95 protein-coding genes, 2 tRNA genes and 5 pseudogenes (2 of these 102 cut by a window edge) are annotated in these 115,343 nt (G+C 40.8%); 30 read left to right on the forward strand and 72 right to left on the reverse strand.

What is annotated here, in order from left to right:
- From mttB to mtbB, 6 genes and pseudogenes are all read left to right on the forward strand, one after another.
- Positions 1–568: pseudogene (gene mttB, locus MSVAZ_RS02530) on the forward strand ([trimethylamine--corrinoid protein] Co-methyltransferase) (it extends 920 nt beyond the left edge of the window).
- Between the two features lie 30 nt (positions 569–598).
- Entirely contained in the window at positions 599–1,252 is a 654-nt protein-coding gene (locus tag MSVAZ_RS02540) for a methyltransferase cognate corrinoid protein (protein WP_048117652.1), read from the forward strand.
- Between the two features lie 525 nt (positions 1,253–1,777).
- Positions 1,778–2,839 (forward strand): DMT family transporter, encoded by a 1,062-nt coding sequence (locus tag MSVAZ_RS02545; protein WP_198146781.1) that lies wholly within the window; start codon positions 1,778–1,780, stop codon positions 2,837–2,839.
- 1 nt (position 2,840) lies between these two features.
- Complete coding sequence (locus MSVAZ_RS02550) at positions 2,841–3,137, forward strand: hypothetical protein (protein WP_048117658.1); 297 nt, start codon at positions 2,841–2,843, stop codon at positions 3,135–3,137.
- Between the two features lie 20 nt (positions 3,138–3,157).
- The gene (locus MSVAZ_RS20705; RefSeq protein WP_197078811.1) at positions 3,158–3,307 is read left to right on the forward strand and encodes a hypothetical protein; all 150 of its coding nucleotides are present in this window, start codon (positions 3,158–3,160) and stop codon (positions 3,305–3,307) included.
- 58 nt (positions 3,308–3,365) lie between these two features.
- Positions 3,366–4,769: pseudogene (gene mtbB / locus MSVAZ_RS02555) on the forward strand ([dimethylamine--corrinoid protein] Co-methyltransferase).
- 193 nt (positions 4,770–4,962) lie between these two features.
- Here the strand turns inward: mtbB and MSVAZ_RS02565 are convergent.
- Entirely contained in the window at positions 4,963–5,256 is a 294-nt protein-coding gene (locus MSVAZ_RS02565; protein WP_048117667.1) for a hypothetical protein, read from the reverse strand.
- Here MSVAZ_RS02565 and MSVAZ_RS02570 point away from each other — a divergent pair.
- The 3 genes from MSVAZ_RS02570 (at position 5,240) to MSVAZ_RS02580 (ending at position 8,432) form a co-directional block, all read left to right on the forward strand.
- On the forward strand, positions 5,240–5,497 hold the full coding sequence (locus MSVAZ_RS02570; protein ID WP_048117670.1) for a restriction endonuclease subunit S domain-containing protein: 258 nt from the start codon (positions 5,240–5,242) through the stop codon (positions 5,495–5,497). The genes MSVAZ_RS02565 and MSVAZ_RS02570 overlap by 17 nt on opposite strands.
- Positions 5,498–6,102: 605 nt before the next feature.
- Positions 6,103–7,716 carry a lysine--tRNA ligase gene (lysS, locus tag MSVAZ_RS02575; RefSeq protein WP_048117673.1) on the forward strand — a complete coding sequence of 538 codons (1,614 nt, stop codon included), beginning with the start codon at positions 6,103–6,105 and terminating at the stop codon, positions 7,714–7,716.
- 35 nt (positions 7,717–7,751) lie between these two features.
- Entirely contained in the window at positions 7,752–8,432 is a 681-nt protein-coding gene (locus MSVAZ_RS02580) for a class I SAM-dependent methyltransferase (RefSeq protein WP_048117675.1), read from the forward strand.
- A 141-nt stretch (positions 8,433–8,573) separates the two neighbouring features.
- Here the strand turns inward: MSVAZ_RS02580 and MSVAZ_RS02585 are convergent, their stop codons facing one another.
- From MSVAZ_RS02585 to MSVAZ_RS02625, 9 genes and pseudogenes are all read right to left on the reverse strand, one after another.
- On the reverse strand, positions 8,574–8,831 hold the full coding sequence (locus tag MSVAZ_RS02585; RefSeq protein WP_048117677.1) for a pro-sigmaK processing inhibitor BofA family protein: 258 nt from the start codon (positions 8,829–8,831) through the stop codon (positions 8,574–8,576).
- 144 nt (positions 8,832–8,975) lie between these two features.
- A complete protein-coding gene (locus MSVAZ_RS02590) occupies positions 8,976–9,434 on the reverse strand; it encodes a nucleoside 2-deoxyribosyltransferase (RefSeq protein WP_048117679.1) in 459 nt (152 codons plus the stop codon).
- 107 nt (positions 9,435–9,541) lie between these two features.
- Positions 9,542–12,163 carry a DUF3656 domain-containing U32 family peptidase gene (locus tag MSVAZ_RS02595; RefSeq protein WP_048117682.1) on the reverse strand — a complete coding sequence of 874 codons (2,622 nt, stop codon included), beginning with the start codon at positions 12,161–12,163 and terminating at the stop codon, positions 9,542–9,544.
- A 189-nt stretch (positions 12,164–12,352) separates the two neighbouring features.
- On the reverse strand, positions 12,353–12,754 hold the full coding sequence (locus tag MSVAZ_RS02600; protein WP_048117685.1) for a hypothetical protein: 402 nt from the start codon (positions 12,752–12,754) through the stop codon (positions 12,353–12,355).
- A gap of 209 nt (positions 12,755–12,963) precedes the next feature.
- Positions 12,964–13,251 carry a MazG nucleotide pyrophosphohydrolase domain-containing protein gene (locus MSVAZ_RS02605; protein ID WP_048117689.1) on the reverse strand — a complete coding sequence of 96 codons (288 nt, stop codon included), beginning with the start codon at positions 13,249–13,251 and terminating at the stop codon, positions 12,964–12,966.
- A gap of 41 nt (positions 13,252–13,292) precedes the next feature.
- Complete coding sequence (gene hisF / locus MSVAZ_RS02610; RefSeq protein ID WP_048117693.1) at positions 13,293–14,114, reverse strand: imidazole glycerol phosphate synthase subunit HisF; 822 nt, start codon at positions 14,112–14,114, stop codon at positions 13,293–13,295.
- Positions 14,115–14,452: 338 nt separating this feature from the next.
- Entirely contained in the window at positions 14,453–14,917 is a 465-nt protein-coding gene (locus MSVAZ_RS02615) for a bifunctional nuclease family protein (protein ID WP_048117696.1), read from the reverse strand.
- A gap of 201 nt (positions 14,918–15,118) precedes the next feature.
- Positions 15,119–15,763, reverse strand: a pseudogene (locus MSVAZ_RS02620) (protein-L-isoaspartate O-methyltransferase).
- 46 nt (positions 15,764–15,809) lie between these two features.
- A complete protein-coding gene (locus tag MSVAZ_RS02625) occupies positions 15,810–16,445 on the reverse strand; it encodes an HVO_0476 family zinc finger protein (protein WP_048117699.1) in 636 nt (211 codons plus the stop codon).
- 193 nt (positions 16,446–16,638) lie between these two features.
- Between MSVAZ_RS02625 and MSVAZ_RS02630 the strand changes: the two genes are divergently transcribed.
- From MSVAZ_RS02630 to MSVAZ_RS18645, 6 genes are all read left to right on the forward strand, one after another.
- Positions 16,639–17,043: a pyridoxamine 5'-phosphate oxidase family protein gene (locus MSVAZ_RS02630; RefSeq protein ID WP_048117701.1), complete on the forward strand. Its 405-nt coding sequence runs from the start codon at positions 16,639–16,641 to the stop codon at positions 17,041–17,043.
- Between the two features lie 659 nt (positions 17,044–17,702).
- Positions 17,703–17,972 (forward strand): hypothetical protein, encoded by a 270-nt coding sequence (locus MSVAZ_RS02640; RefSeq protein ID WP_048117708.1) that lies wholly within the window; start codon positions 17,703–17,705, stop codon positions 17,970–17,972.
- Positions 17,973–18,242: 270 nt separating this feature from the next.
- Positions 18,243–18,920 (forward strand): winged helix-turn-helix domain-containing protein/riboflavin kinase, encoded by a 678-nt coding sequence (locus tag MSVAZ_RS02645; RefSeq protein WP_048117711.1) that lies wholly within the window; start codon positions 18,243–18,245, stop codon positions 18,918–18,920.
- Positions 18,917–19,657 carry a 3,4-dihydroxy-2-butanone-4-phosphate synthase gene (gene ribB / locus MSVAZ_RS02650; RefSeq protein WP_048117714.1) on the forward strand — a complete coding sequence of 247 codons (741 nt, stop codon included), beginning with the start codon at positions 18,917–18,919 and terminating at the stop codon, positions 19,655–19,657. The genes MSVAZ_RS02645 and ribB overlap by 4 nt, the downstream gene beginning before the upstream one ends.
- 1,506 nt (positions 19,658–21,163) lie before the next feature.
- Positions 21,164–22,747 (forward strand): PKD domain-containing protein, encoded by a 1,584-nt coding sequence (locus tag MSVAZ_RS18640; RefSeq protein ID WP_052727851.1) that lies wholly within the window; start codon positions 21,164–21,166, stop codon positions 22,745–22,747.
- Between the two features lie 2 nt (positions 22,748–22,749).
- Positions 22,750–23,976: a PKD domain-containing protein gene (locus MSVAZ_RS18645; RefSeq protein WP_052727852.1), complete on the forward strand. Its 1,227-nt coding sequence runs from the start codon at positions 22,750–22,752 to the stop codon at positions 23,974–23,976.
- A 79-nt stretch (positions 23,977–24,055) separates the two neighbouring features.
- Here the strand turns inward: MSVAZ_RS18645 and MSVAZ_RS19960 are convergent, their stop codons facing one another.
- A complete protein-coding gene (locus tag MSVAZ_RS19960) occupies positions 24,056–24,232 on the reverse strand; it encodes a hypothetical protein (RefSeq protein WP_156150939.1) in 177 nt (58 codons plus the stop codon).
- A 1,437-nt stretch (positions 24,233–25,669) separates the two neighbouring features.
- Between MSVAZ_RS19960 and MSVAZ_RS18650 the strand changes: the two genes are divergently transcribed.
- Together MSVAZ_RS18650 and MSVAZ_RS02665 are read left to right on the forward strand one after the other, a co-directional pair.
- The gene (locus MSVAZ_RS18650; RefSeq protein WP_052727853.1) at positions 25,670–27,946 is read left to right on the forward strand and encodes a PKD domain-containing protein; all 2,277 of its coding nucleotides are present in this window, start codon (positions 25,670–25,672) and stop codon (positions 27,944–27,946) included.
- A 1,123-nt stretch (positions 27,947–29,069) separates the two neighbouring features.
- Complete coding sequence (locus MSVAZ_RS02665; protein ID WP_048117717.1) at positions 29,070–30,986, forward strand: right-handed parallel beta-helix repeat-containing protein; 1,917 nt, start codon at positions 29,070–29,072, stop codon at positions 30,984–30,986.
- 351 nt (positions 30,987–31,337) lie between these two features.
- Here MSVAZ_RS02665 and MSVAZ_RS02670 read toward each other — a convergent pair whose 3' ends face one another.
- Positions 31,338–33,662, reverse strand: a complete 2,325-nt coding sequence (locus MSVAZ_RS02670) for an ATP-dependent DNA helicase (protein ID WP_048117721.1) — start codon at positions 33,660–33,662, stop codon at positions 31,338–31,340.
- A 542-nt stretch (positions 33,663–34,204) separates the two neighbouring features.
- Positions 34,205–34,573: a winged helix-turn-helix transcriptional regulator gene (locus MSVAZ_RS02675; protein WP_048117724.1), complete on the reverse strand. Its 369-nt coding sequence runs from the start codon at positions 34,571–34,573 to the stop codon at positions 34,205–34,207.
- A gap of 266 nt (positions 34,574–34,839) precedes the next feature.
- Between MSVAZ_RS02675 and MSVAZ_RS02680 the strand changes: the two genes are divergently transcribed.
- The 4 genes from MSVAZ_RS02680 (at position 34,840) to MSVAZ_RS02695 (ending at position 36,747) form a co-directional block, all read left to right on the forward strand.
- Positions 34,840–35,397 (forward strand): flavodoxin family protein, encoded by a 558-nt coding sequence (locus MSVAZ_RS02680; protein ID WP_048117727.1) that lies wholly within the window; start codon positions 34,840–34,842, stop codon positions 35,395–35,397.
- 164 nt (positions 35,398–35,561) lie between these two features.
- On the forward strand, positions 35,562–36,086 hold the full coding sequence (locus tag MSVAZ_RS02685; protein WP_048117731.1) for a nitroreductase family protein: 525 nt from the start codon (positions 35,562–35,564) through the stop codon (positions 36,084–36,086).
- 153 nt (positions 36,087–36,239) lie between these two features.
- Positions 36,240–36,431, forward strand: coding sequence for a hypothetical protein (locus MSVAZ_RS02690; protein ID WP_048117734.1), 192 nt, complete (start codon positions 36,240–36,242; stop codon positions 36,429–36,431).
- A gap of 25 nt (positions 36,432–36,456) precedes the next feature.
- Positions 36,457–36,747 carry a putative quinol monooxygenase gene (locus tag MSVAZ_RS02695; protein ID WP_048117737.1) on the forward strand — a complete coding sequence of 97 codons (291 nt, stop codon included), beginning with the start codon at positions 36,457–36,459 and terminating at the stop codon, positions 36,745–36,747.
- Between the two features lie 303 nt (positions 36,748–37,050).
- On the opposite strand, the gene MSVAZ_RS02700 is transcribed toward MSVAZ_RS02695, so the two are convergent.
- Positions 37,051–37,317: a hypothetical protein gene (locus MSVAZ_RS02700; RefSeq protein WP_048117740.1), complete on the reverse strand. Its 267-nt coding sequence runs from the start codon at positions 37,315–37,317 to the stop codon at positions 37,051–37,053.
- Between the two features lie 17 nt (positions 37,318–37,334).
- Positions 37,335–38,498, reverse strand: a complete 1,164-nt coding sequence (locus MSVAZ_RS02705; RefSeq protein ID WP_198146782.1) for a chromosome segregation ATPase — start codon at positions 38,496–38,498, stop codon at positions 37,335–37,337.
- Between the two features lie 300 nt (positions 38,499–38,798).
- Between MSVAZ_RS02705 and MSVAZ_RS02710 the strand changes: the two genes are divergently transcribed.
- Entirely contained in the window at positions 38,799–39,374 is a 576-nt protein-coding gene (locus tag MSVAZ_RS02710) for a flavodoxin family protein (RefSeq protein WP_048117743.1), read from the forward strand.
- A gap of 73 nt (positions 39,375–39,447) precedes the next feature.
- On the opposite strand, the gene fdhD is transcribed toward MSVAZ_RS02710, so the two are convergent.
- The 4 genes from fdhD to MSVAZ_RS02730 form a co-directional block, all read right to left on the reverse strand.
- Positions 39,448–40,212 (reverse strand): formate dehydrogenase accessory sulfurtransferase FdhD, encoded by a 765-nt coding sequence (fdhD, locus tag MSVAZ_RS02715; protein WP_048117746.1) that lies wholly within the window; start codon positions 40,210–40,212, stop codon positions 39,448–39,450.
- A gap of 68 nt (positions 40,213–40,280) precedes the next feature.
- Complete coding sequence (locus MSVAZ_RS02720; protein WP_232316193.1) at positions 40,281–41,750, reverse strand: hypothetical protein; 1,470 nt, start codon at positions 41,748–41,750, stop codon at positions 40,281–40,283.
- 86 nt (positions 41,751–41,836) lie between these two features.
- Complete coding sequence (locus MSVAZ_RS02725; protein ID WP_048117749.1) at positions 41,837–42,880, reverse strand: hypothetical protein; 1,044 nt, start codon at positions 42,878–42,880, stop codon at positions 41,837–41,839.
- Between the two features lie 36 nt (positions 42,881–42,916).
- Positions 42,917–43,975 carry a type IV pilin N-terminal domain-containing protein gene (locus MSVAZ_RS02730; protein ID WP_048117752.1) on the reverse strand — a complete coding sequence of 353 codons (1,059 nt, stop codon included), beginning with the start codon at positions 43,973–43,975 and terminating at the stop codon, positions 42,917–42,919.
- 299 nt (positions 43,976–44,274) lie between these two features.
- Here MSVAZ_RS02730 and MSVAZ_RS02735 point away from each other — a divergent pair, with 299 nt between their 5' ends.
- Positions 44,275–44,736 carry a type IV pilin gene (locus MSVAZ_RS02735; RefSeq protein ID WP_048117754.1) on the forward strand — a complete coding sequence of 154 codons (462 nt, stop codon included), beginning with the start codon at positions 44,275–44,277 and terminating at the stop codon, positions 44,734–44,736.
- Positions 44,737–44,957: 221 nt separating this feature from the next.
- Here the strand turns inward: MSVAZ_RS02735 and MSVAZ_RS02740 are convergent.
- From MSVAZ_RS02740 to MSVAZ_RS02760, 5 genes are all read right to left on the reverse strand, one after another.
- Positions 44,958–45,029: transfer RNA gene (locus MSVAZ_RS02740), tRNA-Thr, on the reverse strand.
- Positions 45,030–45,226: 197 nt separating this feature from the next.
- Positions 45,227–46,237, reverse strand: a complete 1,011-nt coding sequence (locus tag MSVAZ_RS02745; RefSeq protein ID WP_048117764.1) for a class I SAM-dependent methyltransferase — start codon at positions 46,235–46,237, stop codon at positions 45,227–45,229.
- Between the two features lie 63 nt (positions 46,238–46,300).
- Entirely contained in the window at positions 46,301–46,957 is a 657-nt protein-coding gene (locus MSVAZ_RS02750) for a LysE family transporter (RefSeq protein WP_048117767.1), read from the reverse strand.
- A 163-nt stretch (positions 46,958–47,120) separates the two neighbouring features.
- Entirely contained in the window at positions 47,121–48,134 is a 1,014-nt protein-coding gene (locus MSVAZ_RS02755; RefSeq protein WP_011306400.1) for a transcription initiation factor IIB, read from the reverse strand.
- A 191-nt stretch (positions 48,135–48,325) separates the two neighbouring features.
- Positions 48,326–48,586 (reverse strand): Gar1/Naf1 family protein, encoded by a 261-nt coding sequence (locus MSVAZ_RS02760; protein ID WP_048108122.1) that lies wholly within the window; start codon positions 48,584–48,586, stop codon positions 48,326–48,328.
- Between the two features lie 327 nt (positions 48,587–48,913).
- Between MSVAZ_RS02760 and ppdK the strand changes: the two genes are divergently transcribed.
- A complete protein-coding gene (ppdK, locus tag MSVAZ_RS02765) occupies positions 48,914–51,559 on the forward strand; it encodes a pyruvate, phosphate dikinase (RefSeq protein WP_048117772.1) in 2,646 nt (881 codons plus the stop codon).
- 827 nt (positions 51,560–52,386) lie between these two features.
- On the opposite strand, the gene MSVAZ_RS02770 is transcribed toward ppdK, so the two are convergent.
- From MSVAZ_RS02770 to MSVAZ_RS02865, 18 genes are all read right to left on the reverse strand, one after another.
- On the reverse strand, positions 52,387–52,596 hold the full coding sequence (locus tag MSVAZ_RS02770) for a hypothetical protein (protein ID WP_048117775.1): 210 nt from the start codon (positions 52,594–52,596) through the stop codon (positions 52,387–52,389).
- A 213-nt stretch (positions 52,597–52,809) separates the two neighbouring features.
- The gene (locus MSVAZ_RS02775) at positions 52,810–52,977 is read right to left on the reverse strand and encodes a hypothetical protein (protein WP_157205997.1); all 168 of its coding nucleotides are present in this window, start codon (positions 52,975–52,977) and stop codon (positions 52,810–52,812) included.
- 255 nt (positions 52,978–53,232) lie between these two features.
- Positions 53,233–53,667, reverse strand: a complete 435-nt coding sequence (locus MSVAZ_RS02780; RefSeq protein WP_048117779.1) for a hypothetical protein — start codon at positions 53,665–53,667, stop codon at positions 53,233–53,235.
- A gap of 788 nt (positions 53,668–54,455) precedes the next feature.
- The gene (locus tag MSVAZ_RS02785) at positions 54,456–54,794 is read right to left on the reverse strand and encodes a DUF3467 domain-containing protein (RefSeq protein WP_048117782.1); all 339 of its coding nucleotides are present in this window, start codon (positions 54,792–54,794) and stop codon (positions 54,456–54,458) included.
- Positions 54,795–54,805: 11 nt separating this feature from the next.
- Positions 54,806–55,297, reverse strand: a complete 492-nt coding sequence (locus MSVAZ_RS02790) for a winged helix-turn-helix domain-containing protein (protein ID WP_048117784.1) — start codon at positions 55,295–55,297, stop codon at positions 54,806–54,808.
- A 1,899-nt stretch (positions 55,298–57,196) separates the two neighbouring features.
- Positions 57,197–58,162 (reverse strand): polyprenyl synthetase family protein, encoded by a 966-nt coding sequence (locus MSVAZ_RS02805; protein WP_048117791.1) that lies wholly within the window; start codon positions 58,160–58,162, stop codon positions 57,197–57,199.
- A 35-nt stretch (positions 58,163–58,197) separates the two neighbouring features.
- Positions 58,198–59,541: an RNase J family beta-CASP ribonuclease gene (locus tag MSVAZ_RS02810; protein WP_048117794.1), complete on the reverse strand. Its 1,344-nt coding sequence runs from the start codon at positions 59,539–59,541 to the stop codon at positions 58,198–58,200.
- Between the two features lie 1,505 nt (positions 59,542–61,046).
- Positions 61,047–62,144 carry a type 2 isopentenyl-diphosphate Delta-isomerase gene (gene fni, locus MSVAZ_RS02815; RefSeq protein WP_048117797.1) on the reverse strand — a complete coding sequence of 366 codons (1,098 nt, stop codon included), beginning with the start codon at positions 62,142–62,144 and terminating at the stop codon, positions 61,047–61,049.
- 3 nt (positions 62,145–62,147) lie between these two features.
- Positions 62,148–62,930: an isopentenyl phosphate kinase gene (locus MSVAZ_RS02820; RefSeq protein WP_048117798.1), complete on the reverse strand. Its 783-nt coding sequence runs from the start codon at positions 62,928–62,930 to the stop codon at positions 62,148–62,150.
- Positions 62,931–63,026: 96 nt separating this feature from the next.
- Positions 63,027–63,932, reverse strand: a complete 906-nt coding sequence (locus MSVAZ_RS02825; RefSeq protein WP_048117800.1) for a mevalonate kinase — start codon at positions 63,930–63,932, stop codon at positions 63,027–63,029.
- 259 nt (positions 63,933–64,191) lie between these two features.
- A complete protein-coding gene (locus MSVAZ_RS02830; RefSeq protein ID WP_048117803.1) occupies positions 64,192–64,989 on the reverse strand; it encodes an MEMO1 family protein in 798 nt (265 codons plus the stop codon).
- Positions 64,990–65,060: 71 nt separating this feature from the next.
- Positions 65,061–65,804, reverse strand: coding sequence for a 30S ribosomal protein S2 (gene rpsB / locus MSVAZ_RS02835; protein ID WP_052725315.1), 744 nt, complete (start codon positions 65,802–65,804; stop codon positions 65,061–65,063).
- A 71-nt stretch (positions 65,805–65,875) separates the two neighbouring features.
- Positions 65,876–66,058 (reverse strand): DNA-directed RNA polymerase subunit K, encoded by a 183-nt coding sequence (locus tag MSVAZ_RS02840; protein WP_048108139.1) that lies wholly within the window; start codon positions 66,056–66,058, stop codon positions 65,876–65,878.
- A 113-nt stretch (positions 66,059–66,171) separates the two neighbouring features.
- Positions 66,172–66,246 (reverse strand) — tRNA-Pro (locus MSVAZ_RS02845).
- 1 nt (position 66,247) lies between these two features.
- Positions 66,248–66,436 (reverse strand): DNA-directed RNA polymerase subunit N, encoded by a 189-nt coding sequence (locus tag MSVAZ_RS02850; protein WP_048117805.1) that lies wholly within the window; start codon positions 66,434–66,436, stop codon positions 66,248–66,250.
- A gap of 4 nt (positions 66,437–66,440) precedes the next feature.
- Positions 66,441–66,845, reverse strand: coding sequence for a 30S ribosomal protein S9 (locus MSVAZ_RS02855; RefSeq protein ID WP_048117809.1), 405 nt, complete (start codon positions 66,843–66,845; stop codon positions 66,441–66,443).
- Between the two features lie 13 nt (positions 66,846–66,858).
- Positions 66,859–67,281, reverse strand: a complete 423-nt coding sequence (locus MSVAZ_RS02860) for a 50S ribosomal protein L13 (protein WP_048117815.1) — start codon at positions 67,279–67,281, stop codon at positions 66,859–66,861.
- A gap of 10 nt (positions 67,282–67,291) precedes the next feature.
- On the reverse strand, positions 67,292–67,672 hold the full coding sequence (locus tag MSVAZ_RS02865) for a 50S ribosomal protein L18e (RefSeq protein ID WP_048123592.1): 381 nt from the start codon (positions 67,670–67,672) through the stop codon (positions 67,292–67,294).
- 670 nt (positions 67,673–68,342) lie between these two features.
- Between MSVAZ_RS02865 and MSVAZ_RS02875 the strand changes: the two genes are divergently transcribed.
- On the forward strand, positions 68,343–69,986 hold the full coding sequence (locus MSVAZ_RS02875; RefSeq protein WP_232316194.1) for an alpha-keto acid decarboxylase family protein: 1,644 nt from the start codon (positions 68,343–68,345) through the stop codon (positions 69,984–69,986).
- 229 nt (positions 69,987–70,215) lie between these two features.
- Here MSVAZ_RS02875 and MSVAZ_RS02880 read toward each other — a convergent pair whose 3' ends face one another.
- The 4 genes from MSVAZ_RS02880 to MSVAZ_RS02895 all read right to left on the reverse strand — a co-directional run bounded on the left by MSVAZ_RS02880 (position 70,216) and on the right by MSVAZ_RS02895 (position 75,115).
- The gene (locus MSVAZ_RS02880; protein ID WP_048117823.1) at positions 70,216–70,719 is read right to left on the reverse strand and encodes a DUF2240 family protein; all 504 of its coding nucleotides are present in this window, start codon (positions 70,717–70,719) and stop codon (positions 70,216–70,218) included.
- A 374-nt stretch (positions 70,720–71,093) separates the two neighbouring features.
- Positions 71,094–72,665 (reverse strand): phosphoglycerate dehydrogenase, encoded by a 1,572-nt coding sequence (gene serA, locus MSVAZ_RS02885; protein WP_048117825.1) that lies wholly within the window; start codon positions 72,663–72,665, stop codon positions 71,094–71,096.
- A gap of 217 nt (positions 72,666–72,882) precedes the next feature.
- Positions 72,883–73,752, reverse strand: coding sequence for an RPA family protein (locus MSVAZ_RS02890; RefSeq protein WP_048117828.1), 870 nt, complete (start codon positions 73,750–73,752; stop codon positions 72,883–72,885).
- Complete coding sequence (locus MSVAZ_RS02895) at positions 73,745–75,115, reverse strand: Single-stranded DNA binding protein (protein ID WP_048117834.1); 1,371 nt, start codon at positions 75,113–75,115, stop codon at positions 73,745–73,747. Before MSVAZ_RS02895 ends, MSVAZ_RS02890 begins: the two co-directional genes overlap by 8 nt.
- A gap of 387 nt (positions 75,116–75,502) precedes the next feature.
- On the opposite strand from MSVAZ_RS02895, the gene MSVAZ_RS02900 reads away from it, so the two are divergent.
- The gene (locus MSVAZ_RS02900) at positions 75,503–76,630 is read left to right on the forward strand and encodes a right-handed parallel beta-helix repeat-containing protein (protein ID WP_048117836.1); all 1,128 of its coding nucleotides are present in this window, start codon (positions 75,503–75,505) and stop codon (positions 76,628–76,630) included.
- Here MSVAZ_RS02900 and MSVAZ_RS21735 read toward each other — a convergent pair.
- Positions 76,544–77,011: pseudogene (locus MSVAZ_RS21735) on the reverse strand (pentapeptide repeat-containing protein); the annotation flags it as partial. The gene MSVAZ_RS02900 and the pseudogene MSVAZ_RS21735 sit on opposite strands and share 87 nt — an antisense overlap.
- On the opposite strand from MSVAZ_RS21735, the gene MSVAZ_RS21000 reads away from it, so the two are divergent.
- Positions 76,933–77,307 carry a hypothetical protein gene (locus MSVAZ_RS21000; protein WP_232316195.1) on the forward strand — a complete coding sequence of 125 codons (375 nt, stop codon included), beginning with the start codon at positions 76,933–76,935 and terminating at the stop codon, positions 77,305–77,307. The pseudogene MSVAZ_RS21735 and the gene MSVAZ_RS21000 overlap by 79 nt on opposite strands.
- Positions 77,308–77,314: 7 nt before the next feature.
- Here the strand turns inward: MSVAZ_RS21000 and MSVAZ_RS02905 are convergent, their stop codons facing one another.
- Positions 77,315–78,322, reverse strand: coding sequence for a beta-propeller fold lactonase family protein (locus MSVAZ_RS02905; protein WP_052727856.1), 1,008 nt, complete (start codon positions 78,320–78,322; stop codon positions 77,315–77,317).
- A 978-nt stretch (positions 78,323–79,300) separates the two neighbouring features.
- Between MSVAZ_RS02905 and MSVAZ_RS19120 the strand changes: the two genes are divergently transcribed.
- A complete protein-coding gene (locus MSVAZ_RS19120; RefSeq protein WP_232316196.1) occupies positions 79,301–79,696 on the forward strand; it encodes a hypothetical protein in 396 nt (131 codons plus the stop codon).
- A 64-nt stretch (positions 79,697–79,760) separates the two neighbouring features.
- On the opposite strand, the gene MSVAZ_RS02910 is transcribed toward MSVAZ_RS19120, so the two are convergent.
- From MSVAZ_RS02910 to tnpC, 18 genes and pseudogenes are all read right to left on the reverse strand, one after another.
- A complete protein-coding gene (locus MSVAZ_RS02910; RefSeq protein WP_052727857.1) occupies positions 79,761–81,380 on the reverse strand; it encodes a PKD domain-containing protein in 1,620 nt (539 codons plus the stop codon).
- Positions 81,381–81,922: 542 nt separating this feature from the next.
- Positions 81,923–83,548: a PKD domain-containing protein gene (locus tag MSVAZ_RS18655; RefSeq protein ID WP_052727858.1), complete on the reverse strand. Its 1,626-nt coding sequence runs from the start codon at positions 83,546–83,548 to the stop codon at positions 81,923–81,925.
- A 715-nt stretch (positions 83,549–84,263) separates the two neighbouring features.
- A complete protein-coding gene (locus MSVAZ_RS02920) occupies positions 84,264–86,030 on the reverse strand; it encodes a PKD domain-containing protein (protein WP_048117840.1) in 1,767 nt (588 codons plus the stop codon).
- 535 nt (positions 86,031–86,565) lie between these two features.
- A complete protein-coding gene (locus tag MSVAZ_RS18660; RefSeq protein WP_052727859.1) occupies positions 86,566–88,365 on the reverse strand; it encodes a PKD domain-containing protein in 1,800 nt (599 codons plus the stop codon).
- 496 nt (positions 88,366–88,861) lie between these two features.
- On the reverse strand, positions 88,862–90,577 hold the full coding sequence (locus tag MSVAZ_RS02930; RefSeq protein ID WP_048117844.1) for a glutamate--tRNA ligase: 1,716 nt from the start codon (positions 90,575–90,577) through the stop codon (positions 88,862–88,864).
- Between the two features lie 159 nt (positions 90,578–90,736).
- Entirely contained in the window at positions 90,737–91,042 is a 306-nt protein-coding gene (locus MSVAZ_RS02935) for a hypothetical protein (protein WP_048117847.1), read from the reverse strand.
- Positions 91,042–91,776, reverse strand: coding sequence for a fumarylacetoacetate hydrolase family protein (locus MSVAZ_RS02940; RefSeq protein ID WP_048117850.1), 735 nt, complete (start codon positions 91,774–91,776; stop codon positions 91,042–91,044). The genes MSVAZ_RS02935 and MSVAZ_RS02940 overlap by 1 nt, the downstream gene beginning before the upstream one ends.
- A gap of 74 nt (positions 91,777–91,850) precedes the next feature.
- Complete coding sequence (locus MSVAZ_RS02945) at positions 91,851–92,630, reverse strand: dihydroorotate dehydrogenase electron transfer subunit (protein WP_048117853.1); 780 nt, start codon at positions 92,628–92,630, stop codon at positions 91,851–91,853.
- The gene (locus MSVAZ_RS02950; protein WP_048117857.1) at positions 92,630–93,535 is read right to left on the reverse strand and encodes a dihydroorotate dehydrogenase; all 906 of its coding nucleotides are present in this window, start codon (positions 93,533–93,535) and stop codon (positions 92,630–92,632) included. The genes MSVAZ_RS02945 and MSVAZ_RS02950 overlap by 1 nt, the downstream gene beginning before the upstream one ends.
- Before the next feature lie 103 nt (positions 93,536–93,638).
- Positions 93,639–94,589, reverse strand: a complete 951-nt coding sequence (hemC, locus tag MSVAZ_RS02955) for a hydroxymethylbilane synthase (RefSeq protein ID WP_048117858.1) — start codon at positions 94,587–94,589, stop codon at positions 93,639–93,641.
- Positions 94,590–94,637: 48 nt separating this feature from the next.
- Positions 94,638–95,912 carry a glutamate-1-semialdehyde 2,1-aminomutase gene (gene hemL, locus MSVAZ_RS02960; RefSeq protein WP_048117862.1) on the reverse strand — a complete coding sequence of 425 codons (1,275 nt, stop codon included), beginning with the start codon at positions 95,910–95,912 and terminating at the stop codon, positions 94,638–94,640.
- 497 nt (positions 95,913–96,409) lie between these two features.
- Positions 96,410–97,384 carry a porphobilinogen synthase gene (gene hemB, locus MSVAZ_RS02965; protein ID WP_048117865.1) on the reverse strand — a complete coding sequence of 325 codons (975 nt, stop codon included), beginning with the start codon at positions 97,382–97,384 and terminating at the stop codon, positions 96,410–96,412.
- 304 nt (positions 97,385–97,688) lie between these two features.
- Positions 97,689–99,038 (reverse strand): glutamyl-tRNA reductase, encoded by a 1,350-nt coding sequence (gene hemA / locus MSVAZ_RS02970; RefSeq protein WP_048117868.1) that lies wholly within the window; start codon positions 99,036–99,038, stop codon positions 97,689–97,691.
- A gap of 421 nt (positions 99,039–99,459) precedes the next feature.
- Positions 99,460–100,134 (reverse strand): precorrin-2 dehydrogenase/sirohydrochlorin ferrochelatase family protein, encoded by a 675-nt coding sequence (locus MSVAZ_RS02975; protein ID WP_048117871.1) that lies wholly within the window; start codon positions 100,132–100,134, stop codon positions 99,460–99,462.
- A 55-nt stretch (positions 100,135–100,189) separates the two neighbouring features.
- Positions 100,190–100,648 carry a siroheme decarboxylase subunit beta gene (gene ahbB / locus MSVAZ_RS02980; protein WP_048117874.1) on the reverse strand — a complete coding sequence of 153 codons (459 nt, stop codon included), beginning with the start codon at positions 100,646–100,648 and terminating at the stop codon, positions 100,190–100,192.
- 5 nt (positions 100,649–100,653) lie between these two features.
- Complete coding sequence (gene ahbA / locus MSVAZ_RS02985) at positions 100,654–101,202, reverse strand: siroheme decarboxylase subunit alpha (RefSeq protein ID WP_048117877.1); 549 nt, start codon at positions 101,200–101,202, stop codon at positions 100,654–100,656.
- Complete coding sequence (gene ahbD / locus MSVAZ_RS02990) at positions 101,195–102,262, reverse strand: heme b synthase (protein ID WP_048117880.1); 1,068 nt, start codon at positions 102,260–102,262, stop codon at positions 101,195–101,197. The genes ahbA and ahbD overlap by 8 nt, the downstream gene beginning before the upstream one ends.
- 571 nt (positions 102,263–102,833) lie before the next feature.
- Positions 102,834–104,266 (reverse strand): annotated as a pseudogene (gene tnpC, locus MSVAZ_RS02995) (IS66 family transposase).
- 1,566 nt (positions 104,267–105,832) lie between these two features.
- Between tnpC and MSVAZ_RS03010 the strand changes: the two are divergent.
- Entirely contained in the window at positions 105,833–106,801 is a 969-nt protein-coding gene (locus MSVAZ_RS03010; RefSeq protein ID WP_048123604.1) for a right-handed parallel beta-helix repeat-containing protein, read from the forward strand.
- A 434-nt stretch (positions 106,802–107,235) separates the two neighbouring features.
- Here the strand turns inward: MSVAZ_RS03010 and MSVAZ_RS21005 are convergent, their stop codons facing one another.
- Positions 107,236–107,373 (reverse strand): hypothetical protein, encoded by a 138-nt coding sequence (locus MSVAZ_RS21005; protein WP_232316197.1) that lies wholly within the window; start codon positions 107,371–107,373, stop codon positions 107,236–107,238.
- Between MSVAZ_RS21005 and MSVAZ_RS03015 the strand changes: the two genes are divergently transcribed.
- The gene (locus MSVAZ_RS03015) at positions 107,366–108,823 is read left to right on the forward strand and encodes a PKD domain-containing protein (protein WP_232316198.1); all 1,458 of its coding nucleotides are present in this window, start codon (positions 107,366–107,368) and stop codon (positions 108,821–108,823) included. The two genes, MSVAZ_RS21005 and MSVAZ_RS03015, sit on opposite strands and share 8 nt — an antisense overlap.
- Positions 108,824–108,982: 159 nt before the next feature.
- Here the strand turns inward: MSVAZ_RS03015 and MSVAZ_RS03020 are convergent, their stop codons facing one another.
- The 5 genes from MSVAZ_RS03020 to MSVAZ_RS03040 form a co-directional block, all read right to left on the reverse strand.
- Positions 108,983–110,332 (reverse strand): MFS transporter, encoded by a 1,350-nt coding sequence (locus tag MSVAZ_RS03020; protein ID WP_048117886.1) that lies wholly within the window; start codon positions 110,330–110,332, stop codon positions 108,983–108,985.
- A 112-nt stretch (positions 110,333–110,444) separates the two neighbouring features.
- Entirely contained in the window at positions 110,445–110,795 is a 351-nt protein-coding gene (locus MSVAZ_RS03025) for a hypothetical protein (protein WP_048117888.1), read from the reverse strand.
- A gap of 672 nt (positions 110,796–111,467) precedes the next feature.
- Positions 111,468–111,953, reverse strand: coding sequence for a hypothetical protein (locus tag MSVAZ_RS03030; protein WP_048117891.1), 486 nt, complete (start codon positions 111,951–111,953; stop codon positions 111,468–111,470).
- Positions 111,954–112,188: 235 nt separating this feature from the next.
- Complete coding sequence (pheS, locus tag MSVAZ_RS03035; RefSeq protein WP_048117894.1) at positions 112,189–113,667, reverse strand: phenylalanine--tRNA ligase subunit alpha; 1,479 nt, start codon at positions 113,665–113,667, stop codon at positions 112,189–112,191.
- A gap of 236 nt (positions 113,668–113,903) precedes the next feature.
- Positions 113,904–115,343, reverse strand: the 3' portion of a protein-coding gene (locus tag MSVAZ_RS03040; protein ID WP_048117896.1) for a tryptophan--tRNA ligase. Its footprint extends 36 nt past the window's final position; only the last 1,440 of its 1,476 coding nucleotides appear in the window; its start codon lies off the right edge, out of view; its stop codon occupies positions 113,904–113,906.

Raw genomic sequence — 115,343 nt, forward strand, 5'->3', positions numbered from 1 at the left:
TCCTGAACTCGGTCTTATCAGTGCTGCAGTCGCAAAGCTTGCCCAGTTCTACGGCCTTCCCTCCTATGTGGCAGGTTCCTAGTCTGATTCCAAGGTTCCGGACAACCAGGCAGGCCACGAAAAAACCATGACCACCCTTCTGCCTGCCCTTGCTGGTGCCAACACCATCTACGGAGCCGGAATGCTTGAGCTCGGAATGACATTCTCAATGGAACAGCTTGTTATTGACAATGATATCTTCAGTATGGTTAAGAAAGCCATGCAGGGAATTCCTGTCTCGGAAGAAACCCTTGCAGTCGAATCTATCCAGAAAGTAGGCATCGGAAACAATTTCCTGGCCCTTAAACAGACCAGACAGCTTGTGGATTACCCGTCCAACCCAATGCTCATTGACAGACACATGTTTGGAGATTGGGCTGCAGCAGGCTCAAAAGACCTTGCAACAGTTGCACACGAAAAGGTAGAGGACGTTCTTAAAAACCACCAGGTAACCCCAATCGATGCAGACATTCTCAAGGACATGCAGGCAATCGTGGACAAGGCTGACAAAGCCTTCAGAGGCATGTAATTAATATCCAGATATTCAGGAGATCTAAAAATGGCAAACAAAGAAGAAATCATTGCAAAAGCAAAAGAAGCAATCACTGACTTTGACGACGAACTTGCAGAAGAAGTAGCAAATGAAGCCCTTGCCGCAGGAGTTGACCCTGTAGAGCTTATTGAGAAAGGCTTTACCGCAGGCATGGAAGAAGTAGGAGAAAAATTCGGTCAGGGTGAACTTTTCCTGCCCCACGTACTTGCAGCTGCCGAGGCAATGAATGCCGGTATAAAAGTTATCACCCCTGAAATGGAAAGGCGCAAGTCTCAGACCAAGAGCCTCGGAACCGTTGCTATCGGGACCATCGAAGGCGACATCCATTCCATCGGAAAGGACATTGTAGCTTCCATGCTTAACATTGCAGGTTTCAAAGTAGTGGACCTCGGAAGAGATGTCCCAATTAAGACTTTTGTAGAAAAAGTGAAAGAACTTAAACCCCAGGTTGTTGCATCCTCCGCACTTATGACAACCACGATGGTCAACCAGATCCAGATTGAGGAACAGCTGAAAGAAGCAGGTGTCCGTGACCAGGTAAAGACTATGGTCGGTGGCGCTCCTGTTACCCAGGACTGGGCAGACAAGATCGGCGCAGATATCTACGGCGAAAGCGCTAATGACGCAGTTGCCAAAGTAAAAGCAGCCCTGAGCGTCTGATAAAGCAGCCTTATAAAACGGTTTAAACTGCAGAAAATGTATTCAAGCGTACATTTTCTGCAACACTCTATTTTGTGCATTTTTGTGAGAATGTATCCCAGGATATAGCTGGAACAGTTCTTGCAAGTCATATCACTCAAGGGAATATTACAAAAATGGCTGAAACGATTGTAAAAACGGAAAACTTAGATGCAGTCTCAAAAACAGCTAAAAACAGCAGTTGAAAGCAGCTAAAAACAAGCAGCTAAAGCAGCTAAAAACAGCAGTTGAAAGCAGCTAAAAACAAGCAGCTAAAGCAGCTAAAAACAGCAGTTGAAAGCAGCTAAAAACAAGCAGCTAAAGCAGCTAAAGCAGCTAAAAACAAGCAGCTAAAAACAGCAGTTGAAAAGAAGTTTGAATCTAAAAAGAACTTGAAACATATTCCCAGGGTGTGAAAGCCGCAAAAGGAGTTTTTGGGCTGCACTTTCAGGTTGTGGAGATGGACTGGAGATTACGTCCTGAGGGAACTCCACAGCGTTCTGAAAAATGGAGGGATTTTCCGTGGATTTAAAAGCTTTAAAAAAACAGGAAAGCAAAAGAAAAATCAGTAAAGGGTATATGTGGGCCCTTTTCTGTGCTGTGTTCTGGGGTATCTGGTATCTTCCAGGGACTGTTGTGTGGGTGCTGAACCCCTTTGATGAAATGTATAATACTGTTGCGAAAACCGGCGGTGACGGCACAGCTCTTGTTGTAACGGCTATTCTGATTACGGCCTTCAACGCTCTTACTGTCATGCTGGCGCTTATGCTCTGGAATGGAGTGCTTGGCAAATACGGGGAACTTGTCCGGACAATGAAGGAATTCCACCCATGTTCCAAGTGGTTCTTCCTTGCCTCTATCTTCGGAGGACCGATGGCAATTCTCGGTTCTTTCATTGCTATGGGCTTTATTGGTGGAGCATTCGCAGCTGTTGCAGCTCTTCTTTACCCTGTGGTGGGCTCGATTCTTGCTTACTACTGGTATGGAGAAAAGATCTCTAAAAGAGCGGCAATGGGTATAGGAGTCATCATTTTAGGGGGCATTACGATCTTCGGTGGCGGGCTTCTGACCGAGCTTTCTTCAGGAAACGTCCAGTGGATCGGATATCTCGGTGGCTTGATGGCCGCTGCCGGCTGGGGTATTGAAGGTGCAATCGCAGGTAAGGGACTTGACATTTCAGAGCCGGACGTAGGGCTGACCCTCAGGTTCGTAGGTGAAAACCTGATCTGGTGGGTTATTATTGTTCCGATACTCGCAATTTTCGGCTACCCGATGTATTCCTTTGCACTTCAGGCCTTTGAACCCCTGACCCTGCTTGTCCTTATCTTTGCAGGGATTACGTTTGGTTTCTGTTATGTCTGCTGGTACAAGTCCTTCCCGCTGATCGGGGTTGGAAGAGGCCAGGGTATAGGAAACCTCTACGGGCTATTTGCTATCATTTTCATTTTCCTCTTCTTCGGGGATGTCCCACAGTGGACCATCCTTGTCGGAGGCACTCTCTGTGTTATTGGTAGTTTCGTTATGTTTACAGAAGACACAAGTGCACTTGAAACTCTGAGAGGTGAGTGAAATGAGCGGAAATCGTCCTATTAAATTCAGGATTCTGGAAATCTTGCTGGATGGAAAAGAACATTGGAATTATGAGATAGTTCCTCAGATCCAGGAAGAATATGGCATGAAGAGTGATTTCTATAGGGACAGCATCAACTTTGACATCCTGGAACTGGCTTCCGGAGGAATGCTGAAGGATGTGGAGCAAAAAGTCGACGAAGAGGGAATCTATAAAAAAGGCTTCCTTCTGCACAGGTACGTGATCACAGACTTCGGCAGAGTTCGAGGTTCTGATGCCTGCCTCAGATATGTTTGATTCAATGGAGGATAGAAAATATGACGCAAACAGCAGTGGCTCTAGCAGCTTATAATGCATATTGGGCAGATTCCTTCATACCGGAAGCAAAGATACTGTGGATGGTTTTGGTCCTTATTCTGGCGATAATAGCTCTCTGGCAAGCCAGAAACTTTGTATCCCAATTTTGAACCCCAGAATATAGTTTTTCGAAATCTGAATTAAAGACAAATAGAACGGAGGATAAAAATGGCAACTGAATACGCTTTGCGTATGGGAGACGGTAAACGTGTCTACCTTACCAAAGAAAAGATAATTGCAGAGATCGAAGCCGGAACTGCAAATGCTGCCGATCTTGGTGAAATTTCTGCTCTGAATGGCAATGAAATGGACAAGCTTGCAGAGATCCTTATGATGCCAGGCAAGGCTGTTAGTGTCGAACAGGGCATGGAAATTCCTGTAACACACGACATCGGCACAATCAGACTTGACGGTGACCAGGGCAACAGTGGTGTCGGTATTCCTTCCAGTCGCCTTGTAGGCTGCATGACTCACGAGCGTGCTTTTGGTGCTGACACAATGGAACTCGGGCATATTGATTACAGTTTCAAGCCTGTCAAGCCTGTCGTATCAAATGAATGTCAGGCAATGGAAGTCTGTCAGCAGAACATGATTGTTCCACTGTTTTACGGCGCAATGCCAAACATGGGACTGTATTATACTCCTGATGGGCCTTTCGAGAATCCTGGTGACCTTATGAAGGCTTTTAAGATTCAGGAAGCCTGGGAATCAATGGAACATGCTGCCGAACACCTTACAAGAGACACGGTCTGGGTCATGCAGAAACTCTTTGCCTCCGGTGCCGATGGGGTCAACTTCGACACAACCGGTGCAGCAGGCGACGGTGACATGTATGGTACACTCCATGCAATCGAGGCTCTTAGGAAAGAGTTCCCTGATATGTATATTGAAGCAGGCATGGCAGGAGAATGTGTCCTTGGTATGCACGGAAACCTTCAGTATGATGGCGTTACCCTTGCAGGTCTCTGGCCTCACCAGCAGGCTCCTCTTATTGCAAAGGCAGGAGCAAATGTTTTCGGGCCAGTATGCAACACTAATACCAGCAAGACCTCAGCCTGGAACCTTGCCCGTGCAGTTACTTTCATGAAAGCAGCTGTCGAAGCGTCTCCAATCCCCTGTCACGTTGACATGGGAATGGGTGTGGGCGGAATCCCGATGCTTGAAACTCCTCCTATTGATGCCGTTACAAGGGCAAGCAAAGCAATGGTAGAAATTGCAGGCGTAGACGGCATATAGGTCGGGGTCGGCGACCCTCTGGGTATGCCGATCGCACACATAATGGCTTCAGGTATGACAGGAATGAGAGCTGCAGGAGACCTTGTTGCAAGGATGGAGTTCTCTAAGAATATGCGCATAGGAGAAGCAAAAGAATACGTTGCAAAGAAACTCGGGGTCGACAAGATGGACCTCGCAGACGAGCACGTTATGCGTGAGCTGCGTGAAGAACTCGACATCGGAGTTATAACGTCAGTACCAGGCGCTGCAAAAGGTATTGCTGCAAAAATGAACATTGAAAAGTTGCTCGATATTAAGATTAATTCCTGCAATCTCTTCAGAAAGCAGATAGCTTAAGGAAATAATTCAGGTAGAATCCTGAATGTTCCTCCACAGCAGGGATAAACAAGATCCAGACTGGACTGCTCCGGGCCTGCCAAAAAACAGCAGTAAAATAACTATAAATCCTTCAGCAGGTCTGAAAAGTTCTTCCTTGGAAAATAGCGACCACCTTCTCTGCTGTCTTTTTTCTTTTTTTGAGAGCTTACTTCTATCCTGATACAATCATTGGATCCTCAACTATAACCTGCTTCCCTGTAGCCATTGCTATATCTAGCGAAGTATCTTCATCTTTTGAGGTCTCTTCATCTGGTAAGATATCTTCATCTGGCGAGGTATTTGCGCCTGGAGAAAAAGTAGCATTTACAATGTTAATGGTCAGCCTATTGGCAATCAGCGTTGCTGGCTGTAAGTCTGCAGAGGATGCGCCACTCAGTAACACCAATGAAGCAGTATCCTTTTTTCCTGCAATTTCTGGAACCTCGTCGGTGAATAAAACTGCCACCAGAACGGGTAATATTACCACGGATAATGTTACTGCAGACCGAACAACAGAAATTGCTCTTGCTCATTCTGGACTTACAAAAATCGAGGTTACTTTGTTAAAGCAAAACTTGACACAGATGATAGTGGACAAGAATATTGTTAATCCGTACTATCTTGTTAATCCATACTATCTTGTTAATCCGTACTATCTTGTTAATCCATACTATCTTGTTAATCCGTACTATCTTGTTAATCAGTAATATCTTATTAATCAGTACTATCCTATTTTTCAGAGTTTCGCATCTATTCCTTTCTTTCTTAATATTTTTCGTATAGGTTTATAAGTTTACATTGTTTTCACTCCACTTGTCTTGATATTCTTATTATTTATTCCCCAATTCGTCCCATTCCGAAATATTTATATATTTTTACGTGCTTTTATTTATTGGCAAATAAAGTTTACTTGATTTGTTTACTAGAGTGCCATATTAAATCTCCGTAAATCTGCAGACTCCTGAATTAATTTGCCTTTGAACCTCCATTAATTTTTCTCCTTTTTTATTTTTTACATCTGGGCTCTCTTTTCGGTTTCATTTCCATCTTTTATTGCCAAAAACGCAAAATAGAAACAGACTCTGGTTCCTTGCCTTCTAGCCCAAGGTTTATTAGTTGAAACGATAATTATGCAGGGAATTCAAAGTTTTTCGTTCAAACCTTTTTTGAAAAGGCTTGCAATAACTACCCAGGGATTCAATAGTTTTCCAGAGGTTTTCGATCAAACCTTTTTGAAAAGGGTTGTTACCATGCTTTTTAGAGGGGTTTTCGCTCAAGCCTTTACAAAAAAGGCTTGATTCTGGTGAGAAATATGGCTGACACAATTCAATGGGCAGACGTCATAGCTGAAGACGTGTTAAAAAAGAATGGCAAACATCTTGTTGCTACAGGCATCACTCCGTCGGGGAGCATCCATATAGGCAACATGAGAGAAGTCGTGACTGCCGATGCTGTTTACAGGGCTCTGGTTGATAAAAGAGCAAATGCTGACTTTATCTATATTGCTGACAATTATGATCCCCTGCGCAAGGTTTACCCATTCCTTCCCGAGAGTTACGTCGAACATGTGGGGAAGCCCATCTCCGAAATCCCCTGTCCCTGTGGAAACTGCGCAAACTATGCCGAGCATTTCTTGAAACCTTTCATGGAAGCCCTCAGGCGACTGGGCATTAATCCTCAGGTTTACAGGGCAGATGAGATGTATAAGACAGGCAAATACACCGAAGCAATAAAAACTGCCCTTGTTAAAAGAGATGCCATTGCAAAAATCCTGGAAGAAATCTCGGGGAAAACCGTAGCTCCGGATTGGAGCCCTTTCAATCCCAGATGCAATCAATGCGGAAGGATCACAACAACGAAGGTAACGGGTTTTGATCTGGAAGCCGAAACCGTGGACTATGTATGTGAATGCGGGCACTCCGGGACCGTACCCATGGCAGGGGGAGGAAAACTTACCTGGCGCGTTGACTGGCCTGCCCGCTGGTCAGTTTTAGGAGTGACTGTCGAACCTTTCGGAAAAGACCATGCTTCGAAAGGTGGTTCTTACGATACCGGAAAGAGAATAGTAAGAGAAATTTTCGGGCACGAACCTCCATATCCAATTGTCTATGAGTGGATAATGCTTGGTAAACAGGGAGCGATGTCTTCTTCTACAGGGGTCGTTGTCTCGATTTCGGACATGCTGGAAATCGTACCACCCGAAGTTCTTCGCTATCTGATCATCCGCACAAAACCTGAAAAACACATTCAATTCGATCCTGGACAGCCTCTCCTCTCCCTTGTGGACGAATACGAACGACTCCGGACGCAGTTCAGGGAAAATGATCCTTCACTTGGAGCTTTTCAGAGAAGAGTGTATGAACTTTCTAGGGCAACCGGTATTTGTCAGTCTGAAATTCCCTTCAAGCAGATGGTGACTATCTATCAGGTAGCAAGGGGAGATTTTGACCAGATCCTGAAAATAGTAAAACGTTCAGGTTTTTCAACTGAAGATAAAAAGTGTATAAAAGAACTGGCAGACAACGTGTCTAAATGGCTAAAGCTCTATGCCCCACCCTTTGCCAGGTTTAAAGTGAAAGAAAAGGTGCCTGTACAGGCAGCAACTCTATCCGAGCTTCAAAGAGCCTTTCTTTCAGCCTTTGCAGCCCTTATTGAGTCCAGAGGCAAAATCAGTGGAGAAGAATACCATATGCTGGTCTATTCTGCAAAGGACAAGGGTTCCGAACTGAACAGAAAGATTGCAGAAAAGCTGAATACTCCTGTTTCTCAGGTGGACCCCAGGGAGCTTTTCAAGGCGATCTATATTTCATTACTTGGGCAGAGTTCAGGCCCCAAAGCCGGTTGGTTCTTATCTTCGTTTGAGAAGGAATTTCTGGTAGAAAGGTTTGAAGAAGCTTCAAACTACAGCCCTGAAAAACAGGCATAAACACTGTAAGTCACATAAGTGGATAAATTGCAAAAATGGATAAATCGGATACTTTTAAGCTTGCAAATTCACAGGCAAATTTCACGAAAAATCATTTCTTGGCCTGGGATAAAGAATACACCCACCTGAAATGGGGTGGGCCTGCCCCTGTTCGGGATATACAGGCTTATCTGCTGCCCGGGTCTACGGTTCTTGATGCAGGTTCGGGAAATGGTAGATACCTTGGGGAACTTTCAAGGCATTACAGTGCAGTAGGAATTGATATTTCTTTAACGGCTCTGAATGGTTCCAGAGCTCAGCTTGCAAGGAGCGGCAGGTTTGCCGAACACCTTGGTGCAAGTATCTCGGACCTGCCATTCAAAGGCCAGGTTTTTGACGGAATTCTCTGTTACGGGGTACTTCAGCATCTCTTTATAAAAGAAAGGGAATCCGCTGTAAAAGAGTTCAGTTATATACTCAGGAAGGGTGGTTTTTTCTTTTTCGAGGCCTTCGGCTATAAGGATATGCGCTGTGGAGGAGAAGCTTCAATCCCTTTTGAAGAGAAGACTTTTGCCCGGCAAAACGGAATAATCTACCACTATTTTACTATAGAAGAGGTTAGGGCACTTTTCAAAGGATTTGGGATTCTAACGCTGGAAGATGTAATAAAAGAAAAAGTTTTCAAAGGGAATGTTTACAGAAGGCATTTGATAAAAGGCGTCTTTCGAAAAACTTGAATTTCGTCTCTCAAACTTTTAAAAAAATATTATCAAAAAACAATTTAGGGAAAAACTTCATCCAAAACTTTTAAAAAAATTTTGTTGAAAATTCTCCATGTAGCTTTCAATCTTCCGTATAGTTTTTTTGTCTATTTACTTTTATATGAAAGCTATTTTCAAATAATTCAGTACAATTATAACAAGCGCTCCAAAAATACCCCCTATTGCGCAGATAAGAACTGCTACCCAGGTAATTGCGATTTCAAGTCCGAACAAAAGTTTTGCCGCCATAAGGACTAAGACCCCAAGTACTGCATTTATTGCAAGGCTGGTTGCGGTCTTCAGGGCTTTATACAGGAGAAAGGCCACTACGATTGCCAGAATCAGTACTAAAACTTCTATAATTCCAACTACCATGAATCATACATAGTTATTCAACTTATTTATAATTATCACCGAGTTTTATAATAAGGTCATGAGCCATAATGATTACAGTCCTGACTTGTCCAGGCTTACAATGACGTTTTTTTCAAAAATAAGGATTACACAAGGCTTTTATTTTCAGAAAGCCCGGATAAACTCAGTAATAATTTTTTTGAGCGAGGTTTTGTCCGTATACGCTCTTGCCTCAAGTAAATGGTCGGAATTTCCCAGTACCATTGCCGAGACTGCGGCATCAGGGCTGTAAAGACAGAGCACGGGAATTCCCTGTACAAGCGCCCTGCAGATTTCGTAACCCACACCTGTGGAAGGTACTGTTACTTCTGCAATCAAAGCATCACTTTTTACAAGCAAACCCATATCCCTGGCATAGATCTCTTCTTCTGTCATTTTCATTTCGGTTTTTTCCAGCTCAGGATCTGCAACATGCCAGCTCAACACTTCAGCCCCAGCTTCTTCGAGAGTATCAAACATAAACCTGTACGTCTCAAGCAGTTGCCTCCCTCCACGGATCGAACCCGACAAAAAGATTTTTGGGCTTCTTTTTTCCGAAATCTCCATTTTCTCCAGTTTTTCCATAGTTTTTTCCACCCTTTAGTCCATTTTTCCGTCAATTCCGTCTTTTACTGTACACTTTTTCCAGTAATTCCGTCTTTTACGTACACTTTTTTCGGCAATTCCGACTTTTACTGTACACCTCTGAAATAATGCCCTGTAGTAAAACCCTTCCCAAGTTTTTCGCAGTTTTCCGGCCCCTGTTTCCCGGTTTCAAGATAAGTATCAATTGCTTTTCTGTAGGCTCTGGTCACTTTTTGGATTTCGTCCGGATTATCCATTCCGAGGGTTTCTACCCTGAGGCTTGAAACTCCGTTTTCGAGAATTTCAGGAACGTATTCAAGCATGCAGAGTGATCTTGAGTTAAGGAGGTGCATTCTGCATTCATAGTCCATGAGCAAGGGAAACTCATAGTTTTTCTCATCTACCAGTGTAAACTTTCCTGACCTGCATGGAGCGCTACACTGCCCTTTGTTGTTCCCGAGAAGCCCGCCTGTAAGGCAATGTTCGGATTCCATCAGTTCAAGCCTGCCGTAAACAATACACTCTGCAGGCCCACGAGACGCAATGCTTTTTAATTCCTCAAGGGTTAGCTCCGGAGAAATCACAGCCATCTGAGCCCCTTCCTGCAATATAAAAGCGAAGGTACGGCTGTTAAAGATGTTCAGAGGACTGTCCGCAATAAAAGGGATTTTCTCAGCTTTTGCGAGGCCAAGGGTTCCCAGGTTTGAAACAAGGACCCCGTTAGCCCCCAGTTCCCTTACACGAGAAAATATTTTTTCTATAGACTCCATTCTGGGATCTTTAACAAGCTTTGGAGTAATGAAATAGATATTCTTGCCTGCCTTTTGAGTCTCAGAGACAGCTTTTTCAAAAACTGCGCCAGATCCTTTTCCCTTTTCCGAGCCCTTTTCTTGCCCTGTAGTTACCGGTCTTCTGAAAAGCCCTTCGCCGAAATAAATCCTATCTGCTCCGCCTGCAAGTGCCCCTTCGAGCCCTTCAAGAGAATACACCGAAACCGAGAGCATCGGATGTATAGGAAGGCACTCTTGAACAGTTTTTTCGGCTTCTTGGCCTACCTTTTCTACTGATTCTCTTGTTGTTGATTCATTTTCGACTTGTGCTCTGTCTACTGGTACTCTATCTACTGATCCCTTTTCTCCAGATTCGTAGGACTGTAGAGTATCAAGAGGTTTTCGTTTCCACCTGGAAATCCGCAGATTTTCAAGCTGTTCTATTGCTTTTGTCCTCAGCTCGTTCAACTGCCCTACAGGAATGAAAATATCTTCTTCCACAGTGACATGGAGTTCAGCAGCCTCAAAAATCGTGTTTCCGAGTTTTGAAAGTTGTTTTTCGATGCGGGCCTTTGAAGTTGGTTGCTTTTTGGCGTTCTCAACCAGATATTCAGACTCAATTGTTACTGCATTTGAGTCTCTGTCTTTTACCTCAAGCCTGATAGTTTTCCCTGATGCAACGGCTGCCGTGATAGATACAGGAATTTTAGGCCTCAGGCTCCCGGATTCGCTTTCTTTTTTTAGGGAATCCATAAGCATTTTGTCATGTGTCCTGTATACTGTGCTTCCTGAGGGTGCCCTTGAATCAAAAGGAATTTCTACCGTATCTCCGACTCCTGCACTGTATACTGGGCCTTTTCCGGCATACATTGAGGATATGATTTTTCCTTTATCTTCGGGCCTGGTCTCTGCATTTTCAACCATTATCCCGTCTCCGAGACGAAGATGTCGGGAAAGTTTTACCCGGATACGGTTTAAACGCCTGTCATACCCTGTAACCGTACCCATCGGAACTCCACGGTTGTGTGGGTTCTCACGGCTCATGAGCTCCTGGCGTGGTTTTTCAAAAAAGTAACCCTGAGTAAAACCCCTGTTAAATAGCTGGGTTAGTATTTCCTGCTCTTCTTCGGAAACGTAATACTCTGCAGGGTTTGCAATATACCTGTCAATCAGGCGGCGGTAAATCCTGACGACCCCTGCAACATATTCCGGCCTTTTCATCCGGCCTTCGATTTTGAAAGATTCAATCCCGGCTTCTATAAGAGCTCCCAGGCCTGAGGTTGTGTTAAGGTCTTTTGGGCTTAAGAGGTAACTGCCTGTTGTTTTGATTTGTTTCCCTTCGCAATACAGCCTGTATTTTTTACGGCACGGCTGGGCACAGAAACCCCGGTTTCCGCTTCTTCCCCCTATAAGGCTGCTCAGGAGACACTGGCCGGAATAGGAAATACAGAGAGCCCCATGTATGAAAACCTCTATTTCAGTCCCAGTTTTCTCTTTAATCATTTTTATTTCTTCAAGTGAACATTCCCTTGAGAGCACGACCCTCTCTATTCCCATTTTTTTTGCGAATTCAGCCCCTTCGCTATTATGTAAAGTCATTTGGGTGCTCGCATGCAGCGGAAGGTCAGGCAGATATTGTCTTGAAAGCGAGATAAGTCCAAGATCTTGAATTATGATTGCATCGGTCCCTATTTCTCTCAGCCAGGAAAGCAGCTTGAGGGCGTTTTCTACTTCTTCTTCCTTGAGTAGCGTATTTACGGTTACGTATACTTTCACGCCTCTCAGGTGAGCATAATCGATGGCTTCTTCAAGCTCTTTCTCTGAAAAGTTTGAGGCATACCCCCGAGCACTGAAAGCCCGAGCTCCGAGGTATACGGCATCCGCTCCATTTTCGACGGCTGCAATAAAAGCTTCCATGCTTCCTGCCGGGGCAAGCAGTTCCGGTTTTTCAGGCTTCATCAGATGGGATTAGAGATCCTGTCCTTAATTAAACTTTGGCATACTTTTCTTGCCTGCAGGACCAATAGTTAAAGGATTCAATAGTTAAAATTCATGAAAAAATAATATTAAAAAGGATAAAAATAGATAAGAATGAATGAGGTCCAGCCTGAGGGACACTTGCCGGACAGGCCGGTGATATACTCTGTATTATGCTTTCGGCCCTATTATAAAGCTCACAGTTCTCCCGGCTTTCTCATCTTTTGAAGCCTCGCAGAGCATCTTTCCATCGTGCATGTGACATTCACAGGAGTAATCGAGTTTATCTGTTTTTTCCACATATCTGAAGTGTATTTTGCAGTACCCTTCCGCACACCCCAGCCCATATTTAACCCAGCCTTCAATGTTCGCTCCACCTTCGCAGCTCCCTTCGCATGCAATGAGCTCAAAGCTCTTTTCCTCATAAGATTCAATTTTAGCTGGAGCCTGGTGACCTTTTTTGAATTTCCCTTTCTCAATTCTCTCAGCTTGGAGCACAAGATCCTCGCCAGTGTTGTTAAGAATCTTCAACTGCAAACCCTCAAGAAGTTCCATGGTTTCGGCTTCTGACATATATATCCCCCGATAAATGGAGAATCCAAATAAGAATTCCACATAAGAGATTGCCTCTAAGAAATAAAAAAGTATCTCAAAATATATATGAAAGCAAATATGAAAAAAGTCTCCAAAAGGACGAAAACCAGATAATCAAGATCCAGAGAACAAATTCTGAAAATCAGCCTTTTGAAAATCAGTCTCTACAAACAAGATACTTAACATACTCAGTCCGTACAGATACAGGGCTTCCGTTTGCAGGTAGGGCACATACCAGAATACTTCTTAAGGAAGGCTTCCTCGAGATTCACACCGTAAAGATTGGCAAGCGCCCCTATCCAGGCGAAGCAATCTGCAAGTTCCTCTTCTATATTTTCTGGCTCTTCCCTGCGTATGGCTTCGGCAAGTTCTCCAATTTCCTCAACCAGCCAGAGCATGGTAGCCTTACCTTCCCTCTTCCTGTCATTATGTGCATACATTTCAGACATTAGCTTCTGGAATTCTGAGATCTCCATTGTTTTTCCCCACTCCCATCTGTTTCTGTTTTTTCCTGAATTTAAAGCCTTACAGGAATTTCCCTTTCCCTAAGGTATTCTTTGACTTCCTTGATTGAGTACTCTCTGAAGTGGAAGATACTTGCTGCAAGTGCGGCATCAGCTTTTCCAATTGAAAAACCTTCGTAGATGTGCTGAGGGTTTCCTACTCCTCCAGAAGCTATGATCGGAACATCGAGCTCTTCTGAGAGCTTTTTCGTAATTGGAAGGTCATAACCTGCACACGTACCGTCCCGGTCCATGCTTGTGAGCAGGATTTCTCCGGAACCCAATTCTTCTGCTTTTCTTGCCCATTGCACAGCATCGATTCCTGTAGCTTCCCTGCCTCCGTAAATTACAACCTCATACCAGGCAGGTGTTCCGTCTTCGAGCTCCAGAATCGTTTTGTCGGGATTATTCTTTATGTCGGTATTTCGCCTGCAATCAATGGCAGTGACGATACACTGGGCTCCAAATATATCTGAGGACTCTTTTATGAAGTCAGGATTCTTGACCGCAGAAGTGTTAACTGAGACTTTATCTGCCCCAGCTCTGAGGATCTGGCGAATTGCATTAATGGAGTTTATTCCTCCTCCAATCGTAAGAGGAATGAAAACCTCGTCTGCAGTTCTTTCGATCACATCGATCATAGTTTTCCTGCCGTGAGCCGAAGCTGTAATGTCCAGAAAAACAAGTTCGTCTGCGCCCTCTTCATTGTAGCGCTTGGCGAGTTCCACAGGGTCTCCGGCCTCTTTCAGGTCCACAAACTCAACCCCCTTAACAACACAGCCGCCTGCTCTGTCAAGGGTCACATCAAGGCATGGTATTATTCTTTTGGTGAGCATCTATGGGATAATAAATTTAACTTTTATTAAAAGCTTGTTGAAATTAAGCCAATGCCAATCTTAGTGCCAGTCCCGGATTAACGGCAGTCTTAGATCAATGGTAGTCTTAGACAGTAGTCTCCAGCAAAAATAGTCCTGTTTTATCGACCGAAAATTACAGATAATAATAACCCTGGATAGTATTCGCTAAAGAATATTTTTATTTAAGTTTTTTAAAGGAAAGAGAGATGCCGAAAAATCGTTAAAGATAAAATTCTAAACTCATTTTTTCGCAGACTTAAAAAGCAGGATTAAGAGAAGTAAGATCTGAACACGAAGTCTGCCTGTTCCAGTAGAATCTAGCCGAAAATATTTATCACTCGGGCACCTTCAAGCCTTGACATCTCGACTTCAGAATTTTCAAGCACATTTTTTCTGACTCTTATCGGGGCTCCAACGCGCAGGGCAAGGGCAATGCAGTCGCTTGGTCTTGCGTCAAACTGCATGATTGCGTTGTCTTTTTTTATCAGGAGCCGGGCATAATAGATTTTATCCACTTTTTCGTCAATCAAAACACCCTCGATTTTTACGTCGAGCCTCTCAAAAATAGTGAGCATAAGGTCATGAGCCAGAGGCCTGGGAGGAGAAATATTTTTAATTACATTTCCTATTGAGAGAGCTTCGAGATGCCCTATGTATATAGGTAGCATATTCCCCTGCAGATCTTCAAGAAGCACTACAGGAGTTGGGTCTGTAAAAACATCGACTATATAAACATCCCTGACTCGAATTTCCTTAAAATCTTCATAAGTGTCGATGTCCATATTTAATGAATGATTTTAAACTTATTAATACCTAATTTAATTTTTATAAATATATTAAAAATGCTACCTAAAGATCGGATTCAACTTCTTTTGTCAGAACTTTCAGCCTGATTTTGTTTTCGAGGCAGCAATCAGGAATTCAATTTAGACCTAATTCAATTTAGACTTAATTCAATTTAGACCTTATTCTTACAAGAACCTTTAACATTCCAGGCTTTTTCGGAAGCCATGTTTACCAATCAGGGGTACAAAAACGACTCCACCTTTTTTCTTTTTATGTATGTGCCCTTTGCCGTCTTTTTTAATTTTATAAAGTTCTTGAAAATAATCCCCTACAGGAATAAGCATTATCCCTCCAGGCTTCAACTGTTCCAGCAAAGGCTCAGGGATATAGGGAGCTGCGCATGTCACGGCTATCCGGTCATAAGGAGCATACTAAGAACAACCCATTGAGCCGTCTTCAAGTAGCACTGTGACATTGTTATACCCTGTTTTTTTCAGGTTATCCCTTGCAAAATTCGCAAGGGATTCTATACGTTCAACAGTGTACACGTGCCCGCTTTTTCTGACGAGCTCCCCCATAACTGCAGCATTATACCCTGAACCTGACCCTATTTCCAGGACTTTATGCCCTTTCGAAAGTTCAAGGAGTTCACACATCATCGCAACCATATGCGGGGCAGAGATTGTTTGCCCGTGGCCGATCTCAAGGGGTCTGTCGATATAAGCTGCTTTTTGCTCATATTCCGGAACAAACTTATGCCTTGGAACACGGAGCATAGCATCGCGGATGTTCTCTTTCAGCAGCAGATAAGCCTCAAGATTGTCTACTAGGCGCCTGCGCATTGCTTCGAGCTTTTCTTCCTCTTCTTTTTCTTTTTTATCTTTTTCTTTACCACGGCCCTCTTCGGAATTCACGCTGACCCGAACCTTCCCATTTCTTTCTCGCAAAAATCCGTTTTACGTATTTTGCAAGCACAACATCGCCTTTTCTGGATCGGAATGCTCCATCCCTCACCTTGATTTTATTGATGAAAAGGCTTTTATTTCCCACTCTTTCTTCGGCTCCTACGACAAATTCATACTCGCCAGGCACACGTTTTTCAAGGACTTCGGTTTTTTCAGTCCCTGCCTGTGCGGAAAATTTTACAGTTATCTCATCAATAGCTCTGCCCCAGATTGTCTCGGTATCTTCTGCCCGAGCAATATGAACTCGTTTTCCTCCTGCATCAAGAGCAGTAATCAGAATAGGCACTACCATCCCTGTTTCCTCGTCATCTACAACCAGCTCATCGTCCACCTGAAGGACAGTCTCGGAATCCAGTTCAGTTTTGTAAGTGTTTGAAATGTCCATCTTACTGACTATCACTTTCAATCTGGCGGATTTGGGGGTTTTAAGCTTCACTGCATGCACCTGACCGCACTCCAGACAGCGGACAAGCGGACTCTGCCCCTCTTTCAGAACCTCGTGCCCTACCTCTTCTTCAGGGGAGCATGAAGGGCACTTAACTTCAATTTCTCTTATCATGGTATAATCACTAGATGGATTCAAGATACTAAATACTTAACTTCTCCGGCGACGTTTTCCCTGGAGGTAAGTCTTTTTAATATTTTTCAGGCTCATTTTGAAAGGTCACTAAAATACACAAACAAAAATTTGATACAAAATTATGACGCTTAACTATATTAATATATACTACAATCATTTTGGTTGTGATATTATGGTAAAATTAGATGAAAAGATGAAAACCGCCTTTTCAAAGGTGAAGATCTTTCCTGTAGCTACGGCCTCAAAGGATGGAGTTCCAAACGTAGTACCTATAGGATTCTGCCAGCTTGTGGATGATGAAACAATCTGGATTGCAGATAATTTCATGCTTAAGTCCCTGGCAAACCTGAAAGAGAATCCGAATGTTGCAGTTTACGTTTGGGGTCCTGATACAGGTGGCTGCTTCCAGATAAAAGGTAAAGCGGATATTATTGATTCTGGGGAAAAGTTTGAAAAAATGCAGTCGATTGTGCATGCAGCAAAACCCGGGCTTCCTGCAAAAACTCTCATAGAAGTCGAGATTACCGAGGCATTCCAGTGTGCTCCTGGCCCGGATGCAGGAAAGAAATTGCTCTGATCGAAACTCAAATTATGCTCTGTAGAAATCCTGATTTGAGATTACTATAAGGTTTTGTATAGTCTTCGGGAAATGAATATTTTATAGGCACTTCACTGACTAAAAATATTTTAAGTTCTCGAATACTTTACATTTACCGAATGCTTTACAACTACCGAATACTTTACAACTACCGAATACTTTGCATCTACCAAATACTTTACGTCTACCAAATACTTTACATCTACCAAATACTTTACATCTACCGAATACTTTACATCTACCAATATATTGTCAGGCGATTCGAGTTACTGGTGATGGAAGAAAAACGGACAAAGAAACCCATGTGCTCGTCTCAAGTACATCGGCTGAAACTTATTACGGATAAGCTTACTAATGGCTATGAAATCATCAAGACAGTATCTTTTCACCCAAATGTGCATTCTTTTAAAAATTTGTTTCTGCAGAGAATTCGGAAATATGAAAAGAATGGCATAAATTTTGAGCTGCTTTAACTCGATATGGTTGAAACTATATGATACGGGTAACCTCCAATTTTCAGACAAAAAGGACTTTAAGAGAGTAAAAAAGAATTTCTCTTTAAATTCTCCCTTTGGTTCTTTTTATATATTTCTGTATTGCGTTCCTGTAATTACTGAAAATATGAGGAGTTAAAAAGAATGGTAGATAACAAATTTGAACATTCTAGACCTCTAGATCCCAATACTCTCAACTATCTAAGAATAAAAATGTTAGAACGAATCAGGCATGCAGTTGATGAAGGACTCGCAAATACTTCTGATTCTGATTTAACCGAAGTTATGATTGATCTCAAAACCTTGCTCAAAGATGTAGAAACCGAAATGACTAATAGAGGCATGAAGTTAACAAAAATGAGTTCAAAACCTTCATCTGGGCCAGGCAAAATGCAGAAACCTATGCATCAATAAAAACGATAAATCTGGTTTTTGTGTTAAAAAGAATAGAAAGTCAATTTGAATTTGTGTAGTTTTCGGGACACACTATTTTCCAAGTTTTTGATTTATTGCTATTAGTTGCCAGTGAAATTGATTGTAAACTTTGACAATTTCAGAAAATACTAAAAAGTTTCCTGGAAAGGCATCAGGTGGAATTTGCTATCAAAAGTTTTATTATAACGGAACGCATTGTATAACATCTCATAATTGAGATGCATCTCAATATTAGGGTAGGTGCCGAAAGTGCCTGATATTGAATACCTTAAAAAACTCGCACTTATAGGAGCAATAAATAAAATCATCAAGGTCTCATCAAGCGAGTTTCAAAAGCATACTGGGGCAAGCTCCAAAACCGCAGCAAGAAAGCTAAAGCAGCTGGAAGAAGATGGGCTGATCGAAAGGAAGATTGTTCCCGGTGGCCAGTTGATAAAAATGACAGAAAAAGGAATTGAAGTTCTTAAAAACGAATACGTTGATTACAGCAGGATTTTTTCTCCAGAACTCGATGTTCTCGAACTTGAAGGAAACGTGCTCAAAGGCCTCGGTGAAGGCCAGTATTATGTAAATATACCCGGATACCGGAAGCAATTTGAAGAAAAGTTGCATTTTGTACCTTTTCCCGGGACTCTGAACGTGCAGCTTTCAGAAAGCAGTTCTCCTCTTCGAAACCTTTTACGTGAAACGCCGGCTATCCGGGTCGAAGGTTTCAATGACGGAGAACGTACATTCGGAGGCGGAAACTGCTATCCAGTTGTCATTGGCGGTATAGAAGCTGCTGTAGTCGTTCCTGAAAGAACACACTACCCCTCGAATTTGATTGAAATCATCGCGCCTGTAAAGTTAAGAGACGCCCTGGAATTGAACGATGGGGACAGAGTTGTGGTAAAGTTAAAAAAACAGGGTACGGAGAACCAGAAATGAACAGAAGTATGGTTTACGAATGTCTTACGTACAGAAATGAGAATATCAACCGGGCGCTGGAAGCCCTGAGAGCCGGAAAAATGATCCAGATTTACGATTCGGACTCAAGGGAAGGAGAAACTGATCTTGTAATTCCTGCAAAAGCGGTCACTTTCAAAGACGTAAAATGGATGCGAAAAGATGCAGGCGGCCTTATCTGTGTGGCTGTAGACCCTGTAGCATCAAAACAGCTCAGGTTGCCTTTTATGGCTGAACTCGTCAGGGAAGCCAGTAAAACCAGTGATGTGCTTGGGGAAGTTGTAGAGAAAGAAGGTGACCTTAAATACGATTCTCATTCTTCCTTTTCTCTCTGGGTCAATCACAGGGAGACCAGAACCGGGATTCCTGATAATGAAAGAGCTCTTACTATCCGGAAAATCGGGGAGATTACGGAAAAAAAGTTGTCCGGGGATGTAATTCATTTTGGAGAAGAATTTAGAACCCCTGGGCATGTTGCACTGCTGAGGGCTGCCGAAGGGCTTCTGGATGACCGCAAAGGCCAGACCGAACTTTCAGTTGCTCTTGCCCGTATGGCAGGCATTACCCCTGCAATGGTAGTTTGCGAGATGCTTGATGATAATAATGGTAAAGCTCTTTCCAAAGAAGACTCAAAAGAGTATGGTAAAGAACACGGGTTGGTGTTTCTGGAAGGGCAGGAAATAGTCGAAGCCTATATGACATGGGCAGGCTCGGAATAAGAATTCTTGTATCTTTTTCAAATTAAATGGGTTTCCAACCTAACTTTTGCTTTTTTAGGTGCATATATGCTATTTCGTATATATGTAAGGTTAGATGATTGCGATTTACAAATTTTACCTTGAATCTGATTGCCTAAGCTTAAACTATGTATAGGTATCAAGCGACAGTTATATGCCTAAAAATGCGGAACTAAGGTTTAAATCACAAAAAAAATATAATAATATTTTCCATTTTTCCTTGTCACCTCTTTGAGTAAAAATAGAACTCGAAGCTTTAAAACAATCGCAGTCTTCACTGTACATCAATCCTTATGAAATTAAAGATAAAATATGTGCCAAAGCTTTTCGAATTTTGTATTCTATCATTGGCCACAATCTTTGTGATATACTCAGAGGTTGACGTCTTAAGATGTCGAATATTGATTTTAATGAATTCCGGATTCTTCTTGTTAATTCAGATTTTCAATCAAGAAACGCAAAAATCCCTAGATTTTGGAACAGAGTCGCCTGAATTTGGATTTATAGTATAAACTCGCATCACGCAACACATTGAACAGAACTTGAAACTGAAAGCGAAGTTTTTGGACAAGAATTAGAAATGTTTTAATATAAAAAATCCAAATATAGAGCGAATCAGTGATCATGGAATAAAAATAGCTGATTTCCCTCCTGAAGGATCTAACATATAATCGATACAACTGGTTCCTTTAATGGTTCTTATGAATAATGTGGAAATGATATAATTATCGACGGTGAACTAGGTCAAGATTAGATGGCGCTAATATTGAACTACATGGGTCAGGCACTTAATAAATTTTTATTATGCCTGCAGATTATTTATAATCTACATCCCGGTTTTCATGATTTTATAAACTCCGGTTCAATTTGTAATTAAAGAGCATGGTTATGTAGAAATCCTCTGAAATCAAGAATTTCCCATTGTTTAACCTGAATTACCTAATATACTTTTACATATTCATTTTCAGATCCAATGAAAGCTGATTTCGATAGGTTGTCTACAAAGCCAAAAACGCAAAAACTACCTGGGTTTTGGAACTGAGTTTTAGAACAAGAAACCTGTATTCGGCAGATCAACATTAAATGTGGATATTTTTCAGGATAAGTATCTTCTTCAAACTGTATGGTAAAAGTAGGTCTCATATATGTACTGGAAGTTTAAAAATGTACTCAAGTTTAAAAATAAATTAAGACACTAATCCAACTTTCTAAACATGTAATAAAATTATTCTGGATTTTTTGGTTATACCATATTCCCTTAAAATGAAGAGGATGATCAGGATAGCGCTTTTCAAACGCCCTATTAATTTGCCCGGTATTTAACATGTGTTAACATATGGCCAGGCGTCATCATAAAAAACATCAGGCCATTTTTACAGCAATTTAGTATGGGATATAATGCAAGTCCCCACAAAAACGCCATAAGTGAAAATATTTGAAAAAACAATTTATCTGCCGAATGTAGGACGAAACATAAGGAGTAAGACAATGAAAATGGACAAAAAATTCTGTTCAGTAGCTTTAGCTTCAACGGCCATTGTTTTATTTTTAATTTTAATGTTATCTACTACATCGACCGCTACTGCACAAAATACTTCAAGCACGGCTAAATACGCTTACATCACGAATAGCGGCAGCACCACTGTCTCTGTAATTGACATCACAACAAACAAAGTTACATCCACAATAAATGTAGGACAATATCCCTACGGGGTTGCAGTTAACCCCGATGGAACAAAAGTGTATGTGTCGAAAGAAAAAAGTGGAACTATTTCCGTAATTGACACTGCAAAAAATAAGGTTACAGCCACAGTGAGGGTAGGAAAAAACCCCTGGGGAGTTGCAGTTAATCCGACGGGAACAAAGGTATATGTGGCAAACGAAGGTAGTAAGACAGTCTCTGTAATTGATACTGCTAGCAACAAGGTTACAGCTACAGTGTATGTAGGAAATTATCCTTGTGGAATTGCAGTTAACCCGGCAGGAACAAAGGTATATGTGGCGAATTCCCTTGATAACACTGTTTCTGTAATTGACACATCAACAAACAAGGCTATAGCCACAATAAAAGTAGGAAACCTCCCTACCGGAGTTGCAGTTAATCCGGCGGGAACAAGGGTATATGTGACGAATGAGTACGATGTTTCTGTAATTGACACATCAAAAAATAAGGTTGCAGCAAGAGTAAAAGTGGGAAAGTACCCATGGGGAGTTGCGGTAAACCCGGCTGGAACAAAGGTATATGTGACAAACTATGGAGATGGTACTTTTTCTGTGATTAATACGGCCACAAACAAGGTTACAGCCACAGTGACGGTGGGAAGTTATCCATTAGGGATTGCTTTCAGTCCGGACGGGACTAAGGCATATGTGGCAAAAGAAACAAGCGGAGCTGTCTCTGTAATTAACACAGCCACAAACAAGGTTACAGCTACAGTGAGGGTGGGAAAAGACCCTGCTGCATTCGGGCAGTTTATAGGTTCTGTTTCTGTGCAAAATCCAGTAGTTCCTGATGCAGATTTCATTGGTTCTCCAGTCTCAGGAAGTTCCCCATTAAAAGTGCAGTTTACCGACAAGAGTACAGGTTCCCCGACTGATTGGAAATGGAACTTCGGAGATGGATCGGATCTGGTAACTGAATATAATCCAACACATACATACTCAAAACCCGGAACGTATACTGTGAAAGAGACCGTGAGTAATGCAGCAGGTAAGGATACGGAAATAAAAACGGATTATATAACCGTGACAGAAGCTTCACAAACTCCTGATGCAGATTTCGTTGGTTCTCCAGTCTCAGGAAGTTCCCCATTAAAAGTGCAGTTTACTGACAAGAGTACAGGGTCCCCAACTTATTGGAAATGGAACTTTGGAGATGGATCGGATCTGGTAACTGAATATAATCCAACACATACATACTCAAAACCCGGAACGTATACTGTGAAAGAGACCGTGAGTAATGCAGCAGGTAAGGATACGGAAATAAAAACAGATTATATAACCGTGACAGAAACTTCGCAAACTCCTGATGCAGATTTCGTTGGTTCTCCAGTCTCAGGAAGTTCCCCATAAAAGTGCAGTTTACCGACAAGAGTACAGGTTCCCCAACTTATTGGAAATGGAACTTTGGAGATGGATCGGATCTGGTAACTGAATATAATCCAACACATACATACTCAAAACCCGGAACGTATACTGTGAAAGAGACCGTGAGTAATGCGGCAGGTAAGGATACGGAAATAAAAACAGATTATATAACCGTGACAGAAACTTCGCAAACTCCTGATGCAGATTTCGTTGGCTCTCCAGTCTCAGGAAGTTCCCCATTAAAAGTGCAGTTTACCGACAAGAGTACAGGTTCCCCAACTTATTGGAAATGGAACTTTGGAGATGGATCGGATCTGGTAACTGAATATAATCCAACACATACATACTCAAAACCCGGAACGTATACTGTGAAAGAGACCGTGAGTAATGCAGCAGGTAAGGATACGGAAATAAAAACAGATTATATAACCGTGACAGAAACTTCGCAAACTCCTGATGCAGATTTCGTTGGTTCTCCAGTCTCAGGAAGTTCACCATTAAACGTGCAGTTTACTGACAAGAGTACAGGGTCACCGACTTATTGGAAATGGAACTTCGGAGATGGATCGGATCTGGTGACTGAATATAATCCAACACATACATACTCAAAACCCGGAACGTATACTGTGAAAGAGACCGTGAGTAATGCAGCAGGTAAGGATACGGAAATAAAAACGGATTATATAACCGTGACAGAAGCTTCACAAACTCCTGATGCAGATTTCGTTGGTTCTCCAGTCTCAGGAAGTTCACCATTAAACGTGCAGTTTACTGACAAGAGTACAGGGTCACCGACTTATTGGAAATGGAACTTCGGAGATGGATCGGATCTGGTGACTGAATATAATCCAACACATACATACTCAAAACCCGGAACGTATACTGTGAAGGAGACCGTGAGTAATGCAGCAGGCAGGGATACGGAAATAAAAACGGATTATATAACCGTGACAGAAGCTTCACAAGCTCCTGTTGCAGATTTCTGGGGCTGGCCACTCTCAGGAAATGCTCCACTAAAGGTAACATTTACTGAGACCAGTACCGGCTCCCCAACCTCATGGAAATGGGATTTCGGAGATGGTAAATCTTCAACAGAAAAGAGTCCAACACATACATATTCATCTGCAGGAACTTACACGGTTAAACTCACAGCAACAAATGAAGCAGGAAGTAGTACAAAATCAAAATGGAAATATATAAAAGTGTCAGAGTGACTTCAACTTTGAAAACGGTTGTAAACCTTCTGGGATTCTTCAGTTTCAGGTAAAGATGCAAAAGGCAGTAATACAAAAGTTATTTGTGAATGTCATAGTACATAAAATATGAAATCGCAAAACCAGTTGCTGCATCTTCTGCATCTCCGACTTCAGGAAAAACTCCTGCAACTGTTGTATTTATTGATACGAGTTTGAAAACCCACACTAAATGAAAATGGAGTTTTGGAGACGAAATAATTTTGGGACAAAACAAATTTTGTCTCCTCTTATTCTGTTTTTAGAGTTAACATCAGTTATTCTGAGTTCCATGTACCTCGGTATATTTTTGAGTGATTAAACTTAACTTTCTGAATTAGGTTGAGATTAAAGACTGACTAAATCTAAATTTTTAGTTTGTTTTCTAAATTTAAACTGGATTCTTTTGAACATTGTGGGATTCAAGTTAAAATCATTGATTTTGTTGAGCATGTGCCCACCTTTGATTCAATAAGTTTGTTCAGTTGTTACAAAAATCGCCTTATTTTTGAGAGGGGGGCGAAATGTAAAATAAAACAGAAATTGTAACCAAAAAGAAAGTTTATGGACAAGAATTAGAAACACTTTAATATAAAAAATCTAAATATAGAGCGAATCAGTAATCGTGGAAGAAAAATAGATAATCTACCGCCTGAAGTATCTAATATATAATCGATATAACAAGATCCCTATAATGGTTCGTATAGACAATGTGGAAACGATATAATTACCGACAGTGGATCAGTTCAAGATAAATGACGCTAAAATTTAACTACACGGATAAGGTGCTTAATAAATTTTGTTATTAAACCTGCAGATTATTTATAGCTACATCCCGATTTTCATGATTTTATAAACTCCGGTTCAATCTGTAATTAAAAAATCTGGTTATGTAGAAATCCTCATGGGCTTTTGGCAGATGCATAATTTATAAAAAATTTTATATCAACATTAAAGTTTTTCGTGAGAAATCATCGGAAAGAAAGAATTACCAATTGTTTAAACTGAACTACCTGATATACTTTTACACATTCATTTTCAGATCCAATTAAAGCTGATTTAGATAGGTTTTCTACAAATCCAAAAACGAAAAAAATACCTGGATTTTGGAACTGAGTTTTAGAAAAAAACCTGTATTCGGCAGATAGACATTAAAATTTGGATATTTTTCAGGATAAGTATCCTCTTCAAACTGTACGGGAAAAAGTAGGTTTCATATCTTTGTTGAGAGTTGAAAAGTTTTCTCATGTCTAAAAAAGTATTGACTAAAAAAGTATTAAGACTAAAAAAGTATTAAGACTAAAAAAGTATTAAGACTAAAAAAGTATTAAGACTAAAAAAGTATTAAGACTAAAAAAGTATTAAGACTAAAAAAGTATTAAAAGATCAGTTTAACTTCCAAAATATGTGATAAAATTATTTTAAGTTTTTTCGTTAAAATATTTTCCCTTGAAATGAAGAGGATGCCAGGATAGCGCTGTTCAACACCTATTAATTTGCCCTCATTTAACACGTGTTAACATATGTCCAAGCATCATATAAACAGAAGCAGCAGACAGGTTACAAATAAGGAATATAGGACTCATCTAAGTTCCCACAAAAACGCTATCAGTAAAAATATTTGAAACAACAATTTACCTGCTGGATGTAGGACGAAATATAACGGAGTAAGACAATGAAAGTGAACAAAAAATTGTGTTCAGTAGCTTTAGTTTCAACAGCCATTGTTTTATTTTTAATTTTGATATTCTCTACTACATCGGCAGCTACTGCACAAAATACTTCAAGTACGGCTAAATACGCCTACATTACTAATAGCGGCAGCACCACTGTCTCTGTAATTGACATCACAACAAACAAAGTTACAGCCACAATAAATGTAGGAAAATCTCCCTACGGGGTTGCAGTCAACCCCGCTGGAACAAAAGTGTATGTGTCGAAAGAAAAAAGTGGAACTATTTCCGTAATTGACACTGCAAAAAATGAGGTTACAGCCACAGTGAAGGTAGGAAAAAACCCCTGGGGAGTTGCAGTTAATCCGACGGGAACAAAGGTATATGTGGCAAACGAAGGTAGTAAGACAGTCTCTGTAATTGATACTGCTAGCAACAAGGTTACAGCTACAGTGTATGTAGGAAATTATCCTTGTGGAATTGCAGTTAACCCGGCAGGAACAAAGGTATATGTGGCGAATTCCCTTGATAACACTGTTTCTGTAATTGACACATCAACAAACAAGGCTATAGCCACAATAAAAGTAGGAAATCTCCCTACCGGAGTTGCAGTTAATCCGGCGGGAACAAGGGTATATGTGACGAATGAGTACGATGTTTCTGTAATTGACACATCAAAAAATAAGGTTACAGCAAGAGTAAAAGTAGGAAAGTACCCATGGGGAGTTGCGGTAAACCCGGCTGGAACAAAGGTATATGTGACAAACTATGGAGATGGTACTTTTTCTGTGATTAATACGGCCACAAACAAGGTTACAGCCACAGTGCATGTAGGAAGTTCCCCCTTAGGGATTGCTTTCAGTCCGGACGGGACTAAGGCATATGTGGCAAAAGAAACAAGTGGTGTCGTCTCCGTAATTAACACAGCCACAAACAGGGTTACAGCTACAGTGAGGGTCAAAAAAGATCCCGTTGCATTCGGGCAGTTTATAGGTTCTGTCGAAGCACAAAACCCAAAGACTCCAGTTGCTGTATTTTATGCATCTCCAAAATTAGGAAAAGCGCCTTTAAGCGTTAAATTTACTGACAAAAGTACCGGCTCCCCAACTAAATGGAAATGGAATTTTGGAGACGGAACGTCGTCAACAACCAGAAGTCCAACTCATGAGTATTCTAAAGCTGGAAAATATACTGTTAAACTTACAGTAACAAATGCTGCAGGCAGTAACACCGCAACAAAATCAAAATATATCATAGTGATAGTAAAACCGACTGCTGTATTTTATGCATCTCCAAAAGTAGGAAACGCACCTTTAAGCGTTAAATTTACTGACAAAAGTACCGGCTCCCCAACTAAATGGAAATGGGATTTTGGAGACGGAACGTCGTCAACAACCAGAAGTCCAACTCATGAGTATTCTAAAGCTGGAAAATATACTGTTAAACTTACAGTAACAAATATCGCAGGCAGTAACACCGCAACAAAATCAAAATATATCATAGTAAAAGCTACTTCGAAAGCTCCTGTTGCAGATTTCGTGGGGTTGCCACTCTCAGGAAAAGCTCCACTAAAGGTAACATTTACTGACAAAAGTACAGGTTCCCCAACTAAATGGAAATGGGATTTTGGAGATGGTAAATCTTCAACAGAACAGAGTCCAACACACACATATTCATCTGCAGGAACTTATACTGTTAAACTTACAGCAACAAATGCAGCAGGAAGTAATACAAAAACAAAATCAAAATATATCACAGTAACAGCTACTTCACAGGCTCCTGTTGCAGATTTCTGGGGCTGGCCACTCTCAGGAAATGCTCCACTAAAGGTAACATTTACTGAGACCAGTACCGGCTCCCCAACTTCCTGGAAATGGGATTTTGGAGATGGTACCTCTTCAACAGAACAGAGTCCAACACACACATATTCATCTGCAGGAACTTATACTGTTAAACTTACAGCAACAAATGCAGCAGGAAGTAGTACAAAAACAAAATGGAATTATGTAAAAGTGTCTGGTGCTTCACAAGTTCCTGTTGCAGATTTCTGGGGCTGGCCACTCTCAGGAGAAGCTCCACTAAAGGTAACATTTACTGAGACCAGTACGGGCTCCCCAACTTCCTGGAAATGGGATTTTGGTGATGGTACATCTTCAACAGAACAGAGTCCAACACACACATATTCATCTGCAGGAACTTATACTGTTAAACTTACAGCAACAAATGCAGCAGGAAGTAGTACAAAATCAAAATGGAATTATGTAAAAGTGGCAAGGTGACAAAGGGCTAAACGTGCTATAAAACTCAATTTTACTGGTTTAATAGCAGGTTCATCCAGCTCTGAAAAGTTAGCCACTTAGAAAAACGAATAAAAAATGAATATAGAGGACTTACGCAGTTGAACTAAAAATCAATAGCATCAGACCATTAACTGTATAAAACGTGAGTGTAATCCACAGGCTTTGATGTAATTGATTTTGTTTCACAGGTGCGTAAGTCCTGAACTATTCAACCTGAATAAAACACATCAATAGCCATCTTTTATAGGATTACTAAAGATTTCGGCTCTTCATTATTTTGTGTGGCTACCCCATAATATCTTCATAAAAACCAATGCGGTCTTGATTGAAAACGCACATGATTAAAAACGCACATGATTGAAAATGCACATGATTGAAAATGCACATGATTGAAAATGCACATGATTGAAAACGCACATGATATTCTTTGAATAACACGCGTAAACAATGAAAATGCTTGCAGATGGCAGTATTCTCATGCTAAATCATATGATCCATAGGGGATGGCGAGCCCAAATCTCTCAGAATTAGCTTCCATTAGTCACTGGCTATTGATTGCTTTTTTATTTTTATTTTATCGGGTATTATACCGAAAACAGTTACTAAACATTTTATCTCTTTGTATTAATTTTTATATCCAGTTTCTTCTCTTTTATTTTTTCCTATTTCTAATTCCAGATGATACCTTGAAATTAATGCTTGTTTTTGAGATTAACTTACTATCCATCTTGTAAATTGATCTACAATTTCCAGGAAAAAAGTGCATGAATTAAACTAAAATTAAATATTTAATTGTACTATAGAGGCTGAAATAGGGTCTTAAATGTAAATTAAGGCTAATAAATTTTTTATCATAAGTAATTCATATAAAAAATAATATATAATGAGAATATTTATATTTATTTATATTCATTTTCTTCAAGCTAAAGTGATTTTATCTAAAAAATTTTGCCCCCAGTAGATCAGTTCTTTGAATAAGAGTATACGCTACAATCATGTATTCAAATGAACACTTCTACTAAATATCTATAAAGTTATCCTAAAAATCTCGTTCAAAACTGTTTTAACGGACGGAGGAATTGGAATAAAAACATTAAACACTTTGTTAGTAACTTTTTTAATTTTATTATTTTTATCTGGTCTTGGAGCTGCGGCTGAGATTATAGTGCAGCCAGGAAGTTCTATTCAAAAAGCTGTGAATAATTCATCTTCGGGCGATATAATTACTGTAAAGCCCGGAACCTATATTGAAAATATCATAGTAACTAAAAACGATCTTACCATTCGGTCAGAATCAGGAAAACCTGATAACACAGTAATTAAAGCCAAAAGTTCAGGGGCTAATGTGTTTCTCCTGCAGGGAGACAACATAAAGATATCTGGACTTAAGGCTATAGGAGCAACTCGATCCGGCTATTCAGGAATCTGTCTGTCTTCGTGCAGTAACTGCGTAATCGAGAATAACAAACTTTTGAGCAATTGTTATGGAATCTATCTCCTGCGTTCCAAAGGGGACAAGCTGTCAAAGAACACGGCTACAAATAATCTGCAATATGGAATTGTACTTGGGACTGCTACAGACAATACCATTTCAGGAAATACGGCCCTTAATAATGGCCGCGGTATTCATATTGGCAACTCTGATGGCAATACCCTCTCAGGCAATACTGTTCAAGACAATAGTGTTTATGGGCTTTATGTCTGTCCCAGAAGCGACACTAATCAGATTTACAACAATTACTTCAATGACACTAATATGACTATTAGAAATGGGATCGGAAATACCTATAATACCAAAAAAACCGCAGGCACTAATATTGTGGGCGGCCATTACATAGGAGGCAACTTCTGGGGAAAACCTGATGGTACAGGATTTTCCAATACTGCAGTAGATAGCGATGGAGACGGAATTTCCGATTCTGCATATAAGAATATAACAGGCAGCATCTATTCTGACAACCTTCCTCTAGTAACTTCTAAATCCGATACGTTAAAGCCAATTGCTGCGTTTTCGGCATCCCCTACATCAGGAAACGCGCCTTTGAGTGTAATATTTACTGACAGCAGTACAGGTTCGCCCACTTCATGGAAGTGGAGTTTCGGGGACGGAGCCACTTCAACCGAACAGAACCCGGCACACACTTATTCTACTCAAGGGAACTATACGGTGGCACTTACAGTAAGCAACTCTGCAGGCAATAATACTGTAACAAAAACTGGGTATATAGCGGTAGGAACAACAGCGTCAAAGCCGGTTGTAAGTTTCTGGGGGTCTCCGAGAACAGGGAATGCGCCACTGAGCGTGACTTTTAAGGATAGTACTTCAGGCTCCCCTACTGCCTGGAACTGGAGTTTCGGAGATGGGACCTTTTCAACAGTACAGAACCCGAAGCATACGTATTCGACAGCAGGAAATTACGTAGTAAAGCTGACAGCGACCAATGCTGCAGGAAATTCCACATTATCAAAATGGAATTATATAATAGTAACAGGAACGTCTTCGCAGGCCCCGATTGCTGCGTTTTCGGGATCTCCAACTTCTGGAAGTACGCCCCTGAGTGTAACATTTACTGACAGCAGTACAGGTTCGCCAACAGCATGGAACTGGAATTTTGGAGACGGAACCAGTTCAACAGTCCAGAACCCTGTACATACATATTCGACAGCAGGAAGTTACGGTGTAACGCTTACAGTAAGCAACTCTGCAGGTAGTAATACGACAACAAAATCCAGTTACATAAAAGTGACAGCAAACAGTACAACAAATGCAACAATACCTGTTGTAAGCTTCTGGGGATCACGAACTTCAGGAACAGCCCCTCTTACTATCACATTTACTGATGCAAGTACAAACACCCCTACTTCCTGGAACTGGAATTTTGGAGATGGAAACTATTCAACATTACAAAAACCAAGGCACACTTATTCAAAAGCAGGAAACTATTCATTAACACTTAAGGCAAGTAACGCAGCCGGCACTGGTACGAAGACCAGAGTCAATTATATAAAAGTAACATAATAAAAAATATCGTAAGTAAAAGTAGCATAGGTAAAAAGACCGTAAGTAAAAGTTTCATGAAAACAGGTTGGACGAAACCTGTTCACTAAGTAATTTAGTGCCTGAAGTTTTAATATAAACTACAGGCAACTCTTTTTTATTATATGGTAGGGTTGGGTTTCAAATAGGGTTAATATATTAAAAAGTTCAAACAGTTAATAATTCAAACAGTTAATAATTCAAACAGTTAATAATTCAAACAGTTATCATTTCAAACAGTTAATAGTTCAAACAGTTAATAGTTCAAACAGTTAATAGTTCAAACAGTTAATAGTTCAAATAGTTTAACTTTTATTAATAACTCATCGGATCTCAAAGCTTTTCAGCAAAGCTTCCAAAGTCCACACGATTTGAAGTCTGGGACTCCGACTCATTTTTTGTGAGATTATTTGGCGTGACGTGTGCAAAAAATTCTTCCACAATACTTCCCACATCCCTGGGTGCAATGTCGATAAACTCTCTTTTTTCTTCAGGTGGGAAATAGTCAAAAACCGAAAATTTGCCGAGTTTACGTACCTGGGAGCCCTGGTAGCGGGAATCAAGGAGAATCCTTACTCCGTAGTCGTCTGGAGAACGTACTACTCTTCCCATTGCCTGTCTAACTTTCCTGATTGTAGGCACCTGGACTGCAAACTCCCAGCCTTCCCCACAGCCGAAAACCGCATCATAAGCAGACTCTACAGCCTTAATTCGGTCGTTTAGGGCCGGATATCCGATTCCCACTATAATCACGGTCCTGCCCCTGGAATCTCTGAAATCAACACCTTCACTCAATGTTCCCCAGAGATATGTTATAAGTAAGGCTTTTCCTCCCTGCTCTCCTATTTTGAAAAACTCCTTTCGGATTTCCTGGGCTGAAACCCCTGTTTCGTCAAGGAGAATAGGAATAGAAAGTTCAGGCTCAAGGAGTTTAGTATAGCGAAGTGCTTCAGCATAGCTCTGGAAGTAAATAATCACGTTCCCTGGCGATGCAACAGTAGCTGCAAGCAGGGCTTCTTTAATGTTTTCAAGCGTTTCCGGGCTGTCCCGATTCTTTGCAAAAAGCGGAGGGATGGAAACCGCAAGAGTAAGCCTCCTTTCTCTGGGAAATGTCGTGCCATAGGAAATTTCTTCCACTTCTCTTGAGATGCCAAGTGTGGATTTTATCATTTCGAAGGGCCGGAGTGTAGCCGACATGAGTACTGCCGCATAAATGGAATCAAATAGAGGCTGAGTCACATTTTTAGGGATACATGTGAAAAGCTCAATCCTGCCGGCGATTCTATCGCTTTTGAAATCCCTGCGCACGTTCAGAACTGGATAATAGTTTTGCCTATCCGAAAGCACGAGGTAAGAGGATAAAAAGTCTGCAACATATCTGATCTGGGAACGTTTTGGAACTGTAAGGAGCCCTTTTTTGTAATTTTCCGCATAGACCTCTTCCAGCCTTCCTCCAAACTCGCCAATCTCCCGCAGCCGGGTCAGGACTTTTTCTTCATCCGAAAAACCTTCCTTTATCGCTTCCCGTAAAAAGCGAGCTTTCAGGATGTCAAAGCGTTCATAAGGGTCGCTGATCTGAATGTCCTGCCAGTGTTTTCCAAGCCTGTTCCTTTCCCCAAACTTCAATTTCGCATCATATGTGTCCCTGAGAGCGGCAAGGAGGCAGGTAAACAGCTTTTTCGCATATAGTCGAGCTGCGTAGTCCTGGTCAAGGGGAATGCCGCCTCCCGAACCAGTTTCTTTACCTAACATAAAAGAATTGTCAGATTCGGGAGTCTCGCCTACTTCCGAAAGGGCTTTTTCAATAGTCAATTCCGAGAGCATTGTTGAAGAATGGGAACGGGCAGATGCCTCAATATTATGCGCTTCATCAAAAATTAGGATGATATCTTCAGGGTCGCGTTCAAGCCATTTAAGCAGCATCATGAAAATCTCAGCACTGAGGACGTGATGAAAATTGCAGATTAGAAGTTCGGCTTTTTTGAGTTCTTTTTTCAGCAGTTCATACCCGCACATGTCACGGTCTTCGGCATACTCCAGGACTTCTTCCGGGCTTCTTACATCGGAAAAAAGCCAGTTGGAAAATTCGCTACCTTCAAATTTCAGTACTTCATAAAGCTCCGGGCAGGAATTGCTCCTTAAAGCCCGAGTTTTTTTCTTAGTTTCTTCAAGTTCTTTTTCAAGCTCAGTTCTCAGGGAATAAAGAGCAGGGTCTTTTGTCCTTTTGTATTTCTCATAGGCATCCTTTAGTTCTTTTTCTTTTGAAGAAACTTCTCTTTCAAGGTCAAGGAGGTCATAGGTATTTTCCCCTTTGAGCCTGCATTCTTCGTAATCGAGATTTTCAGGGCACATTGAAGTCTTGCCCTTGAAAACGATTGTTTTTATTTCGTTGCCCCGGGAAATCTCTCTTGCTTCATTTATAAATTGAACCATCTGCTGATGGACGTTGGTGACTATAATAACGACTTTATTGAGTTTTTTCCCCACACTCAATGCAGGGGCAAGTGCACTTAAAGTCTTGCCTGTCCCGCATGCCCCTTCAAAGAGTACGATTTTTTCGCTCAGGAGAGACGAGTGAATCTTTTCCATGGCTTCTGCCTGGTTAGGGTAGCAACTCTGTTTCGTAAAATACCGCATATATCCGTTCTTTTGCGTCATACGTTTAACCTGGGATTTCCCGATTTACAATGATTCAGTGACTTTCTGATCTGCCGATGATTAATAAATTAACTTTCATAAATTAACTTTCATAAATTAACTTTCATAAATTAACTTTCATAAATTAACTTTCATAAATTAACTTTCATAAATTAACTTTCATAAATTAACTTTCATAAATTAACTTTCATAAATTAACTTTCATAAATTAACTTTCATAAATTAACTTTCATAAATTAACTTTCAAAAGTTTCAATGTTTCTGAAAATATTGTTAAAGGAATATTATTTCCGATTTTAAATTAACTCAGTGCCAGCTATTCTAGTGCTTTAGGTCTTCCTAATGCTTTAGGTCTTCCCTAATGCTTTAGATTTCCCCTAATACTTTAAGGTCTTCCTGATGCTTTAGATTTTCCGGATAAAAGCAGAATTCAATACTAACATTTAAAATTCAATACTAACATTAAGATGCAGGAAGAGGATTTACTTTTATTTGTTGCGTGAGCGTTGTTTGTAGATCTTTATCTGAACTTATTCTCTATGTCACGATCTATCACTAAGCGATTGATCATTCAGTAAGCACTCTCTTCCAAGATACTCAATTCCCCATTTGCAGAGAGCGTCCAGGACCGGAAGCACAGTCTTTCCGAATTCGGTCAGTGAATACTCAACTCTAGGTGGGATTTCAGGATAAATTTCCCTGAGAATAAGCCCGTCTTCTTCGAGTTCCCTGAGCTGTTTCGTAAGCATCTTGGGTGAAATACCCTGCATACTTTGCTGGAGCCCTGAAAAACGCAGTTTTTCTGTCCTCAACTGCCAGAGGATAATAGGCTTCCATTTGCCTCCAATTACCTCCAGAGTTGCTTCCACAGGACACTGGCAATGTTTGTTATTCCGGATTTGACTTACCATATACTCACATAGTATACATTTTGTTAGTTAGTATCCGGATTGCATGTATAGTATATAAGTATAGTTATTGCAAATCAGATATCAATAAATACATTTTCTTAAAGAAAGAAAAATCTGGCATCAATTGAAAAATTAATCCAGTATAAATTCAAAGAAAATGAAACTCAGATTAGACCTAATTCGGGTTAGACCTCAATTCAGGTTAGACCTAATTTCAGGTCATATCTAAGTTAAGCTTAGTTTAAAAAACAAGAGGAGTGAATAGAATGAAAGTTATAGGTATTGTAGGAAGCCCCCGAAAGAACGGAAATACGAATATTCTTGTCCAGCAGGTCCTGGCAGGCGCAGCAGAAGCAGGTGCCGAGACCCGGACATTTATTCTCAATGAGATGAACTACAAAGGCTGCCAGGGCTGTGACTATTGTAAGGGCCATGACAAATGCAAACTTGAAGATGACCTTACGGAAGTATTCGAGGAGCTTGCATCAGCAGGTGGAGTCGTTTTTGGCTCTCCAATTTACTTTGGGCAGTTTACAGGCCAGATGAGGCTTTTCCTTGACCGCTGCTACTCCCTTATAAATGCAGACTTTTCTCCCCGTCTCCCTGTCGGGAAAAAAGCCGTGATTGTAGGAACTCAAGGTGCTCCTGACCCGGCAGCTTTTAAAGGCGTCTACGAGGAGTTCAAAGGACAAGTTTCTGGCTTCATGCAGGCAGAAGTAAAGGATGTCCTCGTAGGAGTTGGCTATCACGCTCCGGGAGAGGTTAAGGATAATATCGAGCTTATGGAAAAAGCGAAAAACGCAGGTCTTAACCTGTTCAAGTAAAAAGGTACAACGGAAAACAAAAACGAGAAATAAAGAAATAAGAAATAAAATTAAGCGGGAAGAAAAGTAAGATAAAGTGGGAAGAAAAATAAAATGGGGAGGGAGAACTCTGGAGTGAGATTTTCTCGCCCAGATCTTTCAGGAATGAATAGGAGGGGTCTCATATGGAAACTCTTGAAGCAATCCACACTCGTCAAAGCATTCGAAAATACACTGACAGGCCCGTTCCGAGGGAACTTGTTACCGAACTGCTAAGGGCCGCAATGAGTGCTCCATCTGCAGTCAATGCACAGCCCTGGATCTTTATTGTTATTGATGACCGGAAGCTCCTTGACGAAATTCCCACTTTCAGCCCCTTTGCAGGTATGTGCAGGGAAGCTCCTCTTGCAATTCTTGTCTGTGGGGATATAACGCTTGAAAAGGCTCCAGGATACTGGGTTCAGGACTGCTCGGCAGCTACCCAGAACCTCCTTCTTGCAGCTCACGACGCAGGGCTTGGAGCGGTCTGGACTGGAATCTATCCGATGAAGGATCGGATTGAAGGTTTCCGGAAAAATTTTGACCTGCCTGAAAATGTCATCCCTCTGGCTCTTGTGCCTGTAGGTTATCCTGACCAGAAACCAGGCTCTCAGGACAGGTTTGATAAAACAAAAATCTACCGCAATAAGTACGGTCAGAGAAGAGAATGAAGCTGTGAGGAAAGCAGAATAAAATTAGACTTTATTAAATGAATAATAGCAAGATAAAGCTATTCAAAGGTTTGAATCTTTGAAAAGACTTTTAATGAAGCTAAATTTGCCTGTTAATACCTTTTTGAAAAATAAATTGCGTTTCCGGATCTATTGGATGCGGAAAATACAAGATACTTTCCTAAACCAGGCCCCCAACAGAGATACTCAGGAAAGTACGAAAAGTATGGGAAGTACGAAAAGTATGGGAAGTACGGAAAGTACGAAATGTATGGGAAGTACGGAAAGTACGAAATGTATGGGAAGTACGGAAAGTATGAGAAGTTGAAACTTCAGGAAAAATAATTTTTGCTAAGAAGCTGGTGATTTATTGACAATACGAGTGGTTGCAAAAAATTACGTCAAGCCTGAAAAGGTTCAGGAATTTCTGGGTTTGTGCAAAAGCCTTGTTGAAGCGTCATTAAAAGATGAAGGCTGCATAGATTATGGCCTGTATCAGGAACTGGAGAGTTCAGGAGTCCTGACTTTCTTAGAGGAGTGGAAAGATGAAAAAAGCCTTGATCAACATTTAAATTCCAGTCATTTTAAAGAAATATTTCCACTGCTTTCAGAATACCTTGAAAAAGAAACTGAGGTTAATGTATACAGAAAAACGTTGTAATATCCAGGTGTGTTTTTACCGATTTAATTCTTAAAACTCTGTTCCTGGACACGTTTTGGAAAATCAGTATTAAACCTGGTTCAATAGTGAATAAAATTGAAAGGGAGACATTTTTATGGCAGAGAAAACCAAGATCAATAATTTGGTCTTATATTCCATGCCAGTAACTCCTTTTTGAGCAAACCTTGGGAGATATATCTTGAAAGTGATTTTACCCCCAAAAAATAGCAGATTCATAATATAAATCAATAAAAGATACGTTTGCTACTTTAAAGCAGAGTTTTCACTTCTCCCCTTTTCATTTCACAGCTCTTCAATTACTATCTCTTCTTCAAGGCTTGCGTTCGTAAGCAAGTCCTCAAGGTCTTTTATCTCAGAATCAAGCTTCTGGATTTCAGCCTGTGTAGGCCCTATCTCAAGATCTTCAGCTGGTTCGCCATTCTGCACCTCAGCAACTTCTGGATTTGCTTTTGATTCTTTTACTTCAGATGTACTGTCCCCGACACAACCGGATCCTGCAAGACAGGCAATTAAAGCTGACAGTACGAGCAGGTGAACATATTTAACCATCTTCTTCCTCCCAAGTTCTATAATTTTTTAGTAAAGGTTCCAGCGCCATTCCCTGAGCTATGACTTTTTCCATTTCCATAGGAAACATTCTTTCCGCTTTCAGGGCTGTCGGTAATAATACTCGAATTATTTGTGCCAGTTATATTTTCGGTATTATTAAGTGCAGTTTTCTGGTTGTCTTCGACTCCAGTTTCTTTACCATTTTCAGTCTCGTATTCTTTAAGCTCGTTGAGAATTTGTCTAATTATATTGTTTGCCGTATTGATATCACTGAGAGATTGACGAAGATAACCGTTTGCCTTCTCCATATCTTTCCTGGTGACATTCTCACCACTATAGATGGCATCTGCAGCTTCTTTATTCTCTTTCGCAGACTTCATATAAAAATTGTAACTGGCGAGTTTAGTATCAAGGTCGGTTGTGTTAACACCTGTTTCATTCAGGTCATCTACTTCTGTTCTAAATTGTTTAGACAGATTTTCGGATTTTTCGATAAACTCTCCAATTCTCTCACTGACAGTCTGACCTGCACTCTCAATGCTGGTTTTCTCGGCATTATTCCATACTCCACTAACAGACCTGATCACAACCAGAAGCTCTTCCTGGCTTGATGCATTTGCAATTTTAGCCTTCTCAGCTTCGAGCAATTTTATCTTTTCAGCGACAGCGATAGCTTTTTCGTCGGTTCCATTTCCATTTGAGTAAGCCACATTGCTCTTTACGTTTGAAAGGTGAGCTATCATATAGTTAATGCTGGAGTTAAGGTAGAGTTTTGTGGCATTCAGAGTCTCTTTGGAATTAGGGTCCAGTTTTCCTGCACGAACAAGATTCCTGATTTTGAGAAACTCTCCTTTTGCTTCTTTGTATTCTTGCTGATTAACCTGGAGCTCTTCTCTTAATTGATTTTTTTCTTGTTTTTGTTCTGAGGTCCTGTTCCTATCTTTTATACTGAAATTGTTCTGAAGCCTTTCTTTATCCGCCGTAAAATTACCAGTGCCGCCTGTGTCACCAGTTTTATTATTAGATGAATTGCGGGCATCTTCGCGCATATATTTATTTTGATTACCTTTTCCGTCGTCAGAAGAATCTTTGGCAGCGAAAGAAACTTCCGGAATTATGCTAAGTAATATTAACATAATTGTAAGATAAACCAGAAATTGAATATTTTTTGATGTTTTCATCTAACCACCCCCATTAAAAATTTATTATACTGTTTATTGACTAAGGTAAATATAAACATTGTTTTCAAAGAGTTTATTGGTCATGAATCTCTGACAATGAAACCGATGTTTCCTAAGAAAAGGAGTCAATTCTAGCGGATATTCATTAAAATATTTTTAGATGATATCTCTATTGCTGCAAGGAAGATAGGGAAAGGCCTGAAAGAGCATCAATTAGAAAAAGAGAGATGAGAAAATAGAGAGTAAAGAATAGAGAGTAAAGAATAGAGAATAGAGACAGTACACTGGAGGCATAAAGAAATGAAAGTTGTCGCGTTTAACGGAAGCCCGAGAAAGGAAGGAAATACGTCTGCTCTTATAAAGCATGTCCTTGCAGAACTTGAAAACGAAGGAATAGAAACTGAAATTGTGCAGATCGGGGGAAAGAGTATCCACGGCTGCATAGCCTGCGGGAAATGTTATGAAAATGCAGACAGAAAATGCGTAATTGACAAAGATATGGTCAACGAATGTATTGAAAAGATGCTCGAAGCCGATGGAATAATTCTAGCTTCGCCTACTTATTTTGCAGACCTTACTCCCGAACTTAAAGCTCTGATTGATAGGGCAGGTTTTGTTGCTAAAGCCAACAACGAAATGTTCAGATATAAAGTAGGAGCAGCAGTTGTTGCAGTGAGAAGAGCAGGCTCAATTCACGTTTTTGACTCAATCAACCATTTCTTCACAATTTCCCAGATGATAATCCCGGGATCAAGTTACTGGAATATGGGAATGGGGCTTGCTGAAGGGGATGTTGAAAAAGACGAAGAAGGTATTCAAACCATGCGGACGCTGGGCCAGAATATGGCATGGCTTTTGAAGAAGCTAAATGTGTAAATTATAGCCAGCTATCCAGGTCCTACAAGTCTTTTTTTGAAAAGGCTTGCAGGCAGCAGTTTTTAGAAAATGATTAGAGTTTTACCCGCCATTCGCCGGCAAACACGAGCATGGATTCTTTCCTGAGCTGGCCTATGAGGCATACGTTTGCCTTTTTTGCGGCTTCAACACCTGAGTCAAAGGGCATGGATTTGGTGGCGATAAGAGTGATTCCTGCCCGAGCTGCTTTTGTGACCATATAGGCGGGCTGCCGGCCTGTCGAGAGCATGTAATGTTGTGAGAGGTCGAGGCCTTTAAGAAAGGCAGCTCCTACAGCTTTATCTACAGCGTTATGCCGGCCGACGTCTACGATTTGTACAGCAAGCTTGCCTCTTCGGTCTATAAGGGCTGCCAGATGGGTTCCCCGGGTAAGTTTGTATGTATCGGATTCCAGGTATTCTGTGCCTGCAAAGATGGCTTGCGGCTCAAAAACTGAGTCCGAATCTACAAAGATTTCTTTGCTGGTCTCTTCTTCTTTTTCAGCTTTTTCGGCTTTTCCGATTTTTCCGGCGGCTTCGGTACTGATTTCCTGATTTTCCTTTCGGATAAGGATGTGGACAGCCCTACCGTCCACTTCTACGTTTTCAATTTCCCTGAAACTGATAACGCCTTCTGTGATCAGGTGGCCTACCGCAAGCTCTTTGAGTTCGAGCGGGGAGGCAAAAAGTGTTGTAAAGAGTTTTCCGTTGAGAAATAGTTTAACAGGGCATTCCTTTGCGAGCAGCACTTTAACATCTTCGGCTCTGCCGTCGGAATGGATTCTTTTCGCAGGATAAGAAGTGGTATATTTTTCGGGCATATGGATCAAGTTTCTCGCTATTTCAGTGTATGGTGAAGATATGTACCCATATGCCTTTTTCTTTTCCGTTAGCTCAGGTAGACTGCGAGGTAGTCAATGTTTATGGCTCTATCTTTATTTTCGGAGTTAATTTTCAGATTGAATGTAAGGTTCGATGGGCCACTTATTGATGATATATTGGTGGTCTGGTTGTATAAATACCAAGTATTTTGACTATTACCTGTCATTGTTGGAAGTACTTTGCCTGCAATAGTCATACTCTGATATGAGGGATTCTTAAACGTAGGTTGGTAAATCATTATCAACGTGATTGAACTTGGAGAATTAGGCTCGAGCTTTGTAGAGTTATTAAATCCAAATGTTAAGTTGAGAGGATTTCCATTAAGATTATGGGAATAATAGCTAGAGGAAGAATATGTACTCAAAATTTCTCCTGTGCTTTCTGTTGAAAAATCAACTCCTGAACTACTACTGTAATCCTTTAGATAGGATAGGTTTACTTCCGTGCTAGAAACTGTGTTAAAGTAATGCAATTTCTTTACTTTTTCAATCAAACCTGGAATGTGATTATAATCGAAACTGTCTCCTGATCCAAGCTCTACACCGATTATCGTTTTATTTACGCAGAGCCTTTCAAGGGTCTTGTTGCCATTAGGAAGGAAAGAGAAACGCACGTGACCGGATCCTCTCAGGTATTGAACGGTATAATCTGTTCCATTGAGCCCTTGATCTTGCGCAGTTTCTTTAAGATATGTAATCCAGGCATCTGGGTATCTTGTGGAAATTGTCATGTTGAAGGCGTTGATGCTTCTGCCTGTATTTTTATCATCATCGCTATCGTATACAGGTTCTGTTTTATATCCTGTTAATTGAAGTGGAATTACAGTATTTGAGGAGGTAGAATCTCGCTTGCCTAAAAGTTGAACCGCATGAATTCTGATTGTGCAGTTGCTTTCGTTAGTTTCATTTTTTTCTATAATCAATACAGGCTGCTGCCTCATCACGGAACTTTTATCGTTTGCAAGAATTAAGGCTCCATTTTCATACCTGAATATTTGATTAGGATACTGCCTGTTTTCAGAATAGCAGGTGATTCCCCCACACTCTATAGTAAAGTTATCAGGCTCTATTTTTAGAGCAGGACGGTTTGGCACTATTGTCATTGCACACCTTTCGGTATTCACTGAAAGCTTTCCGTCCGATTTTGAAGGTTCCAAAAACGGTATTTGTCCTCCTCCCATATCAACTGGCACAGTTACCGAAATATTGTAGTTCGACGAATTGTTTAACTCCGTAAGTCTGGAAAGTATATCGATACTTGTCTTCACTCCCGCCATCTCGTCCAGTGTATTATACATATGATCCCTTTCAGCATCATTTTTCCAATCAGGAACATATTCGAGCTTGACTACTGCAATCATTGTAAATGCAAGAGCTAAGAGCAATACTGCTATGATAACTGTTGCAGCAGCGGACTCAGATTTTGAAAAACAGGATCGTGCACTTTTTTTCCTGTCTTCAGGCTCTTTCCTTTTCATAATAGTTTTCGGGAGCATTTTTCCAAATCCTTGAGTTGTGACTTCCATTACTTACTTGAATTTTATCAATTTCACCTTCAATTTAGTTATTTTAAGCCTATTCCGGGTTCTGCTTTGATCTCTGTCTTACTTACATACAGCTTTTTCAGGATGTCGGGCTTGATCTTTTTTGCGTTTCCATTGCTCGTCTCTGGTGTCATATAAAAGGTTAAACGAACATTATTGCCTAGCTTTTTAGTGTTATATTTATCAGAGCCTATTTTTGCATCTTCCATTGTTTTATTAAGATATGACTGCCAGGCTTCTGGATAGTTTGAATTAATTATTAATGTGAAAGTAGTTACATTCCCTGGACCCTGTTTACCACTATTCAAAACTTCTTTTTCACTATCATAGATGGAGATATAATCAATTCCTGTAAGGCGAAGGGAGCCTTCGCTATTTGAGGAAATAATTTCAGGTGGGGAGTAGAGTTTCTTACAGACACTTATCGTGTTTATTGAAACATTATAGTCATTAGATTCGCTGGTTGATACATTGGAGAAGTGAATTGAAGGATAGAGCATCATGACTGGTTGCTCTGCTTGGTTAATAATCAGAGCTCCGTTTTCATAACTGAAAACCTGATCCACATAGTTATTATTTTTAGAGGTGTAAGTAACAGCGCCGCAAACTATAGATTTAATATAAGGATCGGCATTTTCGCGGTTTAATATTATGCTTATCACACACTTACCCTTGTTTACAGCAAGAGTTCCGCTGGACTTCATTGAACCTACGAATGGAATGTCTCCGCCACCCATATGGAAAGGCACACTTGTTACTAACTCAGGGGTTGAGGAATTTGAATACGAGGAATTAATATCTGAAGAATTATAATTTGAAGCCATGACAATTGACATCATATCTATTCTTGACTTAAGTTCTGCCATATTTTCCCATACACTATCCATGTGAGAATATTCGGCATCGTTTTTCCATTCTGGAACACATTCTACCCATGCGAAGGTTAGTACCGAAAATATTATTCCTAATAACATTACTGCCCCAATAACAGTTGCTGTTCCAGACTCCGAATGGGGAAAATATTTTTTTTCTGATTTGGATCTATTTTCTTCGTGTTTTCTCACTCATTTCAAACCCCCTAATTTTTATTCCTATTCAATTTATAATTCTACATGAATTCCCACGAAGTCTACCCAGTCAACCTTACCACTTGTTTCAGATGCATGTCCTATAGCTGAAAAACTCACGACCAAATTTTCAAGCTGTGTTGTATTTTTCACCAAGTCCGTTATATAATAGATTACCGGATCATCGTCTTCCCTTACTTTCTCTTCCATATTGTAAGCTATCATTGTCCAAGCAGATCCGTTATATATACTAAGTGTCATATTTTTTAAACTGTTGTCGTGCGAGTTGTATACTATCATCAAACTGACGTTTGTTAATGAGTCTGAAGTGCCCAAATCATACTCAGATATTCCAAAAGTATAATTCTCAGAAATCCATCTATCTGGTTTAATCGAAGAGTTCGTAAAAAGCTCGTCATCGATCCCGTCAACCAGTTCAGTGGGAAGCCAATTATCTGTCTCTGAAGAGTTGTCATATACACTTCCGTAAGGATAAGGAGTAATCCACTCAGGGAACTCCCCAGCACCTTTCTGGAGTACTGCTCGCTGGATGGCCTGCTGAGACGGTTTGTCGATAAAGAACATATCTATGTCGTCCCATCTCTTGAGATCTATTTCTTTTCCTTTAACAGTAATAGTGTCTTCAGTAGTGTAAATTACAATGCAGTCTCCAAGCGAGAAGTCATTGTTTATATAATCGGGACCTTCCGAGTTATCGACTTTGAAAGTACCGTCAGAGTTTTTTATTCTGAAAGTACCATCCGGGTTTTGAACTTCAAAGTTAGACGTATTATACGGAAGAAGCTGTTCTCCATTGACGTTAAGTATAATCTCTATTGCTTTGAGATCAATATCTTCTCCTCCACTGTGGACAATCTGGACAGCGTAGACGTCGTTATCAACATAATTTATATTTTCACGCAGGTCAGTATGCGGAATATGTTCCGGTTTCACAGCTCCTCCATCGGAAAATACAGTTATGGCTATTGTAGAAAAGGCTATAACGACTATGCTTATCATGAGCAGTTGCCCATATACTTCTGAAACACCCCGACAGTCCTGGCAAAGTGGCCAACGCTTTTTACCCTCCACGATAAAAATCACCTTCTAAAAATCTAATTATCAACTCTCTAAACTGTTTTTAATAGTTTATTAATTCGACTGTCTAAGAAAATTTATTAAACTAGAACTGCTAATAGATATCTTGCTGAACTAATTGGGTGGGTGGATCCAAATAACTCTTTATTACATTCAGCAAAAGTTTAAATATTTATGAAAAGTAAAACAGTATACAGTTAAAATAAATATATATTGTCAACTCTATATTTCAGGTGTTAAAGGTATCTGGCGGGCTTTCCTGTCCGAATACGTTTAACCAGGAGGGAGAACATATGGATTTCAAGAAATTGTTTAGAAAAGATGATAAAGCAGTTTCCCCAGTTATCGGTGTCATTTTGATGGTTGCAATAACCGTCATCCTCGCCGCCGCAATCGGATCTTCTGTATTCAGTAAAGGAACTGCTGAATCTGCACCGCAGGCTAGTCTTGACATTAAGTCAGCTGGTAGCAATAATACTAATGCTTATCTAAAATTCGAACACCTTGGCGGAGAATCGATTAACTTTGAAGACAGCGCAGTAACAAAAGTTATGGCATCTGTTAATGGTACTGACGCTGTTGAGATTAAAGCTACAGATCTTGGTACCTTCGATGTTGGTGACGTTCAGACAATCATGTTGAGTAATACTGGAGGGACGCCTATTATCAGTGATGTAAAAGGTAACACCGTCAACATCAAAATTATCGATGCCCAGACCAATCAGCTTATCTGCGACAAGGATGTAAGGTTCTAAACACGAATTTAAGCACCTCAAACAGGTGCTTTTTTCTCTTTCTTTTACTCAATTTTTATATTGAACTGATTTTTCGATTTTCGTCATGATTTCTCGTAAATTCTACGTATTTTTGAGAAAAGAAACACAGTAGGTAATGCACTTATCAAACCGAAAACAAAAGAATTCAAGGACGTATATGCTGTGAATGAAGTAGAGTATTTTGTAACCAAAAAGCAAAGAGCCGCCGGGGGGACTTGAACCCTCGACCTGCTGATTACGAATCAGCCGCTATACCGCTAAGCCACGACGGCAAATGCATAGAAAGAATAAGCAGACCTAATATATAGATCAAGAATTTAATTATTTCGCTCGGGTGGAGCTATTTGCTTTTGCAAAGCTTTGCAACGTCTGGATAACCCTGACATTATTTAAATAACGCGGCCACTTTTTTAAGGTTTTAACTTCCATAAAATAATTTTGTCATTTCTTCAAATAATCCTATCATCCTTTAAACAATCCTGGCTTCTATACAGATATTATACTGGTGAGGGGCATACGATCTGACTACTCTTTTTTCCAGAACCTCTATTTTCCGGCCTGCTTTTTCCGCAGCTTCCTTTATGAGTTTTATAGAGCTTTCGAATAGGTCGTCCTCAGGAGTAATTCCGTAATAGTGGATAATTCCGCCGGGCTTTGCCAGTAGAACTGCGGAGTCCAGGAACTCAAAAGCACTATGAGGCAAATTCATAATCACATGGTCGGCAGTGCCTGCAAACTTTTTTGCTTCTTCCCGGGCGTCGCCTTCGATTGCTTCGATGTTTTTCGCAGAGTTAAGAATAATATTTTCCCTGAGATAACGCACAGCGTCCGGATTTTTGTCGATTGCCAGGACTTTTGAAGGTTTTTCGCTCTTTGCAATCAGGATGCTGTACGGGCCGACGCCTGCAAACATATCAACAATGGTGTCTCCTTCCTTAACCCGGGAAAGAATTCTTGAGCGCTCGGTCGAAAGGCGGGGAGTAAAATAAGCCCGTGAAAGGTCGACTTTGTAGCGGCAGCCGTATTCTCTGTGAATAGTTTCGGTCCTTGGCTCGCCTGCAACGACCTCAAATTCCCTTACCCGAAATTCCCCGATAACAGGCGTAAGAGGCTTGAGCACTGTTTTTATATTTGAATGGGTTAAAAGGAGGGCATCGGCAATTCTTGAGGCTTTCTCTTTGTCAAGCTCAGGATCTTCCAGCAGGGCGATATCTCCTATAACTTCATAAGCAGGGCTGAAACCAAGAAGGTCTTCCGGAACAGGTTTCTTTTCCTGGGGCTTGAACTCGAACTCCAGAAGCTCAATTTCTTCGGGAAAACTCTCTAGCTCTCCAGGGGCAGGCACTCTGGTCAGGGGGAGATAAAGAAATGCCTCATCTGCGCTTATTTTTACGGAATTATCCAGAATTTCAAGCTCAAGGAGCCTTCTTCTTACAGGTTCTCCTTTCTTTTTAGGAACTTTTATGCACTGCCGTTTCATGGAAACTCGCCTTTTGGAATCCTAAGGTTATCCTTTTGTTATTAAGCTATCCATAGCCCGTGTTCAGGATAAATGAATCGAATGATTGTAATTAAGCATAAAGTACAACCCAAAAACTACCAGGAATACCCCGCAGGTATAGAGAATATGTCTATGCATTTTTTGGGAGAAAAGAGTTTTACCACGTCCGAATGAGCCGGATATGGCAGTAAACCATCCCATGTCTGCAGCCCAGTGCCCGAACATATAAGCCATTGCAATTATAATTCCCAGTTCATATTCCTTAAGTACGAGGGCACCGCCAGCGGTCAGCCACCAGATCCAGAAGTACGGGTTCGAAACTGAAGTAACCAGGCCTATCAAGATAGGGTTGGAAACCAGCTTCAAGCCTGAGGAGTCCTGAGAAATCAGAGCCGAAGAATCCGTAGCTTGTGCTTCCTTTAAGGTAAAAAGTCCAAATACCAGAAGTGAAAGCCCTCCTATAAGAAAAATTATGGAAATTATACCACTGTCGACAAACGAAGCAGCCCCTAAGAGGATCAGCACATAGAGCACAGCCTCCACGAGCATATGCCCGAATACTACCTGTGGGCCTGCAAGCCAGCCTTTCTTCAGCGAAATCTCTATAGTTGCAAAAAGCATCGGGCCTGGAACGAGCGCGCCTGTAAGCCCTACAGAGAAACCTAGAAGAAGAGCTTCAAAAACTTTAATTGTTAGCATTATGGATCAAAAAATTAAAGGTATCTAAGATCCCGTTTTGAAATAAACCTCCGCAAGCGGAAAGACCCGGATAAATGACTTAAATAAACAAAACCAGTAAAAAATAGGGCATTTCTCAAAATAAAAGAGAAAACCTGCTGGCAAAAGAAAAATAAGGAAAATTTTAGAGAATAATCTCTATATCCAGTTCTTCTGCAAGCTCTTTGTATCTGTTTCGGATAGTAACTTCTGTAACCCCGGCTACATCCGCAACTTCCCGCTGAGTTCTCCGCTCACCACAGAGAATGGACGCAATATAAATTGCAGCTGCAGCAACTCCTGTGGGACCCCTCCCGCTTGTGAGTTCCTTTTCGGAAGCCTGCCTCAGGATCTCAACGCTCTTGGACTGGACTTCTCCTTTAAGGTTAAGACCTGAACAGAACCTTGGGACATAGTCGATAGGAGATGTGGGCATTAGCTTCAATGCGAGTTCTCTGGAAATAAAGCGGTAGGTTCTTCCTATTTCTTTCCGGCTGACCCTGGACACCTCTTCTATTTCATCAAGAGTCCTTGGGACGCTGCACTGGCGGCAAGCAGCATAAAGAGCGGCTGCTGCAACACCTTCAATGCTTCTTCCACGGATAAGGTTCTTGTCCACAGCTTTTCTGTAGACAACAGCTGCGGTTTCCCGCACAGTTCTCGGAAGACCGAGAGCAGAAGCCATTCTGTCCAGTTCAGATAGTGCAAATGCAAGGTTTCTTTCAGTTGCGTTACTTACACGGATTCTACGCTGCCATTTTCTTAAACGATAGAGCTGAGCACGATTTTTGGAAGAGATTGACTTTCCATAGGAGTCGCGGTTCCTCCAGTCAATCATTGTGGAGAGCCCTTTGTCGTGGATTGTGTATGTCATGGGCGCACCCACACGGGAACGCTTCATACGTTGATCATGATCGAAAGCTCGCCATTCTGGGCCTTCATCCACAAAATCGGCATCAATGACAAGTCCGCAGTCCCCACACACGAGTTCGGCTCGCTCATAGTCGTGGACGAGGTTTCTGCTGCCGCATTCTGGACACACGGCCTTTTCTTTCTCAAAACTTTGCTCCTTTTGCTTCTCTTTGCGAGCTTTGATCATGGCACGTATTTTTTCTCTTTCAAGAGTGTCCGAATAGCGAACTCTTTCGACTTCTACCATATCATATCACCTTACAAACTAAAACAATCATATGTGTGTATTTCCGGTATTTTTGGCTGCACCACTGAAATTACAGTAGATATCTAAAAGGCAGGATAAGAAAAATCACGGCTGTAACTAGCAAAAAATATATAATCTAGTTAATGTTTAACCATAATATAGAATTCAAGTGCATATTCATGTCAGAGCTTTCACCGAATATAGACTCTTTCATTAATAAGAGCTCGAAATTCTGAATCCGAAGTTCGTTTAAAACCCTTCACTAAAAAATATGGATGACCTACAGGTCCGAAAACACTTACGATCGTACCAATCCGATTCAGGGCCTTATCTACAACGACCGAATTCAATTTAGGAAAACCATCTGAGACATTCTCGGGTTTTACCTCATCCCCTCTAATTATCAGGTTTTTAACACCTGTTCTGTGCAGCACTTTACCGAGTCGTTTCATATCAGCCACGAATAGTTAATAGCTATTTTCTCCAGCTCAGGGCAAAAATCTCCTGGCTTTGAGCATGTTTTTCTGTCACCATAAATACGGCTACATATTGTAAACTGAAAAGCATATGTAGTCTATGTTCATTATATATAAAGATATCGCAAGAACTATATTATATGTTGGTTTCAACTAATTTAATATAGTAGAATATAAGAACTAGGAAAAGGAAACCACAACCTTATATATTAAATGGACATTGTTGGCAGCAATCAGACCATAATTATGGTCATTATAGTCAACTAACTCCGATTAATGATCTCATTCTAAGGAGGAGACTCATTGTCCAAGTTCGTATATTTTTTTGGAAAGGATGTAACTGATGGCAAAGCTAGTATGAGAGACTTACTTGGAGGTAAGGGCGCAGGCCTGGCCGAAATGGCAAACCTCGGAATTCCCGTACCACCAGGTTTTACGATAACAACCGAAGTTTGTGTACTTTATCTGAAAGGTAAAAAATATTCTGACGAAGTACTCACACAGGTTGAAGAAGCGATCGATAAGCTCGAGACCTTAAACAACAAAAAGCTGGGGGATCCAGAAGATCCACTGCTTGTTTCTGTAAGGTCCGGTGCCAGGGTGTCCATGCCGGGGATGATGGATACCGTTCTTAATCTTGGGCTCACGGACAAATCTGTTTTTGGACTCGCAAATAAGGTCAATGACGAAAGGTTCGCTTACGACTGTTACCGCAGATTTATCTCCATGTTTGGAGATGTAGTTCTGGGAATTGACTTCGACAAGTTCGAGTCTCTTATTGAGGACAAGAAAAAAGAACTTAAAGTCGAATCTGACACCGATCTCGATGCAAAAGCACTGAAAGATCTGGCTGAAAGGTTCAAGGGAGTAATTAAACTCGAAAAAGGATTTGATTTCCCCCAGGATCCAAAAGTCCAGCTCCAGATGGCAATTGATGCTGTTTTTGATTCCTGGAACAATCCAAGGGCTATCACTTACAGAAAGCTTAACGAAATCGATGACAGCTGGGGCACAGCGGTCAATGTACAGACCATGGTTTACGGGAACAGAGGCAATACCTCAGGCACAGGAGTTGCTTTTACAAGAAACCCGTCTACAGGAGAAAAGAAGTTCTTCGGAGAGTACCTTATCAACGCACAGGGCGAAGATGTTGTTGCAGGCATCCGAACTCCGGACTTTATTGATACTCTTGGGAATAAGATCCCTGAAGCTTACAATCAGCTTGTTGATATCTGTGGGAAGCTCGAAGACCACTTCAAAGACATGCAGGATATAGAGTTTACTATCCAGGAAGGAAAACTCTACATGCTGCAGACCAGGACTGGGAAACGTACAGCTGCCTCCGCCGTAAAGTTAGCAACTGACATGGTAGCAGAAGGGCTGATTGATAAGGAAACCGCAGTCACAAGGGTTAAAGCCGAACACATCGACCTGCTCCTTCACCCCAGAATTGACCCCAATGCAAAACTGGAAGTAATCGCAAAGGGACTTCCTGCATCACCCGGAGCTGCTGTCGGGAAAGTTGTATTTACTGCCGAAGCAGCCGAGGAAATGGCTGAGAAAGGAGAAAAGACAATTCTCGTCCGGACCGAAACTTCCCCTGAAGATATCGGAGGAATGGCAGCTGCCCAGGGTGTCCTTACAGTGCGCGGTGGAATGACCTCTCATGCAGCAGTCGTTGGAAGAGGCATGGGTAAGCCCTGTGTTGTAGGTTGCGGGGATATCTCCATTGATATAAAGAGCGGCCTCTTCATGGTAAATGGTCACACTATCAAGGAACATGACTATGTTACCATTGATGGAAGTACAGGCAGTGTAATCATCGGGAAAGTCGAGCTGATCGATGCTGAAATTAGTGATGATCTGAAGAAGATTCTTCTCTGGGCTGACGATATCAGGACTCTCGGAGTGAGAACAAACGCAGACAATCCGGCAGATGCAGGCCTTGCCCGTGAACTTGGGGCTGAGGGAATAGGACTTTGCAGAACTGAACATATGTTCTTCGGGGAAGACAGGATTCCTGCAGTAAGGGAAATGATCATGGCCGAAGACGAAAAGTCCAGGAAGAAAGCCCTCAAAAAATTACTTCCTATGCAGAAGGAAGACTTCCTTGGAATCTTCCGCAGCATGGAAGGCCTGCCTGTTACTATCAGGCTGCTTGATCCACCTCTCCACGAGTTCCTTCCTGACAAGGAAGAGCTCGATGCAAAGCTCAGGGAGCTCGAAGTTTCAGGAGACTGCGGAAAGATCGATGAGGTAAAGAAGGTCATCAAGCGTGTTGTTTCCCTCAAAGAACTCAACCCTATGCTTGGCCACAGGGGATGCAGGCTCGGAATAACCTATCCGGAAATCTATGATATGCAGGTCCGTGCAATAATGGAAGCAGCCTGTGAACTTACAAATGAGGGTATGCAGATCGTTCCTGAAATCATGATTCCGCTCGTGGGCCTTGTAAAAGAGCTTTCCATTACCAGGGAAGAAGTCTGCAAGATGGCAGAGACAGTCATGGCTGAGAAAGGCGTAAAGATCGATTACAAAGTAGGAACAATGATCGAACTGCCCAGAGCCGCAATTGTCGCAGACCAGATTGCCCAGGAAGCCGATTTCTTCTCCTTCGGGACAAACGACCTGACTCAGACAACCTTCGGGTTCAGCCGTGATGATGTGTCCAAATTCGTGCCTATCTACCAGAAAGCAGGAATTCTTGAGCACGATCCGTTTGCAGTCCTGGACCAGGAAGGCGTTGGCGAGATCATGAAAATCGGTATATCAAAAGGCCGCTCAGTCAAACCCGATCTTAAAATGGGTATCTGCGGAGAACATGGCGGAGAGCCAAGATCTATTCACTTCGCCCATGAAATAGGCCTTAACTATGTAAGCTGCTCTCCTTACAGAGTTCCGATTGCAAGGCTCGTAGCTGCACAGAGCACAATTGAGTCAAGAAAGTAAAAGTTTTTACTTCAATGTTAATTTAAAAAGAGGCAGGATTCGTCCTGTCCATATTACCCTTTTTTGTAAATCCTTTTTTGGAAATTTTAACTGCGTTTTCTATAATTTCTGAAAAATTCTTTACTGGCAATCCTTATTCTTAGAAATATTCCCTTAAAAAATATTATGCTGTAACCCTTGTTGAGGGTTAATGCTGTCATTTTACGTCGAGCTTCATGTAAATTCCTCATCCAAAAATCATTATTGAATCGAGTCTTGCAGTACCTACTTTTGTCCAATACTTGCAAATACTACAGTACTGGATCTCGCCGTCTGAGCGCAGTTTCAGTTTAGCGTGGCATTTTGGGCATATTTTTAAATGTTTCATGAATAAAACTCCTTATATTTTTATTTTAGTTTTGAGTTCATCACAAAACTCAAAATTGTTTTTCTGAGCCTTGAATTTTGAACGATTGTCAAGTTTTGTGACGAACTCACGCAAGTCTTTAGATATTTTTGCAGATTATTTGTTTGGATTGTTTTTATGGAGGTTTTTTATGGAGGTTTTTTATGGAGGTTTTTTATGGAGGTTTTTTATGGAGGTTTTCTATGAAGATTGTTTTTTGGAGGTTGTCTGATATGTTGGTAGACTATTGAGAGGTAGTTTACTCTTTCGAGTTTATTCTTCTCCCATTTCTTTTCTAAACATGATGTAATCTCTTTCTACTTCTTCGAGTTCGTATTCCATTTTATACCCCATTTTGTGGTTTCGCTATTTTCAAGTTGGCTTTTATTAATATGTGAATAATTTTCTTGAGGTTGTCTAAAGGTTGCTTATTAACAAATTTTTAACATGTGCCTTTTTTCCAATTTGTTTTTAAGTTTAGACTAGTATTGCATGAATGGCCCCAACATCTTGTGTAAAGTTCTTCAGAGGTTAAAAGCATCCCATTCCCAAACAAAGATCCTTGTGAAATTTGCTTTGAAAGCTTCTTCTCTGTCATTTTATTCATTAACTGGTTCTCCTTTATTCTAAGTTTTATTCCTTTTTCTCTCAAAGGAATACGGAATCCTATTTCCCCTTTATGTTATAAATAACTTGCGCTCATGAGTTCTGTAACGTCTTAGTCTGTTATAAGCATTCTAATAAGTATGTAACAAGTCGTCTGGCTCTAGTAACACAAATTTTCAGTACGTTAAGCATCTTTGAAATATATTTTCAATTTTGTTACTAACAAGTGTTGAGATGGGAGATCCCATCTCTGAAAGAATCATCTACTCCTAAAGTTTTTAGATACACTTGTATGCTTTTTAATATATAGGATTACAACAATTATTATCAAGATAACAATTGCTGCATCAAATGCAGTCATTTGAAGGTATATTCCTTCAAGTGATACTTCCCTAACATAGAGTTTTTCAATTATAATTTCAATCATGTTTGGATATATATGGATCATCTGTTCGACATTTGAAGAACATCACCATGGGTTATTATTTCTAAGACATTCAAACGAAAAAGCATCCACTGATCAAAACTAGGGAGTCATCAAAATTATATACTAGAAACGCAGTATACAATATTAGGCTTTTAATGACGTGTCCTTATTATGAGTGGATGCGATCTCTTTTTTAAAGGATTAAATGAGTCACGATCATTTAATCCTTTAAACTTTGAAGAACTACAACTGATCTCACCTCTTTTTATAATCAGTATAGTTTATTGTCATTGTTCCGTGTTCATAACTCGATTGGGTATCGTAATATGCATTACTAAATTCATCATTGGTAAAACCCGTAGAATTAGATACTCTAGTGTCATTTATTATATCTTTATTCATCAACCCCTCTAAATTTTGATCCTTAATATGTTTTACAAGAGACAAGATGATCTTTGCTTTTGGGTTATTCTTATTGAGCTCATAATACTGTATTTTTCCCGCTTTCTCTGATTTTTGAATTATGTTTTCGTCTAACAACTTGTGAATATAACTATTAACAGTCATCTTTGAGAGTTTGGTTACTCTAATGATGTCTGCAATATACAGCATACCTCTATTGTCTTCAGCAAACGCTTCTAAGATTTTAACTTGAGGGCATTCTCCAAAAATTTCTGATAGAGCGGTCATGTAATATCATCTGTCGTCTTTAATAAAACCTTCAATGTCTAAATAATAGACTTAATATTATTTAAATGTATCCCACATCTATAACTTTCTCTAAACGTTCGTCTAATAATTAGACTATATAACAAGTTCCTTTTTTTGTATAACAGGTTTTCAAAAGTATTACTTTAATAATATATAGATGGAAAATAAATTCACTTAGGGATATAACTTATTAAGTACAACTATTATTTACAACAGTTCAATAAATTAATTCGTGTTACAACACTAACTCCTACTTTCCGCAGATGTACACAAAAATACCATCAATTTTCTCAATATGGCAGTAGCTTAAAAATTAGTCCATTTTCTAATAAGGGTATTTTGGACAATTAGGCAAATAAATTCGACATTTGTGTACATCTGCGGAATGTGGGCTAACTTACTACTTTTTAGAAAATTCAGACTTTAGATGCAACCTCAAACATTAAGTGCAAAAGAGAGTTTAGGTGCAAAGCCGTAGAAGAAAAATAATCGCGTAAATAGTAAAAATAAAGTAAAAAGTTAGTAACTATTCAGGTACCCTAAATACGTCAACTAACATCGATTTTGGTCACAGGGATCTGTCTAATAAGGGATTCATAGCAAAATTAAAAATGACCTCAGTTGTCATCAATTTATAAAATTGACTGAAGTGTATTGTAAATGCCAAACATTCTAAATTACGGCTTTTGATGTCGATTTAAGGTACCTGAATAGTAACAAAAGTTATTAAATTTTTATTGACAACGTTTAAATCGATAACTTATTTATTATTTAGAACTTAAGTCGACTTTCATTCTATTTTCGTCAACTAAAATTTCTCCGTTCTCTTTTTCATATTCGTCTATTTTTTCACTTAAATTTTCAAGTAGTTTTTTTGCTGCCTGGTTAGTCAATATTACAAGACCGTCGCTGTGAAACAGTACCCTATCATCAGTTTCAAATTTTTCATTAAATAATTCGATGCGAAAATCTGAATCAGTACTTGTGACGTTAAGATTGGTTGCATAGATTTTTCTGAAAATTGGAGTGCGAGCTATTGATACCTGTTTTATTATTTTTTCTCCCATTTTTGGCTCTACCCCCTCATTACTATAATTTTCGTCCATATAATACCTCGTTAAGCAGATGCAGCGACAGTATCTATAATATATTTTTCACCGTTTAGTTTCTTAATTGGGAATTCTAGTTCATCGATGATATCAGGTGATCTTTCTGAAAACATGAGCTCTGATGTTTTATTAGGATAATAAAAACATTCAATCACTTCGTAATGTGGAATTGGCCCAACTGCCTTTTTCAAATCTGATATAACTATACTTTCATTATTTTCATACTCTGAAACAAATAAACCGTTCTCAAACACTGAGCCAATTAATTTTCTTACAATGTCGTTTTTTGCAAGTTGATAACAATTTGCATTGTTATGTTTTTCTTTAATTTCAATTATTCCGTTATATATTAACTCAGGCAATTTGGAATTTACGCTTTGTCTCGATATTCCCACACATTCTGCAATTTCAGTTTGATTATAAGTAAATGCTGGATTTTCTGCTAAGAAATCAATAATTTTTATTTCAATTGTTTTTCCCAAGAAGTCCTGCAATGCCATATCCATTTCTCCACTTCATGTAATAAATTACTTTATTAATCTTTCATTGTATGTTAAAACTCATTTAGAAAAACAATTTATTAACAATGGGAAATACAGTAGACTGTTTGGTACCTTTATTGTATCTTGTGTTACGTCATAATTAGTACTGCATATACGTAAATAATGGTATTTAATTCTGTTGTATAACTGTAAAATAGAATTGACAGTAAAAAATATAATTAACTGATATAAACATCAACTATATATTGTTAAAGATTATTGATTTTTTAGATGGTTATAGACTGGGAAAATATCGAGTTTAATGAATATGAATTGATGATCCTGTATAAATTATGTTATAAACCTAGATTTTGTAGAAACGGACATTATGATGAAAAAAGCCTTATTCATGGTGTAAAGTCGAATAAAATTGGACTGATGAGAAAAGCTATCGATAGATTATACAAACTAAAGATTATAGATATATATCCAGCACAATCCAGACCAGATTATTGTTTCCATCAAGAATGCTATCCTTACATCCTAGAAGTATTAAAGAGATATTCAGATCAACATGACTTTATTGATATGCAGACATTAAATATAAAATACAAAAAACATTGATAAACTATTTGTAACTATTCAGGTACCCTAAATACGTCAACTAACATCGATTTTGGTCACAGGGATCTGTCTAATAAGGGATTCATAGCAAAATTAAAAATGACCTCAGTTGTCATCAATTTATAAAATTGACTGAAGTGTATTGTAAATGCCAAACATTCTAAATTACGGCTTTTGATGTCGATTTAAGGTACCTGAATAGTAACAACTATTTTTATAATGTGATTTTTACGTTTTTGCACTAACTTTTCTCGAAAAACAGACGAAATGTTACAGGGCTTTTAACTTTTTAAAAACTGACGAAGACGTTACAGAACCTGACTGAGGAATAAACTAAACGCACATAAACTAAACGCACATAAACTAAACGCACATGAAATTCTTCGAATAACAGGCACAAAGAAATGAAAGTACTTCTCACCTCACCCTTTTTTGACTATTGATCTTGTCATTACCTTGAGTAGTAAGGTTGTCCTAACTATGGTTTTTCAAACCATCGCTAAACTAATCAGTAAATTGCCATAGAAGGCTTGAATTTGATAAGGAGCCGAAAATCAAAAGGAGCACTGAGAGACAGTTTTGTTCCGTACTTTCATGCTAAATTAAAAAAATTCCACATAGTATAAAAAAATAGTTTTCAAGGCTCTAAAAAGTAGCTATGCAAAGACCCTCTAAAATAAGACTTTCTTGATTAAAAGACTGTTCTCAAATTTAATAAAGAACTTCGATAAAAGACTCTCCTAAATTTGAGAAAGAATCTTTTGAATACTTAATACAAGAAGAAGCCCAGGGTGCTGTATCTACTGTATCCCCCCAATACAGTCTCTCCGAATTTATGCTCCCCCAAGCACATTGATTCGAAGAAGAATCAACAACCCCCAGGAAATTCTTTTCTTTTCGATGATACCCCATCTCTATTCCCAAACTCCATCACATAGTAATAGCATAAATTATATTAAATAAATCATCTCAAAAATTGAATTCAACCGAAAAATTGTTTGACGTAAAAGATTTCAAGTCAATCATAGCTCTTTTCTAATCAGGAAATTTAATTTAAAGTTTCATGCCTATAATAAACTAAAACCGAAATTTAATACTGCTTTTCAAGATGCTGTATTTCGAATCACCAATCAAGTTTCAGATCACAGAAAATAATTCTGAAACTTTACGGGTTTTGAGAGTAAAATTGATTTCGGGATGAACTCGTCAATAAAAAAGTTATAAAAAATATAAGTTATTGCGGCCTCAATTAGCCGCAACCTTCTCTGAAGCCTTCTGCTGTTTGGGCGGCTTTCAGTAGTTCCTTGAGATCATATAATCAGCAATCTGAAGGAGAAGCTCCTTTTCCGGACAGTCCCTCAGAGCGTCCAGTTTTGCTTTGCCTTCTTTGATATATGAAATTGCAAGGTCCTTTACATAATCAATTGATCCGCATTCGGTTAAAATCTGGACGGCTTCGTCAGTTTCTTCCTGAGTAGCTTCTCCTTTTCCGAAAATGTCCAGTTTCACACCTTTTTCGAAAGCGTCGATTACAATAAGGGTATGTTTCCCTTCCATAAGGTCGCTGCCTCTTACCTTACCGAGAACTTCCTCCGGGGTGACCATATCCAGAACATCGTCATACATCTGGAACCCGATCCCTATAAGGCGCCCATACTCGGATAAGGCTTCAGCAATCTCATCAGAAGCTCCTCCAAGAAGAGCCCCAATCTTGGCTGCAGCTGCATAAAGAACTGAGGTCTTTTTTTCCACCATCTCAATATATTCAGCTTTACTAACTTTTTCCCTCTTTTCGAAATCCATGTCAAGCCACTGGCCTTCACAGATTTCGGTACATGTTTTTGAAAGAACGTCCATACATATTAAAATTCTTGAAGGCTCATTTTGAACTTTTGACAGAATCGAAAAGGCTTTGGAATAAAGTGTATCACCTGCAAGAATTGCTCCAGCTTCACCCCATATCATATGGACTGCAGGTCTCCCTCTGCGAATATCATCCTTATCCATTATGTCATCATGGATCAGAGTGAAATTATGTACAAGTTCCACGGCCACCGCTGCAGGTAAGACAGACTTGAGGTCAGAGCCTGTAGCTTCAGCTGCCAGAATAAGAACTGCGGGGCGGAGGCGCTTTCCTCCTGAATCTACCAGGTAGCGGGAGGCTTTATATAGCTCCTCTGGATGGGCTACCGGAAGCAGTTCATCAATTGCGGCGTCAACATGGACACTTCTTTTTTTGATCTCATCAACTAACGTCATAAATATCACGAGGTACGGAATGATTTCCTATAGAGTTATTCTTCTATATATAACACTTCACCGTTTCTGAGAAGGTGTACTGTATCTCCAAGTACATACCCGGCATCTTCCGCCATCTCGATGTAGTGTCCGTGCATCTCCATATCCCCATGGGCAGGGATCACATGTTCAGGATTTACCATACGCAGGAGTTCCCAGTGGTCTTCCCTATATGCATGTCCTGACACATGCACGTTGTCATAAATCCTGGCGCCCCGCATCTTGAGCTTGGTCTCAAGGGCATAGCGGTTAGCCTGAGTCATTGGGCTCGGGATCACATTTGCAGAGAAAATAACCCTATCTCCTGGCTCAATTGTATACGGAGTTTCCCCATTTGCAATGCGCACAAGTATGGAACCTGGTTCACCCTGGTGCCCGGTGACGATTGGAAGGTACTTGTTCTTTCCGTCCTGGATAATGCGTTTGAGAGCTCTATCTACATCCTTTCTCTGGCCGTGCATCTCTACATTGGAAGGCAGTTCCAGATAGCCAAGGTCTCTAGCAGCTCCTACATAACGTTCCATTGAACGTCCCAGGAGGACAGGAATCCTGCCCATTTCCCCAGCAGCTTCAATAATTGCTTTTAGTCTGGGAATGTGGGAGGCAAAGGTGGTAATAACCATTCCTACTTCTGACTCTTCTGTTCCAAGCAGCACGTCCCTGACCATATCCTTTGCGATCTGTTCCGACGGAGTTTTCCCCGAACGTCCGGCATTCGTGCTCTCTACAATCATTGCAACAACTCCTTCCCTCCCGAGGGTTTTAAGACGCTCGAAATCAGGAGCTTCACCCATTGTCGGAGTGCGGTCCAGCTTAAAGTCGCAGGCGTAAAGAACCGCTCCAATTGGGGTGTGAACTGCTGCAAGCACACAGTCAATTATACTATGCTGGACATTAATGAATTCGATGGAAATATCTTCGGTAACCTGGTATGTTCCACCTGCATTCAACGGAATAACCCTGTTGCAAACCTCAAACTTGCGTTCGGCCTCGATCTGCTGTTTGATAAGGGCCGTTGTATACGGTGTAGAAATGATTGGAGCATTATACCTGTGGGCAAGTTTCGGAATTGCACCTATATGGTCAAGGTGCCCGTGAGTACAGACAATTGCCCGGACAGTTCCATTGATTTCTTTCATAATAGTATCATCAGGAATTGCTCCCATCTCGATAAGTTCGAGAGAATGCATTTTATCAATTTCAACATCCTCATGGATCTGAACCCTATCGAGACGAAGCCCCATATCCAGAATGATGATATCTTCGCCTACAATAACTGCAGTCATGTTACGGCCCATCTCATTGTAACCGCCGACTGCAACAATTCCTATTTCAGTCATATTTTTACCTCTTATTTATTTTTTTATCCTTGTGAACCCCAATCCTCAGAAAATGGATCAGGTGATGACCTTAAAATGATAGCTGCGATGTGAATGGTATAGCATAGCATCGAATCTAACACAGAATTAGCCTTAGAGCAGCCATATCCAGCTCTGTTGCAGGAAGAACTCCACCCCCGATGAGACGAATCAGGATACATCTCTTGCAGAAGAATTCTATTTTAATATATCTGGTTTATACCAGATACTCAAATGCCTGTTAAGCACGTTCCAGAATTGCCCCGGGAATGCCTTTTAAATTCCCTATTCTTTAGATACACATTTCTTTAAAGGATTCTACCCTTCCAGATCAAACAAAATCTGCTATTATTTCAATTAACAGGAGCCTTTACATGCTCTTCTCTTACTGGTTAGTATTTCTTAAGAACCTAATTTTCTCAATCCTGTAAAGTTAGATTTCCGCCTTTAAAGACTTTGAAAATATCCGCTTTTCTATTTTAGCAGATTCTTCTAGAGCTTATTCAGCAACCTGTTTTGTTATAACTGGGGCTTTTTTATTCCTGGTTTTATTATTGGGGCTTTTTATACCTGGTTTTTTGGTTTATTCATGGCTTTATTCTGGTTTATTCTAATTAATTCCTGGCTTGATTCAATCCACTCTAACCTATTCTGAGTTATTATAGCCTATTCTAATTAATTCCTGGCTTGATTCATCTGGCCTATTCTATGCTATTATGGCCTATTCTGAGTTATCATAACTTATTATGGTCTATTCTAAGTTATTAGAATCGATTTTGAGTTATTATGGTCGATTTTGAGTCATTACAACCTATTCTGAGTTATCATGACTTATTTTAACTTATTTTAATTTCTTCTAATTTATTCTGATATATTCTAATTTATTCTAATCTATTTTGATTCTATCCCATCTGCTTCTCAGCAATCCATTCTCATCTGGATAATTTCTATCATGATAATCTTATCAGGTGATTCTAACCTCATCAGAAAGTTCCTGATTCTACAATTATCATAATTTTTCTATTTTCTATAATGAAATCGCTTCATACTAAACAATTTCAGCCTGAATAACTGCGAAATAATTCCTTAATTTAATGAATTTTACAGTAATTCTATGAAACTAACTCCTGAATTTCATTGATTTTACAACAACTAATATATCTTGTAGTTTATGAACCTGAAGCAGATCCAGTGTAAAATTGCTCTAATTCCAGATCATTCAGGTGAATCCTATGTTTGTCCGTATGGTCCTGAGTCAGTTTTCCAGGATTCGGAATACGGACCACTTGTTTATATCAACACCGCTTGTTTATATCAACGATTTATTCCCGAACATTACCTTCATATTATGTATAAATATTGTTGTAGAACGACCCTTCTAATTAACATATCTGCTATTATATCTTACCGCTATTATCCGAATTTTAATAAAGATTAGAGCTTAATACAGATTACAGGTACAAGTAAACCGAATTCTGCGGCCGGATTCAGAACGAGTCTCCTGCTATGGCATAGTCTTTTACGTTAAAGCCACGTTGCCCTAAATATTCAAGAGTCCAGCCAGTAACAACCACAGGTGCATTACGCAGGTCCTGTATGTTTGCACAGCCGCAGAGAAACATCGAAATCCTGAGTTCATCCAGCATGCGGGAAAGGACTCTGACAACCGATTCTTTTCCTTCAAGGGCAGGGCCTACAAAAGGCAGGGCTGCACTTGCCGCACTGGCTCCGAGAGCAATGGATTTTGCGATCTCAACCCCTGTCCTGATCCCGCCGGTTGCGATAATTGGAAGGGAGACTCTGGACTCTATAATACTGGCAACAGTGGGAATTCCAAAGTCCCAGAAAAGTTCTCCAAGGTTTTCGGAGGCATAATCTCCACTTTTCCTGGCCCGGTAGACCTCGACGCCTGCCCAGCTTGTGCCTCCCGCGCCACCTACATCAATTGCAGACACGCCTGCTTTCTGGAGGAGAATGGCATCTTCCCTTGAGATCCCGGCTCCTGTTTCTTTAATGATTACTGGCTTGCCCAGTACGGAGCAGATTTCTTTTATCATCTCAAGACAGCCAGTTGCATCCCTATCTCCTTCTGGCTGGATGGCTTCCTGTAAGAAATTAAGGTGAATAGCAAGGGCGTCGGCATCGATCATTTCTATGAGTTTTTCAACTCCATCAATCCCATACTGGCGAATCTGAGCAGCGCCCACATTTCCGTATATAAAAGCAGTCGGAGCTTTTTCCCTGACAACCCTGAAAGACTCTTCCTGGGCAGGGTCATCAATTGCAGCTCTCTGGCTTCCAACGCCAATTCCTACCCCCAGCTCTTCAGCCGCAGCGGCAAGTGCAGCATTTACAGGAGTAGTGTCAGGGTGACCTCCAGTAATCGAAGCGATCAGAAAAGGAGCTTGCAGGCGTTTTCCAAGAAGGTCTATAGACAGGTTCAATTTATCCATATCGAGTTCCGGAAGCGCCCTGTGGATCAGGGTCACATCCTCAAAGCCCGCACTGACTTTTCGGGATTCAACCGGGCTTTCAGCACATAATTTCAGATGTTCGATCTTTCGCTTTGAGGTCGTGCTAATCATATTTCATACCCTTTTGTCCGGACTGATTGTGGTTCCCATAGATTCCCCATTTAAGAACCGATATATATTATCCTCTTTCTTGGCATTGAATATATATGATGTAATACAAGACGTTTTGCTAAGTTCCAGAAGTTCCTGCACCTTCCCGAGCATGCCGCCCGTAACATCGGTACTTCCCGACCCTTTTATGTAACGCTTGAAATTCTCAAAAGTTTTGGGGGTTATCTCAGGTACGGTTTTTCCTTCGTTGTCAAGTACTCCATCCTCTGCCGAGCCTAACCCAAGCCGGGTAATCTTGAGTTCTTTTGCAAGATAGGGGACTATCTGGTCTCCTGAGAGCACGCACGCTCTGAGTTCGAGATCCATAACAACATCTCCGTGCAGCACCGGGACAAGCCCATTCTCGAGCATGAGCTTTATGTTGTCAAGGTACATACTCTCAATCCGCCCGTTTCTGCAAACCGTACAGCACATAGGATGTACAGCTATAGCCCGTACTCCGTACTCATTTAGAGCATCTACCACACTGGATGCAAGTTTCTTGACAGATTCATGTGTTACAATTGCTCCTTCAGGATCAAAAACCCTGCCAAGCTCATATTTTTTAGCGTAAGTGTGCCCAAAAGAACCTGCACCATGTACAATAATCATTTTTCCCCTGTATTCGGAAACTTCTTTTGCAATTCTCAGGAGGGCATCCTCTCTTACAACACCTTGGTCTGCGGCTTTGTCAGTAATGACACTGCCTCCAAGTTTCAGGATAACAGGTTCGGTTGAGACATTCATGCAATATCACTTAATACCTTTTTAAAATTTCAAGCTTCCTTTATGAATAATGCGAAATTATGAAATAAAACTCCAAGAGCTCAAGGTTTGAGTTATTTATTCTAACCTTAAGCCCTGTTCCGTGGGTTTTGTTATGATTGCTTTGCCCCCTGCACCTGCAATGGCTTCAGCAACCTGTGTACATTTGTCAGGTGCTGTAAGGGCAACCATACATCCCCCACCTCCACCTCCTGTACTCTTTGCTCCGAAGGCTCCAGCTCCCCGAGAGGAGTATATTAATTTGGAAAGTTCATAAGTATTTACACCAAGTGCGTCCAGAAGGCCCTGGTTCACATTCATAAGTTTGCCAATTGAAAAGTAATCTCCTGTCTGGAAAAAGGGTTCTGCGGTTTTGGAAATTCTTCCAATGACAACCATTAGAGGCTCTATAAGATGTGGATAAGTTTCACGGAGTTTTCTCACATTTGTTACAAGCTCTTTTGTAGAAGCGAAAACTCCTGTATCCCCGATAACTATCCCGCAATCAGGCGTCTTCAGCTTTCTCCTATCTGGAATGGTCACAACCCCTCCGAATGTAGAAACATAAGTGTCAGTAGGACTTGCAGCTCCCTGCACCTGAACTTCGATTTCATGCCCCATTTTAGCGATTTCTTCGAGAGAGAGGCCACAGCCAAACAGTTTATTGAGTGCACCTATACTTGCAATCGTAACAGCGGCAGATGAACTGAGTCCCGAGCCCACCGGAATCTCAGAATCAACTTTCAGATAAACACCCTCGATTGGCACTATTTCTTTAATTTTCCCAATGGCTGCGGAGATATAAGGATGTTTTTCAAAATCAATCCCTGTTTGGCCAATTTCCGACTGAATTATTATAGAGTCACATAATTCCACCCGCACACGGGTCCTTAATTCAATTGCACATCCTATTGCGGTTTCTCCGTAGACAACCGCATGTTCTCCGAAAAGATAAATTTTCCCGGGGGCAGAACACGAAATCATATTACTCCTCTGAAATTCATAAATTCGATTTAAGATATAAAGTAATGAATTTACATTCGAAATGAAAGCATATTGTCTTCCAACTCAGTAATAAATTTATTTAATGTATTATTCAATTTATTTGTTATTGTTTTATTTTTTACAGACCTGGATCAGGTTAATAAAGTCTGAAATCCGTAAAAAATTTATTTGGAACAGGTAAGTGTTGCTGTATCTTGAATTAAAAACAGATGTACTCCGTTTTTCTGCGGAATTTCTTTTACTCCACAATAATTGCGGCATATCCTACAACTGCGTTCATATCTCCGGAAACCTCCCCACTGTTTGAATAGTTAAGTAGTTCGGCTCGGGTTGCACCAAGCTTCTTTGAGGCTGTTAGCATCGCAGAAATAGGGCCATATCCGCATACGGATGCATTTCTTCTATAAAGCCTTTCATAGATTCCTGGAACATCCAGATTAAGGATAGCTTCTATAATTTCGTTATCCGTTTCCCTTGCAAGGTTTGCAGGCTGATAATGAGTAAAATCGCTGGATGCGATGAAGGCCACTTTCTTCCCACTTTTTGAAACAAGGTTGGCAATAAGGGTTCCCACCTCAATTGCGGTCTCTTCATCCTGCATACCCAGGCAAATAGGAAGAATCCTAAAATCTTGATCAAAGCGGTATTGAAGGAAAGGAAGCTGAACTTCGATCGAATGCTCGTATCGGTGCCCAAGCTCATCTAAATCAATAATACTTCCTGATAGCCCTTCGGCAAGTTCCCGATCAACCTCGAGAGTTCCCAGAGGGGTTTTCCAGGTATCTGTGGATACTGATACCGGTGAACCATATCCCGTATGGTTGGGACCAAAAAGAACATATGTGTCGGCTTTGGGAAGAGCTGCATAAACGTGTGCAGCAACTCTCCCTGAATAGACATATCCTGCATGCGGGCAAACTGCTCCCAGGATATTTCTTTCCCGGATCTCCAGACCTTCAAAACATTGCTTAAGTTCTTTCTCCAGATTTTCAGGACGCAGGGGATAGAACTGCCCTGCAACTGCTGGCTGTCTCATTTATGATCACCCATATAAGATACGGGCTATTTTTTATATATCCTTGCAGTCTGCAGGGCTGCCTTTCGGAATCAGAGAGGTGTTTCGAAGTCAGTCAACTCGTAATTGAAAGGAGTACTGTTAAGCCGGGAAACTTCCCTTGCAAGCAGCCAGTAAACAAGGGAAAGAGCTTTTCTACCTTTGTTGTTTGTGGGAATTACAAGATCCACATTTGAAATCAGGTTGTTAGTGTCACAGAGTGCTACAACAGGCACCCCGATGCTTGAAGCTTCCTTTAGTACCTGGGCATCGCCTGCAGGGTCGGTTACGATCACAACATCAGGCTCAAAGAAACCATGGATCTGAGGGTTTGTAAGTAACCCTGGGATAAACCTTCCGAGCATTGCTCTTGTGCCTAATGATCTGGAAAACATCCTTGCAGGATGCTGCCCGTACTGCCTTGAAGAAACCACAAGGATCCTTGAAGGGTCATAGTGAGACAGCAATTTTGCTGCAACTCTTATTCTTTCATCTGTTGACTGGATGTCAAGCACATATAATCCATCAGTTCTGACCCTGTATACGAAACGCATCATGTCCTGGGTCTTTTGCTGGGTGCCTATGTGAACGCCTGCTGCCAGGTATTCGTCAATAGAAACAAGAGATGTAGAACCTTCTTTAGCAGAAGGCTCTTCTTCCTCTGCTTCTACAGGCACAGATCCGGTTTTTGCTGCGGCTTCCTTTTCAGGTGCAGGTTTTACTTCAGCCACGACATCTTCTTCAGGCAAAGGCTGTTCGTTATTTTCCTCCTGCCCTGTCTGCTCATTTTCCTCCATAAAGTCACCTCATAATATAGAATCAACAATAAAACACATTCAATTTCTGAAAATGTTATCCCACTGCGTTTTTAACTGGTTTTACGTTTGACCGTTATAGGAATAACTCCGGCCTTCAACTCTTCAATAGCAAGATTAAGAGGGTCCAGCCGCCCGTCATCTTCAACAAGGACAGGAGCTCCCATTGCAATTTGCAATGCTCTTGCACCTATGATCCGTGCACGCTCGAACCGGGTATACTTTTCCTTGACCAACTGATCACCCTGAAATTTAAAAACGCTCCGATGAATTCCGATAATTAATAATCATGATAAGTTTGATATTTTACAGTACATGCCTTAAAACCAGCACCCTGAAACTAGGGGTATGGGACCGCTGAGATTCGAACTCAGGTTCCGGCGTCCCGAACGCCGAAGGATGGACCAAGCTACCCTACGGTCCCTTTACTGGTACGGCGAAAGCACATCAACGAGTTCAACATGGCTTAAAAACATTCTGCGGCAGCAGTAGCGGGTGATCCCAAGATCATCCAATACCACGGCAGCGTTTTCGCCATCATTGACACGTCTTTTGTACTCATCCCAATAGTTTGAGATTACTTTTCCACATGAGAAACATCGGACTGGGATCATAGTCTTACCTGTAAGATTTCTGGTATTTAGCCCTTGCTCCGGGTCCACCAAAGTTCTTTGATTCTTTCTGCCTGGAATCGCTTACAAGTAAATTGCGGTCATAGCTTGCGAAGTTATCTCTGATGATTGTGTCATTTGTCCATTCCACAATACCTCTGGCAACTGCGGTCCTTACCGCATTAGCCTGTCCGATAATTCCGCCGCCCCTGACATCTACATTAATGTCAAGTCCGGAGACCACTTCATCTCCTGCGATCAGCAGGGGTTCTGAGATCTTCATCATTACAAGCTCTGGAGTATATAGCTCGAGAGGAATTTTGTTGATCCTGACCTTTCCGGTTCCTTTTGTGACTGTTGCACGTGCAGTTGCAGTCTTGTGCTTTCCAGATGAATTAACTACTTTGACCATGAGGACTCACCCTTTAAAATTTTGAACCCATTTTCTGGCTCACTTCACCAAGTTCAATATATTTACTTGAACTTAGAAGCCTCATATCGGCATCTGCAATTGTGATTGCTTCAGTGTCCTTGAATTCAGAGGGAACACCTACATAGACCTTAAGCCTGGACATTGCGTCCCTGCCTCTTGCTCTCTTATGGGGCAGCATGCCACGGATAGTCCTCTTAAGGATGCGGTCCGGACGCTTCGGGAAGTAAGGCCCGAATTCCATACTACCTCTCTCCCGGGTTTGCCGGTATTCTTTGAGGGTGGTCGCCCTTGAGCCAGAAATTACAGCTTTTTCAGCGTTTACAATATATATCTCTTCGTCTCCTGAAAGCAACTGTTTTGCAACTGTACTTGCAAGACGTCCTAGAATAAGCCCATTTGCATCGATAACCGTCATCTTCGACACCTCAGCGGAAAATCCGGATACCGGACCCTTTTGGATTTTCATCCATTATCTCTTCGAGACTCAGGCACTTGCCACCGGCTTCAGTGATCTTTTCAACTGCGGAGCCACTGAAGGTTAAAGCCGCAACAGTTACAGGGTGGTCAAGGAGACCTGCGCCCAGCACTTTTCCCGGAATAAGCAGAACATCGTCCTCTGCCGTGTGTCTGTTAATCTTACTTATATTCACAGCCGCATAGTTTCTGGACGGCATCTCAAGACGTCCCGCGATATCCTTCCAGATGGGGGCGGTATTTGTATTTGCCCTCTCCTTCAGGGTAAGAATCAGGGAAACGATTCTTGGATTTGTTTTTCTTGTCAGTTTTACCAGTGATCTTTTACCCAATGTATGTTCCTCCGCAAGATTTGTATAAACCTCACTCACGCGGAAAAAAATTCCCTATCGCGTTCGAACATCGCTATAGCTGCCCCTTTGGAACTTGATCCAGAAGCAGCAAATTTAAAGAACAAGCGATTAGTCGGAATTGGTATGATGTGAATAACATTTCTAGTACATAAAGATTATGTGCATCATTAGTCCTATTTACAAGAATTCCAAATAATAATCTTCTTTTGTCTCTGATATTTTTTTGTTTCTGTTTGCTTATAGTCTCAATCTTCGATTTACTCATTAATTATAATACTTGCTTTTGGAACTAACCTGGAAACTAACTTGTATAGATAGAATGTATTAGATAGAAATTCTATTTTTATAATATTAAACAAATTATACTATCTAGGGAATAATCAGTGTTTAGGGAATCTAGGGAATATAGGGGATAATCAGTTTCAGGAAGGCGGGAAAATCTCGCATACAATTAGTATCCGATCTATAATCAGGCAATATCCGCTCTATAATCAGGCGGCAAATGAAGCTAGAATTCCTTATGAGTGTCACTAATATATTACTGCGCCTGGTACAAAATATGAAATAAGCGGGCAGAAAACCGCAGACAGGAATCCGCAGACAGAAATTCGCAGACAGAAATTCGCAGACAGAAATTCGCAGACAGGAAATGGGTGATATTAGCATGCTGACAGTTATTCAATACCTTCTGGATAGATTAAAGCAACTGGGGATAAGGGATATTTTCGGCGTACCAGGGGACTTTGCATTTCCGATCAACAACGCCATATGTGATGATAAAGAGCTTCGCTGGATAGGCTGCTGCAATGAACTGAACGCTGCTTATGCTGCTGACGGTTATGCTCGTATTAAAGGTATGTCAGCGCTATCTACTACTTTTGGTGTAGGTGAACTTTCCACACTATGCGGTATAGCAGGCTCTTACGCGGAGTACAATCTGGTATTCCATATTGTCGGAATGCCAAAAATACAGTCACAGAAGAAACATGATATAGTGCATCACTCGCTGGGCGACGGAGAATCAAGTATATTTATGGAGATGGCTGCACCAGTAGTATGTGCAAGTACGATGCTTACTCCGGAAAACTGCGTTCAGGAAGTTGAGCGTGTTATCGAAACGGCTCTGGAAAACCACCGTCCTGTCTACATTGCAATACCTCATGACTATGTGAATGCAGATATTTCATCCTTTACGGCACCTGCAAGAAAACCTGTAAAAAGCGATCCTGCAACTCTTGAAGAGGTGGTCTCGATTATTGCAGGTAAACTCTCGAATGCAAAGCAAGCCTGTATTATGCCGGGTTTTCTTGTTGACCGGTTTGGCCTCAAGGACTTATCTATGGCTGTAATTAATGCTTCGGGCTTGCCTTATGTTACTATGGCTCTGGATAAGTCAGTGCTTGACGAGACTAATCCCTCCTACCTGGGATTATATATGGGAAAACTTATCAATCCTGAAATCCGGGAATTTGTGGAATCCTGCGACTGTATCCTTACGATAGGCACTATCCTATCTGATGTTAACACAGGCAAGTTCACGGCTAAGCTGGATAAGTCCCGAATTATCAATATCATGCCTTCAAGTGTCCATATAGGGTATACTGATTATATCAATGTAAAAATGCTTGATGTACTGGAGGAACTCTCCAGAAGGCTTAACAAGCGTACCGATGTCAGTGGCCCTGTTGCCAGCCGTCCCGCCGTTCCCGAGGTAGATGCTGAAGATCCAATAACGGCTGACTATTTATACGCGAAGTATGCGGAGTTCGTTAAGCCTGATGACATAATCATAGCTGACTCAAGCTCATCCTTTTATGGGTTACTGCCCCTACTTTTGCCAGAAGGAACTAAGTTCGAGAACCAGATGCTCTGGGCAGCAATTGGCTGGGCTACTCCAGCTTCCTTTGGCACTGCACTGGCTGCACCTGACAGGCGAGTAATTCTTATTACTGGAGAAGGGTCACACCAGATGACTGCTCAGGAAATCAGCCAGTTTTATCGTCATGGTCTGAAGCCGATTATCTTCGTGCTGAATAATCACGGCTACCTGATAGAAAGAATGCTGTCTGAAAAATTAGATTACTGCTATAATGACCTTGCAGAGTGGCAATATTATAAATTACCGGAGGTTCTCGGCTGCAATGATTGGATTACGAGAAAGGTTACTACCTGCGGGGACCTTGATAAGGTAATGAGAGAGCTGGATAATGCTAAAACAGGCGCATACATAGAAATAGTTACACCGATATTATCGGCTCCCTCGCTTATGGAAAAGATTCACAAAAACTTGTAAAAAGTATAATTTAAGTTTATTATAGAGTTAGGGGAAGTTGTTCCTTCAGACAACTTTTCTCCAATATGTTTGAATAAAATTTAACTGCCTGAGACAACTGCAACTTCTTTTCTTTTTAAGTCGTTTCAGATATCGGTTACCTTCTGTTGAGTAGTTTCAGATATCGGTTATCTTCTGTTGAGTAGTTTCAGATATTGGTTATCTTCTGTTGAGTGGTTTCAGAAATCTATTAATAAGATATGCCAAGTACCGACCTCGAAACCCTGTCATAAATTCCCGAAATGTCACATCCGACCTTTTTTGCTACAATAAGTGCCACGATCCGGATATCCACAAGATAGGAAAGCCGGTCCTGCATGAAATTAATCTCAGAAACCAATTTTTGCCGGCTTATCCCAATGTCTGCGGAGATAAATTCCAGAACTTGCTCAAAGGAAATTTCTTCTTTCATATGCGCTTTTTCTTCAGAACTGTCTGGATTTTCAAGAAAATTCTCCGACGGTTTGAAAGCATGTGGAACCCGGATACTTTCCACATCAAAACCGGGCACAAGAACCCCGGCTTTGAGTATGAGAACACCTGTTTCAAGGGCTTTTTCCTTTACTTTTGAGGCAGTTTTCGGGGAAAACCATTTCAGGTCAAAAGCCAGGGAATACTCAAAATCCTTTTCTGAAAGAGAAGTTGCAAGAGTTTTTTTAAAAGGAGCGGAGACTACGCGTTTAAGTTCTTCCATCAACTGCACCCATAAAAATTGATATGGCACGGAGAGTTTAATTTGATATTGAGAGTATAATATTTTAAGTGTATAATATTGTTGAGAGTATAATATTGTTGAAAGCATAATATTTTAAGTGTGTAATATTGTTGAAAGCATAATATTGTTGAAAGCATAATATTGTTGAAAGCATAATATTGTTGAGAGTATAATATTTTAAGTGTATAATATTATTGGAAAAATGAATATTATTATGAATGTAATATAAACGTTTAAGATAAATAAATCTAAAATCAAGAAATTTAATTAAAGACTCAAAAATTTAAAGTCTCCGGCTCAGGATTTTCTACCCTGAACTTCTGCCGGAGTAAAGTCTTCCTGAAAAGGAAAGTTTAGAGTGTCACAAGTTTGGCATCAAGGATTCCGTCGACTTTCCTGACTTCCTCAAGAATTGGGTCCGAAACTTCGGAGTCTACGTTAAGAACCATCATGGTCACGCCTCCAATTTCTGATCTGCCAACCTGCATGCCTGAAATATTGATATTGTTTTTACCGAGTACCATGCAGCACGGTCCGATAACGTTGGGCCTGTTGATGTGTTTGGCAAAAATCATATGGCCTGCAGGGAAGATATCTACTCTGTCATCATCGACTACGACGATCTTTGGATCGTCTCCGACAACAGTGCCTGCGACCAGCTTTGTCTTGCCGTTGCTGCTAAGTTTGATACTGATAGTTGAAGAGTATTCCTCAGAAGATTCTGATTTACTTTCCACGACTGCAATCATTCTGGACTTTGCAAGAGTGGGTGCATTGACATAGTTAACTCCGGAACCGAGAGCCATTTCAAGCAGCCCTTTGAGAGCCGAGACTGTAAGAGGTCTTGTATCTTTTCCGGAAATCTCTCCATTATATCCGATTTCGACTTTTTCGTAGTTTCCGTCTACGAGCTGCCCTGCAATCTTACCCATAATTTCCGAGAGCCTGATGTAAGGGGCAAGGACTGCCATAGCTTCCGGCTTTACTGAGGGGATATTGATTGCGTTCTTTGCAGATCCGCCTGTGAGGACAGACGCTACTTCCTTTGCAATATCTACTGCCACATTAACCTGGGCTTCCTGTGTAGAGGCACCAAGGTGAGGGGTTACTACAACGTTGTCAAAGTTAAGGAGAGGGCTGTCAAAAGGAGGCTCCTCAATGAAAACGTCTATTGCTGCACCGGCTATTTTTCCGCTTTCAAGAGCTTTTGCCAGAGCTTCTTCGTTGATAATGCCGCCGCGGGCACAGTTGAGAACCCTGGTTGTAGGCTTCATAAGGGCAAACTGCTCTTCATCAAGAATGTTTCTGGTTTCTTTAATAAGAGGAGTGTGCACTGTAATGTAGTCGGCTTCTTTTGCGATTTCATTAACTGTAGCTAGTTTGACACCAAGCTCAATAGCCCTCTTTTCAGAAACAAAAGGATCATACCCCATCAGGTTCATCTCAAGCCCTGAAGCCCTTTTTGCGACTTCGGAACCGATTCTTCCGAGACCTATGACTCCCAGGGTCTTACCTTTGACCTCGACACCTGTGAATTTGCTACGTTTCCATTCTCTGGCTTTCAGGGAAGCATTTGCCTGGGGAATATTCCTGGACATTGCCATCATCATAGCAATTGTGTGCTCTGCTGCCGAAATCATATTGCCTTCGGGAGAGTTAGCCACAATAATGCCTTTCTTTGTAGCTGCATCCACATCCACATTGTCAATTCCGACCCCGGCTCTCCCGATAATTTTCAGGTTGTCGGCAGCTTCGATTATCTTCTGAGTAACATGGGTACCACTGCGTATTACAAGAGCATCGTAATCCTTAATTTTTTTCACCAGCTCCTCTTCGGAAAGCCCGGTGGAAACATCAACCGTAAAGTGTTCTTTTAGAATCTCCAAACCTTCATTGGAGAGTGAGTCGCTGACCAATACTTTCATGTCAATTTCTCCAATTAATACAATAAATATGAGATATTAAATTTTAACAGAGAATACCAATTAACCTAATCACACTTAAGCATTATCACACATATATAAGACTAATCCCTTCTAATTTTATCTATAACGCAGGTTTTCTTTCCCTGCATGGATTCTCCCGCAGACCTTGTAAATCCTCTCTGGGTCCCCTACAGGTTTTGTCAATCCCGGCTCTGGTTTACCCTACAAGCTTTATTATCCCAATCTTAGGTTCGTAACACTGCCCGCCTTCAAGCAGGAAACGGATAACCTCTTCTACAACCTGCTCAGAAATGCCCCGGGATGCTGCAGCATCTATAAAAGCTGCGTAATCAACTCCTTTGCTTCCATCCATTTCCTTAAGCAATTCAAGCACGAATTCCTTCTGGTCAGCTTTAGCATCTGTATTATTTTCAGAATCCAGATCCAGGGCTTTAAGGCCTTCCCTGATGGAAGCCCGAAGTAGTTTTACAAATTCAGCAGGAGAGCGCTCCCTTTCAAGCGCAATTACAATCCCTTCCGTATGCTCGGAAGAAATGCCTTTCTCCAAAAGGTATTCCCGAAGTTTTTCTCCACGATATCCTTTGGTCAGAGCGTCCGAGAAGGCTTCGAGTCTCTCAACAGTCTGTTCTGCGGTATCCACGACCCATCTGTTGCGGATTTCTTCATCCACTACATTTACCTCTTCAGCCCGAATAGAAACAAAAACCGATCCGGGTTCGGGTTCATAGGTCCTGGCTTTTCCTGTAAGGGCAATAAAAGCAGGAACCTGTACTGTTGACAAAAAGATCGAAGCCTCAGGCTGGTATTGTCCTGCATATACAGTAAAAGCCCCTGTGGGGTCAACTATTCTCGCTTTCCACATCTCGCTCTGTGTCCCGATGTTGTCAAGTTCTGTGACCACTCCAACCACGAAAACACGATTGAGAATAAGCCCCAGAGGGCTAATAAGCAGGTTTGGAGTTTTTGAATCTGCAGCTTCCGAGTCAGTACGTTCGGTTTTTTCAAGTTCTCTGCAGGCTTCGAATTCTCTTGCAAAAACTCTTTTTGCGACCTCTCGTTTAAGCAAGTTCGATTCCTCCCCTGGAAACCTGTGAATTTTTATCCTGTCCGTCCTCCTCATCCGGCCCGAGCCTGCGAAGGAGTTCAACTACTCTCACTGCAAGATCCTCTTCAGGTACCCAGGCATTTTCAGCTACGAAAGAAATCCCAAATTCATTTTTTGAAGAGTTTCCGCGTACTGCAAGATAGCGGCCCGTAAGAAAACGCCTTAAATCTTCATAGACTGCATCTTTTGAGACATCCGAGAACATTAGCTGTTCGGCTTCCTCAAGAGTTTTTCCATAGATAATTTCCGCAAGTTCCCTTGGAAACATAACTGACACGGAACCGGTTCCATCATCCATTATGGCTTTGATTCGCATGTCCCATACGCCTTCGACCTTCCCGTGCACTCTGCAATTTCCTTTCTGGATTACACGACTGCATTCAGGGCAGCGGGAGATAATGCCTGAACCGGGCCTGACTGAAACCAGGTTGCCTGCTACGGACACGTCAAACATGCTGTCTCTTGAATTTATCTCCTGGATTTTGATAGGCGCAGGATCTTTTGATGCGGATTCGAAGGTAAATGCAAGTTTTCCGACTTCGTCGGGACCAATAGAAGAAACTTTTGTGCTGTTCAGGATATTTACTGATGGCATTCCCCTGAACATCCGCACCTGAGCTCCTTCGATTCGGATAATACTCCCTATATCTATTCCAGGCAGTTCGATCCAGGCCGTAAAAGGCATCCTACCTGTCTCGTCCGCAAGCACGCCAGAGACCACTCTGGACTGGCGTCCCTTTACAAGGATTTCTCTGTATGAAAGCTGAAGCACGCAGGCTATTGTATCTACGGAAAAATCCACAGCTCCTATGTCAATTAACTTTTTTTTCTGGCTTGCTGAAAGTTCGGACAAAGGGGGGAGCAAAGAGTCCGAAATTTTCAACACAGGAGATTGTTCCCCTATAGAAAGCCTGATACGGTTCTGCCAGATTCGGACATAGGCATTTTTGATGTTAATCACATCTCCAATTGAACCTGGCAGTTCCTTCCAGGACGAAAACAGAACTGCCCCGGTTTCGTCCGCAAGAACTCCGGTATAAAGCCTGGAAGGTTTTTCCTGAGTTCCTGCCTGCGGGTGGATTGATTTTTCCCCGAGGTCCAGAATCCTGCCTGTAAGCTCAAAATTCTTAAGGTTGGCAGATAGATCTTTTACTTTCAAAACTTTCCTTTTTCCTCCAAACTTGCGGAGGATACTCTCTTTTGCGACATCAGGCGGGACACGAAAAGCGATGAGTTTCTCAAACTCTGCCCTGATGCCAGTCTTTTCAAGGTCTCCAAGCGCCCTGGTTAACTCTTGAAGGTGGGGCGCAATCTTCTCATCCATTTTTAGGCCTCCATTCGAGACAATTATAAAACAATAATTTCCGTGTAATATATAACAAATTTCCGTGTAATATATAACAATAATTTCCGTGTAATATATAACAATAATTTCCGTGTAATATCAGATTTTACAGTATTTAAGACTTTAATTGATGATTAATTTCTTTTATCAGAGGATATTGAACTATTATTTAAGGATAGCTGTTTATAATTTTTTATTCCCAAAGGTATATTAATTTAGGGATAAAATTACTTCCTTGACAAAGTATTGAGAGAGCTTTTTCCTAAAAACAATAAAAAACTTGGAAAAGGCAGGCTTTCTTTTTTCTAAAGAGTTAAAGCCTGATTAAAGAAAACGGTAGCTTCAAAATGTAAAGGAAGGACTAGTATGAGAAGAATAAAAAGACAGAATTTCAGAGCTTTTAAGCTGACAGCACTTGCGATTACTCTGGCAGTTCTCTTCACTTGCTCTGCCTCCTCGGCCGCGAATTTAAGGGTAAGTTCAGCAACTGAAGGAGACTATATTTCCATACAAGCCGCAATCGATGAAGCAGAAACCGGAGACACGATTTTTGTAAGCCCTGGAACCTATGTTGAAAATCTCAAAATAAATAAGCAAGTCTATATCTGGTCGGAATCCAGAAAGCCAGAGGAAACTGTGATAAGGGCAGCCGATCCCACGAAAAGCGCTGTTGAAATCAGTGTGGATAGGGCATCTTTTAGCGGATTTGCCATTGAGGGTTCGGAAAAAGCAGGAATCTTGCTTACAGGAGTTAAAAGTTGTTACATTAACAACAATAGAGTTCAGGGAGCCGAATATGGCATTCTTCTCAAAGGTTCTGACAGCAATACCATAAGCAATAATCTCATTACCCTTGACGAAAAAGGAATAAGACTCGAAAGCTCAAACTCAAATGATATCATTGACAATACAATTGCCTATAATTACGGTCCTGGAATCTCACTTGAGGCAAGCAGCAAGAATTATATCTATAATAATTACTTCAAAAACGCCGAAAATGTGGAAGAAAAAGCTGCAAACGCAGAAAATCTCTGGCAAAGCCCACTCAAAGCAAAACAGAATATTGTCCGGGGCCCTTACATAGGAGGGAACTTCTGGGCTGACCTTGAAGGTAAAGGTTACAGCGAAACCGGTATGGACGAAAACAGCAATGGTATTTGCGATACCGCATATAACATCACAGGCGGAGGAACCGATAATTACCCGCTCTTCCCAAAAGTTCCAAATGCCGTTAAAGTCCTTGAAAGCAATCTGAATGCCAGTGCTTATGAGCAGGGCCTGGACGATATGGTAAAAGTAACCAGTTCCAAAACCACTGTAAACAAAACCGATGAAGCTGCAGAATCGGCAGCCAAAAATGCTACCAATGAAAACGCTACTGATGAAAATGCTACCAATGAAGAGGGTTCAAGAGAAAAAGAATCGCCTGGTCCTGGGCTTGGAATTTTGGGGCTGACCATGGGAGCGGCTTATTTCCTGAAGAGGAACCGGTGAAGAAAATAGAAAAACTAATCTAAATTGGAAAATGCATAAACACACTAATGTAATATTCAAAGTTGGAACCAGGTTAAGAACAGGCAGAAGAATCCGAAAAAAAGTTGAGAGATAGTTAAGAAAAAGCTCAAGAAAAAGCCGAAAATAAATTAAGAAAACTTGAGAGAAAGTTGAGGGTATAATCGCGAAAAGGATAGCAGGTTTTATGGGGCAGCAACTATAAAATGTAAAAGAATAACCGTCCCAAATTCCTATGAATAAGGAACACAGGTTTATCTTTTCAAAATTTGATCCGTAAAGATTTGATCCGTAAAGATTTGATCCGTAAAGATTTGATCCGTAAAGATTTGATCCGTAAAGATTTGATCCGTAAAGATTTGATCCGTAAAGATTTGATCCGTAAAGATTTGATCCGTAAAGATTTGATCCGTAATCATATACCCTTTAGCTTTTCTCTTTTTCTCGCTCTCCCTTGTTCTTTATCTGGTGTTTTTGTCAGTAAACTGAACCTTCAGCAGTTTATGCGCTGGATTCTGTTTGTTAAGGAGGTTCAGTATCCAAAACTCCATTTCCATTTAGTCTTTTTTCCTGTGCTTTTGTCAGTAAAGACAACATTTAACGGGTTTTTTCCTGAGAGTAGCGAGCCTTTGAAGTTTGCAACAGAAATTAGATGTTAATTAGATGTTATGTTGTGGCAGAACTTATAAACTGCCCGAATGCAGCAGGCTCTTTTCCCACCGTCACTGTAGCTGTAACTTTGTTTGTGGCTGTATTAATTACAGAGACAGCTCCGCTTGTTTCTTTTGCCACATATGCCTTAGTCCCGTCCGGACTGAAAGCAATCCCTAATGGATAACTTCCCACCGTCACTGTGGCTGTAACCTTGTTTGTAGCTGTGTTAATCACAGAAACAGTACCATCTCCATAGTTTGTCACATATACCTTTGTTCCGGCCGGGTTTACTGCAATTCCCCACGGATATTTTCCTACAGTCACCGTGGCAGTAACCTTATTTTTTGTTGTGTCAATTACAGAAACGTCGTACTCGTTCGTCACATATACCTTTGTTCCCGCCGGATTAACTGCAACTCCGGTAGGGAGATTTCCTACTTTTATTGTGGCTATAGCCTTGTTTGTTGATGTGTCAATTACAGAAACAGTGTTATCAAGGGAATTCGCCACATATACTTTTGTTCCTGGCGGGTTAACTGCAACTCCGCAAGGGTAATTTCCGACAGACACTGTAGCTGTAACTTTGTTGCTTGTAGTGTCAATTACAGAGACGGTCTTACTGCCTTCATTTGCTACATATACCTTTGTTCCCGCCGGGTTAATTGCAACTCCCCAGGGCTTTTTTCCTACACTCACTGTAGCTGCAACCTTGTTTGTTGCAGTGTTAATTACGGAGACAACACCACTTGCTTCTTTCGATACATATACCTTAGTTCCAGCGGGGTTTACTGCAACTCCATAAGGATATTTTCCTACGTTTATCGTGGCTGTAACTTTGTTTGTTGTGATGTCAATTACAGAGACAGTGGTGCTGCCGCTATTCGTAATGTAGGCATATTTAGCCGTGCTCGAAGTATTTTGTGCAGTAGCTATCGATATAGTAGATAATGTTAAAATTAAAAATAAAACAATGGTTGTTGAAGCTAAAGCTACTGAACAGAATTTTTTGTCCATTTTCATTGTCTTACTCCTTATGTTTCGTCCTGCATTCAGCAAGTAAATTCTTTTTCCAAACATTTTCATTGATAGCGTTTTTTTGGGAACTTGCATTCTATCCCATACTAAATTGCTGTAAAAATGGCCTGATGTTTTTTATGATGGCGCATGGGCCATATGTTAACACATGTTAAATACAGGGCAAATTAATAGGGTGTTTGAAAAGCGCTATTCTGATATCCTCTTCATTTCAAGGGAATATTATAACCAAAAAACCCATAATAATTTTATTACATGTTTTGAAAGTTGAATTAGTGTCTTAATTTATTTTGTAAACTTGAGTAATTTTTTAAACTTCCAGTACATATATGAAACCTATTTTTTCCCGTACAGTTTGAAGAGGATACCTATCCTAAAAAATATCCAAATTTAATGTCGATCTGCCGAATACAGGTTTTGTTGTTCTAAAACTCAGTTCCAAAATTTAGTCGTTTTTCTTTTTTGGTTTTGTAGAAAACATATCTAAATCAGTTTCAATAGGCTCTGAACTAAATATATAAAAGCGTATCAGGTAATTCAATTTTAACAATTGAAAGTTCTTGACTTCAAAGGATTTCTACATAACCACGCTTTTTAATAAACAGATTGAACCGGAGTTTCTAAAATCATGAAAATCGGGATATAACTATAGATAATCTGCAGGCCTAATAAAAAATTTATTAAGTACCTGAACCATGTAGTTCAATTTTAGCATCATCCCATCTTGAAATGGTCCACAGTCTGTACTTATATCGTTTCCACTTTTTCTTGAAGAATCATTATAGGGGTTCTCGTTATACCGATCATTATTAGATTCTTCATGGCGGTAAATTATCTTTTTTGTTCCACGATTACAGATTTATTCTATATTTAGATTTTTTATATTAAAAAGTTTCTAATTCTTGTCCAAAAACTTCGTTTCAAGTTGCCATTTTTGTTTAATGTGTTGTTTGATGCGGTTTTATGCTGAAAGTTGAAGTTTCATCACTCAGAGTTTCATCACTCAGAGTTTCATCACTCAGAGTTTCATCACTCAGAGTTTCATCACTCAGAGTTTCATCACTCAGAGTTTCATCACTCAGAGTTTCATCACTCAGAGTTTCATCACTCAGAGTTTCATCACTCAGAGTTTCATCACTCAGAGTTTCATCACTCAGAGTTTCATCACTCAGAGTTTCATCACTCAGAGTTTCATCACTCAGAGTTTCATCACTCAGAGTTTCATCACTCAGAGTTTCATCACTCAGAAAAAGATTAAGGTACAGGGAACAAAAAAACCTGGTATTAATTCTAAAACGGAATAAGAGAAAACAGAATTATGGTCTGTTTCGGTCACTCACTATGATTCTTCTGTTGTGACTGAAACAGACCTTTGCGTTTATTACGTTTAACCTTTACTTTTTATTATTTTTTAATTTAACATTTATTCGTTTTCAGAGTATATTCCCGGTCTTGTATTTGTTGTCACTGTTATGTAATTTGTCTTCGTTACAGTATTGCCGCCTGCCACATTGCTTACTGTAAGTGTAACCTTATATTTTCCTTCCTGTAGATACTGATGTTCTGGATTCTGTTCTCTTGAAGTTGTCCCGTCTCCAAAACTCCATTTCCATCTGGTCGGTATTCCTGAACTTTTGTCCGTAAATTCGACGGTTAATGGTGCTTTTCCTGAGGTCGGAGATGCAGAGAATGCAGCAACTGGTTTTGTTACCACTTTTACATAATCTGTTTTTGTTAACGTATTACTGCCTTTAGCATTTGTTGCTGTAAGTTTAACAGTATAACTCCCTACTTTGGAATATTTATGCGTTGGATTCTGTTTGGTTGAAGTTGTTCCATCTCCAAAATCCCATTTCCATTTCGTTGGTGTTCCGGTGCTTGTGTCAGTAAACTTAACGTTTAATGGTGCCTTTCCTTCAGTGGGTTTTGCGGAAAAATTTGCGAAAGGACCTGGTGAGAGAGTGGCTATAAACTGTCCGAAAGCAACCGGACTACTTCCTACATCTACCGTAGCTGTAACAGTATTTGTTGCTGTGTCAATTTCCGAGACAGTGTAGCTGCCAGAGTTCGCCACATATACCTTTGTTCCGTCTGGTATGAATGCAATTCCAATTGGAGAACTTCCTACAGGCACCGTGGCTGTAACAGTATTTGTAGCTGTGTCAATGACTGAGACAGTATCACTGCCAAAGTTCGTAACATATACCTTTGTTCCAGACGGGTTGACAGCAACTTCCCAGGGCAAGCTTTCTACAGTTACCGTATCTGTAACAGTATTTGTTGCTGTGTCAATTACAGAGACAGTGTCATAGTTCGTCACATATGCCTTTGCTCCATCCGGGGTTATTGCAACCCCACTAGGGTCATCTCCTACAGACACAGTGGCTGTAACTGTATTTGTTGCAGTGTCAATTACAGAAACAGTGCTGTCATATTCGTTTACCACATATGCTTTTGTTCCATCCGGGCTGACTGTAACTCCCAGGGGACCGGATCCTACAGACACTGTAGCTGTAATAGTATTTGTTGCTGCGTCAATTACGGAGACAGTGTTACTACCCAGGTTTGTCACATATACCTTTGTTCCTGCCGGATTGACTGCAACTCCTTCAGGGATGATTCCTACAGGCACTGTGGCTGTAACAGTATTTGTAGCTATGTCAATTACGGAGACAGTTCCTTCACCGGTAGCGATATGCTCTTCTGTTTTTGTACTTAATGCCGATTTTGTGGCAATTTGCTCTGAAATGGCACTATCATAATTCTCTTCATATAAGTTCGTCACATATGCTTTTGTTCTTGCCGGGTTGACTGCAACTCCAAATGGGTTGGACCCTACATCCACCGTTGCTTTTACAGTGTTTGTAGCTGTGTCAATTACAGAGACACTGTTGCTGTACCGGTTCGTAATATATGCACATGGAGCCGTTGTCGAAGCACTTTGCACAGTAGCTGCCGATACTGTAGAAGAAATGAGAATTAAAAATAAAATTAGAGCTGCTGATGCTAAAACTACTGAATGCAATTTTTTGTCAGTTTTCATTTTTCTACTCCATCATCTCTCACTTATAGACTTACGCACTTGAAGAACAAAATCAATTACATCAACGACTGTGGATTAAAATCACGTTTTAAACAGTTATCCGCCTGTTGCGCTTGATTTTTCAGTTCAACTGCGTAAGTCCGAACTTATTTTGCAATTATAAAATGTGAATAACTCACATAGTTTACATTTTTAAACTTTTTCATTTGAATCTAAGCTTTATACAAATATTTGATTTTAGCTGATTTGTTTTGGGAAGACGTATAGGGTCTCAGTAAATTTGTGCAGAAATAGCCGAGTTTTTTCTGCATAAAATAGTATAGCATTTAAGGAAAGCATTTAAGGAAAGCATTTAAGGAAAGCATTAAGCGTTTCAAATGAACTTGTAAAATTATATCGTAATATCCAGTTATTCTAATCACAACCAGGTGGGTAACTCTGAAATATGGTCAAACAAGGCTAAAGGGTTAATTTTGTCAGATTTGATTAATTATTCGCATTACCCCTTAGCCTTTACTTTTTGTTGTTTTTTAATTTAGGATTTATTCACTTTCAGAGTATATTCCCGGTCTTGTATTTGTTGTCACTGTTATGTAATTTGTTTTAGTTACAGTACTGCCGCCTGCTACATTGCTTACTGTAAGTGTAACCTTATATTTTCCTTCCTGTAAATACTCATGTTCTGGATTCTGTTCCCTTGAAATTGTCCCGTCTCCAAAACTCCATTTCCACTTGGTCGGTATTCCTGTACTTTTATCCGTAAAAGCGACAGTTAACGGAGCTTTTCCTGAGGTTGGTGTCGCAGAAAATGCAGCAACAGGTTTTGTTACCACATTTATATAGCCTGTTTTTGTTATTGTGTTACCGCCTTTAGCATTTGTAGCTGTAAGTTTAACAGTATAACTCCCTATTTTGGAATACTTATGCTTCGGATTCTGCTGGGTTGAAGTTGCTCCATCTCCAAAATCCCATTTCCATTTGGTCGGATCTCCTGTACTGGTGTCAGTAAAAGCAACCGTTAATGGTGCTTTTCCTTCGGTGGGTTTTGCAGAAAAATTTGCGAAAGGACCTGGTTTCTGCGGACATATAAACTGCCCGAAAGCAGCTGGAGCTTCTCCTACATCAACAGTAGCTATAATATTATTTGTTGCTGCGTCAATTACAGAGACAGTATTGCTTCCAGAGTTCGCCACATATACCTTTGTTCCATCCGGATTGGTTGCAACTCCGTAAGGGCCCCTCCCTACAAACACCGTGGCTGTAACTATATTTGTGGCAGTGTCAATTACAGAGAGAGTGCCATCATCGTAGTTCGTCACATATACCCTTGTTCCTGCCGGGTTGACCGCAACTCCCAAATTCGAGCCTCCTACAGGCACAGTGGCTGTCACCGTGTTTGTTGCAGTGTCAATTACAGAAACAGTGCTGCTGCCGGCGTTTGATACGTATACCTTAGCTCCATCCGGTGTGACTGCAACTCCAAAAGGATAGTCTCCTACAGGCACAGTGGCTGTAACAGTATTTGTGGCAGTGTCAATTATAGAGACGTCACTACCGTATAAATTTGTCACGTATGCCTTTTTTCCATCCGGTGTGACTACAACTCCTGTGGGCCCGCTTCCTACGTTCACCATGGCTGTAACAGTATTTGTGGCGGTGTCAATTACAGAGACAATATCACTGCCGCGATTCGCTACATATGCCTTTTTTCCATCCGGGGTTATTGCAACTCCAACTGGAGAACTTTCAACAGGCACCGTGGCTATAAGAGTATTTGTAGCTGTGTCGATTACGGAGACAGTCCCTTCACCGGTCTCCACATGTTCGTCTGTTCCTTTTACTAATATTAATTTTGGATCAATTACGTTTGAGAGAGTATTTTCATAGTTATCCAGATAAAAGTTCGCCACATATACCCTTGTCCCCTCCGGGTTGACCGCAACTCCGGCAGGGTGGTTTCCTGCAGGTACGGTAGCTGTGACAGTGTTTGTGTCTGTGTCAATTATGGAAACACTACTACCGAATTCGTTTGTAATATACGCGTACGTCCCTGTAGACGAAGCACTTTGCTCACTATCGGCCGATGCTGCAGATGAAACGAGAACTAAAAACAAAATTAAAGCTAACGATATTAAGGTTATTGAATGTAATTTTTTGTTAGTTTTCATTTATCCTACTCCTGTATCTTTCGTCACCTTTACGTTTTTAATGTGCCTTTTGTCCTTACATGTATGGGGTCATTTTGCTAATGGCTGGTTGCAAAAATATGTTTGCTGAAAAGTAAAAAATTTGCCTAATTTACCCAAAATAGTAATATTTTGTCCTTATATAAAGCACTTTCCAAAATTATTATATTACTATTATTATTCATTATTTGATCTGTAAAAACTACTTCAATATCGATATTTCCTCAATGTTTCTCATTAAAACAGTTCATGTCTTAGTATTATTGGTTTTATTCCCAAATCAGGAAGAGTTTCAAAATTATTTTTCAGGATCAAAAGTCCTATTGAGAATCCAGAATATGATATTCAGAGAATAAATATTGAGTTTTGGGATCAGCTCATTATGTAAGGAAGAGACTGGTTGAAGCCGATTAGCATAGAAATACCTGGTATTTCAGCACAAAAACATGATACGAAAACATTGAGAATTTCAAATTAGCTAAAAAAGTTAAGAAATTAGATCTTGGGAGCCAGTTATTGAAAACTGCGAGTATGAGGATGGCTCTCAAATATTGTAAAACAAGGTCAAAGGGCGTGTTTATCATATATTATCAATGATACCATCACTGCCCTTTCTCCTTGATCTTTTTCTTTTTCCAATTCAGTTTTTATTTACTTTAAGAGTATAACTGGTTTTGTTATAACTTTTATCTAATTTTTATATAATTTTTATATATCTGGTTTTTGTTATCACGCTACGTCCTGCATCATTCTTTACTGTTAAGCTAACAGTATAGACCCCTGCCTTCGAATACTTATGAACCGGATTCTGAAGGTATGACTTTGATCCATCTCCAAAGTTCCAGTACCATGAAGCAGGTATTCCTGTGCTTTTGTCAGTAAATTTAACGTTTAATGGTGCTTTTCCGGAAGTGGGAGATCCAGAGAATGAAGCAACTGGTTTTGATATCACTTTTATATATCCGGTTTTTGTTACCGTGCCACGTCCTGCAGCATTCTTTACTATTAAGCTAACAGTATAGGCCCCTGCCTTTGAATACTTATGAACCGGATTCTGAAGGTATGACTTTGATCCATCTCCAAAGTTCCAGTACCATGAAGCAGGTGTTCCTGTGCTTTTGTCAGTAAATTTAACGTTCAATGGTGTTTTTCCGGAGGTAGGGGATCCAGAAAAGGCAGCAACGGGTTTTGTTACAACTTTTATATAATCTTTTTTTGTTACTGTGTTGCTGCCTGCAGCATTTGTTACTGTAAGTTTAACAGTATAAACTCCTACTTTTGAATACATATGGATTGGATTCTGTTTGGTTGAAGTTGTTCCGTCTCCAAAATCCCATTTCCATTTCTTTGGTGTTCCTGTACTTTTGTCATTAAACTGCACTTTCATTGGTGCTTTTCCTGAGGTTGGAGATGCAGAGAAGGAAGCAGTTGGCAGGTTTGAACTGGTGAGAGTACCCATGTAGACATTGGGTTTTTCATTTTCCCAATCCGACCACACTATCTTATCACCATAGAAATCAAATCCTAGACTAATTGATGTGCGATTAGTATGAGTTTCCTCCTGAGTTGAGAGGTTATACATGTAAATACTATCATAATCCAACCACACTATCCTGTCCTTGGAGATTGCAGGACTATAATAAAATGCTGAATCGCTGGTGGCAATTTGAGTTTCCTTCTTAGTGGAAAGATCATACATGTAGATGGAGGAGTAATATTCATCTTCATGGTGCTCATCTGCCCACACTATAATGTTATTGTCAATATCAGGACTGAATGCTGAATCGCTGCTGGAAATCCGAGTTACCTTCTGAGTGGAGATATCGTACATTATGATATTACTCGGGCGTCCCTCCAGATCAGATGTACACACTATTATGTTACCGAAAAAAGCAGGATTGTTTATTGGCACATCGTCGATATGAGTTTCCTTCTGAGTGGAGATATCATAAATGCAATAATCATATGTGCGACCATACAGTATCCTGTTGCCGGAGATACACGGCCCGAAGCCAAAAAAGTAATCAAAAAATATTGTTCTATTGGTTATCCGAATCTCCTTGTGAGTTGAGAGATCGTACATGTATACATCAGATTCTTCCTCTAAAGAGTCCCGATACCCATTACGCCAGTCCCTCCATACTATCCTGTCACCATATATAGAAGGACCCAATGCTGATCCACTGGTAGTAATTTGAGTTTCCTTCTGAGTGGAGATATTGTACATGTAAATATTGAAGGGTCCATCATCCCGGTTCCCATTACGCCAGTCCGTCCATACTATCCTGTCACCATATATAGAAGGACTCTCTGCTGATCCACTGGTGGTAATCTGAGTTTCATTGATAGTGAGCGAAGCGCCTTGCTCAGTAGTTGCGGATGCCGTAGATGAAACGAGAATCAAAAATAAAATCAGAAGTGCTGATGCGACGGCCACTGAATACGATTTTTTGTTAACTTTCAATTACCCTCCTCCTTAATCTTTAATTTATTTGTAACTATTCAGCATATCAAAGAATGTCGGTTGATTGTGATTCCACTAAAACTGAAAAATCCAAAAAATAACTTATAAACAATGAAAAACGTAGTCAATTGCCAACAATCAAAGAAAATCAATTGACAGAAATTTGTCTATTGAATTTTAGTAAAGATGGCTATTGACATTGTTTTATCTGGGCTGGATAGTTACCTTTATTTTTTCATATAAAAAATGTTAATAATTTAAAGATATCTACATTTTTAAACTTTGTTATTTAAATCAAAAATTTAAGAAAATGTGTAATTTTAGAAAATTTGTTTTGAGAAGAAGAATAAGTTTACAGTAAATCCGTATATAAATAGCAAAATTTTTCGGTATAAAAAAGGTAAAAGAAAAAATTTTGAAACTTTTGAATGAGCTTTAAAAGTTAATAAATTATATATTGGGACCCAGTCATTGCTTATAGAACCCCAGGAATCTTATAGAACCCGAGGAGGTTTACAACCTTTCGAAATTGCAGTCACTTTGCCACTTTTATATATTTCCATTTTGTTTTTGTACTACTTCCTGCTGCATTTGTTGCTGTAAGTTTAACCGTGTAGGTTCCTGCAGATGAATATGTATGTGTTGGGCTCTTTTCTGTTGAATATTTCCCATCTCCAAAATCCCATTTCCATGAGGTTGGCGATCCTTTGCTTGTCTCCGTAAATTTTACCTTTAGCGGAGCTTTTCCTGATAATGGCCAGCCCCAGAAATCTGCAGTCGGAGCTTGCGAAGTTCCTGTCACGGTTATATATCTTGTTTTTGTTACCACGCTACGTCCTACAGCATTCTTTACTGTCAGGCCAACAGTATAGACTCCTGCCTTCGAATATTTATGAATCGGATTCTGTAGGTATGACTTTGATCCATCTCCAAAAGTCCAGTACCATGAAGCAGGTATTTCTGTGCTTTTGTCAGTAAATTTAACGTTTAATGGAGCTTTTCCGGAAGTAGGTTTCGCAGAAAACGCAGCAACTGGTTTTGTTACAACTTTTATATAATCTTCTTTTGTTACTGTGTTGCTGCCTGCAGCATTTGTTACTGTAAGTTTAACAGTATAAACTCCTACTTTTGAATACTTATGCATTGGATTCTGTTTGGTTGAAGTTGTTCCGTCTCCAAAATCCCATTTCCATTTCTTTGGTGTTCCTGTACTTTTGTCAGTAAATTTAACGTTTAATGGTGTTTTTCCTGAGGTTGGAGATGCAGAGAAGGCAGCAGTTGGCAGGTTTGAACTGGTGAGAGTACCCATGTAGACATTGGTTTTTTCATTTTCCCAATCCGACCACACTATCTTATCACCATATAAATCAAATCCTGTAATTGACGTATTATTAGTGTGAGTTTCCTCTTGAGTTGAGAGATTATACATGTAAATATTATATTTATTGCCTCGGTCATCCAGCCAAACTATCCTGTCCTTGGAGATTGCAGAACTATAATAAAATGTTGATCCGCTGTTGGTAATTTGAGTTTCCTTCTTAGTGGAAAGATCATACATGTAGATCTCGGAGTAGTATTCTCCATTATCTCCCTGGCGCCAGTCTGCCCACACTATAATGTTATTGTCGATATCAGGACTGAATGCTGAATGGCTGGTGGTAATCTGAGTTTTCTTGTTAGTGGAGAGATCGTACATTGTGAGATTACTCGGACGTGCATCAATATCAGATACCCCCACTATTATGTTACCAGAAAAAGCAGGATTGATTATTGGCACATGGTCGAGATGAGTTTCCTTCTTAGTGGAGATATCATAAATGCAATAACGATATGCGCCACCCCACAGTATCCTGTTACCGGAGATAGCGATCCCGAGGTCATACCCGAATCCATCCTCAGGGATTGTGCTATTGGTTATCCGGGTCTCCTTGTGAGTGGAGAGATCGTACATGTATACATCATGTCCTCTCTCGGTATCATTCTGACTATTTCCATTGCGCCCATCCAGCCATATTATCCTATTACCATATATAGAAGGACCCCCTGCTGATCCACTGGTAGTAATTTGGGTTTCCTTGTGAGTGGAGATATTGTACATGTAAATATTGAAGGGTCCGTCATCCCGGTTTCCATTACGCCAGTCCAGCCATACTATCCTGTCACCATATATAGAAGGACCCCCTGCTGATCCACTGGTGGTTATCTGAGTTTTATTGATCGTGAGCGAAGCGGTTTGCTCAGTAGTTGCGGATGCAGTAGATGAAACGATAATCAAAAATAAAATCAGAACTGCTGATGCTAAGGCTACTGATTGCCATTTTTTGTTAGTTCCCATTTATCCTACTCCTTAATCTTTAATTTATTTTTCATATAAAAAATGTTAATAATCTAAAGATAAATAATTTAGATATATATACATTTTTAAACGTTGTCATTTATATAAAAAATTTAAAATGTGCGTAATTTTAGAAAATTTGTTTTGAGAAAAAGAATAAGTTTACAGTAAATCCATACATAAATAGCAAAATTTTTCGGTATAAAAAAGATAAAAGAAAAACTTTTGAGAATTTCAAATTAGCTAAAAAAAGTCAAGAAATTAGATAGGGAGCGCTACTGAAAATCACAAAATTAATATCTCTAAAAAATGACAAAAAGATGGGCAAGCTCATTTTTAAATATCAAATCAACAACTTACAGACACCTTCAGATAAGAACTAAGGAACACAATGAATAAATGAATAAAAAGAGTGAGCAAAAGAAAAGAGAACAGTTTCCTGTTCACCTTCTTCTAGACATATAGAACAGTTTCCTGTCCACTTTCTTCCAGACAATTATTTGTGGGCAAAATAAGCCACAACTTCTTCTTCACTTACGGTATCTATCCTGCAGAAACCGAAGCGTTCGAACTGCACGATTTTGTCAAGTTCGGCTGCAATCCCCTGCTCCCCGATACCGTTAAGATCACCTTCGGGGCCGCGTACTTTCACATTTATTCCGTCAAGTGGGACCCAGTGGATGATTTTTGCCTTTGCTTTTTTAAGGGCTTCAAGAGAAACATCAGAGAGCTTTGCCTGAAGTGGGGAAAGAGAAGTAATCTCTATATTGCAGAAATCTTTTAAGCGGATAATAGAACCCACTTCCAGCTTTTCGACATCCTCCGTGCAGACAAGTACTTTATTCCCTGCAGCAATTTCCCTGAATCCTCTTTTATGGTCAGTAGGGTGAAGAGGAAGTTTAGCAACTGTCGGTTCGGCATCTGTAATTTCCAGTTCTACAGGATTCCAGACAAAGAAATAACGGTTTGCAATAGGGTCCACGATTTTGCGGTTTTCGGCGTAGAGAGACTCCATGCTTATGCTTACGTCAGTCATTCCGACCCCCATCTCTATCATGAACTTCTTAAGAGCTTCAGCCTGGATTCCACGGCGCCTGATTGCCCTAATTGTTGGAAGCCTCGGGTCGTCCCAGCCGCTGTATTCTCCTGCTTCGATAGCTTTTCTCAGGGTGCTCGTACTGAACTTTCCAAATTCGTGGATCTTGACCCTGCCCCAGTTAGTTGTTCTCGGGTATTTCCAGCCGAAGTATTTGTAGATATATCCCTGCCGCTTTTCGCTGTCTATAAGGTCTTTGCCCCGGATGATATGGGTCATTCCCAGTTCGTGGTCTTCTATAGCCCCTGCAAAATCCAGAAGCGGCCAGACAATGTATTTGTTTCCGATCTCAGAGCGGGGATGAGACATCTTTCTTATCCTGAATGCTCCCCAGTCCCTTAGCGCAGGGTCTTTGTGCTTTATATCGGTCTTTATCCTCAGCACTGCCTGCTGGTCTTCGTATTCCCCGGCAAGCATCTTCTCCCAGTGCATAAGGTTTTCTTCGGGGCTGGTATCCCTGTGAGGGCAGGCTTGCTTTGCATCCTTAAACTGCTTGAAATCTCCTCCCTTACAGAAGCAGACATAAGCCTTACCCATCTCGATAAGTTTCCTTGCGTAATCGTAATACATAGGGAAATGGTCAGAAGCATAAACAACCTGGTCAGGCACAACCCCGAGCCATTTGAAGTCATCGAGATACCAGTCATAAGCCTCAAGCATAGGCCGCTTTATATCAGGATCGGTATCATCGAAACGCAGGACAAATTTTCCTCCGTACATTTTCACGTATTCGGAATTAACTACCATGCCTCTTGCACTGCCAAGTGTTGCTGGCCCGTTGGGATTCGGAGCAAAACGCATTACAACTTTGCCATCTTCTGCCCCCTCAAGAGGTTTTAAGCCCTTATCAGGTTCCTTTTTTACACTAAGGGCTTCGATAAGCTCAGGGGCAATTTCAGAAAGCTTTGCTTCCCAGGCTTCAGGATTTCCCTTTGCAATCTCGGGAATAATAACGTTAAGAGCCTCAGATACTGCATTTGGGTCGGACCTGAGTTGAGGGCACTCCCCCATTACTTTGCCCATTACAGCTTTAGGTTGGGGGGCTTTCCCGTATTTTACAGCGTTTTGATAGGCGTATTTTTCAATTGTCTTAAGGTCTTCAGGACTTAAGGTCATAGAATTTCTCCAAAAATAAACTGGATCCAATGATTTAGAGTGATTGTGATTGAGGAAAAAACATGTAAATAGGGTTATAAAAAGTCACCGAAGCGAAGGAATTCCTCACAAAAACTGAAAAAGACCTTTTAAAAAAGCTCCTTTTGCATGCAGGAGCCTTTACCTGGGAATTGAAGCTTCGATTTCCTGGATGCGGGATATTTTCTCGTTGATTTTCTTAAACTCGGACTCAAATTCCTCCAGGAATTTTGGAACCGCATCTCCAGGTACGGCACCCTGAGCCGAGGGCTTGATAAGGTTAGCCTGTTCAAGGACTCTGAGCGAATAGCGCACTTTATGGTTCTGCATTCCAGTGACTTCTGAAAGTTTCAGAATCCCAATAGGAGCTTCTTCAATCACTTTCTTAAGCACCAGAAGATGGCGCTCGGTAAGTTCAAGTTCATTTCCGATAGGCTCAAGCAGCATCAGACAACCTCGTTTCTAAGTGTTCCGATTCCCTGGATCTCAACTTCTACAATGTCTCCACGCTGAAGTTCTCCAACGCCAGGAGGAGTTCCTGTGGCAATGATATCTCCTACTTCCAGGGTCATGATCTCGGTGATAAATTCAATAAGATAAGGAATGTCAAAAAGAAAGTTTGAAGTGCTGGAAGCCTGCCTGGTTTTCCCATTTACCCTGCAGGCAATTTTCGTATCCGTAATATCGAGTTCATCGGGAAGAGCAAGATAAGGCCCAAAAGCTGCAAAAGTATCAAAACTCTTTGCCCTTGTCCATTGCCCATCCTTTTGCTGGAGGTCCCGGGCGGTCACATCATTAAAGCAGGTATAACCTGCAATTACATCTATGGCCTTTGAGGCTGAGATGTTCTTACAGCGTTTGCCTATAACGATTGCGAGTTCTGCTTCATATTCTACTCTGGAGCTCGATGACGGATAAATTATCTTGTCCTCATGCCCTATAATGGCTGAAGGAGGCTTTAAAAAGAGTACAGGTTTTTCCGGGATTTTCATGTTCAGCTCTTCAGCATGATCCCGGTAGTTCAAGCCGACACACACGATTTTCGAGGGAGACGCAGGCGGAAGGACACGAAGCTCTGAAATGTCAAAAATCCCGGGGGGAGTCCCTCCTTTTGGATATACGCGTCCATTTTCGATATCTCCGTAAAAAATTTCATCTCCTGATCTGAACCTTCCTATCATGTCTCGGTCTTCTCCTGCTTTTTGGGATGTTTTCGCCCGCTTTCCTTCATTTTTTTAAAAGGATATATTCAAACTTAAATTTTAACTCTTCGCCCACTGGCATCCCGCGTATATTTTCCCAGTTCGGAATCCATGAGCTGCACACCTGAAAACACAGGCCCGTCCCTGCAAACCCTGAGTCCTGACTTGTCTATACAGCATGCCCCGCAGACTCCTATACCACATTTGAAATAGCGGTGAAGGCTGAATTCGGACTTATCAAGAACCTCTCTGTCCTCCAGGAGCCTGAAAACCGAAGCCATCATTATTTCCGGCCCGCAGACCGCAATTTTGTCATAAACCGAAAGGTTGAGGCTGTTGAGCACATCGGTTACAAAGCCCTTTGTCCCTTTTGAGCCGTCATCCGTAGAAATGTAGACTTCCCCTGCTTCTGCAAAGCGTTTCTCAAAAAGAAGGTCACCTGCACTCCGCGCTCCAAGCGCTGTATGAACTTCCGAGCCTGCACTCCGCGCTGCTTCGGCATAAGGAACAAGGGGAGCAGCTCCAACCCCGCCTGCAATAACCAGAGTTTTTTCTCCCTCCGAAGGCAGGGAAAAGCCCTTTCCATAAGGACCTCTGAGCCCGAAAGAATCTCCTTCTTTCAGCTCAAAAAGCTTTGAAGTTGCCTCTCCCACTTTCTGGACAGTTATGGAATTCTTACTCGATAGGCCCATAGGAACCTCGTCCACGCCCCTGACCCATACCATTACAAACTGGCCGGGATTCATGGTCTCAAACTGGAAATCAAAGAAGAAAGTCCTGATTGAAGGAGACTCTTCATATATCTTTAATATTGTAGCATTAAGAGGAAGCATCAGACCATCTCATGAGCAAGCCCTATTAATTTTTTCACGTCCGAATAGCCTTTCCTTTGCAGGAAAGCTTCAATACCTGTACTGATTTCTGAGAAGATGTCAAGCCTGTCATATACAGCCGATCCTACCTGGACAGCCGCAGCCCCTGCCATCATCATTTCTACCGCATCCTGCCAGGAAGATACACCTCCTACCCCTATTACAGGGATCTCCAGGGCAGTATACAGGTCATAAACGCATTTGATAGCTACGGGTTTGACTGCTTTTCCTGAAAGCCCACCTGAACGGTTCCCCAGGACAGGATATCCGGACTCTATATCTATAGCCATCCCTTTTAAGGTATTAATTGCAACAACTGCATCTGCTCCCCCTGCTTCTGCTGCATTTCCTATGCACGTAATATCAGAAACATTAGGAGTAAGCTTAACCCACACAGGCACATTTACTATGTCTTTTACTGCGGCTGTAATTGCTTCCACAAGACAGGGGTTAGAGCCAACTGCTGCTCCGTATCCTTCTGCATGGGGACAGCTCACATTTAGCTCGAAAGCATCGGGTTTCGCAGGGAGCAGGCCCTCTGCAACTTCCTTGAATTCGGCCGGGTTTCCGCCGAAGATGCTTGCGATTACTGGGACTCCTGCATCCTTTTTTGCAATTTCGAGTTCCTGGATAAAGCTGGGATAGGAAGGATTCGGAAGTCCCATAGCATTCAAAAATCCGCAGTCAAGTTTGACCATGCTCGGGTTGGAATGCCCGGTTTTAGGCATAGGGCCTATGGATTTAGTCACAACGGCTCCAGCCCCTCCTTCATGTGCAACCCTGCACAGTGATGCTCCGGTTGTGCCAAGTATCCCGGCTGCAAGAATGGTTGGGTTCTTCAGTTTAAGTCCGGTAAGAGTATACATAGCTGTTTCCTTTCTGCCCTGTTAGAATATCATTTTCATTTGCATTTCATTTGCATTTCATTTGCATTTCATTTGCGTTATCAGTCGTGTTATCATTTAGTTATTATTCGTATAAATCATCCGAGTCGCACGAATCCCTCGAAAGCTGCAGGAGAGCCTCTTCAGCAAGTTTCTTTCCGCCCATATGTACAAGACTGCTTCCGAGTTCTCTGGCTTTTTCAATGCCTCCTGCCATAGGGATAAATTCATTTATACCGACAGTTTCCTCACCGCTAAGGGAAAGGACCTCAGCCCGCACATGGATTTCTTTTCGGTCAGGCGTAATTTCTGCATAAGAACCTATAGGCGTGGTACAGCCTCCCCCAAGTTCGGAAATCAGGATGCGCTCAATTTCGGTGGCAATCCTGCTGTCAGTATGGTCAAGCCTGGAAACCGCAGCTTCAGCCTCAGTACCTGCTCTTGTGACAACTGCAATCGTACCCTGATTGGGAGATGGGCAGAAGAAATCAGGAGAAAGAATTTCCCCTTCAAGCTCCCAGCCCATGCGTTCAAGCCCCGCTTTAGCGAGCAGAATGCCGTCATATTTTCCTTCTTTCAGCTTCCTGAGCCTTGTATCGATATTGCCCCTTAAATCCTGTGTAACAAGGTCAGGCCTATAGCGTTTGATCTGGGCGGCCCTCCTCAGGGAACTGGTACCTATAATAGACTGTTCGGGCAGCTCGTCCAGGGAGGTTCCGTCATAAGTCAGCAGGAGATCAAATGGGGTATCCCGCTTCAGAACGGCTGCTGTTGGAAGTGTTGGTGGGCGAATCGTTGGCATATCCTTCATGGAATGGACAGCGATATCTATTTCTCCTTCAAGCATAACTTCGTCCAGTTCCCTGACAAAAGCTCCAACTCCGCTTGATACGGCGTGTAGAGGCCGGTCAGTAAACCGGTCTCCGCTGGTTTTTATAATTTTCAAGCTGGTTTCAACGCCCTGTGCTTTCAAAAGGCGTGCAACAGTCTCGGCCTGAGCAAGTGCAAGCTGGCTGCCCCGCGTACCTATAATCATATAGAATCCTCGTTTTCAAAGATGTAAATCCGTTCAAAATAAATCCGCTTAAAGATTTTCGGTGTATGCTTTAAGGGTTTTTTCGATGTCCTCTTCGCTATGGGCTGCGGAGACGAAGTTTGTTTCAAACTGCGAGGGAGGGAGGAAAATTCCGCTTGCAAGCATCCTGTGGAAGAAAGCAAGGTAACCCTCCTTATCGCACTTCAGAGCTTCCTGATAGTTGTGAGGTTCGGCTCCAAAGAAAATCTTGAACATTGAAGCAATTCCGCATACGCTGTAATCAAGCCCTTCGTCCTCAACAATTTCTGTAAGTACAGCCCGTATGTAATCGCCTTTCGAATTAACTTTTTCGTGGATCTTTTCCTGCTCCATATAGTCAAGCACTGCAATTCCCGCAGCCATGGAACACGGACTTCCGCTGAAAGTCCCTGCCTGGTAGACCGGGCCGGATGGTGAGATCATTTCCATGATTTCACTCTTTCCTCCAAAAACACCTATAGGCAGCCCTCCACCCACGATCTTTCCAAGAGTGGTCATATCAGGCACGACTCCAAAGTATTCCTGTGCCCCTCCCATTGCGAGCCTGAATCCAGTGATAACCTCATCGAATATGAGAAGCACGTCGTTTTCCAGGGTAAGCTTCCTGAGCTCTTCCAGGTATCCGGGCAGGGGAGTTATCGGGCCTATGTTTCCGAGCACGGGCTCTATGATAACTGCGGCCAGTTCATCTCGGTTTTTCTCTACAAGCTCTGTCATTGCTTCTATATCATTATAGGGAGCTTGCAGGGTATATTTTGTGAAATCTGCAGGTATCCCCAGGGAATCAGGCTCTCCAAGAGTTGTCGCTCCTGATCCTGCTTTTACAAGCACCGCATCATGAGCCCCATGAAATCCGCCTTCAATTTTGATGAATTTGTTTCTGCCCGTAAAGCCGCGGGCGAGTCGAAGAGCACTCATTGTAGCCTCCGTGCCTGTGGATACGAAGCGGAGCATATCGATACTGGGATAATATCCTGCAACTTTCTCGGCAAGGTTTACTTCAAGCTCGGTAGGGGTCCCGTAGAGCCAGCCTTTGTCGAGCTGGGCTTTAATAGCTTCTTTTATCACAGGGTGATTGTGCCCAAGGAGAGCAGGGCCGTAAGCCAGACAGTAATCAATGTATTCGTTCCCGTCAAGATCCCTTATCTTTGAGCCATTGGCTGACGCCGTATAGAATGGATATGGCTTTATTGCGCGTACAGGACTGCTTACTCCACCAGGAATAAGGGTCTTTGCTTTCTCATACATCTGCCTGGACTTCTCAAGTGTTACCTCAGATATCATGGAAATCTCACCGGATTGGACTGAAAATCTATAACAGTTATTCGTAAATTTAAGTTAAGTTCTGGATTTTAAGTTAAGTTCTGGATTTTAAGTTAAGTTCTGGATTTTAAGTTAAGCTCTGAATTGAACTTAACTTGCACATAGAATTGAATTTATACTGAACCGAATTATGTTTTACACTGAACCGAATCATGTTGAACTAAATTATGTTGAACTAAATTATGTTGAACTAAATTATGTTGAACTAAATTATGTTGAACTAAATTTATAAATATTATACTGATTTTATATATTAATCTGCACTTTAAAGTTAAGGCTTTTTACACCTTACTGTATTACTTTTCTATCTTATAACAGAGACTCTCTCTATTAAGCAGTTATTAATGAACTTGATGGGTGTGTAAACGGAATCAGCAATAGTTTTGAAGGCAGGAAAGGCGGGAAAGGGAGAAAAACGAAATAAATCTGAAAAGAAAAAGCACCTGAAAAAGAGGTGCTTACTTCAACATGCGGGCAGCATCTTTTGCAAAGTAGGTAATGATAATATCTGCTCCTGCCCTTTTGATGGAAATGAGGGATTCGTAAATTGCTTTCTTTTCGTCAAGCCAGCCATTAGCTGCGGCGGCTTTGATCATGGAATATTCTCCGCTTACGTTGTATGCAGCAGTTGGCATCCCATAGTCCGTCTTGACCCTGTAGACAATATCAAGGTAAGGAAGAGCTGGCTTTACAATTATTATATCTGCGCCTTCGGCTACATCAAGAGTTACTTCCCTGATAGCCTCATTGCCGTTTGCAGGGTCCATTTGATAGGTAGAACGGTCTCCGAAGGAATATCCTGACTCAGCGGCTTCTCTGAAAGGCCCATAGAAACACGAATGATATTTTGCGGCATAGGACATTATTGGAATATTCTCAAATCCGTTCATGTCAAGCGCGTGTCTGATAGCTTCTACCATCCCATCCATCATACACGACGGAGCCACCATATCAGCACCTGCCTTTGCATGGCTCACTGCAATCTTTCCTATGACCTCAAGGGTGGGATCATTCAGGACTTCTTTTGTTTCGAAATCAACGATTCCGCAGTGCCCGTGGCTTGTGTATTCACACATACAGACGTCCGTGATCACAACAAGTTCGTCTCCAAGCTCGGCCTTAATTCTCCTGACAGCCTCCTGGACGACATCGATTTCCCCATAAGAAGAACTGCCTTCCGCGTCCTTAAATGCAGGCACTCCAAAAATAATCACTGCCGGTATCCCGAGTTCTGCAATCTCTTTTGCCTCATCCACAACCTCAGAGAGAGGAATATTATATATTCCGGGCATGGAAGGGATTTCAACAGCAGAATCAATAGTTTCATTCACAAAAATGGGCTGGACCAGGTCGTCTACGGATAAAGTAGTTTCACGCACAAGGTTCCTGATCTTTCCTCTTCTCAATCGTCTTAACCTGACATCTGGAAACATTTGATCACTTCTCTGCGAATTATCTGTGAATTATCTATGAATTATCTATGAATTATCTATGAATTATCTATGAATTATCTATGAATTATCTATGAATTATCTATGAATTATCTATGAATTATCTATGAATTATCTATGAATTATCTATGAATTATCTATGAATTATCTATGAATTATCTATGAATTATCTATGAATTATCTATGAATTATCTATGAATTATCTGCAAATTATCTGTGAATTATCTGTGAATTATCTGCGAATTATCTTGTCTACGAATTTTGTATAGTTTCTGATTCTTTTTTATTAGTTACTTTTTTCAGAAACCCGATCTCTCGCACTCTCGCAATCGGGTTTCATATTTTCCACCTTTATCACGCAATCGGATTTCATTTTTTCCGCTTTTACCTTGTCTTTTTCGAGGCAGAAGATCCTTGCAACTACGTCAAGGAACTCGTCGTTTCCGAGCTCTGCGGCCTGGCGGAGAACTTTGGTGGGCTCGGCAAGAATTTTGTTTGCGATGGAATGGGTAAGGTCATCAAGCACCTCGGTTTCGATTTTTCCTATAGTATGGTAAGCACAGAGCCTGTTAACTGCTTTTTCCCTTTCCCGCATTCTCACATCATACACTTGCTTATAAAGTTCAGATATAATCTTATCGGCTCTCTGGCGTTTATATTGGAGGTTTAAAAGCTTGATCTCTTCCTGAATTATATCTTCGGCTTTTTTAGCTTCCTCTTTCCTCATTTTAAGCGTTCTCTCACTGATCACCCTGAGATTGTCAATATTGCACAGTTCCACGTTATCGAGTTCAGCAGCCGATTCCTCGATATCCCTGGGATTTGCTATATCAATTAAGAGGAGTTTACGGTTTTTATCCCGGTCTTTTATGGCTTTTTCAACTATTTCACGGGTTAAAATGTAATGAGGAGCACCTGTACCACTAATTACAACATCAGCACTTTTAAGTTGAGACTGGACATCATTGAGCTTGACTGCGTATCCTCCCAGTTCATAGGCAAGTTCTTCAGCTTTCTTGAAGGTACGGTTAGCGATGTAGATTGCCTCGATATCCTTTTCAGCCAGGGCTTTTGCTACAAGAACTCCTATTTCCCCTGCCCCTATCACAAGCACGGATTTTCCTGTGAGCCCGTCCAGAATTTCCTCTGCAAGGTCCACAGCCGCAGAACCTATGGATACCGAACCTTTATTGATCCGGGTTTCGTTACGGATACGTTTTCCTACCTGAATAGCTTTATCAAAGGCAGTGTCAAGGATTTTTCCGGTAGTTCCCGCTTTTTTGGAATAAGCGTAGAGTTCCTTTATTTGCCCTAAAATCTGGTCTTCCCCAACAATCATAGATTCAAGCCCGCCGGCAAGCCTGAGCAGGTGTTCAAGAGATTCGTCATGCCCATAGAAATCAATAATATGGGTGGAAGCTCCCATTTCCTTTGCAAAAGAGAAAAGTATACTGCTGCTGGGGGAAACAACATAAATTTCAACACGGTTGCAGGTTTTCAAGACAACGCACTCATGAACATATTCATGATTATACAAATTATGGAGCAGACCGTCCAGATCTCCGTGCCAGGCGGACTCCATTTCCTCAATTTTTGCTTTCTTATGGGATATAACCATACTTGAGATTTCTGTCACAGAGAGCCTCCGGATAGAATGAATCAGGAATAGAGTAATAATATAAGGAGCTGTAAATTAAACTTTGTCATAACTCCTAAGCCTTTTTTCACAAACGAATTTTATTTACAGATTATTTTTATTTAAAGCTTCCATTTGCAGAATATTTTGATTCAGGTCGTCTTGAGATTCATGGAACATTAAAATTTTGAGATTACTGAGTCTTTTAGATTACTGAGATTTTGAGATTACTGAGACTTTTAGATTACTGAGATTTTGAGATTACTAGATTTTGAGATTACTGAGACTTTACTATTACTGAGATTTTGAGAATACTGAGACTTTACTATTACTGAGATTTTGAGAATACTTAATTAAGGGTGTACTTTGAAGGTTCTTAACGTTTATAGTTTCCTTCCAGCATCTTCGATTCCTTTCAGGATTATCTGTCGGAATGTTCCAGGTAACTTGAAATTATCGCATACGCCCTTTCAGCTGCTTTTTCATAAGACTCGGAAAATCCATCCCAGACAGCCTCGCTTTCCAGGACTTTCCAGAGAATTGCTTTTCTCTCCCTCTGTTCTGCCACATGCTTCTTGAGGTAACTCCTGAGCTCATCCTGAAGCCGGATCATATCGGAATATTCGGGAGTAACCAGGCCTTCGATCTGCCTGCGAGTATATTTTGAGACCGCAGGACTGTGCCCGAGAGTGGAAATACCTATCACGAGGTCTCCTCTTTTAATCACTGATGGGATTACGACACTACCTAAAGTGTCTACCTGATTAATCAAAATATCGCTCTCCCGTGCGATAGCAGTGATTTTCTGGTTAAGTTCAAAATTGCTTGTTGCAGGGATGACAAGAAAAGCTCCTGAAATTAGTTCCCGGAGCTCAGAATCCGAAGCCGTAAGTAAATCGAGCCGAACAAGCCTTACCTGGCCTGAAGCTCCGAGCTCCTGCAGGTCCTGGGAGAATTCAAGGCTGGCAACAAGTGTATCTGCACAGCCGGAAAAGAGTTTGGCTTTGCGTTCCCCAACCGAGCCTCCCCCAAAGATAACGATTTTCCTGCCAGACAGGTCAAGCATAAGCGGTAGAAAATTATTTGTTTCAGCCATAGCCAGGAACCTCGCAATAAAAATCTTAATATCGGGACTTATTAATATAGGAATTTTACAGTCTGACCCCGGTTTTTTTGAATTCTCTTTCACTGAAAAAGAGGGTATAATCATTAATTCCGGTAGCTTCCGATATCCTTACAGCTACTTTTTCACAGTCTTCTGGAGTGTAAGAGTGAACCATAGTAAACAGATTGTACGGCCAGTCAGGATAGCGGGGGCGTTCATAGCAGTGAGTCACTTCGGGAAATTCAGCCATGATATTCCCTACCGTTTCTATCTGCTCATCAGGAACATTCCAGACACACATTGCATTGGCTGTTATGCCTATAGCTCTGTGCCCGATTGAAGCTGCAAAGCGACGGATTTTCCCGGCTTTCTGGAGGTTTTTAAGCCTGTCAACAACTTCCTGTTCACTGATTCCAAGTTCAGAAGCAAATCCTTTGAAAGGAGAATGTGTGATTGGAATTCCGTCCTGCACAAGTTTTAGCAGTTTTACATCCGTTTTATCCATTTATTTCACCTGATATCAAATTTTACCTGAATCTTAAACAGGTGCTTTGTAGGAAGATCAAGAAGAGGACAGCCTGTATTCTCTCGGATTTCGCTGAGAATCCTTTCAAGCCTGTTTTTATTTGGAGCAGAAAGTGTAAACCAGAGATTATATTGTGAAGCACTTCTGAGATAATTATGGGAAACCTCGGAATACTCGTTAATAAAAATAGCAACTTCTTCTATGCGGGACTCAGGCACTTTCAGAGCTACAAGAGTACTTACGCCTCCCATATTTCTCATGCTAAGGACAGGACCTACCCTTCTTACCGCCCCTTTCTTGTTAAGTTCTCGCAGCCTTTCAATTACCTCGGTTTCGGAAAGTCCGATAATCTCGCCTAACTTTGCAAAAGGTTCAACTTCGAGGGGGACTTCCTGCTGGATAAGGTTGAGGATTTTCTTGTCGGTCTCATCTAGTTCTATTACCGGAACTTCCCTGTCATTAGGGTCCATATCACAGGAAAAATCGGCAGCCTCTTTCTTGAGCTGATCTTTTAAATTATCAATGTCAATCATCCTGATCACTACTATTTTTTCGGGGTCTGTATATGCAGTAAGGCTCTTCTTCGAGATAGTCGCCTGTAGCAGCATAGGCTCTTGCCCTGCAGCCTGCACAGACTTTTTTGTATTCACATATCCCGCACTTTCCTTTAAGCTCTTCGGGGTCTCTCAGTTTCCTGAATACCTCAGAGTTCTCCCAGATATCCCTGAAAGGTTCTTCCCTTATGTTTCCGGCAAGAACTGGAAGGTAGCCGCAGGGATAGACCTGCCCGACACTTGATACAAAACAGAAGCCTGTACCTCCGAGGCAGCCCTTTGTCATTGCTTCATATCCGTGGGTTTTAACCGAAATTTCAATGCCTTCTTTTTTTGCCTGCTGGCGCATTATCCTGAAATAGTGGGGAGCGCAGGTTGCTTTCAACTGGATTTTCGATTCTTTTTGCATCTCATAAAACCAGTGTAGAATGCGCTCGTAATCTGCAGGGGATACCTCATCGGATTCTTCTCCCCTGCCTGTAGGTACAAGGAAAAAGACATGATATGCAACTGCACCAAGCTCTTTTGCAAGCTCAAAGGTCTTATGTATTTCTTCAAGGTTGCGTTTTGAAACCGTAGTATTGATCTGGAAAGGAAAATCGGCTTTCCTGAGGACTTGAATGCCTGCAAGCGTTCTTTCAAAAGCCCCGGGCATGCCCCTGAAATTGTCATGCGTTTCTGCAGTTGCTCCGTCAATACTAATGCTGAGCCTCTGCACTCCGGCAGCTCTTAATTTCTCAACAATTTCAGGCGTAAGAAGAGTCCCGTTTGTTGCAAGTACGACTCGGAGCCCGGCATCAGTTCCGTAACGTGCAATTTCAAAAACGTCGGGCCTGGTCAGAGGCTCGCCTCCGCTCAGAATGAGAATGGGTTTTCCAAGCCCTACAACTTCATCTATGAAGTGTTTAGCCTCTTCAGTTGTAAGTTCACCCGCCGGAACCGAGGAAGTGGAAGATCCCCTGCAGTGTACGCAGTTCAGGTTGCACCCTGCAGTCAGTTCCCATGCGATAAGTCTTGGTGCATTTGTCATGGCGATCATAAATTAGCTGTTTTCATTAATAGCATTCAAAGTTTAATGAGATTTACAAATTAACGATAATTAGAAAGTTAAAATCCTGGTTTGAAGACCGAATAAAGTCCAGATTATTTTACCGGGAATTTCTCCGATTACCTGAATTTTCTCCGGTTAAGATTTGAAAGATCTGGATTTAAGACTTGAAAAGTCATATTAGTAAAGTAATATTAATATTCTGCCATCTCAAATAAAAAATTGCAAAAAGAAATTGATAAAATGTCAGGGATTTTTGTTATATCCAGGTTATTTGACAATTTATAATCAAATAAAATATTTAGAAATTAATATAATAAAACTAATTAAGTAATGACTGACTGACTGACTGACTGACTGACTGACTGACTGACTGAATGAAAATCCACATTATGGTGAGCTTATTGAAAAATAGGGAATTGTCCTCTTAAACCATAACTTCCCTTATCATTATCGGAGTCTCGTTATCCCAATAAATATCTATAGTAGCTGTACTCCAGCGGTTCAGATATATTGAAGTTTTTTCCTCTGCAATCCCGTTATCTAATATAATCGTAACTATTCAGGGTATAGCTAGCGGCGCTCCTTTGAGCGCCGCGAGAATACCCTCTAAAACAGGTAAACCATTCTTTCTTATTGTGGAAATATATGCTCTAATTCTGCAGAAAGCTTCCGCTCCCCGTGTAGTTCTGAAAGTTCCTGATATTTTCTGCTGTAGTTTCATCATCCTGACATCTCTTTCTGCTTGATTATTCTCAAACGGAACTTTCAAGTCTTTCAGGAATCTCAGAATCTTTTCTTTATGTTCTATAAACCTATCAAGCAGATTCCTTGCTTTGGTTTTTGGATACATACCACGTTTTCCTTGTCTTTCAGGATTTAGAGAAGGTGGATTTTCTTCAATTCCTTTCGCGACTACAGTATCGAACCTTTTTTCTAATGCCTTAACTTGTTCAAAATCCAGATATTTGCCCTGCTCTTTGCACTCATCAGTATACTTTTTCATTTCAGATAACAGCTCATTCATATCTTTAGCCCATTGCTGTTTATAACTCTCCTCAATTCCAATAAGTTCTCTTTGGAGATGGGCATTGCAAAGAGCATGATCACAATTATAACCGTTGTAAGGTTTCCATCCATCATGAACTGCTACCCATTTAAACTCTGGAAGAATTCCCATAGCATCAATAGCTTCTGATCCTCTTTTCGGATGAGCAAAATAACAAGTGTATTTGTCAGTAGAAGCTACATGAAGCCAATGTCTTTTTCCGTGAACTTTCATTCCAGTTTCATCACAATGGATAACAGGAGAAGAGAGTAACTTTCTCGAATTACGTTTTCAAATTCTTCAAGATTCAGGAAACATTCTCTTTCTGCTTCAATAATGGTAGCAGAACTGATTTTTATCCCCATTACATCATGAAACAATTCAGAAATCCTTTTATAAGGAATGAAATGGTGATTTTTAAAGTAAATTGCTGAAGCTACGATATTAGGACCATATTGAACTGGGGAATTTACTGATTCTGGAAATTCAGCTTTATTTAACCTTCCACAGCAAGGACAGATCTTAATCTGACTTTGATGTTCTGTAACAATAAGATTTACAGGCGGAATATCAAAAACCTGTCTTACCTCATAAGCTTTAACTTCAACATCCTCAAGATTCTGGCCGCATTCTTCGCAACAGTTCAAAGAATGCTCTATTACCTAATCAGGATTATCTACCATTTCGAGAGTTGTTCCTGGATGACCTTCTTGACCTCCAGGTTTCTTGCCACTCTGTTTACGGAGACTTTTTGGATTAGGTTTTCCTTTGGAAATATAGTCACTAGAAGGAGGTTTACTGCTGTTTCGGCTGTTTTGATTTAAGCGAAATTCTAAAACTTGCAATCTTTCAGTGAGGTCTTTAATTTGAGATTCAAGACTTATAATATAAGCAATAACTTCAGGGTTTGAAGCACACAAAGCAAGAATCTCTTCACGTTTCATCAAGGAAGAAAATGGTTCATTTTATATCCAATTTTTCCTCGGAACGAGGAAAAATTGTGTAGCCTTAACAAGGCTACCTGAATAGTTACATATAATCTTAAAAATATATTCTTTCGATTCAAAAGAGTTTTTGAGATTAAGCGGCTTTGTCATTGAGACTGATTCGTCCGGACGGAGCTTGTATGATTCCTTAAATACGGATTCATTATGAGAATTGAGTATTTCAACCGATACTTCATGGGTCCCTACATCGTGGTTTTTTAACTCAAAAAAATTATCCACTGCCGGACCACCGAGAAGAAGTATTAGCAAATAATAACCCACTATTGCAGCTAAGGGTATGATTAATAGAAATAGAAGCAATTTTCTATAATTCCGCATTTACAATCTTTTCCTTGTGAAAGAATATGAAAAGATCTAAGCTCTTATTATTTGAATTATGGCTCTTCGCTGTTTTGTATGGGTTGAAAATAATTGTTTAGTTAGAAAGCATTAAGGTCAAATCTGAAAAAATCAAGCTTGAATGGTATTTTCAACAATAACTGTTTTCATATCTGATATATGCTACTTTAACATTTAGAAGCTAAATGAAAGTTCTCCACTCGAAGTAGTGAAGAGCCGTTCAATATATGACGAAGCGTAAAACCCCTGAGTCTTTTTAGCTCAGTGGATATAAGCGTCAACTTACTCACGTTCTCATGTGATTGATTCTGTAAATTTACTTGTATTATTAACATTAACATGTTATTAGCTATTTTCTAAAATTTTTTGAAAAAAATACAAAAATATTTTATAATATAACCTGTATAAACCTAGATGTCAACTCAGCAATTAAAGGACAGAAAGGGAAAACCTTTCAGAAGAGTTGACCTGGCTAGACATATTAGTAAAACAGGAATTATTGACCAGAAAGAATAACATCCTGTGGTCAGCAACAGGTTTTGAGTGATAGAAGCAAAAACTTCTAACATTCGGCCCCACCTCCGATGACTGATCCCTATTATGTGATTGGAGAGTGAGACTCTGTGTGCAACGTGTCCGCCCCACATAAATCGCAGAGAACTGAATGGATAGATTCAAAAATATTACGCAGACGTAATTAGAATCTTTGAATTACCGTATAGACCCGGCATAATTAGATACTTGATATGGACTCGGTCTAATTAGATAGTTCGGAAAAACATTACGAGTACGTAATATGGAATTTTGAGAAATATCTGGGAAAGAGTATGCGATTATCCTGGATTTTTGAGTTTACTCAAATTTAAAGTCCGACCCAGGCGATACAATGCTAAAAAGACAGATAGGAAACGTATTCCTAGTAACATGCCTTATTTTAACAATCGTATCAACTGTTGGAGAAATATAACTATCTTATAGTTTTTTGAGTTTACGCAGATTCCAAATCCAACCCAAAGGTGATACGATGCTAAAAAAGAAGCAGGAAACCCTATTCCTGAAAGCATGTCTTAGTTTAACGGCCGTATGTACTTTGGGGAAAAATAGACTCTAACCCTATGGAACTTTTTGATTCCATTTTAATTCTAAACCCAACCCAAAGGTGATACGATGCTAAAAAGACAGATAGGAAACATATTCCTAGCAGCATGCCTTATTTTAACAACCGTACCCGCTGTGTTAGGCGCACAGAATACGATAACTGTAAATCCAACGTCTGGATCAGATGCCCAGACTGCAATTAATACCGCAATAAACTCCGTAGCACCAGGAGCGACATCAAGTAACCCTGGATATGTTTACCTTGGTGCTGGCACTTATAAGATAAGTGCACCTATAATTTTGAAATCTAATGTGGTACTGAAAGGTGCAGGCGACGATACAATAATCTTTGCTACCGGTTCAGTTTGTAATTCCGATGGATCACCTGCATATGTTTTCGGGTCAGGTGTTTCTAATGTTGAAGTATGTGACCTTCAGTTCAAAAGTACAGCAACCGGACCTGGTGATGGAGGTCACGGAGACTATCGAAACTGCATAAAATTAATGTCTTCGAGTGATAGCAAAGTACATGATATTTTATTCACCCGCTATCTGTATGGCGATGGTGTCAGAATCAGTAAAAGTTCTGGAATAGAAGTATACAATTGCAGAATGCATTCCGTAGGACACGATGGTGTATCATTCCTCTCCGGAACTAAGAATTCCAGAATGTATAACTGTGATGTTGAGGTTCAAACCAATACAGGTGTCAGGATAGACAATTGCGCAAATATTGAAGTGGACCACAATACCTTTTCAGGTAGTGCCGGCTCTGGCTGGTGCTGCGTTGAGCTGGAAAATTCACTGACAAATGCGAATGTACATCATAATATCATGCATGACTTCAAAGGATCAAGCAGCAGTGCAGGTATTGGAAACATTCATGCAAGCGGGTCTATTAGCGTTCATGATAATGTTATGTGGAATGTGTCACCTTACGTTGCGGTCGGATCAGGCTCAAACACATTAGGACCATCAGATCACAGCGTTGAAAATTGGGTAGCAAAAGGATATGGATACGGCTCCCTTGACAACTGATTTAACAAACACGATGAGACATGTTTCAAATTAAGATCCCTGCATATACATAAAGCATTATTGTATAGTCCAAGCTCTCGTATAGCTCGAAAGCTTCGGTTTTTGCAGGAACGATGCCGTAAGTGAAGAAGAAGTCGTGGCGTACTTTGCTTACAAATGATTGTCGGAAAGAAGGTTAACAGGAAACTGTTCCCTCTTTCTTTTATTGATTTTTAATGTTTTATTGATTTTTTATGTTTTTCATTCCTTATTTTTTATTATGTTTTATTCTTTTCATTTTTTACAATGCCTGTCCAGTTATTTCTAAAAGCTCTACGTATATAAACTAAAGATTTTTTATTTATAAACCACTAAAACTTATTTTTATATATTTTTAAGTAAAAATAATAAAATTTAACTATAGTTTTTAGAATTTAAGTAATTGAATTAAATTTTTATAACTGGATATTATAGGTGAGTTTGATGGAGAAAAGAAAGACTATCCATAAAAAAATATTATTTTCAATATCCTTAATTTTGCTTTTATTTTCTTCTGCAGCATCAGCATCTTCAGCGGAAAGCAGTTTGCCCACGATCAATGAAACTCAAATTACTACCAGTGGGACAGCATGCGAACCTGATATCGATGGTGATAGGATAGTGTGGCAGGATTGGCGCGATGAAAATTATAATATCTACATGTACGATCTCTCTACTAAAAAAGAAACTCAGATAACCACAAATAATTCATATAAATGGGACCCTTCAATTTATGGTGACAGGATCGTATGGACAGACAGCCGCAACGAAAAATGGGGTATCTACATGTACGATCTCTCTACTAAAAAAGAAACTCAAATCCCCACCAATAATGGAGCTGATTATGAATGGCCGAGTGACCCGACAATCTATGATGACAAGATTGTGTGGGAATATATGTTCGAGGAATATTCGCAGATTTATATGTACGATCTTTCCACTTCCGAAGAAACTCAAATTTCCACCGGCGGAAGAGCATACTATCCGGCTATCTACGATAACAGGATAGTATGGGAAGATGATCGAGATGGGAATTATAAATATGATATTTACATGTATGATATTTCCACTAAAAAGGAAACTCAGATAACCACCAGCGGATCGGCAAAAAATCCTGCCATTTACGGTAACAGGATAGTATACGCCGAAGATCGCAGTGGAAACGACGATATCTATATGTATGATCTTTCTACCGGAAAGAAAACTCAGATAACTAGCAGTCCAGATAACCAGGGGTCTCCCTGTATTTATGGCAACAGGATATTGTGGAAAGATGAAGGTGGAGAGGATGATGGCTGGAAATATCATGGTATCTACATGTGCGATCTTTCCACTAATCAGAAATTTAAAATTACCAGCCGTGGAAGTGTATATGAGCCTGCTATCTATGATAATAGAGTGGTATATGGCGATGAGAGTAATGATAACTCTAATATTTACATGAGCACTATTTCAAGCGAGGGACCAGGACCAATATCACCCGTTGCTTCATTCTCTGCATCTCCAACCTCAGGAAAAGCACCATTGAATGTTGCGTTTACTGACAAAAGCACAGGAACACCGACTAAATGGAAATGGACTTTTGGAGATGGAGCTACTTCAACCAAGCAGAATCCAATCCATAAATATTCCAAAGCAGGAAAATACACGGTAACACTTACAGCTACAAATGCTGCAGGCAGCAACACCGCAACAAAAACAGATTATATAAAAGTAATAGCAAAACCCGTTGCTGCATTTTCTGCGAAACCTACCTCAGGAAAAGCTCCATTAAACGTTAAATTTACTGACACAAGCACAGGAATACCAGATAAATGGAAATGGAGTTTTGGAGACGGGACAACTTCAACCAAGCAGAATCCAGGGCATCAGTACTCACAGGAAGGAAAATATAAGGTTACACTTACAGTAAGTAATGCTGCAGGCGGCAGTACTGTAACGAAGACAAATTACATAACAGTGACAACAAATACCAGACCTGGTATATACGCTGAAAATGAATAAACTCTGAATAAACTCTAAATTAACTAAATTGAAACGATAAAAAAATCAAGGCTAAAGGGTAGTGGGGGAATTATTTATCTGTTTTTCAAAATTAGCTGTTCTTCAAAATTAGCTGTTCTTCAAAATTATCTGTTCTTCAAAATTATCTGTTTTTCAAAATTATCTGTTCTTCAAAATTAGCTGGTCTTCAAAGCTCCTGAGCCTGAAATTGAGCAAAAAGACTGTGTAGATTACCAGACCTGCAATCAGAAAAGAGGCTCCGGCAAGTGTTTCATATAAAAGGCCGCCAAGGATAAGTCCGGTGATACTGGCAAGGCCTCCAAAACTGCTGGCAACCCCCTGTACCGTACCCTGGTACTTTTTTCCTGCAACCTTTGATAAGAGGGAGAGAAAGGAAGGCCACATAAGTCCGTCTCCAAGTGCAAAAAAACCTGCTGCAAGGTAGGTAAGGAAAATATTTCCAGGAATGAGGAGTAGAAAATTTGTACCGAGCATCAGGCTTCCGAAGATTATAAGGGCTGCATCCGAATATTTTCTTGAAACCCTGGGAAGTACAGTACTCTGTACGATTATCAAAAGCCCGCTCAATACTGTAAAGTAAATGCCCATTTTCGCAATACTCCAGTTGAGAGTTGAAATTGCGTGCAGGGGAAAAGCTGTGTAGAATACATTGTAACCGAGGTCAATTAGAAAGTACAGTCCCAGCATATAAGGGATATTTTGAAGTCTAAGAATCTCCCTGAATTCAGGTTTTTTCGCCCCAAACGTGGTTTTGCATTCCCTTATCTCATAACCGAAGATTTTCCATACTTCCTCGGCTTTTTCAGGCTCTCCGGGAGTGCACTCTTTACTTTCGGGAAGATAAAATATAATCAGCAATGTCCCAATAAGTGAGATTACTATTGCTCCAAGCACAGGGGCTACATCCCCATACATTGTTAAGCTCAATATTCCGGCAAGAGCAGGACCAACTATAAATCCCAGGTTTTCGGAAATAGACATTTTCCCGAAATTTCGGTTCCTATCTCTTTCAGCAGTAATATCAGCCAGATAGGCATTGGCTACCGATACATTTCCTCCGGTCAGCCCGTCAAGAGCTCTGGCGAAAAAAAGTACTGCAAGGGGCAGGGTAACAGTAAAAGCTCCCAGAACTCTGGAATCGATTTTAAACAGGCTTATTACCGGAAGAAAAAGAGCTACAAGGAAGATAATCCATGAGAGTAGAGTTCCTAGCTGGCTTATAAACAGTATCTTTTTACGGCCGTAAGTATCAGACCACCTGCCCAGAATCGGGGCTCCTATTAGCTGAAAAGCCGGATACATCGAACTTATCAACCCATAAATGAAAGCATTTCCTCCCAGTCGGTTAACCAGAAACACCAGAAACGGGAGTACAATACTAAACCCGAGTGTGCCTATGAAGTTTACAGCAAGAATTGGAAGGAGGGAAACGTTTTCTCCTGTACGAGAGTCTGGATTGTTTTTCTTGCCTTTGTTTTCCTTTTCCATCTTTCCTCAGGGTTCGTTTTCGGAAACCTATTCCCAGGGTTTCAGGTTCCCTTTTCCTTTTCACATAACCGGTATATTCAGCTTTCAGATAACAGCTGCTTTCAGATAACAACTATTTCTTATGGACAGTTTTCTCTTTAATTCTCAGAATATCGGCCCATGCCCTTTTCCCACACCTGGGGCACCTGAGGTACTTTTTATTCACACCATTAGGGCTGATGAAATCTTCAAGCGTTGAAACCTCGAACACTTCTCCGCATCCGGGACAGAGATAGGCAAAGTTTTTTGTGTGCCATACTACAAGCAGAAAAAGAACCCCGGCTATTATCATGATCCAGAGATACCAGTAGCTCGCAAGCAGGAAAACTGATGATATCATGATTACTGCTATGAACGCAAAAAGCACTTGAACAGTTCCGTACCAATCGCTTCGCGTAATTTCCCAATATCTATTTTTGTCCATAGTTCACCCCACGATCCCACTTCTTATAATCCTTTATCGGATAATTTATACCGGAAAATAGGATTTGTAGTTATTTAATCCAACTCTCATATAAAAAGTTTAGACCGACAGTCTTTCCAAAAAACTGCTTATCCGTATGCCTTTTAAAAAGACTTGAGCGAAAACTCGAGCAACGACATAGTTGGAGTGATCAACCGGAAAAGTCATTAAAAAATTTATTATAAAATGATGAAAATTAGAAAAGAAAGATTTCATTTGAGTTTATTTGGATTCGGTTAAGGAATCTGTTTTAACCTCAAAATGGCTACTGCAATCATTTACTCATCAAGATTTACATTTCTAGTATATCGATTCTCAAATATGTACATAATAAGAAAAATAAACACAGTTTATGACGCAAATATTATTTTAAAGTCACATGGAATTTTGTAACACGGAAAACGCAGCCTGTCGCATAGTGATTTGATCTGGATATTACAACCACGGAAAACACGGAAAGCACGGAAGAAACACGCCTTTACTACTGATTTCCGTGTCTTCCGTGCTTTCAGTGGTTTTCAAAAAATTCATTTCGGACATACTTTGGAATCGATGCACTAGGTTTACAAAAATAGCAACAAAATAACACATTTTTGATGGATCATATATTAACCGAACCAAAATTCATTTGAGTTATGTTGTCTTTACTACAAGTCCTTTAATTACATCTTCAGAGTACCAGACCAGAACCTCCAGTCGTTCCGAACATCTGCAAAAGGCATCCTGCACAGAAACCTGAGTGCCAGGACCGGGATCGTCCAGATGCCTCCAGTCATCATTAACAAAGAGCCATAAACTTCTTTCACTGCCTGCAGGATAGGGCATCAGTTCAAGCCAGTACCGGGTTGCTATGCCGGTTTTCACAGCTACTCTACTTGGTTTGACTGCCTTCTGAACTTCCGGGGCACCTTGCATTTCTTTAGGGGCAGTCACAGATTCTGCTGGATTCTCTTTTTCTGCTGGATTCTCTTTTTCTGCTGGATTCTCTTTTTCTGCTGGATTCTCTTTTTCTACTGGATTCTCTTTTTCTACTGGATTCTCTGTTTTTGCTGGATTTTCTGTTTTTGCTGGATTTTCTGTTTCTACTGGATTCTCTGTTTCTGCTGGGATATCTGTCATTACTGACCCCTTTTGTTTAACTGCTACGCAATATACTCATCCCTGATTTCATCAATTAATATATAATGTAATTTATATATTTATTAGAGAAAATATGTTTAGAAACTAGCATTCTGTAAGGTATATGCCCCACCCCCCAATTCTCGTGGCCTTGAAGGCCGCAGATTTTTATCTAAAATTAAATATGAAAATTTTTAACCTGAGAGTTTCAGGTTATGAACCCTTAATTCAGATCTCAGGTCCTGCAAACTTCACTCTTTCTGAGCCAGTCAATATCGGACTGGTACAGAAGCCTGAGGTCTTTAAGCCCGAGTTTCAGCATGGCAAGTCTACTGACTCCGAGCCCCCAGGCAAGGACAGGGTCTTTAATCCCTAAAGGTTCACTAACTTCTCTTCTGAAAACGCCTGCACCTCCAAGTTCAACCCAGCCCAGGCCGTCAACATAGACTTCAGGTTCCACACTTGGTTCGGTGTATGGGAAGTATCCGGGACGGAAGCGGACTTCTTCAAATCCCATCCTATGGTAGAATTCTGCCAGCAAGCCGAGCAGGTCTGCAAAAGACATATCTTTGTCCATTACAACCCCTTCAAGCTGCTCGAATTCCGGGGTATGTGTAGGGTCAATGGTTTCCCTGCGGTAAGCCCTGTCAATGCAGAAAGCTTTTACAGGTGATATTGGGTGGTCAGCCAGATACTTGACAGTGACGGATGTTGTATGGGTTCTCAGCACGTTGCGTCTTGAAAGTTCCTTATCCCAGATTCCTCCCCAGCCGCAGGAATCGATTTCTCCTCCGTGCTCATGCATTGCAGCAACATTTTCAAAGTACTCAGTGGGGAGCTCGCAGGTGCTGTCCAGGTGGAAAGTATCCTGCATATCCCTTGCAGGGTGGTCCTGGGGCTGGAAAAGGGCATCGAAATTCCAGAAAGAACTCTGGATGATCCCGCCTTTAATCTCAGCAAAACCCATTTCCAGGAAGATCTGGCGCATCTGCTCTATAAGACGCCTGTAAGGATGGATTTTGGCTCCATAAAGGGGTTTGGGAGTAATATCAAGACGGTAAGGCCTGAACTTTTTCTCTTTCCAGGCCCCGCTCTTCAATAAATCAGGAGTGAGCTGGGCGATTTCTTCTTCAAGGACAAGCCCCTGGACAGCAAGCGCATTTCCGGCATCAGTTATGGAAACAGTTCTGAATTTTTCTTCATGTTTTATGATAAGTTTACGCTTGAGCAGGTCCTTTATTGTTCCCTGGTCGGACCCAAGCTCTTCAAGGGTTTTTGCTTTGTCTGTGAAAGCCGCAAGGGTTTCTTCATCTTTTCCTGCATATACATTTCCCGACGGCACCATTACCCCGTTTTCAATTTTCGCCCATCCTTTTTTTACGAGCCAGCCGGTTGCAATCCCTACCATCTGCGGAGAAAAATGGCTCCTCAGCTCTTCAAGCGAGGTAGGCTTCTTCAGGAAGTCAATAATCTGGCGTTCCGGAAGTCCGTTTTTTGTATACTCTTCTCCTTCTTTTGTAAGGGAATAACGTTCAAGTACCTTTTCGGAAACCGAAACCAGTTCTTTTTCCTCAAGCATGAAGGCTGCCTGCATTGCCGCATCCACCTGCAACCCTGATTTCTCCTCCAGCTTTTCGGGGGCAGCAGATCCTATTTCCTCAAGGGCAAGCAAGACCTTTTTCTCGTTGATTGTGAGATTGTCCTGAATACTCATACATGATCACATCCTGAAATTCCTGAAAATATTAAGAGTTTGATAAACTTATAACTAATTATTTTTATAAAAATTATTTTGTAAGGTTATTTATGGATTTGAGTTTTGTAAATTACTTTCTGTAAATTACTTTTTGTAAATTACTTTCTGTAAATTACTTTCTGTAAATTACTTTTTGTAAATTACTTTTTGTAATTACTCTTTGTAAACTACTTTTTGTAATTACTCTTTGCAAATTACTTTTTGTAAATTATTTTGTACTCATCAAGTTGTTCCCTTGCAAGTTCCCGTTTCTCCTGATGGTCCTTGAGGAACTCGTACATCTTCTCTGCCGCAAGCTGCTTGCATGAGCCGCACATCCTGGTTCCTGAGACGCATTCCTGCCTGATTTCCAGTAATTCCTCATCGTCCCCAAGAAGGTGAAAGAGCATCAGTTCGAAGACTGAACATTCATCAGGTTTTCCGCCAAGTTTTTTCTGTTCATCCAGGGTTACACAGCCGCCGGTCTTTGCTCTCTTTACCTTTTTTGCGCCTTCTTTCGGATCGTCAGTCAGAGCAATATAACTGTCAGGGACGCTGCTTGACATCTTTCCTCCCTGCAGCCCACTCATAAAGCGGTGATAGGTAGATGCGGGAGGAATGAAAGCATAGCCTTCGAATTCAGCGGATACTTCTGCCACGACTTCTTCCAGGATTTTCCTTATGATTTTCCAGACTCTTCTGAAAACGAAGTACTTTTCATAATCCAAAAATTCAGGTGGTTTAGCCTCATTAGCAAATTTAGCGATTTCCTGGATCTGGGTCATGAAGTATTCCCTTTTCTCAGGCTGGCTTATCTGTAAACTAAACCTTTCAAGGAATGCATAGTCAGGAATCTGAAGTACATCAATGTGTTCTTCATAGAGTTTCACTTTTCCTGGAATGCGTTTTTTAAGCTCCTGTAACGCTTGCTTCGGTGCTCCTTTGCCGCGCACGCTCAGGTATTTCTCGCCATTTGCGTTTTCTCTCTCCTCTACCCTGAACATACTCATCTTGCCTGCAAGCCCTCGCGTCAGCCGAAGGTGAGGGTCCTGGTCAGGCCCCACAGGCACCACAACCGGCTTTGGTCCCCCAAATTCTTCAAGCTGGGGTTGGAGAATATCGGCAGCCTGGGTTGCTACACTGATCATGTGAGATAGGTTTGTCTCTCCTGAAAAACCATAGATTGCACTCAGTTCCGAGAAATTGACCTTGACCCCTAGTTCAAATGCCAGGTCTTTGACACTATCACAGCCTGACTGAAAGTAAATAAGACCATCGGGCTTAAAACCGAGAGCTATAAGGCTTAATATGTATTCTTCTACCCCAATTTCCCTGCACTTCTGCCAGGAAAAACCGCGTACTGAGAAAGCCTCCCTGTCCGCAATCCCGACAAAAGATGAAGCTCCCATTTGCTGGTGCCAGATTATCTGGTCCATAACCATCTTGTGCCCGAGGTGAACCTTCCCTGAAGGCATAAAACCGTCCATAACCGAAAAAGGGGCACCTGTCCTCATGGCTTCTGCAATCTGTTCGTAATCACGGTGCCCGAAGATAACTCGTCTCCGCATATACATATGTGGGGAGGGGATTTCAGGAAGTACATTATCAAATGGAGAAATCCCGAATTCTTCGAATAACTTGGAATAGTCATTAAT

It is taken from the genome of Methanosarcina vacuolata Z-761, assembly GCF_000969905.1.
GTDB classification, from domain to species: domain Archaea; phylum Halobacteriota; class Methanosarcinia; order Methanosarcinales; family Methanosarcinaceae; genus Methanosarcina; species Methanosarcina vacuolata.

Coding starts and splice junctions, on each gene's coding strand:
- ahbD (WP_048117880.1), bottom strand. CDS start 102,262: ATGATCGCCATGACAAATGCACCAAGACTTATCGCATGGGAACTGACT.
- MSVAZ_RS02805 (WP_048117791.1), bottom strand. CDS start 58,162: ATGACGTTAGTTGATGAGATCAAAAAAAGAAGTGTCCATGTTGACGCC.
- MSVAZ_RS02935 (WP_048117847.1), bottom strand. CDS start 91,042: ATGCTGCTTGAGCCTATCGGAAATGAACTTGAACTTACCGAGCGCCAT.
- MSVAZ_RS02910 (WP_052727857.1), bottom strand. CDS start 81,380: ATGAAAACTGACAAAAAATTGCATTCAGTAGTTTTAGCATCAGCAGCT.
- MSVAZ_RS02860 (WP_048117815.1), bottom strand. CDS start 67,281: ATGACGGTTATCGATGCAAATGGGCTTATTCTAGGACGTCTTGCAAGT.
- MSVAZ_RS18640 (WP_052727851.1), top strand. CDS start 21,164: ATGAAAATGGACAAAAAATTCTGTTCAGTAGCTTTAGCTTCAACGGCC.
- MSVAZ_RS02900 (WP_048117836.1), top strand. CDS start 75,503: ATGAGAAGAATAAAAAGACAGAATTTCAGAGCTTTTAAGCTGACAGCA.
- MSVAZ_RS02540 (WP_048117652.1), top strand. CDS start 599: ATGGCAAACAAAGAAGAAATCATTGCAAAAGCAAAAGAAGCAATCACT.
- MSVAZ_RS18655 (WP_052727858.1), bottom strand. CDS start 83,548: ATGAAAACTAACAAAAAATTACATTCAATAACCTTAATATCGTTAGCT.
- MSVAZ_RS02875 (WP_232316194.1), top strand. CDS start 68,343: ATGGGTGATATTAGCATGCTGACAGTTATTCAATACCTTCTGGATAGA.
- pheS (WP_048117894.1), bottom strand. CDS start 113,667: ATGAGTATTCAGGACAATCTCACAATCAACGAGAAAAAGGTCTTGCTT.
- MSVAZ_RS02720 (WP_232316193.1), bottom strand. CDS start 41,750: ATGAAAAGGAAAGAGCCTGAAGACAGGAAAAAAAGTGCACGATCCTGT.
- MSVAZ_RS02940 (WP_048117850.1), bottom strand. CDS start 91,776: ATGATAGGAAGGTTCAGATCAGGAGATGAAATTTTTTACGGAGATATC.
- hisF (WP_048117693.1), bottom strand. CDS start 14,114: ATGCTCACCAAAAGAATAATACCATGCCTTGATGTGACCCTTGACAGA.
- MSVAZ_RS02680 (WP_048117727.1), top strand. CDS start 34,840: ATGAAAGTTATAGGTATTGTAGGAAGCCCCCGAAAGAACGGAAATACG.
- MSVAZ_RS02850 (WP_048117805.1), bottom strand. CDS start 66,436: ATGATCCCAGTCCGATGTTTCTCATGTGGAAAAGTAATCTCAAACTAT.
- hemL (WP_048117862.1), bottom strand. CDS start 95,912: ATGATATCTGAGGTAACACTTGAGAAGTCCAGGCAGATGTATGAGAAA.
- MSVAZ_RS02820 (WP_048117798.1), bottom strand. CDS start 62,930: ATGAATGTCTCAACCGAACCTGTTATCCTGAAACTTGGAGGCAGTGTC.
- ahbA (WP_048117877.1), bottom strand. CDS start 101,202: ATGATTGACATTGATAATTTAAAAGATCAGCTCAAGAAAGAGGCTGCC.
- MSVAZ_RS02755 (WP_011306400.1), bottom strand. CDS start 48,134: ATGGTAGAAGTCGAAAGAGTTCGCTATTCGGACACTCTTGAAAGAGAA.
- MSVAZ_RS02745 (WP_048117764.1), bottom strand. CDS start 46,237: ATGAAACGGCAGTGCATAAAAGTTCCTAAAAAGAAAGGAGAACCTGTA.
- MSVAZ_RS02825 (WP_048117800.1), bottom strand. CDS start 63,932: ATGATTTCGTGTTCTGCCCCCGGGAAAATTTATCTTTTCGGAGAACAT.
- MSVAZ_RS02810 (WP_048117794.1), bottom strand. CDS start 59,541: ATGACTGAAATAGGAATTGTTGCAGTCGGCGGTTACAATGAGATGGGC.
- MSVAZ_RS02590 (WP_048117679.1), bottom strand. CDS start 9,434: ATGGAAAAACTGGAGAAAATGGAGATTTCGGAAAAAAGAAGCCCAAAA.
- serA (WP_048117825.1), bottom strand. CDS start 72,665: ATGAAAGTATTGGTCAGCGACTCACTCTCCAATGAAGGTTTGGAGATT.
- MSVAZ_RS18660 (WP_052727859.1), bottom strand. CDS start 88,365: ATGGGAACTAACAAAAAATGGCAATCAGTAGCCTTAGCATCAGCAGTT.
- MSVAZ_RS02855 (WP_048117809.1), bottom strand. CDS start 66,845: ATGGTCAAAGTAGTTAATTCATCTGGAAAGCACAAGACTGCAACTGCA.
- MSVAZ_RS02705 (WP_198146782.1), bottom strand. CDS start 38,498: ATGAAAACATCAAAAAATATTCAATTTCTGGTTTATCTTACAATTATG.
- MSVAZ_RS02640 (WP_048117708.1), top strand. CDS start 17,703: ATGGTAGATAACAAATTTGAACATTCTAGACCTCTAGATCCCAATACT.
- MSVAZ_RS02685 (WP_048117731.1), top strand. CDS start 35,562: ATGGAAACTCTTGAAGCAATCCACACTCGTCAAAGCATTCGAAAATAC.
- MSVAZ_RS02585 (WP_048117677.1), bottom strand. CDS start 8,831: ATGGTAGTTGGAATTATAGAAGTTTTAGTACTGATTCTGGCAATCGTA.
- rpsB (WP_052725315.1), bottom strand. CDS start 65,804: ATGGAGGAAAATGAGCAGACAGGGCAGGAGGAAAATAACGAACAGCCT.
- MSVAZ_RS03025 (WP_048117888.1), bottom strand. CDS start 110,795: ATGGACAAAAATAGATATTGGGAAATTACGCGAAGCGATTGGTACGGA.
- MSVAZ_RS02670 (WP_048117721.1), bottom strand. CDS start 33,662: ATGACGCAAAAGAACGGATATATGCGGTATTTTACGAAACAGAGTTGC.
- MSVAZ_RS03010 (WP_048123604.1), top strand. CDS start 105,833: ATGCTAAAAAGACAGATAGGAAACATATTCCTAGCAGCATGCCTTATT.
- MSVAZ_RS02895 (WP_048117834.1), bottom strand. CDS start 75,115: ATGGATGAGAAGATTGCGCCCCACCTTCAAGAGTTAACCAGGGCGCTT.
- fni (WP_048117797.1), bottom strand. CDS start 62,144: ATGATTAGCACGACCTCAAAGCGAAAGATCGAACATCTGAAATTATGT.
- MSVAZ_RS02905 (WP_052727856.1), bottom strand. CDS start 78,322: ATGAAAATGGACAAAAAATTCTGTTCAGTAGCTTTAGCTTCAACAACC.
- MSVAZ_RS20705 (WP_197078811.1), top strand. CDS start 3,158: ATGACGCAAACAGCAGTGGCTCTAGCAGCTTATAATGCATATTGGGCA.
- hemB (WP_048117865.1), bottom strand. CDS start 97,384: ATGTTTCCAGATGTCAGGTTAAGACGATTGAGAAGAGGAAAGATCAGG.
- MSVAZ_RS02830 (WP_048117803.1), bottom strand. CDS start 64,989: ATGAGACAGCCAGCAGTTGCAGGGCAGTTCTATCCCCTGCGTCCTGAA.
- MSVAZ_RS02780 (WP_048117779.1), bottom strand. CDS start 53,667: ATGACCGCTCTATCAGAAATTTTTGGAGAATGCCCTCAAGTTAAAATC.
- fdhD (WP_048117746.1), bottom strand. CDS start 40,212: ATGCCCGAAAAATATACCACTTCTTATCCTGCGAAAAGAATCCATTCC.
- MSVAZ_RS02600 (WP_048117685.1), bottom strand. CDS start 12,754: ATGTCAGAAGCCGAAACCATGGAACTTCTTGAGGGTTTGCAGTTGAAG.
- MSVAZ_RS02550 (WP_048117658.1), top strand. CDS start 2,841: ATGAGCGGAAATCGTCCTATTAAATTCAGGATTCTGGAAATCTTGCTG.
- ahbB (WP_048117874.1), bottom strand. CDS start 100,648: ATGGATAAAACGGATGTAAAACTGCTAAAACTTGTGCAGGACGGAATT.
- MSVAZ_RS02760 (WP_048108122.1), bottom strand. CDS start 48,586: ATGAAACGACTCGGTAAAGTGCTGCACAGAACAGGTGTTAAAAACCTG.
- MSVAZ_RS02735 (WP_048117754.1), top strand. CDS start 44,275: ATGGATTTCAAGAAATTGTTTAGAAAAGATGATAAAGCAGTTTCCCCA.
- MSVAZ_RS02625 (WP_048117699.1), bottom strand. CDS start 16,445: ATGATAAGAGAAATTGAAGTTAAGTGCCCTTCATGCTCCCCTGAAGAA.
- MSVAZ_RS02750 (WP_048117767.1), bottom strand. CDS start 46,957: ATGCTAACAATTAAAGTTTTTGAAGCTCTTCTTCTAGGTTTCTCTGTA.
- MSVAZ_RS02775 (WP_157205997.1), bottom strand. CDS start 52,977: ATGATTGAAATTATAATTGAAAAACTCTATGTTAGGGAAGTATCACTT.
- MSVAZ_RS02580 (WP_048117675.1), top strand. CDS start 7,752: ATGGATAAATCGGATACTTTTAAGCTTGCAAATTCACAGGCAAATTTC.
- MSVAZ_RS03030 (WP_048117891.1), bottom strand. CDS start 111,953: ATGACAGATATCCCAGCAGAAACAGAGAATCCAGTAGAAACAGAAAAT.
- MSVAZ_RS19120 (WP_232316196.1), top strand. CDS start 79,301: ATGCTGAAAGTTGAAGTTTCATCACTCAGAGTTTCATCACTCAGAGTT.
- MSVAZ_RS02615 (WP_048117696.1), bottom strand. CDS start 14,917: ATGGACATCGACACTTATGAAGATTTTAAGGAAATTCGAGTCAGGGAT.
- hemC (WP_048117858.1), bottom strand. CDS start 94,589: ATGATTATAGGTACGCGGGGCAGCCAGCTTGCACTTGCTCAGGCCGAG.
- MSVAZ_RS02790 (WP_048117784.1), bottom strand. CDS start 55,297: ATGGCATTGCAGGACTTCTTGGGAAAAACAATTGAAATAAAAATTATT.
- MSVAZ_RS02595 (WP_048117682.1), bottom strand. CDS start 12,163: ATGAAGCCTGAAAAACCGGAACTGCTTGCCCCGGCAGGAAGCATGGAA.
- MSVAZ_RS02545 (WP_198146781.1), top strand. CDS start 1,778: ATGGAGGGATTTTCCGTGGATTTAAAAGCTTTAAAAAAACAGGAAAGC.
- ribB (WP_048117714.1), top strand. CDS start 18,917: ATGAACAGAAGTATGGTTTACGAATGTCTTACGTACAGAAATGAGAAT.
- MSVAZ_RS02880 (WP_048117823.1), bottom strand. CDS start 70,719: ATGGAAGAACTTAAACGCGTAGTCTCCGCTCCTTTTAAAAAAACTCTT.
- MSVAZ_RS02700 (WP_048117740.1), bottom strand. CDS start 37,317: ATGGTTAAATATGTTCACCTGCTCGTACTGTCAGCTTTAATTGCCTGT.
- MSVAZ_RS02945 (WP_048117853.1), bottom strand. CDS start 92,630: ATGCTTCCTCTTAATGCTACAATATTAAAGATATATGAAGAGTCTCCT.
- MSVAZ_RS02710 (WP_048117743.1), top strand. CDS start 38,799: ATGAAAGTTGTCGCGTTTAACGGAAGCCCGAGAAAGGAAGGAAATACG.
- MSVAZ_RS02930 (WP_048117844.1), bottom strand. CDS start 90,577: ATGACCTTAAGTCCTGAAGACCTTAAGACAATTGAAAAATACGCCTAT.
- lysS (WP_048117673.1), top strand. CDS start 6,103: ATGGCTGACACAATTCAATGGGCAGACGTCATAGCTGAAGACGTGTTA.
- MSVAZ_RS02605 (WP_048117689.1), bottom strand. CDS start 13,251: ATGGAGATCTCAGAATTCCAGAAGCTAATGTCTGAAATGTATGCACAT.
- MSVAZ_RS02675 (WP_048117724.1), bottom strand. CDS start 34,573: ATGGTAAGTCAAATCCGGAATAACAAACATTGCCAGTGTCCTGTGGAA.
- MSVAZ_RS02630 (WP_048117701.1), top strand. CDS start 16,639: ATGGTAAAATTAGATGAAAAGATGAAAACCGCCTTTTCAAAGGTGAAG.
- MSVAZ_RS02785 (WP_048117782.1), bottom strand. CDS start 54,794: ATGGACGAAAATTATAGTAATGAGGGGGTAGAGCCAAAAATGGGAGAA.
- MSVAZ_RS18650 (WP_052727853.1), top strand. CDS start 25,670: ATGAAAGTGAACAAAAAATTGTGTTCAGTAGCTTTAGTTTCAACAGCC.
- MSVAZ_RS02975 (WP_048117871.1), bottom strand. CDS start 100,134: ATGGCTGAAACAAATAATTTTCTACCGCTTATGCTTGACCTGTCTGGC.
- MSVAZ_RS03020 (WP_048117886.1), bottom strand. CDS start 110,332: ATGGAAAAGGAAAACAAAGGCAAGAAAAACAATCCAGACTCTCGTACA.
- MSVAZ_RS02950 (WP_048117857.1), bottom strand. CDS start 93,535: ATGTATACTCTTACCGGACTTAAACTGAAGAACCCAACCATTCTTGCA.